Genomic DNA, 111,939 nt, shown 5'->3' with positions numbered 1-111,939 from the left:
AGTTTTCAAATTAGTAACAGTGTAGCAATTGCAAACCTCACCATAACTAAACCGCTTTCCAGCTATAAACTCTTCCCTTGTCAAACCACTTTGCTCAGAGTGTGCGTTATTTACAGTTATCGTGCCATTTACATTTTGCTCTCTCAACTGGTGTGAAATATCTGAGATCGAAGCCAATCCTGCAATCATGTGCGTCTCAGCCTTGCTGTGCTCTTGCGCACCATTTTCTGTAACCCAGTTCTTTGCAAAACTTAACATCACAGGTTCCTGAGAGTCATTCAACACCTCAATAAACCCATCTTCTCTTGGGATCCACTTCAAAGGACCCGTCTGATAATATGCTGCCCGTGCTTTGAACTCGCCATAACTCATATCAGAATTATAATAAACCCGATCAGACTCTCCAAAGATTCCTCCTATTGATTTTGCAACCCCCGAAACAACATCGGCGCCCTTTGATATCAATCCGAATATAGACATAAATACTCCAAAATAATTAACAGTTTTTATCGCAGTTTAAAACAAAATCCTTACCTTTCAAGGTCACATACAAATTCCCGCTCGAATATGTAGAATAAACCCCATAATCAACAAGACTTTTTTCGAATCTCCCTCCATTAAAACAGTTCAAATAGTGCTGTTTAGAGATTGCGCTCGACGCATAACCATATTCATAAGTTACAACGCACTGAGGGTGTTTATACCCAGTATGATAGCCAGCACTTACAAGCGCGATCACAGGAAGAAAAAAACCAACCATATCGGGACTATTAGTGTCTATAGAGGCACCGTGGTGCGGCAATGGGAATATATTAATACCATCCTGCAGATTGACCCCAACATACCGCGTTGACGTATTGTCATAAAGGCTCTCAATCTTATCAAAAGTTGCATCCATCATGTCGCCAGTGAAATAGTATTTTATACCCCCGTACTTGCTAACCAAAACCATTCCACTCTCATTTTTACCAAAACCGACTCCATTAACCAAAATCCAAGTTGACACGTCATCTTCATTACAACCCAGGTCGGGGACTGGATCCTTGTAGTCTTCAATTTTCTCAACAGCAACAGTTTTTCTGGAATAATATTTAATGTCAGCAGAATAATCCTTCACCGTCCCTACATAATCTTTTAACCTCCCGCCGAAATATACAACATCGAACGGTTTTGCCTTTCTAGTTGAATTTTTAATAGCAGCCCCAATCCATGGAGCTATTGATATATGGTCAATATCTCCATGACTAACAGTCAAAACATAGGTGGTTTCTTTTTTCCTTTGAGTCATCGAACCCACCAAGTCGTCAACAATGAATTTCGCAATTGCATTACGTTTTTCATTGTCACCAGGATCTAATGGCTTAAAATCAGATGCCCCCAAATCCCCACAGTCATTAATAACCACCTTATTGCTTCTAGGGCAAGTCAAAACCTGACAAAGCCCGGTACCAACGTCAATAGTCGTAACAACAGGAAATTTAGAAATATCACTTGAAACGCCACCAAGGAGACCCGCATTCGGAGAATCAGGTTCACGACCAAAAAAACTTGAACAAGAAGCAGTCATACAGCATATGACCACAAGAGAGATTATCCGGAGTAATTTTGACACTGCTATGAACCTCGGCAATAAATTCATCTGTCAAGTTATCGCTAGAGATAAACAATGCAATCAGTCAAAATAACCAGAAGCCCCTAACAAAATCAGAAAAAAAAATAAAAACAATGCAAATCAAAAACTTACAATGACCATCAGGTGTAACATGGCGTAACACTCTATCGATTTCGATTCACAACAATTAATTTAGTGACCCTGAACAACCCTAGCCTAGACCTCACCGTCTGGCGTGACCTAGCCATCGTAGCGATGCACAACAATGCGTTCGTAATCTACTCTGACGGCCCCAGCAAATGAGAAGCCAGGCGATCACTTCTTTCACTAATATGGCGTTGAGCCCACATATCCATCAAAACAATTATGAGAGTGTCAGCTAGGTGTCGAAAAGCCACCGGCTCGCAATGGATTCCAAGCCTGACCAGGCTCCGCCGAGAGACTGGCGACCGCTAACTACGCAAACGGCTAGCTGAATGCAAATGAAGGTGTGTTCGGATTCTAACTACCCGACACCAGGTCGGCGCAGGTCATCGACAGGTTGAACTGATGATCTACTTTGGCGAAGCGCTCACGGATTCAGACGGGCTCGAAAAGATCTACCGCAAGCAGATGGCCATGGAACGGCAGATTATCGAGGCGATGGAGTCCGGCCCCTGGGCAGCTGTGCACAAACGCACGCTGCTGGATCAGGACCGGATCGAGAGTTTTAAGGTGTTTCAGGCGGTGTTTGGGGTGGTGGCTTGATCAAAGAAACATCGCCTGCTTATTTGCCTTGGCATCTTGAACGTCATGCTCACCATCAGCTTTCCACGTCTGATCTCCAATTTTTAGACCGCGGAATCCTGCTTGAATTTTTGCTGGCTGAGAGATGTCGTTCCCTTTATAGCAAGCATAGTCCGCTAAAGGATATACCGCATCGACGAAGTTTTGACCAACCGGAGTCTCAAACAATCCAAGAACATAAACATTGATCTCAGTGTCGTGAATCAGCACTTTGGTTCCATCAGGTGCAGGCATAATTTGAATAAGTTTATATTGGTTTTCCATATCCGATTCCATCTACAAAGATAATACCTACACAAATTCTCTTGGCATCAGCTTAATAAGGGCTAGGTACATACCTAGCCGTACTGCTTCTTACTGCTTCGCTGGTTTTTTGGGCGCGCTATCCGCTGAGCCTCGAGTCTTACCGCTGTCGTACTGATCGCCACCTGAAGATTCATTGATGTTGTATCCATACGACTCATGGGAAGGCCGAAGCACTGGCTTAGCCACATCATAATCAACGATATCGCTATCGTCTCCAGCAACAATATCTTCGAACTTATCTTTATCCTTACCCATGGTGACTCCTGTTTCTGAATTGATGCTTATATCGAGTGATGAAGCGAAAACATACAACCAAAAACAAAGAAGAACAACCAACGCATAAAAAACACGTTTGATTCTATCCGCGCAGATAGAGATCCTTTGGCCCTTCGCGACATTAACTTTAATGTTCTCTTTTATTGATTCCTGATAAGCGTTCGTCATAGAGACTAGCGCTTGCACCCGCGTATACCCACGATAGTCGGCTAAAGCTTTATCATCTGCCGGGGCGTAGTAGACGTCGTCAAATTTAAACGCATCAAAAGCCGCCAACCATGCATGAGCCACCAAAAAACCTAGGACAACAATGAGTAGAATCGATATCACTGATTCTACTCCGTCAATTCTGACAGAGAATTCTAGTCCTGGCTTAACGGCCAGCGCTAAGATGGAAAGTAGTAATGTCTGAGCTGCTAAATAGCGTGCTGCTTTGCTATCGAGCCCTGAAAACTTCTGCCTCTCTTTTAGATACTCGGTCTTGAAGTATTCCATGATCAGTTCATGTTTCTTACACACCTCATCATAGCGCTGTAAACGCATGTCTGGGCTTTCTGATTTATTCAGGAAACTCTTCACCCTCAAAAGTGTCGTTTTTATCATTTGCTCATCCTTTAGGCGCGGGTCAAGTATACGACCAATGGATAGAGTCACAACATGCAAGACAAGACCTACTGCACCACCCCACTCTCATTCGTCCTGATTAACTTGGCCGTATCCTTCAGCAACTCGACGTCCCAGCCCTTAGCTACTGGTGACAGCTGTTCTACGTGAGCCATAACCCCCGCATCAAGCTCGGCCAGCTCTTTGGCTTGTTCAGCAGTCAAAACGGCCTCAGCCAACAGCTCACGACACGCCAGCATCTCGTGCGTATCGCCCATGGCTGGCATCCAGTATTCAACGTGTCCCGAATACTCGACTAAGAGCTGTTTTATCCGCTCTGGTGATGGGGTGCTCATGGAGCTGACCTCCCTTTGTCTCATGATGTTGATCAAACTTTCGCTTGTCGGGCTGCTGAGCGTAAGACGATATGATGCGCCCGTCAGTAGTGAGCAACACTACCCAGTCACTCTCGCCCACTTTTCCAGTGGCTGCAAACGCAGATTCGCCGGCATGCTCGGCCAACAGTAATCGCCTGGTACCGGCCAAAACAGTGAAGGTAGCTGCGGCGTATTCAACCGAGGACTTCACCACCCCCTCTCTCAGGCGCTTGCCTAAGTGGCGCGTGTAAACGTCGTCACTGGCGAACATCGAACGCAGCTGGCCACTGGCATCAGCACTGGGGCCACTGGCATTGCGGATAACACCATTGACCATGCGCCGTGGCAAAGCCTCTTTGTAGACTTCACCGGCTGTGCGCAGGCCATAGCCGTCTGGCGCGCTTTCGTTGATGACCGACCTCAGCGAGTGCCCGGATAGTACCTTCTGAAGCCGATGCTGGCCGCCTACGATACGTGCGGCATCAGGTGTTTTTCGCAGATATTCGGCCTCAGCTGCCGGACGATGGCGGGCTTTCTTGCCCGTCAAATCGTATCTTGGGACAGACGTGCACCGACAATGCGGATGAAACGGCCGCTGCGGCGCTTTGTCTTTCGGATAAACACCAGGGCCAAGGCCATAGAGGTCAACGCTGGTGTGCAAATCGCAGATATCTGTGACCGGGTGGCTACCCGACATTCTCAGCTCGACGTACTCAAGCGCTGTGTCTTCGATCATGTCGCCGTTACGCTGCTCTGCATAAGCACGCTGCAGCTCGTGCTGGGCGATCCGGTTGGCGTAGTAGCGGTTCCGTTCGGCAAAGGCTGTTTGCAATAACCGGTTGCGTTCTTCGATGCCGGCGCCCTTTTCGATCCCTTCCAGCGCCTGCAGATACGCAGCCCGTAGCGCAGGTGTACGCAGTTTCGAGGCCTGATTTTTGGCCACTAACATCTCGTACTCATTGGCCAGCTTGGGCGCCTTGCGAATGTACTTGGGTAGCTTGGCTTTCACATCCAGCACATCGATGTCATTGCCGTACCCGTCGTACAGTTCCAGTGCCAACTTGCGGGCGCTGTGGATGCCGTGATTGTGCAGCTGAATCGCATGCAGCGTTTGCGCAGCCACCTGCTTTTGGTGGCGATAGAGGCGCCTGGACAGCGGCAACTTGCCCGTAGCCCAGCGCTGGACGCTGCTGCTAGGGATCTTATGACCCAACAACTCGCTAAAGTAGCTGGCCAGGCCGTCGTAATACTCGGCATTGAACGAACCAATAGCCTGATTCACCGCCGATTTGGCCTTGGCGCCCGAGTCGAGACCATGCACCAGCTTTGAGTAGGCCCGCTCAGCCATGCCCGTGATCGAGCGCTTAGCGCGGTTTAATCGGTCGTGCTGCTCGTCATCACTCAAAACAAGGTTTCCTGCCTAACTGGGCGGCGTGCTTCGATGGCAGCGTTAACTACCTCTGTTGCAGCGGTACGGCCCAGACCAAAGCGCTCTTCGATTGCCTGACGTGCTTCTGTTCGATCATGACCTGCATTGAGCAGCTTCAGCGCCTCCCCAACCTGACGTTGCTTGTTCGGGCCGCCCTTCGCAAAGTAGATACGCCTGCCCAGCTGCGTATGCAGAATCGCCATGATTTTGCGCTTAGTGCGCTCGCAGCCCTCAATGGCCTTAATCTCATTCAACAGCAGATCTGACTCGGTCATAGTGACGATACCTTCATTCCAGCAATGTCTGTTTTCCGTTTCTTCATTACCGGCTCAAGCGCATAACGCACTGCGTCGAAACAGTGGTTGTACGCATCAACGAGCACTGGCAGTACGTCATCCGTGAGCTTGTCCTTTTTGTACGACCACATGCGGGCTTCGCGAATGGTCTCTTTGCAGCGTGGGTGAATAACGATCTCAGAGAAGCCACGAAGATGGGCAATGCCGTCTTCAACTGAGCCAGGACCTTTGGCTGCTGCCTGCATGCGATAACCACGGCGGCGCATAAAGCTGATGGTCTCTGGCCGGGCGTTGTCTGCGCGAATGTTGTGTTCTTTGGCCCCGGGCACTGTATTGAACAGCGCTGGCGTATCGTCGAGATCCACACCCACGCCATAGGCCTCATACTCAATGCACAGCTTTTTCTGATCAGGCGTGATCCACATCCGAACCAGCGTGGTTGGATCTTGAGCAAAGCCCCAATCGGATCCGAAATATGGCCCATGCCAGTCATCGCCCGGCGTAAACTCATCCACACGGTATTTGCCATGCAGCACCTGCGCTTTGTTGTTGCGGCGGTATTCGCCCTCCCAGACCCAGGCATACTCGTCATCATCGAGCACTTGGCGATCTGAGCGGCGCTGGCTTTCCAGCTCCTTGGTAAACCAGGGATTGTCCTGGTAATTCATCTCAACGATGATCGCGTCGTCAGGCGTGTGCTGCCGGTAGCGCTTATCGACGGGACTGCCTTCTGTTTCTGGGTTCCATACCAGCCAAACCTCAGAGCCCGGCTTCCGGATCGTCGGCAACATATTCACCAGTGGTTTCTCCGGCACCTCCTCCGCTTCTTCAATGATCAAGATGTCGATTTGCGCGATGGACTTAATCGCCGTCTGGATGCCCGCGACGACAAATTCAGTACCGTTACGCCCACGGCAGAAGTTCTCTCCCATATCGTAAAACGGTGCCAGCCACGGCTCGGTTTTAATGGCGTGCTTGATCTCAGCGAAGATGGACTCTTTGATCGATCGCTCGTGCTTACGAGTAATCATGATGCGAAGAGGCTCGGCGTAGCCAAATACCCCGGCCATCTTGGCAAAGCTCACGGACTTTGCAGAACCACGACCACCATACGCGCCGCGAGTCCTGACGCTTCCGCGAGGAGGAGCAAAGACCGGCACCAGCTTCGGTGGCAGCTCAACTTCGACCTCTACTTCCCTGGCGACCGCGCTCACTCACCGGCCTCCTGTTCTGGCATCTTCGCTTTGATAGTGATCTTGGTCGGCGCATTGAGGATTTGAACCGCTGCCCCTTCTTTGTACCCACCCAAGTGCTTCATGAGTGAGTCGAGGGCTTTGTGCTTATCAGACAGGCGTACTTTCAGGATCTCGCCCAAGCCCATATCCGAATTACCCACTACGGCCACATCCACACCGGCAATAGCAGCAGCGGTAGCATCGTCCAACTGCGAGATACCGACAGGATTGCCGGAGTCATCAAACAGCTTTCGAGGGTCCATAAAGGCAAGCTTTGCCAGCTCCCCTACCACTCGATCTAGCGTCACTTCGGTGCGCTGCTGGAGTGCATCGGTGCGTTCTTTGATCGCCGCCTGGATTTCTGGTTTTTGGAGGTTTTCGCTACCCGTCTTAGCAGCTGTTTTCAGGCTGTAGCCCGCGACCTTTGCCGCCCGGGTAGCGTTGAAATCGACCATGTACTCATCAACAAAGCGTTGCTGCTTGAGCGTCAGATCAGCGTACGACACGTTTGGTATCCACTCCCCGTGATTTCTCATACGAGCGCATGCCACCAACGCCTAGCATGCCGGTTACAATGGTGAATAGCGCCTCCCCTGGCAGTACTGGCGGTGGCGTTACTTCGATAGGTATGTATGTGGCTGCCTGACCAATCGACCAGAGCCATAGAAGAAACGGATACAGCAGGAACTGATACCCGAGCGCTGCAGCACCAATCCAACCAATGGCGGGACGCCAGCCTGCGATAAACATGTTTTGATGTTGGGCTTCTATTTGGTTCACTGCCATTTGAGTCTTGGCCCAGTCAGCATCTACCTGTCTGGATTGGATACGAAGACGCTCTCGTTCTTCATCACTGGTGAATAGCTCGTCCCCCAATTGCCCTACCGCCTCAAGAACACCTTTCACACCTAGCATGCCTACCCCTTCAGCGTTCGATTAATCCAGCCGAGTAAGAACTTCACTTGGCTGCGGTCACGATTGCAGATATCCGAGTAGCGTTTGATCTTGGCAAGTGCGTACTGAGACAGGAACAACTCAGGTCCCATGGAATGAATAGCTAAAATCGTCTTGGCGCCAATAACGCCATCAACATCAGTGTCACATACAACTTGGGCCAGCTTGGCAGCGGTGCCGACGCCTGCATTCACAGAAAAGTCAAAGATACTGGTGGCCACTTCCTGCTCAACCATGTTGGTGCAGCCACACTTGTTCCAGAACTCACTCCGATAGAAGTCCTCAACATCACCTTTGAGGGTGTCGTCAAACAACTTGTCATCCACTCGCTGCCACCCCACCCATTCCGGGTGATACTTACGAGAGATGCCGGCATAGGTCATACCACCGCGATCACCTTCTACCGTGGTCAACTGGAAGCCGCCTTCGTTCTCGATCATTACGTCAAATGCTTGCTTAAAACTAGCCATGCGTCCTACTCCCTGGATTGGTGGGTGCGTGCGATGTCACGCATTTCTTGCTGGTGTTTATCGGTGCGGTGGCGGTAATAGGTATTCACGAAGAACGTCGCCACCATAAACAATAGGCCAATCAGTCCGTACCACTCCTGCAAACTAATGCCCATAAACGCGACTCCCCCACTGGTTGCGTACGCCGCGCCTGATGCCACTCGTTCGGCCACATTGCTGGCCACTTCTGCTTTCACTGGATGCTCCGACATGAGTTCTCTACCGCTGTGATAATCCCGTGAAGTTGTCATGCACTTTGACAAAAAAGCGGTTCATGGGCTTTGGCGTACTTAGGTCGGTGATGCGGCTTTACCGTGACGGGCTTGTTCTTTTTGCCCCAATACATCCAACCACCGGCACGCACGGCCATGTAGATCACTTTGCATTTCCACTCGGGCACTTTCAGTAAGCGGCAAAAGTCGAGCAACACCAGGTCCGCCTCTTTACGCGTCAGGCGATAACCCATGAAGCGCCAGCAATACAGAAGATCGTGTAATACGGCGGCCAGGCGGTGGCGCTCGTTAACACTGATCAACCCACGAACCAGTTTTGGGATCGAACTGAAGTCCGTCTGAAACCAAGACGGGGTTTCCAGCTCCATCTGCAAGCGGGCCGAAAAGAACCGCGCTGGCTTTATTAATACAAAGGCGTTCTCACCCTCGTCATACACGTCAAACAGCGGTCGCTGCAAAATAGCGTCAGTTCCCATTGGGTCTCCTAAAACGGGATGTCGTCATCAAAGTCGTCAAAGTGGTTGTGCGGTGTTACTGTCGATGGGCTAACTTGATTGGCCTGGGCATGTGGCGCCTGATTCTGCGCTTGGGAGATCGCTGCAGGTGGCTGCATGCCCTGTTTGCTGTCCAGCATCATCATGTCGTGCGCGATGATCTCGGTGGTGTAGCGTTTTATGCCGTCCTTCTCCCACTCTCGTGTTTTAAGCTTGCCTTCAAAGTAGGCCTTACTGCCCTTCTTCAAATACTGCTGAACGATTTCAGCCAGCTTTCCGTAAATGGTGATACGGTGCCATTCGGTCTGCTCAACCTTCTGGCCGGTTTGCTTATCGTTGTAGCTCTCGTCTGTCGCCAAGCTGAGGTTGGCAACAGCATTTCCATTCGGCATATATCGGACCTCAGGATCACGCCCTAAGGTTCCGATCAGAGTCACTTTGTTTACGCTGCGTCCCATGTGCGCTCCTTAATAATCATTTCGATGGTTTGTAATGCGTGCCCATTCACGGCCATGGCTGTGTCACAGCGATACACGAACCAGCCCAAGCGAGCTGCCGCATCGTATTTGCGCAGATCGTCAGAAAAGCCTTTGCCGCGGTTATGGCGACCCTTCACCCAACCACCGCCTTCAATTTCGACAGCGACTTTCAATTCGGGGAAAGCGATGTCAAAGCGCCAATCTTTGAGTCCGGCTCTGATCAGTCGATTACGTACGCCTTTGCCCAGGCCAACAACCTCAGCAGCAAATCGGTACTCAGGCTGAAACTGATACCCTCTTGCCTTCAGCAGAGTCTCAAGTGATTTCTGACCTTGACTCATACGCTCACCACTCCCTGCTCGACCATGATTCGGTGGGTGCGATCCAAAGCACGCAGGCTGTAAAACTGGCGCGCCTCCTCCGTACCACGGTGCTGATCCAGCCATGCATGGCAATCCGAGCAGGCATACACGGCAAACAAGTCTGAGCCCTTGTAACCCATGCCCTTGGTCTCTGAATCCAAGTGAGCCAGTACGGTGGTTTCTGTGTTGTGGTTACAGGTACCAGCCACTTGCAGGGTGCAGACCTGATCGCGCGCAGATTTGCGAAGCTTGTTGCTTCGAATCGATGGGGACTTACGCAGCATGGCCGGCCCCCGCTTTGATCTCTTCAGCAGTGGCCGACCAGCGCAGACCAAACTCTACGCCCTTGGCATACAGGAACTCGATAAACGCCGATGCTTCCTTAGCGCTCAGCTGTCGAGTCGATGGCCGAACAGTCACCAATCGCTGACCATCCAAGCTGGGGACTGTCGCCCCTGGGTGACCCAAAGGCTCGCCCATGGCCCGCCGCTCTTGCTCGAATTCGTCGACCAGCAGGACTTTCCAGATTTCTGGTGAGTACCGTTTGCCCAGCACCTGCACGCCATTGGAAATCTCACCCAGCATGGCGTGGTATTTCCGTTCTTGGTCACGAGACTTGTTCGGCCGTGTGATGGTCATGACAAGGTTTGAGCGCTGCAGCTCGTCAGCAATGGCGGGAATCACCGACTCGAATTGAGACTGGTAATTCTGGGCGGTCAAATTAACTTGCATGCCTGACCTCCCATGGCTGCATCCAGTCGACGGGCAGCTGCCAAAGCCTGGTTGCGACGTGTGGTTGTTTCACCACCAGGTAAAACCCACTCGCGCTCGCCTTTGGCAACGATGACGACGCTACCCACTCGAATGTCACGGTTGTTTTTGCTTTCGTAAAATCGGCTCATAGTGATCACCAGCTTGTGTCGGTCAGGCGCTGAAGGGATGCCTGGGCAGTTGTGTAACCAGTGTCCGCCCGAGCATGATGATTCGGTCGCTCAGGCTGCTGGTCTTTGAGCACCCAACTGGCCTTGAAACCCTGCCAGCCGCGCATCAGCCACTCAGCGATGCAGTCGGAAACCGTCATCTCCGTTGCAGAGATCAGGATTTCGAATTCTTTCGCTGCCGTTCGAATGACTGTGTCGCTTGCAGAGTTTTTCTTTGCTCGTCGGGATGCCACCCACTCGTCGATCGTTGCCTGAGATAAATCTCCCAGCGCATGCCAGGGTGAAAAATCGGGTTGGGATCTCTTTGGTTTCGATGTCGATTTCGTCTCTAAAGAATTATTTAAAGATTCATTGACTGGTTCATTGACTGATTCTATGTCCCAATTTTGGGACTGCTTCCGCGTACAATTGGGACTGCTTGTAGGTAAATTTGGGACTGCTTCCGCGTAAAATTGGGACTGCTTAGCGGTACCATTGTTGGAACTGTCCCGCTTTTGGACTCGTTCCGTTTTTGGGACTGCTTTTTCATCCAGTACCAGTCGATAAACCTTCACCGATGACGTCGAACCGCGACGCTCACCCGTATCAACGACCAAGTTCAACTGCTCAAGCTCATCAATTACTTTAATAATGGTTTTTCGGTTTAAGTTGGTGTCGTCGACAAGACGCGCAATGGACGGAAAGCATCGATGCTCTTCGTCAGCTCGGTCTGCCATGGCTAGCAGCACGAGCTTGCGTGATGATGAGCCCGGCTTACTACGCCAGGCCCAATCCGTGGCTGCTCTACTCATGATCGTTGACCTCTTGACTAAAACACCCCTGAAAGCTGGGGTTTTCATTGCCAATGAGCCGAGCAATACTAAAGTTGTTTCCGATAGGGATCGCATCGTTTGGATTGGGATATATATCTGGGCGTAAATAATGCGGCCGGACTCTAAATTCAGTGGTAGCTGCAATTGCCAAGACAGACTCCGCGGTTGCAGAGCGGCGCCTCTTCAGCATCGCTGATATGCTTTGTTGCGACACCCCAGCCTTAATTGCTAAGCCCCTCTGCCCACCACAAAGTTCTATTGCCTTGATGAGCGCTTGGTCAGGTCTCATATGTCCTCCTTGAAAGTTGCTCATCAGATCCTAACAACATTTGTAGGCTATTAAAATGGTTTTTTAGGGAACTACATTTTTTGTAATGTAGGAGGCGTTTACCTTAAGGACGACTACGATGGCGCTAGGTTCGAAAACAAAACAACGGCGAGAAGAGCTTGGGCTCACGCAGGAGCAGCTAGCCAGAAAGGTCGGTGTTACACAAAGTGCCATATACCAACTAGAAAGGCGCGACAGCACTACTTTCAGAAATATCATTGGCCTCGCGGAGGCTCTAGGCGTTGAGCCAGAGTGGCTCATAGGGCGACAGAGCGCTGATGTGTATCATTCAGCGCCGGGCAAACCCACCCCAGACAACTCCCAGCCGCACAGCTACATAGCCCCTGAGCATGACGACATCGAAGTTCCAGTTATAACTGAAGTCGAAATGTCTGCAGGCAGTAGCCGTACAGAAGTTCAAGAGAGCCCTACTTCCAAAATTCGCCTTTCTAGATCCACACTAGGAAAGGCAGGAGTGACACCGAGCGATGCGGCATGCGTAATTGTTCGAGGCGACTCGATGGAACCCGCTATGCCCGATGGCACAATCGCTGGAGTCAACACGGCAGACAAGATCATCAGGGATGGCAAGTTTTACGCTTTTGACCATGATGGACAGCTACGAATAAAAAGGCTCAAACGACTACCAGAGCAAGGTTTGAGGGTGATCAGCCTAAACTCGGAGTACGAACCCGAGGACTATGATAAATCCAGCATAGAGTCAGGCAAGATTAAAATCATCGGAAGAGTCTTCTGGTACTCGGCCCTGGTGTAGCGCACCACTCCTGGCGCAAAAAAGGAGTAGCGCCCCCTAGCATCTCTGTCACTTCCCCTCCCACCCGCACAGAAACCCATCAATATCCTCTCTAGCGCCACACTTTCAGGCTCGCTAGAGGGGTCTGCCGCACCCTCAAAATACATTTGTTGTTTTTTATGTTGACGACATATGTTGTTTGTTGTTTTATTTACTCCATCAGTCAGGAGGACGAAGCAATGAATCAGCAGGCAAGAATGGAGCTAGAACTGTCCGCATCAGCGAACAACATCCTTACAAAACGCCAAGCGGAAGTTGTCGAGTTGGTTTCCCAAGGGATTCGAACCGCAGAAATTGCTTTCGAGCTACAAATATCAGAGGACACAGTACAGGAGCATATTGAGCGAGTAAGAAACAAGCTAAATGCCCGCAACCGCACAGACCTCGTCTCTCAACTCTGGATGCACGGCATCCTTCAAGCGCGCACTACCACCACCGCCATTGTGTTGGTGCTTTGTTTCTTGTCCTGCATGCCATCAGCGCGCAGCTACTGCTCTCCCGTTCGCACACAGACCCGCGTATCGCAAGTGGTCCGCGCTCGCAGCCGTGACGAGTTCCACGAGGAGATCCCGGCATGAGCACCCCAGCATTCAGCGAAGTTCTGACCCACCTGCGGGGCAATGTCGATGACAACGCTGTTCTTGAGTCACTACTGCAGGACATCGCCATGGGCTGCGATACGCAAAGCACCTTGAGCGACATCAGATTTCTATTACAGCGCGCAGAACGCGAGCTGATTACCGAATCAGTAAATGGAAGCCGCGAGGCGGCATAGGAGAAAAAATGGAAGCTTTAAGCTCTGAAATGCCAGCAGGATTACCTGGCATTTATTGGGATTTGCCAAACCAGGACTACCACTCGGGCCCGGGCATTAGCAAAAGCCAGCTGGATCTCGTGCGTAAATCTCCGTCTCTTTTGCAATGGGTAAAGAGCGCCCCCGAAGACCCAGAAAAGAAGTCAGCACTGAATATTGGAGACGCCGTTCACGCGCGACTGCTGGAGCCACACCGCTACACCGATATGTTCGCCGTGTCACCTGCCAATGCCCCGAGAAACACCAAAGCCGGCAAAGAAAAATGGGAAGAATTTGAGGCTTCTGTTAAGCCTGGCCAAACAGTCATCAGCACCGAGGATGCGCGCAAGGTCGATCTCATTTTCGACAGCGTCATGGCACACCCACACGCTCGCTGGCTAATTGAAGCCGATGGAAATGCCGAGGCAAGCATCTACTGGAATGATCCAGAAACCGGCCTTCTCTGCCGCTGCCGCCCAGATAAGCTGCTGCGCGAGTACAACTGGATTATCGACGTCAAAACCACCGCCGATATGAATCGGTTTGCCAAAAGTGTTTACGACTACCGCTATCACGTACAAGACGCTTTTTATAGCGATGGTTTTGCGCAGCACTTTGGCCAACAGCCTGACGGATTCCTGTTTTTGGTAGTTAGCACATCCATTGAATGTGGCCGTTATCCCGTTCGCCTTTTCCAGCTCGACCCAAACGCGAAAGAGATCGGCTATCGAAATATGCGCGAGGACCTGGCCACAGTTGCCACCTGCGAGAACACCGGTGACTGGAATGGAATTGAATCACTCAGCCTGCCGCATTGGGCAGCATAAGGAGACCGCCATGACTGTTCAATCAATGAATCCATTGCAGCAAGCCAGCACTAAAAAGCCCATGCCCAACACCATTCAAGGCATGCTCAAGGACCAGCGCATCCAATCTGAAATTGCTCAGGCATTGCCGAAGCACATCAATCCGGAGCGCTTGGCTCGCATTGCTCTGACGGAATTTCGGAAAACTCCGGCTTTAGCGAGTTGTGACCCCAAGTCCTTTTTAGGTGCGGTTATTCAGTGCGCGCAACTCGGCTTAGAGCCAGGCTCAGGCTTGGGTCATGCCTATTTGCTGCCCTTTAAAAACACAAGTCAGAACCGTACCGATGTGCAGTTCATTATCGGTTATCGCGGCATGATCGACTTGGCTCGCCGCTCTGGCCAAGTACTAAGCCTGCAAGCGCATGCGGTCTACGAAGGCGATCATTTTGATTTTGCTTATGGCCTGGATGAGCGTCTTTCTCACACCCCATCAAGCGACGTCGCCAACCGAGGCGAAGTCATCGCGTTCTATGCAATCGCGAAATTAAAAGGCGGCGGCCATCAAATCGAAGTGATGTGGAAAACAGAAGTCGATCAAGTGCGCAAGCAGTCAAAAGCCGGCAAGTCTGGCCCATGGGTATCTCACTACGAGGAGATGGGCAAAAAAACCGTGATTCGGCGCCTTTTTAAATACTTGCCAGTGTCTGTTGAGATGCAAAAAGCAACGATGCTCGACGAATACGCCGAGTCTGGCCAGCAAGATAACCGCGAATTTTTCAATGATATGGGCGGAGAAGTATTCGAAGCCGAGTATCAATCCGAATAAACAACCCCAAAAACAACATAAGGAAAGTGACCATGCTGATTTTAAGCCGCAGATACCGCCAGAAAATCATGATCGGTGATGACGTCGTTATCGAGATCATGGGCGTGAAGGACGGGAATGTCCGACTTGGAGTAACCGCACCCCAAGACGTGCCAGTGCATCGTGAAGAAATCTACGAGCAGATCAAAGCACAACAAGCCAGACAGACCGCATAACTCACACCACCCGGTTCCGGCGCCGGACTGCAGACACGCAGTAAAGGCCGGGCAACTCAAGCAGGAGCAACACAATGACATCGATAGCACTGGCAGTAGAAGCAAGAGACGACCGGATCAATGAGCAGCTGTGGCACAGCCAAATGCTGGCAGATCGCCAAAATGAAGAGCGCGAGCGAATCGCCAGCGAGCAAGCATGGGCGGCACTGAATGCATTCGAGGACTTCGGTAGCCGCATCGACTGCCTGCTGTGCTCTGGCACCCCAAAAGAGATCTATGCCTTTATCAAAGCGCTCATTAACGCAGCAAAAGGCCAATCAACTGCCATGGCATCCGCCCAGGAACTACTGGCCAAGTACTTGAAGGAGGAGTACGAATGAACACCCTATTCTTAGTGATGGCAGAATTTGAGTCATCAGAGATACCGCTAGAGAGTATCTGCGAGAGTCATTTCGGGCTAAAACCTGACCAAGCCAAGCGAAAAGCAGCCTCACATGAACTGCCTGTACCCTTCTATCGGAAGCTAGGCCAGAAGTCACCCTGGCATTGCAGCGCCGCAGACTGGGCAGAGTATCTGGACGACCAACGCGAGCAGGCGCGTAACGAATGGAAGCGGATGAACAAGGCCAACTGAGACCAGCTGATCAGCCACATCAACGACCTAAAGATTTGCAACCCAAGCAGCAACCTCTTGAGCTTTAACAGACTCTTTAAACAGGTCATCATCAGTCAGATCATCCAAGGCAACCTCCTTTGCTGGAGCCACTTCAATGAAAAGGTCTGAAACAATAGGCCTTTCTAGCTCAGCGGCGAATATTTGAGCCTTTACTTGCAAGTTTTCTATGGGCATTACCCAGAAACCTGATTCACACTCTTTATCTTCTTTGGCGTTTATGCAACTGCATCCCCACTCAATCCGACAACCATCGCTATATTCAGTTATCTCAATGCCAGTCTGATAGTCTTGTCGACCCACTAGTGCAGCAGGATCAAACAAACGTGTATCTTCCTCTTTCCGTGGCAATGAATAGCTCAAATCTGATGAGCAATCGACATTACATTTACCCACAATATTGAGCCTTACTTTTACCTCGCTGGCTGACTTGGCTGAGATGTTAACCAGCCGGCACCGGAAGTACACAGCGCCTGCAAAGTCATTAAGGAACTTGAGCCTCTGCCTATACAGATCCCTATTATCAGCGACCCCTGAAGCTATCTTCGATAAAGTATCTCGACCGGCAAACTGAGCTATATAACCGAGTTCTCTCTGCAATCGCTCAATTTCCGGATCCACCAACGGATAGTCCGGAATATCTTTAATCGCTGAAGCATCAACACTCCAGCCTTGTGCCTTCACCGTGCCGCCAAGAGGGTCATCGGATAGAGAGTAAAACTCAAGTTCCAGCTCAGGTGGCACAATCCTTACCGATCGATCAGCTACGGCCTCTTTATATTGACAACCCAAGTTAAACATAAGAGCAAAGAAGATGATGCTCAATCCATAGAGTTCATTCCCACCACCGAACAAGAGCAGGCTTTGCAGGTATGCTGGGTCGCCGACAAACCGATCCCATAGAGCAAGAAATAAAACAGATAAGAATGGAATCCTACTCGCCACCATCCCGGCACCTATAGCGAGCAAGAACCAAGTAAACCTATTGTAGGCAGCCGGCCGTAGCTTTAGCACCCACCCCAAAAGCCAATCAACCACGTACTGAAAGCCCTTTAGCTTCCCTTCTCTCTCCATGCCAATCTCTCCTTGATTTGATTTGCGTCAGTTGGCAGTTAACCTCTCAGCCCTGCTGCTCCACCACTCAGCCCACTTATTATTCGGCTCTGAGTTTTCGATCTGAGTGTAGCGCTTTAGCGAGTTCCAATTCTGATGCCCGGTAACACTGGCCACACGTGGCACGTCCCAGCGCTCGCCCTGCCATCCATCTCGCTCAAACAACCAGCTGGTGCATTCATGCCGCAGATCATGAAACCGCAGATTGCCTTCAGGGTTATCCAGATCCCACATTCCTAAATCTTTCTGGACTGCCCGCAAGCGATCACCCAAGGTTCTGGAAAAGTAGGGAAACCAACGATCATCATCTTCAGACTTCGGCATGCTTTGCATAATCTGCCAAGCTTCGCTCGGAACGTGACACCACACGTCATTCCCCTGTTTTTTACCAGGGTGTTTCATGTCGCGTACCAGCACCCGCCTGCGCTCATAGTCAGTATCTGTTCGTGTGATCCTGCAAATCTCCTCCTGCCTTCGGCCGGAAAACATCGCAAACGCCAGCACCTTATCAAGCGGAATGAGGTCTTGCCGTGTCCGCATACCGCTTTGCTCCCACTTCTGGCGCCGGCGCAGGCAGTGATCGATGATTCGAGTCATCTCGTCGATGGTGGGCCGTCGGTCTCGCTCAGCTGACTTAGCAATGATTCCAAGTTTGCTAAGAGTCCGCTGCGCGATATCCACCTCGCCGTATTGCACATCACAACCAAGTAGCTCGCGAGCGACTGAAAATACTCCGCGAATATAGATGTAATGCTGGTTAACTGTCGCCGGGCTGGCGCCCCAATTGCGGCAATGCGCTATGATGTCCGAAGCCACCACATCAGAAGCGGTCAGTGCGCCAAAGTCGGACTGCGATATCAGCCTTAACGTGTCCGACTTAGTTTTACCCCAAGGGCGAAGGGGGTAGACCTCTTTAATATACCGTTCGATCAGCTGCGAAACTGAAACCGGTGCCGTTTGTTTCCCAGCAATGAGACGCTCCAGCACCCCAGGCTCAGCAAGCAGAGCTTCTCGCTTCGTGGCCCATGTCTCAGCCAGCTTTTGCTTCGGCCATGTCTCGGCCTCCCTGTATACGACCTTACCTGCCCGCTTGATGCGGATCTCGGCTCGATATGAGACACTACCGTCCTTTTTTTTACGCTGCGTAATTGTGGCCATTTCCCCTCCGGTGCGCCAAACTAAGTGCGCCACAGAATCAAAGCAGGGTCATGGCGCACTTTTGGCGCACTCAACATACCAAAACACAGCAAAAAAGCAAAAATGACCACAAATAGCGCAGAGCAAAAACAGCCTGGAACCCCCATGAATGCTAAGAAACCGCTAAAACCGGGGGCTCGCAAATTCTGCACTGCACCGATGATGGACTGGTCGGACAGACACTGCCGGCGCTTTTGGCGTGCGCTCAGCCAGCACAGCCTGCTGTATACCGAGATGGTCACCACAGGCGCCCTTATTCATGGTGACCGACAGCGCTTTTTGGCCTTCAACGATGAAGAACATCCAGTCGCTCTGCAAATTGGTGGCAGCAAGCCTGATGAGCTGGCTCAATGCGCTCAGTTTGCTGAGCAGTTCGGTTACGACGAAGTCAATTTAAATGTTGGCTGCCCCAGTGATCGGGTACAAAACAATATGATTGGCGCCTGTTTGATGGCGTACCCACAACTGGTACGCGATGGCCTAAAGGCCATGCGCGACGCCTGTGATATTGATGTGACCGTGAAGCATCGCATCGGCATTGATGATCAGGACAGCTACGAACATCTGCGCGATTTTGTTGGCATCGTCAAAGACAGCGGTGTTAACACCTTTATCGTGCACGCCAGAACAGCGATATTGCAGGGCTTATCACCAAAGGAAAATCGCGACATCCCGCCGCTGCGCTATGAGCTGGTGTATCGCTTGAAGCAAGATTTCCCCGGGCTCGAAATCATCATCAATGGCGGCATCCAGACCCACCCGCAGTGCCAGCAGCACCTTAACCAGGTCGACGGCGTTATGCTGGGGCGCGAAGCCTACCACAACCCCTCGGTGCTACTGGATGCAGACCACCTGTATTACCAAAGCAGCCAGGCCGACAGCAGTATCGATGCTCGCAAACAAGCGATACGCTCTCTGTATCCTTACATCGAGCAACAACTGCAACGCGGCGCCACCTTGCACCATATCAGCCGCCATATGCTGGGCTTATTTAATGGTGAAATTGGCGCCCGCTTATTCCGTCGTCATCTTAGCGAGCAAGCCCACAAAGCCAGCTCAGGCACAGAGGTGATGGAGCATGCGCTTAGCCACATCCGTGCCCGCGAGCCAGTCACCGCCTAGACCATCAAACGCCTGAGTTATTCTCCGGCTTTATCGAGCGCATCCTGCAGGCCACCCAGGTTCGTTACCTGGGTGTAGCCCAGCCCCTGCAAAACTGTCTTAGCCTGCTCAGCACGCCGGCCAGAACGGCAGTAAAGATAAATCTCAGCATCGTGACCGATGCCTGCCTCTTCAATCAGCTCAGCGATAGCATTGTGGGGCATCAACAATGCACCATGCTTATGCCCTTGCTGGTATTCAGCCTCACTGCGAACGTCAATCCAAATCGGCTCAGCCCTTGCTAGCATCGCCATAGCCCACAGCAATATCACACTAATTACTTTCATAACGACCTCCAAGCCTTTGATTTGCAACTTATTAAACTCTTCAGTTGACCCGATGGATAGATTTGTGCACCGTTAAACTCCCCTTACACGATCAACCTTAGGATGTTTTATGAGTAAGCTGGACAGTTTGCGTAGCATGACATCAGTGGTCGCCGATACTGGCGACATCGACGCTATTCGCCACCATAAGCCTGAAGATGCCACCACCAATCCGTCATTGATTCTTAAAGCCGCCGCCCTACCGGCTTATCAACCACTGATCGAACAGGCCGTGGCGTGGGCGCGCCAACGCTGTAACGGCGACTCAATGCTCAGCAATGCCTGCGATCATCTTGCAGTGAGCATCGGTCGTGAGATTTTGCAGATCATCCCTGGCCGCATTTCTACTGAAGTGGATGCGCGCTTATCCTTTGATCGCGACGCGACTGTCGCCAAGGCGGAAAAACTGATTGAACTCTACCAAGCCGCTGGCATCAGCCCAGAGCGCATTCTGATCAAAATCGCATCGACTTGGGAAGGCATTCAAGCTGCCAAAGAGCTAGAGCAGCGCGGCATTCAGTGCAATCTGACACTGCTGTTCAGCTTTGCCCAAGCGCAAGCCTGTGCCGATGCAGGCGTTACGCTGATCTCACCATTTGTCGGTCGCATTCTGGATTGGCACAAAGCCAATAACAGTAATGCCGACCTAACCGGCGCCAATGATCCAGGTGTGCAGTCGGTGGCGCGCATTTACCGTTACTACAAGCAGCAGCATTACAACACTATTGTGATGGGAGCCAGCTTTCGCAACATTGAACAAATCGAACGGCTGGCTGGTTGCGACAAGCTCACCATCGCCCCGGACCTGCTGGCACAGCTACAAGCCGATAGCGCCGAGCTGGAGCGCCAACTAACACCGAACCAATTCAGCAATGACGAGCGCTGCAATCTCAGCGAATCTGAGTTCCGCTGGCAGCACAATGAGGATGCCATGGCAACCGACAAGCTTGCCGACGGCATTCGCCGCTTTGCCGCCGACCAGGTTCTACTTGAGCACCAAATCAGCGAGCGGCTGTCATGATTAGGGCTATTCTCGACTGGTTTTCGGCCGACGAAATGAAAGCCAAACCTGAGCACAGCATCGAAAAAGCCACGGCGGTATTGCTGGTAGAAATCATGCGCGCCGATCACCATATTGATGACAGTGAAATCCAGGCCTTTCATGACATAGCCACTCAGCAACTTAACCTCAGCGCTACTGAGGCTGAGACACTGCTGACCGAAGCACAGAGCACCGCCGAGCAGGCCAATGACCTGTTTCAGTTCACTGAATTGCTGCACCGACAGCTGAGCCAGAGCGAAAAGTTCACACTGCTTTGCCAGCTATGGCGGGTGGCTTTCGCTAGCAACGGCATGGATCGCTATGAAGAGCACATGATCCGTCGCATTGCTGACCTGCTGTACCTGCCACACAGCGAATTTATTCGTGCCAAAATCAGCGCACGTGAAGGTCTGCAATGATTCAAGAGATTGTTGAACGCTTTGATGCCTTGGTCGCCCAGCTGCAGTCTTTTAGCCACAGCTTGACGGCCAATCCTCCACCACACTGGCTGCTCGACAGCGAACCTAGCTCGGCTCTGCAGCAGATTTGCCAGGCTTGCCAGGATTTGTGGTATCAAAACGGTCAAGATGGACGCGAAACACGCACAGACATTGGCTTAGTAGCACTGAATGCCCAGCAATTTGAACTGGCCCAGCAGGTTAATCTGGCCAAACAGCAACTGCAGCACAGCATTCGCCTGTATCGCCAGCACAACGCCAGCGACTGGCCAGCGCTGCAAGGCCAACTCGGCGAGCGGCCTTCACCGCTGCGCCAGCACCTAGTCGGTAGCGGCCTTGCGCGGCTGCACTTGAAACAGTGTTATCGGCAACTGCCGCTGCTGGATGAGCGCCCCAGCAAAGTTGGCTTTAGCTGGTACGCCCACGGCCGCAGCATACGCCAGCTGACGCTAGAGCAAGCACAGCAGCAACTGCTGTCCATCGGCGAGCATAAAACCCATATCCAGGCGCAGCTAGCCACCTTGGGCAATCTACGCCCGGGCACCAAACTGGCGCAGGTGCAAGATCTGGCGCCCATTATGCGCGCCAACCTGCTGTATGCCGATGGCCGCCGTAAAGCCATGAGTGTGTCATTACCGCTGATGTTTGCCGATGATGGCCAGGGCTTACCCGATTTTAATGACGTCAGCGGCGAGCCACCAAGACACAGAACCCGCCAAGCACGTGCCGATAAACGCCTAACAGCGGAGCCGCTGCTACCCAGCTTGAGAGTCTACGGGTATCGATAGCGATACCCGTTTTGATTTACAGCCGGTTCAAGCCATTTAGTGCCGCTACGCGGTAGGCTTCGGCCATGGTGGGATAGTTAAAGGTGGTATTGATAAAGTATTTTAGGGTATTGCCCTGCCCCGGCTGCTCCATAATAGCCTGACCGATATGCACGATCTCAGCCGCTTGGTCACCAAAGCAGTGAATCCCCAATATCTCCAGCGTTTGACGATGAAACAATATCTTGAGCATACCAACGCCTTCTGCGGTGATTTGCGCACGAGCAATGTTTTTAAAGAAGGCCTGACCCACTTCGTAAGGTATTTTTTCTTCCGTTAGCTGGCGTTCCGTTTTGCCCACCGAGCTAATTTCAGGAATGGTGTAGATACCGGTTGGTACCGAATCGACAAAACGAAAGTCTTCCGGCGCCGAAATCTGTGCTGCAGCCGCACGACCTTGATCGTATGCTGCTGACGCCAAAGACGGCCAACCAATGACGTCACCCACGGCATAGATGTTTTCAACGGCGGTGCGGTATTCTTTGTCGACTTCCAGCTGGCCACGACTATTGGTCGTCAAACCGACCGAATCCAACCCCAGATGACTGGTATTACCGGAACGGCCCGCTGCCCACAAAAATGCATCGGCCTTCACTTTTTTACCCGAGGCCATGGTCATGGTCACATAGCGCTCGTTGCTTTCCACTGAGTCAAATTGCTCGTTATGGCGAATTAGAGCGCCCTTGTCACGCAAGTGATAGCTAAGCGCATCTGAAATCTCATCATCAAGGAAGTTCAGCAAGCGATCTCCCGGATGGATAAGATCGACCTTCACGCCCAACCCTGAGAAAATCGAGGCATATTCACAGCCAATCACCCCAGCGCCGTAAATGATCATGGTGCGCGGCGTATGCTCAAGCTGCAAGATGGTGTCGGAATCGTAAATACGAGGATGATTAAAGTCGATGTTTTTGGGCCGCCATGGGCTAGAACCGGTAGCGATCACAATCTCTTTGGCGTGCAAGCGGGTATTGCTAAGTGTGCCATTAAAGACGTCTATGGTATTGGCATCAGCCAACTTGGCCTGGCCGGTATAAACGCTAATGCGATTACGCCCATAAAACTCAGTGCGCAGCTTAACTTGCTTAGCAATGACACGCTCGGCGTTTTTCAGCACCCGCGGAAAGGAGAACCAGCGCGGCTCACCGATCTCTCGAAACATAGGATTGGTATTGAACGAAATAATCTGTTTCACCGCATGACGCAGGGCTTTTGACGGAATCGTGCCCCAGTGAGTGCAATTACCACCCACCATTTTTTTATCTTCAACGACTGCGACCTTCTTGCCATTTTTGGCCGCATTCATCGCCGCGCCTTCTCCTGCTGGGCCTGCGCCGATGATAACGACGTCGTAGTGATAATCTGCCATGCTTTTCTCCATTCTTGTTGTGCTTACTGCGGGCGCCAAAGGTGATTAGCGACGGTGCAAATTAGCGCTGAGTTGCATCGTAAAACTGAGCCTCAGTCGAGGCGTTGGCGGCGGCTTTATTTTCTTCTTCGCACTTCTTCTTATCGCCACCACAAATATCGCAGGCACCATCCAGACCGACGGCACTCATGCCACCACACGAGCCCGCCAACGGCTTACGCCCAAACAATACGCCGACGGCCATGCCGGCCACGATCAATAGCATGACCGCCAATACGACTAAAAAAGTATTCATAACTTAACTCCCGGAGGATTGAGTGTTTAACCATTGTTCAAAGGCCGGAGACATTTGCTCGATGTAGCCATCTCCTTGCCTGATAATCATATACACAGCCAGCTGATGCTGCTCAGCCATCGCCAGAGCGTTTTCAGGACCCGCGACATTCAGCGCCGTCGCCCAAGCATCCGCCATGCCGGTTGACGCATGCAGCACACTGACCGACGCTAATTTGTGCACAATAGGATGACCACTCACCGGGTCGATGGTGTGAGAGACTCGCTGTCCATTGACTTCATAGTAGTTGCGATAGTCGCCCGAGGTGGCTAGCCCCTGTCCGTTCAGCTCAACGATCAATTGCGGCTCGCGCTGAACCCCCATATCCGGGCGCTCGATAGCAATACGCCATGACGAACCATCAGGTTTGCGCCCTTCGGCTCGAACCTCTCCGCCGATTTCAACCAGATACTGCTGAATACCATGACTCTCCAGCAACTCGCCCAACTCATCCACGGCCCAGCCCTTAGCAACAGCAGATAAGTCGATATAGAGCGGCGAGCGAGTTTGCAACTCAGTGCCGTTTAGGGTCAGCTTATCCATGCCAATTTGCTGCTGTATCTGATGTATTTCTTCATCAGAGGGCGGTTCGCGGCGATCTTCCGGGCCAAACCCCCAACGATTGACCAAAGGGCCAATCGTGACATCAAAAGCACCACCACTGCCCTGATTCACCGACAGCGCCATCTGCAGCACTTCAGCAAGGTCATCGCTTACGCGAGCGTCAAAGGCACTGGCATGCTGGTTCAGCTTAGACAGTTCTGAATTGGGGTCATAAGTCGACATAGCACGATTAATGGCTAACAAACGATCATCAACATGCTGCTGCAACTGAGCTAAATTGATGTCGCCCTGACTCACCAAGGCGATATGGTAACTGGTGCCCATGGTCGCACCACTGATGCGCTGCACCTTGCTACTCGTGTCAGTACATCCAGCTAAAAGAAAAAAGCCAACAAAAACAACCGCACAGAAACGCCAAGACATGATCGAAGTTCCACAAATTTGCGCGCAGTATACCGATTGCATAGCACCACTGGCCAGCACCTAGCTAGCGTGCCACGAGCGAAATTCCAGGAGTAGGCGGTGAAAGGTACATAACTGTATTGCCATTCAGTGTTTTCAGCTAAACTCAGCCAATATCATCAACGCTGCATGTGAGAACACGAATTTGCCTACTGCCGCCATGTCAGACGAAATGCTTGAGCTGGTCGCACAACGTTTTCGTTTATTATCCGACCCTATGCGACTGCGCATCCTGCAACAATTGCAGCAAGGCGAAAAGTCGGTCACCGAACTGGTAGAAGCCACCGGTGCGTCACAGCCCAATGTATCTAAGCACCTATCAACATTGCGCACCCACGGCATGGTCAAGCGCCGACAGCAGGGCAATTTGGCCTATTTCTCGATAGGCGCCCCATTCGTATTTGAGTTGTGCGACATCATGTGTGAAGGCATGCGCTCAGAGTGGGAACAGCGCCAAAATCTGCTCAATCAGCAAGACCTCTAGCTACTGAAGTACCTTCTAGCGGCTGAGATACCAAAGGGGACGTCCCGTTTGTTCTGACAGGCTTATGGCCCCTTGTTGCTGCCACAATTTTAGAATTTGCTGGAACTGGCCGCGACTGAGTCGTACATCGTCTACCGCGTGAGCTTCGGTATGACGCTTCAGCAGCCGCTCACTGACAGTAGCAGCAATCAGCCCTTCCACATGGGTACGTAACCTATCTTCACTGGCGCCCGCCTGAAGCAAACGCCTGAGACTGTTCAACAGCTGATCTAGACGCACAGGCACCATCTGCTCTTCCCGAGTACAATTGCCCGCTTGGTAGACATCTGCCACCACGTGCAAACTGACGCTCTGGCGGGTGTTGGCTCTGGTTTTTGGCGCTGGCTTGACCACCACTTCCTGTTCATGCGGAATGGTGGCAGCCCCGGATGGAACACTGCCAGCGGGCTGCCAACCCGGCCCCAACTGTGCTCGAAAGCTTGGCAAGGCAGAACGCACATGGGATAACAGTTCATCACGCAGATGCCATTTTTTAAAGACGGATTGCTGCGCTACGATATCGTGAAAACCAGCCAGACGACGTTGCTCTTCACTATCGCTGCCATCTAGGGTGCGTACAAACGCCAGAATAGGCTTGTTTAAACTGCGAGCATGCACATACTCGCGATGCAAATAGCTGATTCCTGTCGGTGCCATAGGGCCGTAGCTATCGCCTAACAACAATACGAAGCCATCAGCCAGCTCGATTTGCTGGCGCACCAGATTCCAGTCGTAGGGAGCGCCTTCGGGATCATACACCAGGCCGGCATCCTGAAACCTCTGACTGGCCAGGCAGCGCTTGACTTCTCCTCGCTCAAGACTGATTCCCGCAGTTGAGGCAAGGTAAACCAAGTGAATAGCGTTGTCTGGCATTGACGAGTTCCCGTTCCCTTTTTAGTACATATGTACACCGAACTAGCATGACACATGCCATGCACGGCACACTATACCAGCGCTGTCCCATAAAGACAGCGTCACACAGAGGTCAGCAGATTACAGCGCCGCACCCTTCCGTTACAATAGCCTGCCGACGGTACCAGATTAAGCGTTATGACTCGCAAAAAGAAAACCCGATCGTTAAAACGAATCCACAATGTCAAAACCGGCAATCGCTCCAAGCTTAAACGCAGCCTAGGCAATGACCGCCAAGGCAGCAAACGCGTTAAAGGTCGGCGCACGCCATCACTGTATGAGAAGTTTCTGGAAGAGAACCCAGAGGCTAAGGCTCAGCAGCAGCAAAACAAGCCGAAAACTGAGGCCAAAACTCAGCCAAGCAAGCCCACAGATAGCAAGCCCAAAGAGGAAGCGCCTCGCGATTTGCTGTCGCAGTTAGACCAACAAAACTTCGACGATATCTACTGATGCCAACCTGGCCTTACAACCAGCGGGAGCTGCACTGCTATCCCGCTGTGCCCGATCACGTATCACTGCCCTGGGACGCCGGAGATGAGTACTTATTGCAACTCGCCGAGCAACAACCCACAGTCGTATTTAACGATCGCCATGGTGCCATCGCCTCCAGCATGGCCGATGACGTCCAGCCGGTATTGGACAGCGCCTGCGCATTACACGCACTAAGGCGAAACTGGCCCAATGCCGAGATACCGTCACACCTATGGCTGGAGCAACCAAGCAGCAAACTCAACGGCTTCAAGCAGGCGCTAATCAAGTTTCCTAAAAGCTTTGATGCGCTGCTGCGCTATCTGGATTGGTGCCTGCACCACCTAGCGACGGATCACATCATACATATCGCCGGCCCTGCCAAGCACATCCCAGTTAACTGGCTTAACTGGCTTGAACAGCACAGCGAGCACTATCAGCAACACCGCATAGTGCGCAAAGCCAGGGCGGTAAGCCTGCGCCTCAATGCCGCCTCCGAGCTGCAAACTTGGCTTGGCTATCGCACTCAGGACAATTTGCAACTGCAGGCACTGCCGCTGGTGTTTTCTCGTGAGCGCGAAGATCGTGGCGGCCGAGCACTATTAGACAAACTGCCGCCATTAGACGGTAGTGTACTCGATCTGGGCTGTGGTAATGGTCTATTAGGGTTATCTATAAAACTGCGCTGGCCCGGGTGCCACGTCACTCTCACGGATGACTCATTCAGTGCTTACCTGTCGTCAAAAGCCAATGCGGATCGTAATCAGCTACAGGTTGAGTGCTGTCATGGCGATACCTGCGAGGCTGTCAGCGGCCCCTTTGACACCATCGTGTGCAACCCTCCCTTCCACGATGGCCATAAGCAACTGACTAACTTGGCACAGCGAATGTTCGAACAAGCAGCACAGTGCTTAGCCAGCAGCGGCCAACTGTGGGTTGTGGCTAACCGCCACCTTGCCTATAAACCCTTGCTGCAACGATATTTCCGCTCCATCACCACCATCGGCGCAGATAAATTTATTCTGTATCACTGCCAGCTATGACGCACTATTTAGCCCCGCCCGGAGAAAGCCAAACCGAAGTAAAACGCAGTCGTTTTTTGGTATTTGGCGAACCTATCAGCCAACGACAGCACCATGAAGACAAGCTGGCGCAGCTGCAACAGACGCACAACAAAGCCAACCATGTTTGCTGGGCATTTAGATTACAAGGCGACAGAGCCGAAGAAGGTTATTCTGACGACGGTGAACCCGGCGGCACGGCGGGCATGCCCATGCTAAACGTGCTCAGACACCACAATATTGTTGATTACGCCGTCTATGTTGTGCGCTATTTTGGCGGCACTAAGCTAGGTACCGGTGGTTTGCAACGGGCATATTCAGGCGCCGTACAGCAACTGCTTAACGAGCTGACACTAAGGGCCATCATCCCCATGCAAGGTGGAACCATTAAGGCAGACTTTGCCGATGAATCGGCGATCAGGCGCGAGATTTTAATACAGCAAGGCAGCGTTACAGACTGCCAGTACTTTGCCGGACATATTGAATTGGGATTTGAACTGCCTACTCACAATACTGATGAACTGGCTCACTTTTGCCAGCTGCATCAGCTATCACTGAGCTTTACGCCCTAACCAGGACACGGTCGAATCATCCGCAACTGGAGGGGCTAGCTGCTCTGCCATCAATCGTCGATTTTCGCCGGATAAGCTGACATAACGGAAGCTGACGCAACAATGGTCCTGCGAGCAACGATGCATACCGTGCACCCCTACCTCGCCGTCGATGGTGACACGGCCGTGCGGACCCGATAGAGTGACGGCCACATCAAAAGTTGTATAGCGGCCACTGTCGTCACGAAATGCATCCAATGCCGACAAGGGCAATTCACACTGAAGGCCTAAAGGCGACAGCTGATCACACAAGCCGCGAAAGATCACTTCATCCTTTTTACTCAAGACAACACTAGGCATAACAAAATGATACATATGGCTGATCAATGATCGGACCATAGCCGACTTGACAAAGAATGCCAACCATGCAATCCAAGATGGCGCAATTTGTAATCCATTTACGTTAACCCGGTAGCAAAAAATTGGCAGACAGTGCCTCGGGCTATACACTGCTGAGCCATCTGTCTATCAGGCAGATCCCTTATCTCAGCTAACAAATAATAAGAAGTAACATGCACAATCGATGTCTCACCCTCTGCCTTTGCCTGATTCTGTCAGCCTGTTCTAGCCAGCTAAAACAATTACCTACCGAAGCGGTAACAACAACGGACAGCGCCGTTAGTGGGTTACGGCTGCAATACTTGGGCGTCGGCGGCCATTTGCTGTCCTATGACGGCCAACAAGTACTCACCGCGCCCTCCTTTACCAACCCCCACTGGCTGTTTAGCGGCCCGTTTATGCCACTAACAGCCAACATCGAAAAAATAGATCGATATATGCCGCCGGCCACCGATGCCGACACGCTGCTGGTCGGCCATGGCCATTACGACCACCTTCTGGATGTGCCACACATCGCCCAAACGCAGGCGCCTAACAGCGTTATTTATGGCTCTCAAACCACGGTTAATACCCTCGCAGCCGTGCTGCCAGCAGAACGCCTAGTCGCCATGAACCAACGAATGGGCACAACAGATCATCCAGGGGAATGGCTTTATAACCGCGATCAGCGCATTCGTATCATGGCCATCGAGTCCGGTCACGCACCCCACATTGCCGGCATAAAGTTTATGGGCGGCCGCCACGAAGAAGCACTTGAACAATTGCCGTGGCACGCCTTTGGCTGGAAAGAAGGGCAAACACTGGCCTTTCTGATCGACTTTCTCGATGAAAAACAGCAGGTTAAACTACGCCTCTACTACCAAGATGCAGCCAGCGAAGCACCATTAGGGCTGTTGCCACCGCTAGAGGATGGCAAGCGCGTGGATGTCGCCATCCTTTGTCCGGCCTCCTTTGCTCAACTAGACAACTACCCTGAGGCTATCGTGCAAAGCACCCAAGCTCGTTATTACGTACTTGGCCACTGGGAAGACTTTTTTGCCAATGATCTCGACGGTGAACAGCGTTTTGTACGACTGACCGATCAAGACGAATTTATTCAGCGCCTCGAGCGAGTCATGCCCGCAGACAGCGAGTGGATCCTGCCGGGGCTGTTTTCAACTTACCACTTCGAACCAGAATCATGACCGAACGTTACGCCATTGCTGCCCAGGCTTATGCCCTGGCCTGGCTCAACACACCCCACCTGAACATGCTGGCCGAGCACCGACAGCTTGACACCTCCCCCTATGTTAAGTTGCTGCGCAAAACAGAGTCCTGGCTGGCGGGCGAGCTGAAATCCGAAGCAAACCTACAACGTTTTTTTGAGCAATTTGCTGACTGGCGTGAACAGCTGGAATTACAAGACAGCTTAACGGATGCCATTGTTGATCTTTGCAATGCAGCACTATTTACCGCCACAGAAGCTTGTTTGGCGGAAGCCAACGAAGAAGAATGGCTACTAGTCACTGGCTATCTGCAACAGTTGCAGCAAACCCCAGGACTTGACTCAGAAGGATTGCAACAGTATTGGCAGGACGTCAGCCATGAGCTGCTACAGACACTGGGCGACAAGGCTCAACGCCCTTTGCCCAAGGCCTTTTTTATGTGCCTACGCCAGCAACCTGTGACCACCTTTGGCATCGACTTACAGGACAGCCTGTCTTAAGCCTGCCGGGGTATTGATATGCATCAATACCCCACTCCTGCCCATCCGTTAGGGTTCGCCGCTTTTCATCTTGCCCAGCATGACGATTGAGGACCCCTGCATGACCTTTCGCCCCGAACTGTTATCTCCAGCCGGCACATTTCGCAATATGCAATATGCTTTTGAGTACGGTGCCGATGCCGTGTATGCGGGACAACCCAGATACAGCCTAAGAGTGCGCAACAACGACTTCACCAGCCAACGCCTGGCAGATGGCATCGAGTACGCCCACTCATTAGGGAAACAGTTCTACGTCGCCAGCAATATTGCTCCCCACAACAGCAAAATCGCCAGCTATTTGCGCGATATTGAACCCATTATCGAGATGCAACCCGACGCCCTAATCATGTCGGACCCTGGCCTGATCATGCTGGTCAAAGATCGCTGGCCAGACACTGTGATTCACCTGTCGGTACAGGCCAATGTGGTTAACTGGGCAGCAGTCGAGTTTTGGCGGCGCCAAGGAGTGAGCCGCATCATTCTGTCTCGTGAACTGTCGCTAGAGGAGATCGCTGAAATTCGACAGCGCTGCCCGGAGATGGAAATTGAAGTATTTGTCCATGGCGCCCTGTGCATTGCCTACTCTGGCCGCTGTCTGTTATCTGGCTACATGAACCACAGAGACCCCAATCAAGGCACCTGCACCAATGCCTGTCGCTGGAAGTACCAAGCCCATGAAGCCAAAGAAACCGCTTCTGGCGATGTAGTGCCGGCCCAAGTTGAAGAGTTTGATCCAAGCTCTCCTACGCTAGGGCTAGGACCTACCAGCGACAAAATATTCCTATTGCAGGAAGGCAACCGTGACAACGAGTACATGCCAGCGTTTGAAGACGAGCACGGCACCTACATCATGAACTCACGCGACTTGCGAGCCATTCAACACATCCAAAAGCTAGTAGAACTAGGTGTGCACTCGCTCAAAATCGAAGGCCGCACCAAGTCGCATTATTATGTTGCACGCACCGCCCAAGCATATCGTCAGGCTATTGACGATGCCGTTGCCGGCCGCCAGTTCGACCTGGGCCTGATGGATACACTGGAGAATATGTCGAACCGTGGTTATACCGAGGGCTTCTTTCGCCGTCACGTACATGATGAATACCAAAACTACGAGCGCGGCGTTTCCATCAGCACCAAACAACAATTTGTCGGCGAAATTCAGCCACAACCAAGCCAAACAGGACGCTTGGTCGTTGAGGTAAAAAACCGCTTTCAATGTGGCGATCAACTTGAGCTGATGACTCCGCAAGGCAACCATGTGTTCACTCTGCAGACGCTATACGACCGCCAAGGCAACCCACGCCAGGATGCGCCAGGCTCAGGTTTTGTGGTGGAAATAGAGCCACCCGCCAATAGCCAGAGCTGCGACTTTACGCGCGCATTGCTCATCCGTAATTTGCCAGAAGATTAACGCAAACCTTATAGTGACTTATCTCACCTGATAAGCACAGAGGACGTTATGAAACAGCTACTGCACAGCTTTATGATGCTGCTTTTGGCAGCATCTGCAGTGCTCCATGCAGAGACCGAATCACCGCGCGACGTGGTGATGTCTGCCGCCAACGGCATGGCGGAGAAGCTATTAGCTAATAAGCAAAAGGTCCAATCACAAGATTATTATTTGGAACAGCTCATCGATGAACAACTACTGCCCGTAGTCGACCATATTTACATGGCTCGATTAGTTCTGGGGAAGTTCTGGCGACGAGCCTCAGAAGATCAGCAAAAAACCTTTGTTAGCGCCTTCAAACACAAGGTAATTCGCACCTACGCCGGCGCCTTTCGTGCCTTTGACGATCAGGAAATGCGTTTTTCTGAAGCGCGCTTAAGCCCATCTGGCAACCGTGCACTGGTGAAAAGCGAGATCATGCGGGTAGGAGCACCGGCTATTAGCGTCGACTACAAGCTGTTTGATCGCGATGGCCAGTGGCAGATTTATGATGTCGTCATCGAAGGCGTCAGCTTAGTAAAGAGCTTTAGCGATCAAATGAGCCGTAGCATTGAACAACACGGCCTGGCGCAAGCCATTTCACTGATGGCCGAAGAATATCAGGACCAGTCGCCCAGCATTAGCCTTGGCAGCCCTTCCTGGGGTCCCTACGCAGGCGACTTCGAACCACGCCAGGGACTTGCGGCAGCCATAGTCGAACAGGCCCTGGCCGTTCATGGGATGCAGTTTGAACTCACCATTCGCCCGCAACAGGCCATTGCCGAGGCTATCGCGGCAAAAAAGCTTGATGGCTGGCTGGCCCGCTGGCGCGATGATTCGCCCGACACGGTCCAGTCAGCCCCGTTCTTAAGCAATCAGCTGGTGGTGGTCGGTCATCGGGATGCAGACTGGCAGCTCAACAGCTTGCCCGACACTGGCTCTATCGAGATGAAGATAGGCCTGTTTGATAACGCCGATTACAACGACACCATCATGGCATTCGCCAACCGCTTTGAGCGCCACTATCGGCCCTATTGCTCATTGCTGTTTCGCGATTTGGCGCGCAAAGAGCTGGACCTAGTGATTGTCGATCGCTGGATCGCCGAGCAAGAAATCAATGACAATCCCACCATTGGAAAACATCTGCAGATCATGGGCGCAGCACTGACCAGTCAAGATGTGCATGTTACACTGCGCGCCTCTCTCCCTAACGCACAGCGCATTATCCGAGTGTTCAACGAAGGCTTAGTGCAACTAAAGCAGTCGGGAGCCTATGACCAGCTACTGCAGGATTATCAGTACCCGCATGACCGCACCCCATGACGCCATCAAACCACTGCTTTTGGATGACGATCTCATCGTCGTTAACAAACCGCCTCATCTACTCAGCGTTCCCGGCCGCTACGAAAAGGACTGCTTGCAAGCCAGATTAGAGTCTCAGTTTGGCACCACACTGGTGATACATAGGCTGGATAGAGACACCTCTGGTGTCATGGTTTACGCCCGTCATAAAGATGCTCTAAGGGCCGTTCAGCAGCAGTTCGAACGTCAGACCACTAGCAAAGAGTACGAGGCCCTGGTGTATGGAAAACCGCGTGGGCAGCGTGGCTGCGTCAACCTTCCTATCATGGTTGACTGGCCCAACCGACCACTGCAGATGATCTGCCATTGTGACGGACGTTACGCCTTGACCCGCTGGCAGCTGCTGTCTCAACAAAACAGCATCAGCCGAGTGCGCTTATTGCCGCAAACTGGCAGATCCCATCAGCTGCGTCTGCACATGCAACAAATTGGCTGTCCTATCGTTGGTGACACACTGTACGCCGGTGAACACCTCAACGGCGAAGCTCGCTTAATGCTGCATGCACGCGCATTAAGCTTTAATCACCCCAGCAGCGGCGAGCGCTTGCAATTTAACTGCCCTGCTGACTTTTAATCGCCCGTCGAAGCGCCAATAGCAGCAAACCATAGAGCAGTAACGCCAAAGCAATAATGGCCACCGCGATCACACCAAACAGCTGTGGTGCATGCATCAAGGTGGTCATTAACGATTCCTGATAATAAAAGAACCACTGGTGCTCGGCGGGAAAGATCCACACATGAAATTGATAAAATACTTTGGTTGGTCCTATTAGAAGCACAGATGCAATGGCTGACACCAGCACCACAGCCAGTAACAGCAGCTGTCTTTGCCAACGCAATGACCACTGTCCTCGCCGTACCATCATCAGCAGCACTGCCACAACCGGCAGCAAACACCATAACAGCCATTGCAAGCGATCAATCAAGTCAGCGACATCTTGAAGATGAACCACTTCGGGCTCACGCAGCAGCGCAATATTCTTGATCGCATCACCATAGATAACGGTATAATTGATATCTGCCAAACCCTCACCATGCTGATGCACGGCTTGCACTATGTCCGTAAACAAGGCCTCATGCTGATCGCGCGACAACAACTCCAGGCCCTGTTTATAACGATTTTGTGGACCGTAATGATCAATATGGGATTCAATTTCTAGCACGTCGTACCACCAGCGATAGCCGTAGTCGACTTTTGACCACAACTGCCAGGATGCTCCCAACGCCAACAGTAAAGTGCCCAACAGCAATACAAACCAGCCGCAATCCGCCAGCATTCCTTGCTTTTTCATACCACACCCACTTGTTCTAAGAAGTCTTGCATCCGAGAAGCGATCGTTGAGCTAGCATCGCGCTGCAAATGAAAATGATGATGGCCAGGCACATCAACAGATTGCACATCTGGTATACAGGCAAGGCGCTCACGATACAGAGCCCGTGGCAAGATGCCCTGCTCTGCCCGGATGGCCAGCACAGGACAGCGTACGGACCCAAGCATGCTTTGTACCATAGCTTCGGTGAGCCTCATCTTTGACGGCGCCTGAAGCCTTGGATCTGCCCGCCAGCGCCATCCACCTTGATGAGACTCCAACGCGCGCTCCACCATAATACGCAGCACTTGGCTCTCAATCGATGGAGTCGCTTTGGCTCTCACCGCTAAGGCATCTTCGATCGATTCAAACGTGCGCCTTGGTTTTGGCTGCCATTGCAGGGCCTGCTGCATTTGAGCCAGCCACTTCGACTCCAACGACGATTGCGGGCCAACACCATCGAGCAACACCAGCGCGGCAATTCGCTCTGGATGCAAAGCCGCCAACTGCAATGCCGCTGCGGTCCCCAACGAATGTCCAACCAGTACCACAGAGGTCTGCTCAGGCAATTGTTGCAACGCCTCTGTCAGCATGGGCAGATAGGACCAGATGTAATAATCCGCCCCGTCTGCCAGCCACGGTGACAAACCGTGCCCAGGCAGATCCAGGGCCCAGCTAGAGATAGATAACTGTGGCGCCAACAAGGAAAAGCTTGCGGCATTATCCAGCCAACCATGCAACAGCAATGCTTGGGTATCTGTGCCCAACTCTCGATGAATCGCTGCTAAAGGGCCTAGTGTTGTCATACCAGCCCCCATTGGCGCAGCAGCTCAACAATGCTTTCGACTGTGTCACTGGGATATTCAAACGGAAACATATGACTGCCGGGCAGCCATTGCACTTCAATGCCAGCCTGTTTTTGCATGTAGCGAGTATGCACTGGCCTGACAACGTTGCTGCTGCGCCCAGCAATCACCGCTGCGGGCATCGGCAGAGGTGCCGCATTGGAAAGATGATCGGGAATAGTACGATAGATTTTCATTTCGACATCAGGATCGTAACTCAGCCGAACACCATCACCGCATGGCTCTGTGCCCGACTCGACGTAGTGCTGCAGACAGGCGTCATCAAATTGCCGCATCAGCGACTTGCTGCGAAAATATTCCAGCGCTGATGCACGATCAGGCCAATGGCTTCGGCGCCCTTCGGTACGTGCCGCCGGGGTTACCCGATCCGATAAACCGAGACTCTTCAAAAGCCTCAACCCACGCGACCGCCAAGGCGTCAAAATGGGTGAATCCAACATAATAAGTCCAGCGACGAGATCAGGTCGCCGCCTAGCGACCATATAACTCAGCACGCCACCCAGCGAATGGCCAATCGCAATAACCGGGGTGTCGTAATGCTGCACAAAGTGATCCAGCAGCTGCTGTTCGAGCTGCAGCCAGTTATTGGTTACTGGATAGTCGGGATGGTGACCTAAACGGTCGATACTGTGCACCTGGGCGACGGTACTTAACTGCGCCAATAGTGGCTGGTAGGCCCCAGCGGGAAAACCGTTGGCATGGGAAAAGTGAATAACCGGCTTCATCTGTGTCCTTGCATCCAGACAAAGCCAGCCAAGCTAACGTGAAGCGCAGCCCAACGCAAGGTGCGCCAACGACAGCGAGTTAACTGCGCGCCAGCTCAGGGTACCAGACCTGGGTGACCGTCATGCAGGCAGCGGCAAACACATCACCTTCAAGCAACCAACACTCCGCAGGAGACCAAGGCTGGTCAAATACCTGCCCCTCCACCAGCAAGGCCGCCAATCGCCCCACCAAAGGCAGATGCGATACCAGCACCACATCTTGCTGCAAGCTAGACACCTCGTCCAACAACTGCTGTGGCGAGCTGCTGGGCGTCAGCTGGTCAGAAAAGCGTACCTCTTGGGCCAGCGAAGAGGCGATCGCTTCCGCTGTCTGTCGCGCCCGAACGAAGGGGCTCGACACGATCAAGGGAGACTGCAATGCTGCATCTGCCAGCCATAAGCCAGCCAATCGTGCTTGTTCAGCGCCCTCTTCTCGCAACGGACGCTGTTGATCTGAATCTGCACCAACCTCTGCCAGACCATGGCGCACGATACATAATTTCATTGATTTTCTTCCGCATTCTGCGGTGCTGGCCAATCCATAAAGGGATACGGTTTTTGTTCTGTTGCACCGCTCAGGTATTGAATAATCTGACCTGCGTATTGCCCCAACGAATCACCAAAACGCGCCAATTCCGCATTCGGCTGACCGCTCAGTAATTGAAACACCCACTGGACGACGGTGATCAGCATCACCACAAAACCCAGCAACCTAGATACCAAAGTAAATAACACTAAGTACAAGGTTTTCAGCCAAAAGGCGTCGGAAGTCAGATTGTCTTTTACATCACTCATGATGAGGTCCTTTTCGATTTAAATTTCATTGCGCGACAGCGCAAATTCAACATCCGAAGCCATCTCACCTGTCATCAGGCCTTGAGCCACCCGCTTGGGGTTGGCGCCATTAAACAGCACTTCGTAAGTCCCCATCACCAGGGGCATATATATATCGCACTCAAGGGCTTTTTCCCTGACATACCGCAAGGTATTGACCCCTTCCGCCACTTCTCCCAGGGCATCAATGGCCTCATCAAGGGTTTTTCCTTCACCGATGGCAAAGCCGACCCGGTAATTACGACTTAAAGGCGAGCTGCAAGTAACAAACAAATCACCCACCCCAGCCAAGCCCAGAAAAGTGAGCGGGTTGGCCCCCATATGCACGGCAAAACGACTCATCTCAGCCAGCGAACGGGTAATGATCATACTGCGGGTATTTTCACCCATGTCCAAAGCCGCAACAAAGCCTGAAGCAATGGCATAGATATTTTTTAAAGCGCCACCCAGCTCTACCCCGTGGGGGTCATTTGAGGCGTACACACGAAAATACCCACAACTCAAAGCCTCTTGAACTTCTCGTCTTAAGTCACTGTTTTCACTAGCAATAACAGATGCTGCCAATTCGCGTTGAGCAATTTCTTTGGCCAAGTTGGGGCCACTCAGCACACCGACGGCTTGATCCGGGCAGACATCCTGCAACACCTGACTCATCAGCAAGAATTTCTCAGGTTCAATACCCTTAGTGGTGCTCACTAGCATTTGCTGCGGCAACAACCAAGGCTGCAAGCGTTGGGTGACTTCACGCACCGAGTGACTCGGCACAGAAACAAAGATCACATCTGCCCCGGTTACCGCTTGCTGCAAATCGGTCGTCGCCGTTAATGCCGGATTGAGCTCGGTATCGGGCAAGTAGCGTGGATTTTTATGCTGTTGGTTGATGGCGTCTGCGGTATCGGCATCTCGCATCCATTGCTGGGTTCGAATACCGTTGTCGGCGAGTATATTGGCTATGACAGTACCAAAACTTCCGCCTCCAATGACGGCCGCTGATTGGATGGGCACTGGCTCCCCCTGCTGTTTAAGGTTTTTCTGGATTAGCAGCTTGGCGATCGGCTTCTAGCGAATCAACCAGCTCCCGAAAGGTATGTTCGTTGTTTTTATTCAGACTCATCAGCACTTTGTGTGCATCGATCACCTGTTCCCGTGCTTGATCTTCACACACCTCACGCGCAGCCCACTGTTCAAACTCAGCATCGGTGGCAATCGGTTCCTTGACCAGGTTAAACACCTGATCAAAGCCCATGCTCAGCAAAATGCGGGTGATGTCTGCGTTGGGTGACACTATGGTGGGGCGAATAGCAAAACGTTCCTGCGCCAAGATAGCAATCTTGGCAATTTGCCCCAAGGTGGTGCTATCAACACCGACGGCGTCGCTGAGGTCAACAACGACCTGATGGAAGTCCGGGCGCGTCAGAATGTCATCAAGATAACGTTCCAGCGCCGAACACAGATTAAGACGCACGTCGCCGACCAGCCGAACAATATGAACGCCATCGACAAATGCGACAAACACCTCACCTGATGTCATATCCCCTCCCTGTTCACCACCAACATGGCGATGTCGTCGGGCACTTCAGCATCCATTGCCAAGCCCAGCATAGACGTTAAACGCTCGGCGCTTCCTTCGGCCCGAACCGCCAACGACAGCAGCTCGGCCTCTTTATCATTCAAGGTCGGCTGCTCGATGATTTCCAGTATGCCGTCTGAAAACATCCACAAAGTAAATGGCTCCGGCAAGGTACAGTGGTAATTTTGATACTGAGCTTTGGCAAACAAGCCGACCGGCATACCACTGCCCTCCAGATACTGAGCCCTACCTTGCGATACCAGCACGGGCATGGGCAAATGGCCGCCAACGCTATAGACCATCTCACTGGTGACAAAATCGTAAATGGCATAAACAATGGTCAGGTGCTTGCCCAGCTGCGACGCCAGCAGCTCACTATTAATGCGCTCAAGTACCCGCGACGGGTCATTGAGGTCGTCGCTGGAACCGCGGCGCAAATTACGCCGCAAGCGATAGGTCAGGTTTTTCAGTAACACGGTGACAAACGCAGATGAGGCCCCATGACCAGAGACATCGGCAACGTAAAACACCAAGCGTCTTTGATCCAACTCAAAATAGTCGAGAAAATCCCCACTGAGCATCAGTGACGAAATCACCTGATGCGAAATAGTCAAACCGGTTTTGTGCAGCGGCTCTGGCAGCATACGCAACTGCGCTTGGCGACCGGCTTGTTGATCTGAGCGCAGTTCGTCCAAATGACGCTGCAGCTCACGATTGGTAACTTCCAGATGCTCTCGATAGGCCTTATTTTCAGCTTCGATACGAGCATGCTGCACCGCCTTGTCGACCGATAACCCCAGCACTTCGAGATTATCGAGCGGCAGAATGAGATAATCATCAGCCCCGGCACGCAGCGCCTGAAGCACATCGTCACTGTGGGTTGAATACGACAGCACCACTAAAGGCGCTGCAGGAAATTGCTGCTTAAACGATGTCAGCACCTCACAGCCATGTCGCCCTAGGGCACACACAATTGCTGCCACTGGGTGCTCATGCAGCCAACCAGAGAGATTTCCACCCGCCAGAGCCTGAGCTTGGTAGCCACGTTTTTGCAGATACTGCACGTGGCGTTGGCATTGCTGCGTATCATCGTCAATGACCAGCACCGCTGCGGCCATCTGCAAACTCCCGGAAATCAGAATGGGCGAACAGTACCGCCAACCGCATAGGGTTGCAATATCACAACGCGCTTACGGCCTAGCAAGCAGTCATTAATGACAAGTTATTAGCTCATGTCCCTTGTACACTTTTCACACAGGGGTGTTAGTATCGAACTGACCTAATAAGGAGAATGCTTATGACGACACTGGCACGCACCTACCATGAAAAGCGCGATTTCATGCGCATGCAAATCCAGACACCAGCCTCTCTTAGACTGGAAGATGGACGTGATTTGCAGCTGACCTGTCTCGATTTAAGCAGCACCGGAGTGCAACTCGCCTGCAGCGAACCCTTGCCGATAGGCACACAAGGAACGCTACACATTGTTAGTGGGGGAGAAAATACCGCGCCATTCAGCGCCAACATTACCGTCTGTCGAGTGGAAGAGGAAAACGGCAGTTACCGCTTCGGAGCCACCATCTCCGACTTCAAATAAAAAACGGCAACTCGAGTTGCCGTTTTTTATAGACGTCACGTTGAAGCCGTCACTGCAGCGCCTATTGAAAATAGGCGTTATCAGTGACGGTGTGATCGGTGACATCGCGCACCCCGGTAACTTCCGGTATCTTAGCAATCAGACTGGCTTCTACCCCGTCTTTTAAAGTCATATCAACCGCGCTGCAACCCTGGCAACCACCACCAAACTTCAGTACTGCAATGCCATCGGACGTCAGTTCAACCAGACTAACCTCACCGCCGTGGGCAGCCAAACCTGGGTTAATTTCGGTGTACAGCAAATAATTGATACGCTCTTCCACCGGGCTATCGGCGGTGACCTTGGGCATTTTCGCGTTTGGAGCCTTGATGGTGAGCTGACCACCCATACGGTCTTTGGCAAAATCGATCACGGCCTCATCCAGGTAAGGAATGCTCATTGCCTCAACATACACCGTTAACAGCTCCATCGGCTGCACTTCATCCTTGTCATTCACTTCTTCCGGACGACAATAGGCCAAGCATGTCTCCGCGTATTTGGTACCGGGCTGAGTGATGAAGATGCGCACCGCCATGCCCTCAACATTTTGCTTGGACAGCAAATCAGCAAGGTAGCTTTCGGCATCGGGTGTAATGTTCACGTACTGAGTCATGTGTTCACCTGCAATCAAGATTGCCGACACTATACAGCATGCTACCCAACCCTTGAATACCCTAGCGTTTTACTAGGGTAAGCCAGGACACAGCATCCCAGCTTCTGCTACAATCGCCGGCCGCCGTTTGTGGCCTGGCGAACAGTCAACGGAATCCAATCAGATGAATCAAACTGCTTTACCCCCACTTTCCCGTCAACAACGCTTACAACAACTCCATCAGGCGCTAAGCCAGCGTATTATGATTCTCGATGGTGGCATGGGTACTTTGATTCAAACCCACCAGCTGGAAGAAAAAGACTATCGCGGTGAGCGTTTTGCCGACCTAAGCCAGGAAGTAAAGGGTAACAACGACCTGCTGGTATTGACCCAGCCTGAGCTGATTGCCGATATGCATCGCCAGTACCTGCGAGCAGGTGCTGACATCATTGAGACCAACACCTTTAACTCAACGCGGGTGTCCCAGGCCGACTACCAACTCGCTCACCTGGTACCCGAGCTGAATCGTGACGCCGCCCGCTTGGCGCGCACGGTCGCCGATGAAGTTGCAGCAGAAACCGGCGTGCCGCGCTTTGTCGCCGGTGTATTAGGCCCAACCAGCAAAACCGCCTCGATTTCTCCAGATGTTAACGACCCTGGCTATCGCGCCATCACCTTTGATCAACTGGTGGCGGAATACACCGAAGCCACCGCAGCGCTGATCGACGGCGGCGCCGATTTGATTTTGATTGAGACCGTGTTCGACACCCTCAATGCCAAGGCAGCCATCTTTGCCGCCCAGTCGGTGTTTGAAGCCTGCGGCGAAACCTTGCCCATTATGATCTCCGGCACCATTACCGATGCCTCTGGCCGTACCTTGTCAGGGCAAACGGCTGAAGCCTTCTGGAACTCCATCGCCCACGCCAAGCCCATTTCTATCGGCCTTAACTGTGCACTGGGCGCCGAGGAGCTACGACCTCATATCGAGGAGCTGTCCCATAAAGCCAGCACCCATATTTCCGCTCATCCTAATGCCGGTCTGCCAAACGAATTTGGTGAGTACGATCAAACGCCGGCGGAGATGGCCGCCATCGTTGCAGAATTTGCCGCCAGCGGCTTTTTAAACATTGTCGGCGGTTGCTGCGGCACGGCTCCTGAACACATTCGCGCCATCGCTGACGCCGTCAACGAATTTGCTCCTCGAGCATTACCCGACATTGCACCCGCCTGTCGCCTGGCCGGCCTAGAGCCCTTCAACTTCGACCACAGCAGCCTGTTTGTAAACGTCGGCGAGCGCACCAATGTCACCGGTTCAGCCCGCTTCAAGCGTTTGATCAAAGAAGAAAGCTTTGACGAAGCACTGGAAGTGGCACGCCAACAGGTAGAGAACGGCGCCCAGGTGATCGACATCAACATGGACGAAGGCATGCTGGATTCCAAGGCAGCCATGGTGCGCTACCTGAACTTGATTGCCGCTGAGCCTGATATTGCCCGTGTGCCCATCATGGTGGATTCATCCAAGTGGGACATCATTGAAGAAGGCCTGAAGTGCATTCAAGGCAAGGCCATCGTCAACTCCATCAGTTTGAAAGAAGGCGAAGCCGACTTTATCGATAAGGCACGGCGTTGCATGCGTTACGGTGCCGCGGTGGTGGTCATGGCCTTTGATGAGACCGGTCAGGCGGATGCGGAAGCGCGCAAAAACGAGATTTGCCAGCGCTCGTATCGCATCTTGGTGGATCAGGTTGGCTTCCCGCCCCAAGACATTATTTTTGATCCAAACATCTTCGCCGTCGCCACTGGCATCGATGAACACAACAACTACGCCGTTGACTTCATCAATAGCTGTGGGTTTATTTCCAGCCAGCTGCCCCACGCCAAAATTTCCGGCGGCGTCAGTAATGTATCGTTTTCGTTCCGCGGCAATGATCCTGTGCGCGAAGCCATTCATTCTGTATTTTTGTATCACGCCATCCGCAATGGCTTGAGCATGGGCATCGTTAACGCCGGGCAACTGGCGGTATACGACGATCTGCCAGCCGAGCTAAAAGAGCGTGTTGAAGATGTCATTCTCAACCGCCGCGCCGATGCCACTGACCGCTTGCTGGAAATTGCTGAGCAATACCGCGGCGACGGCAGCGTACAGGAAAAAGAAGACGAGGCCTGGCGCTCTCTGCCAGTCAATGAGCGTTTAAGCCATGCTTTGGTAAAAGGCATCAACGCTTATGTTGAGCAAGACACAGAAGAAGCCCGCCAGCAATTCGCGCGGCCGATTGAAGTCATCGAAGGGCCCTTGATGGATGGCATGAACGTGGTCGGTGACTTGTTTGGCTCCGGCAAAATGTTTTTGCCGCAAGTGGTCAAAAGCGCACGGGTGATGAAACAAGCCGTGGCGTATTTGCTGCCTTTTATTGAGGAAGAAAAAGACGGCAAAACCGAAAGCCAAGGCAAGATTTTGATGGCCACGGTCAAAGGCGACGTACACGACATCGGTAAAAACATCGTCGGCGTGGTATTGCAGTGCAACAACTTTGAGGTCATTGACCTGGGCGTTATGGTGCCTGCCGAGAAAATCTTAAAGGTGGCGCGCGAGGAGCAAGTCGACATCATCGGCTTATCCGGACTGATTACCCCGTCATTGGATGAAATGGTCCACGTTGCACGCGAAATGCAGCGCCTCGATTTCCACATTCCGCTGCTGATCGGTGGTGCCACCACCTCTAAAGCTCATACCGCGGTGAAGATTGAACCACAATTCAGTCACGACATTGCGGTATACGTTGCCGATGCCTCGCGCGCTGTGGGGGTGGCACAAAAGCTGGTATCGCAACAAGACAAGCCGTTGTTTATTGACGATGTGCGCAACGAATACGTCAAGGTGCGTGAACGCAACGCCAACCGCAAAGCTAAGTCCCTGCTGAGCTATAGCGCGGCCTGTGACAATGACTTTAAGCCCGACTGGCAGCAGTTCCCACCGGTGGCACCTAAACAACCTGGGCTGCACGTATTCGAAGATTTTGACGTCAGCGAGCTGGTCGATTACATCGACTGGACGCCGTTTTTTATCTCCTGGGAACTGGCCGGTAAGTTCCCCAACATCCTCAATGACGAGGTCGTTGGCGAAGCTGCACGCAACCTCTATGAAGATGCCAAGGCCATGCTGCAACGCATCGTCGATGACAAGTTGTTTACCGCTAAAGCGGTGGTCGGCTTGTGGCCAGCGCAGCGCCGTGGCAGTGATGACATCGTCGTGTTCAATCAAGAACGCAGTGAAGAACTGGCCGTACTGCATCACTTGCGCCAGCAAAATACTAAGCCGGGCGGTCAGCCGAATTACTCCTTGGCCGACTTTATCGCCCCCGAAGGTCAACCAGACCACCTCGGTGGATTTGTTGTTACTGCCGGTATTGAAGCCGAGCAGCTAGCCAAGCAATACGATCAACAGCACGACGACTACAACAGCATCATGATAAAAGCCTTAGCTGACCGATTGGCCGAAGCATTTGCTGAGCGCATGCATGAAAAAGTGCGTAAGGAGCTGTGGGGCTATGCCTGCGAGGAAACGCTCAGCAATGAGCAACTGATCAAAGAGGCCTACCAAGGTATTCGTCCGGCGCCAGGCTACCCCGCCTGCCCCGACCACACTGAAAAGGCCACCCTATTCCGCTTGCTGGACGCTGAGCAGCATACCGGCGTGAGCCTAACGGAGTCATTTGCTATGACTCCCGCTGCCTCGGTGAGCGGCTGGTATTTTGCCCACCCACAAGCCAAGTATTTTGGCGTTGGCAAAATTGATCGTGACCAGGTGAATAATCTGGCCGAGCGTAAGGGCATGACACTGGCCAGCCTTGAAAGATGGTTGTCTCCCAACTTGAGCTATGAGCCATAAACCACTGTATTGTTAAGTAATTGATTCAACTTTTAGCCACCATCACGGCCATCGACAGCAGCCGGTTAAAGCGCATCATGGCCATTGGCTTGCCTATTATCGGCGCCATGCTGTCACAGAGCCTGATCAATCTGGTCGATGCCGCCATGGTCGGGCGCCTGGGCGAGCACGCACTGGCCGCCGTCGGTGTTGGCAGCTACGCCAGTTTTATAGTCGTATCGACGGTGATGGGCTTGTCCTCTGCGGTACAGGCCTTGGTCGCCAGGCGCATGGGCGCTGAGCAGCCGCAGCGCATGGGCCACACCTTTATTGCCGGGCTAACTCTGGCACTGATGTTGTCGGTGCCGCTGACGCTGTTTTTTCTGACCCTAAGCTCACACTTCATTCCCTGGTTTAATCCAGACCCGTCCGTTAGCGCCACAGCCATGGCCTACTTCGATTGGCGCACCCTAGCCGTCAGCTGTATCGCTCTGAACTTCGTTTTTCGCGGCTTCTGGAGCGGCATTGGTGAGTCGCGCATTTATTTGTATGTATTGCTGGCCATGCACCTAGCCAACGCCCTGATTAGCTATGTCCTTATTTTTGGCATCGCTGGCTGGCCTGGTTTAGGCGCTGTAGGCTCTGGCATAGGCACGGCAGCCGCCATGGCCTTGGGCACTGTGTTGTACGCCTGGCTAACCTTTCACTACCATCGCCAGCGCTTACCCAACTGGCATTGGCCGCGCCTGCCAGAACTGAAGACCTTGGCCGCCTTAGCCTTGCCAAACTCGGCACAGCAGACTCTGTTCGCCCTCGGCACCAGCGTTATGTTTTGGATCATTGGCCAAATCGGCACCCAGGAGCAGGCCATCGGTCATATTCTGATCAGCTTGGCGCTGGTGCTGATATTGCCCGCCGTCGGCCTAGGTATCGCCTCCACCAGCTTGGTTGGGCACGCCCTTGGCAAACAACAGGCGCAAGACGCACAGCGTTGGGGCTGGGAAGTGGTGCGCTTAGCGGTGGTGATCATGGCCTGTATCGGCTTGCCGTTATGGCTATTTCCCCATGCCATATTGCGACTATTTACACCCGATGAGCACTTGATTGCCATCGGCAGCTGGCCGCTGCGCATCACCGGCCTAGCCATTGGTCTTGAAGTGATTGCCATGGTACTGACCCAAGCCCTTCTAGGAGCCGGGGCCAGTCGCCAGGTCATGAAGATTAACGTACTGATGCAGTGGCTAATACTATTGCCACTGGCTTATATTGTCGGACCGATAGCAGGCTTTGGATTGTTAGGCGTATGGCTGCTACAAGGCGGTCATCGCATCCTGTTATCGCTGATTTATGCCATGATCTGGCGCTCTCAAACATGGGCCAATATTCGATTATGAACAGCACCCTAGCCGCCACTTCTTGGCCGCTTTATCACAGTATGCAGGGTGTCATCGCCCATCGTGGCGCCAGTGGCGACGCTCCCGAAAATACCTCCCCGGCTATTAAGCTGGCTCATCAGCAAGGTGCGCTATGGGCCGAGGTCGACGTGACCATCAGCGCCGATGGCATTGCCGTCATCCATCACGATGACGATTTAAGCCGCTGCACTAATGGCAGTGGCATGGTGGTGCAGCATGATCTACTGCAACTAAAGCAGCTGGACAGCGGCCACTGGTTTGACGAGCGCTTTCGCGGCACGCCCATTTTAACCCTGCATGAGCTGCTGCAACTGGCCCTGTCATTGCCATTGTCATTGAATCTAGAGATCAAGCCAGCCGCTGGCCTGGAAGCCGATACCGTGCACGCCATCGGCGCCACCCTGGAGCAATTTGAATCGCTACCGCCACTGCTGTTTAGCAGCTTTAATGCATTGGCCCTAAATCTTGCCAGCCAGCAACTGCCTCACATACCACGAGCGTTAAACCTGGACACGATTGAGCATGACTGGCAGCAGCAACTGCAGCATGCGAACGCCTCCAGCCTGCACTTTGATGCCGATCAAGTCGACTGGCAACAACTACGACAATTGACCGATGCATATATTCCCACCGCCGCCTTTACCGTGAATAATACCGCCCTGGCCGAACAGCTGTGGCAAGCCGGTGTGAGCGCCGTTTTTAGTGACTTCCCGGCCCGGCTTCGAGGGCATTGGATACAGTGGAATACACCGGCACAATTATAGTCTCTGGTTATTTCCATATAGATAAATAGTCATTTTATGCATAACCAAGCTTTGCTATGGTTCGCCGTCATAATCACTCTAATTCGCTAACCGGATAGCTATGTACGTTTACGATCAGTACGACCAGCAACTGCTGAACGAGCGGGTTGCCCAATTTCGCGGGCAAATGACCCGCTATCTGGACGGTAAAATTCCAGAAGAAGAATTTTTGCCCTTGCGCCTGCAAAACGGCATTTATGTGCAGCGCTATGCGCCTATGCTGCGGGTGGCCATTCCCTATGGTTTATTTAACGCACAGCAGATGCGTACCCTGGCCAGCGTCGCGCGTGATTATGACAAAGGCTATGCCCATTTCAGTACCCGCCAGAATGTTCAATTTAACTGGCCCGAGCTGGAGCAGTGCCCGGATATTCTGGAGCGCTTGGCCAGCGTGCAAATGCATGCGGTGCAAACCAGCGGCAACTGTATTCGCAACACCACCACGGACGAATTTGCTGGCGTAACCGCCGATGAGCTGGTGGACCCTCGCCCTTACTGCGAAATCATTCGTCAGTGGTCGACCTTTCACCCTGAGTTCGCTTATTTACCGCGTAAATTCAAAATTGCAGTTAACGCCGTACCGGGCGTCGATCGCGCTGCGGTGAAAGTACATGACATCGGCATCAACATCGTGCGCAATGAGCAAGGTGAGCTGGGCTATCGTATTCTGGTGGGCGGCGGCCTTGGCCGTACTCCTATTATTGGCACTGAGATCCGCAGCTTCCTGCCCGAGCAAGACCTACTGACCTATCTCGATGCCATCATTCGCATTTACAACCAGTTCGGCCGTCGCGACAACAAATACAAAGCTCGCATCAAGATATTGGTGAAGGCGCTGGGCGTCGAGCGTATGCAAGAGCTGGTCGAGGCCGAGTGGCAGCGCATTAAAGATGGCGAAGACAAACTGACCCAGGACGAACTGGAACGAGTCAAAGCACACTTCACCGCGCCTAACTACAAAACACTCAGTGACAATCCCGCTGAGTATCAGCAAGCCCTGAGCGATGATACTGCCTTTGCCCGCTGGGTGCAGCGCAACGTACGCGCGCACAAACAGCCCGGCTACGCCATTGTTAATCTCAGCTTAAAGCAAAAAGGCAACGCACCTGGCGATGTGACCGCTGAGCAGATGGATGCTATTGCTGATTTGGCCGAGCAATTCAGCCTTGGTGAAATTCGCTCAACCCACCAGCAAAACCTGGTTTTGGCGGACGTTGAACAGCAGCGTCTATACGAGCTGTGGCAACAAGCCAAAGCGAATGGACTGGCCACTCCGACATTAGGCTTGCTGACCGATATGATCTGCTGCCCGGGCGGTGATTTCTGCGCTTTGGCAAATGCCAAGTCTATTCCCGTTGCCGAAGCCATCCAGGTGCGTTTTGACGACTTGGATTACCTGCACGATTTGGGCGAAATAGATCTGAATATTTCCGGCTGTATGAATGCTTGTGGCCACCACCATGTTGGCAACATTGGTGTTTTGGGGGTCGATAAAAAAGGCGAAGAGTTTTATCAGATCTCGTTAGGCGGTAACAGCGGTGACGATGCCTCGCTGGGCAAAATCTTAGGCCCCTCTTTTGCCCGTGACGCTATGCCTGATGTGATTGCCAAAATTCTCGATTGCTACGTAGCACAGCGCATCGACGGTGAAACCTTCTTAGAAACCTACCGCCGCGCCGGTCACAGCGTATTCAAGGAGGCCGTTTATGGCAAAGCTGATTAATACCACCCAGCCCATTGATAACGATCCTTGGCATCTTATTGACGACCAGCAAGGCATTGACGCCTACGCCATTGTCTCACTCAGCCGCTGGCAGCAGCAGCGTGATGAGCTATTGGCGCAAGCGCAACAAGGCCAGCTGGGCATTTTGCTCAACAGCGATGAAACCGCCGACCAGCTGACGCAAGATGCTGAGCTGTTTGCGCTTATTTGCGTCGACTTTCCTAAATTCAGCGATGGCCGCGGCTACAGCACCGCCCGACTGTTACGACAGCACTATAGCTTTAAGGGTGAATTACAAGCCTGTGGCGACGTACTGATCGATCAGCTGTTTTATATGAAACGCTGCGGATTTAGTCGCTTTGCCTTGCGCGATGATCAGGACATAGAAGATGCCCTGGCGGCATTTTCCACCTTTAGCGTCGCTTATCAAAGTGACGTTAACGATCCTAGGCCACTGTTTCGACGCCGCTCTTGATCCTTTAAAACCACCGCCAAGCGGTGGTTTTTTCTTAGTCACCAACATCGACTTCTACAGCTCACGGCCACAGTAATTTGGCTGATAGGCATCTACCAGTCAGCTTTCTTTTTTGCTCTCGCCCAGACTCATTTTCTACGTCAATGCAATCACTTTCAGCCAAATAAGCAGGCACAAACAGCAACACTCTGTTTAATCTTTGATAATATTTTTGTCACTAACTAATGATATCGTTGTTAACAGGTAGTCAGTTGCACTACCACCCATTTCATTAGGAGTTTGTATGAAATCGATGATCACCTTCTGCTCGTCACTATTGGCTTGCGCAGTATCCGCCGCAACCACGGCAGGGGTACCTCAGTATCAATTCGAAGATTTAGGCACGCTGGGTGGCCCAGAAGCCGCCGCACTAGATATTAACGATGCAGGCAGCATTGTTGGCTGGTCAGCTCGGGATAACAGACAAGAGTGTTTATCCAGTGGCGGCGATGTTAATTGCCACTTCGCCTTTGTTTATAAAGACGGCACGATGCACGACCTAGGTACAGCCAGCGCCATCGCTCAACATACACAAGCGAGTAGAATTAATAATCACGGCAACATAATCGGCCATCAAAGAGAAACGAGCTCAAATGGCTGGCATTATGTGGCACTGCAGTTTATTGATGGCGAAGCACACATACTGCCGACATTAACTGGCGACACGAGCCTTAGTGCTATCGCGCAAGATATTAACGATGAGGGCGAGATTGTTGGTTGGTCGCATGCCAGTGACTTACAAGATACCGCAGTGGTTTGGCAGCAAGGGCAAATCAGCCCAGTCGCCACTCACGACACCTTTTACCGTCGCGCTCATGCGAACAACAATCTCGGTGATATCGCAGGCTTTGAATATGAGCGCTGGTCAGGCAAGCCCAACCGCGGTTTTGTCGTCACAGCAGAAGGGCTAACCATGCTGCAACAAGCTCAGGAACTATGGAGTGAAGGATGGGAAATTAATGACTATGGCATGGTTGCCGGTAGTAGCACCCTAAGGCCTTTTAGCTCAGTACAGGCCACCATCTGGTACCCATCCATTGCCGGCGGTCTGACACAGCATGTGGTCGGAGGGTTAAGCCAAGAACGTGGCACTGAGTCGATCTTCTTTGACATCAACCGCCGTGGCACGGCTGTGGGCTATTCCAGCAGTCCAGACGGTAACAACAGTGCCATGGCCTATATCGGCGGCAAGCTGTATGACCTCAACCGTTTGGTCAGTGTTGAAGGCACGCTGACCACAGCCAACGGCATTAACCAAAATGGCGACATCGTTGGCAGCTACGTAAATGCCCAAGGCATTGAGCGCGCCTACCTGTTGCGAGTGATCAGCGAGTAACTTCCTCAGCCGGTGCCAGCGCTTTTTGCTGGCATCTGCCGCGCACCTCCCTTACTCTTCTTGCATGCCACAAGATATCGTTTTTGCATTCTTCATCGTATTTGCCGGCGCTGCGGTCCTGGCAACCCTAGCCCTCTATACTCGCCAGCCGTTAATCATTGCTTATATCGGCTTGGGGGTATTGGTGGGGCCCTTTGGCATGGGCTGGATCGAGCATCCGGAAGCCTTATCCAATATGTCGCATATTGGCATTATCTTTTTATTATTTTTACTGGGCCTGGATATGCAGCCGATGGCGCTGTTGGCGGTATTACGACAGGCCACCACAGTCGCACTGTTAAGTTCACTGCTATTTGCTGCCAGCAGCTACGCCATTGCCATCGTGTTTGGCTTTGCACATATGGATGCCTTGGTTATCGCTTTAGCAATGATGTTTTCCTCCACCATCATTGCTTTAAAGTTACTCCCGACCACCGTATTGCATCACAAACATATGGGCGAGTTGATGATTGGCTTATTGCTAATTCAAGACATTCTCGCCATCGCCACTTTGATTGCCTTAGGCTTTTTGGCTGGAGAGCAAAATATTCCTTTGTGGCAACCGATACTGGCGGTACCGGCATTGGCAGGCGGCTGCTATGCCGCTGTGCGTTGGTTACTACTGCCGTTGATTACGCGCTTTGATCGCTTTCAAGAGTATCTATTTATTCTCGCCATTGGCTGGTGCCTGGCTGCCGCCGAGGCCGCTGCCAAATTAGGACTGACATACGAAATCGGTGCTTTTGTCGCCGGTGTCGCCCTGGCCACCAGCCCGGTCGCCCAATTTATCGCATTAAGCCTGAAGCCACTGCGCGACTTTTTCTTGGTGATGTTCTTTTTTGCGTTAGGCGCAGGATTAGACGTGGGCTTATTGTCTGAAGTGATATGGCCGGCAATCGCTTTAGCAACGGTCGCACTGGTATTAAAGCCTGTGGTACTGAGGTATTTGCTAGCAGGTTTTAGTGAACATCCCAGACTTGCCTGGGATGTTGGTTTTCGCCTCGGCCAGATCAGTGAATTTTCACTGCTGATTGCCTTTGTTGCCATGGAAAGCAAGCTGTTATCGCAACCAGCCTCCCTCACCATTCAGGCAACGGCCATCATCACCTTTGCCATTTCCAGCTATATTGTGGTGTTTAATTACCCCAACCCGATTGCTGTCCGTGACCATTTGCGGCGCGACTAAATCACCTTAATCGCGCCCCAGCTCCAAGCGGTAACGACCAACGCCACGGCCCTGCAGCAAAGCATCCAAAGCAGAGTTCAGCTCAGTGCGACCAATATCGTTCACCAGGTGTGACAACTGCGGCAGCGACCATTCGTTAGCGATCCGATCCAACACCGCTTGCTTTAGCGTCGGAGCAATCTCGACGGAATCGACGCCCAGTAAACTGACGCCACGCAAAATAAATGGAAACACACTGACCTCAAACTCAGTACCCGCAATCATGCCACAGGTGGTCACAGCACCTTCGGGACGAATCTGCGGCAGAAGCGCCGCAATCATATCGCCACCCACCGTATCTATGGCTGCTTGATATTGGGTTCGCGCCATGGCCTTGCCTTTGACCGCTAATATCTCGTCACGACCAATGACTTGACCGGCACCGAGCTGGCGCAAAAAATCTTGCTGCTCTGACTTACCAGAAACCGCCACTACGGAATAACCTAAGTGCGATAATAAAGCGACCGCCACCGAGCCAACACCGCCGCTGGCACCCGTTACCACCACTGGCCCTTGCTCTGGCTGAATACCATTGCGCTGCAGCTTCATCACACTCAATGCCGCGGTAAAACCAGCGGTTCCCCACGCCATGGCATCTGCTGCCGTTAACCCCTGGGGCAAGCGCAACACCCATTGAGCTGGCACACGAATACGCTGCGCAAAGCCGCCATCGGTATTCATGCCAAGGTCGTAGCCAAACACCACCACCTCATCACCGGCACTAAAATCATCTACCTCACTGTTAACCACGCGCCCAGCAGCATCGATGCCGGGCGTATGCGGGTAATCACGAGTGACGCCACGATTGCCTTGATAAGACAAAGCGTCTTTGTAGTTAACCGAGGAATACAACACCTCGATCTCTACTTCACCTTCAGGCAAGCTCTCTCTTCCAAGCTCTTGCCAACGGGCAACATAGCCGTTGTCATTCTGCTCAACTCGAAACGCCAAAAATCCCATGCATTACCCCTTGTGATGCATCTGCCGGTTGGCGGCAGTTAACAGCCGGACTGTAGCCCGCTCAATACCAACTTGAACCGCCATGCCCAACTTCTCTTGCAGTGATTTACGATGCTCATATTTAACGCTGTAGACATCGGCATGCTCACAGGCATTGATCAGATAGTCGTCACTGGTACCAATCTCATCGACCAACTTTTGTTCCAGCGCCTGCTGGCCATACCAGATATCACCCGTCGCCACGGCTTCAATATCAACCCGCGGACGATGCTGCTGCACATGTTGTTTAAACAACTCATGAGTATCTTCCAAATCGTGTTGGAATTTCTCTTTGGCTTTGATCGAATTGTGTCCGAACATAGTGACCGTGCGCTTGTATTCACCCGCGGTGAACAGCTCAAAGTCGACATCGTGTTTTTTCAATAAACGATTAAAGTTCGGCAACTGAGCCATCACGCCAATCGAGCCAATAATGGCAAAGGGAGCGGCCACAACCTTATTTGCCAGACACGCCATCATATAACCACCGCTGGCAGCCACCTGGTCGACACACACCGTCAAGTGAATGCCACGATCACGGATACGTTTTAGCTGTGACGACGCCAGTCCATAGCTGTGTACCATGCCTCCGCCACTTTCCAGTCGCACCACGATTTCATCGCTCTTACGTGCAAAAGTTAAAACCGCGCTGATTTCCTCGCGCAGCAGATCCACATCACTGGCACGAATATCACCATCGAAGTCGAGTACATAAACTCGCTTACGCTCCTCAGCCGTTGGCTCCATGCCATCTTTAGCACGTTTCTTGTCGGCTTTACGACGAGCCTTCTCTTCCTTTTTATGCTGCTTATCCAGCGTTTTTTGAGTTTCTTTATCACATACAACGGCCTGTAACTGCTGCTGATGATCATCTAACTCATCATTCAGCTTTTTAATCGACAGCTCACCGTCGTTGTCACTGCGACCACGCATCGTTAACGATGCAATGCCGCCAATGACCACCAAAATGGACACCACTATGGTGACCGCTTTGAGGAGAAACAAACCGTAGTCTGCTAAAAATTCCACTCACTATTCCTTACATCTGGGGTTAAACGCCAAGCATAACTGATGCGGCTTTCGGGCACACGCATTAGCGCTGACGCCATTCAAACAATCGTATGAATTTTCATTGACACGCATAAGCCCGCCACCTAGAGTGTTGCCGTCTGGCTGCAGACGCGTGCGGGATGCTGACCCAGTGATTTCCGACGTCAGCTGTACTCCTGCCAGCCACAACCTTTGTCTTACCCGTATTAAAAGGATACTCATCATGGCATCTGTTGCAGAAATCATTGAAACCATGAACAGCAAGTTCAACGCCGACGCTGCTGCCGGCCTGGATCTGATTTTCCAATTCAACATCGAAGACGGCGAAACCTATCACCTGGTCGTTAAAGATGGTGCTTGCGCCGTTGAGCAAGGCGAAAACGACGACGCTAACGTTACTCTGATCATGAACACCGAAACCTTCGAAGGCATTGCAACCGGCGAAACCGACGGCATGCAAGCTTTCATGTCTGGTCAACTGCGTGTTGAAGGCGACATGATGCTGGCAACCAAACTGGGTGAACTGTTCCCAGCGTAAGTTGCAGTGACATAAAAAAAGGGCCGCTGGGCCCTTTTTTTATGTGCGATGTTCGCGCAAAGCTCCGCAGCGAACTGCGGATACTTTTCATCTCATCGACCAGCATCGTTCGCTTAGCTATCGCTACGCTCGACCTTGGTGGTGTTTCGGGCATAACCCTGATAACTCACCATATCCTGGCGAGACCGGCGCATACGCAACTGGTCTAACAAAGACGTTTCTGCGGTTTGCTGCTGCCAATCCACTACCTGAATATCATCAACAATCAACGCGCTATGACCGCCTGGTGTGGCTACGGCTTCCGCCTCGCCCTTCGCTAATGCAAAGGCGCGCTGCTGCACAGCCCTGGGCGCAGACGATGACTCTGATGCAAGCGAAGAGACCGCTTGCCAGTTTTCAACGGATGCTGCATCTTCCGCTGCCGCCTCAGCCAATTGCTTCGCTTGCTCAGCGGCGCGCTCACGCTTCACACTGGCAATAACGCGATCACGCACTTGCTCCAGTGGCATGGTTTGCTGCGGCGTATGCTCGCTGACCATCAATACCAATGCACCTTGTGGTGTCTCGATCACCTCAGACAGCTCTCGATCCAGCAACACGTTCTCAGCGAAAGCCGCCTGACGCACAGTATCATTCGCAGCAATGCCACTACCTTGGCGACGATTAAAGGTATCAGAAGATTGCACAGCCAAGGCCATGGCATCACTGATATCCCTAAGCTCACGCGCGGAGAAAGCCAAGTTCGACAGCTCTTGTAACTGCTCGGCATACACCAGTTCAGCTTTACCCTGGCGAATTTGCAGCTCCAGCTCGCTACGCACGTCGGCCAAAGCCTTAGCTTCCTGACGGTGCGTGCCATCGAAACGAATCACGTGATAACCATACTCGGATTTCACCGGCGCACTAATGTCACCGGGTTCAGCCATGGCATACAGTGCCTGTTCAAAAGCATCAACAAAGGCACCACGAGCCGCGATACCGAGCGAACCACCGTCAGACTTAGAACCAATGTCATCCGAATATTCAGCAGCCAGATCAGCGAACGATTCACCGTCACGGGCACGATCAGAGAGCTGCTGAGCCAGCAAACGCGCTTGCTCATCGGTGCGATCGTCTGATGGCTCAATCAGGATATGACTGGCCTCACGCTGCTCGTCTTCGGCTAACTGTTGCTGATAATCCTGATAAGCCGCCTCAATGTCTTCATCACTGACTTGCTGCTCAGCAGCAATCGCTTCGTGGCTTAACAAGACGTAATTAACAGCAACAGTTTCAGCTGTTTGATATTGCTGGGTATTGGCTTCGTAATAGGCCGCGATGTCGTCTTCGCTGACCTCGATATTTCCTTCGAGCTCTGCCAGCTTAAATTCGACATAACGATAATTGCGCTGTTCTTGTGACAATGCGGTAGCCAGCTGGCCATTAAATGGCGTTTCCAAACTACTCAGCACCAGAGCGGCACGCGCTTGATTGACCTTCAGATCATTGGCCAGATCATTACGATAGCTCATCGGTGTCCAGCCATTGAGTCGCAAAATGCTCACAAACTGATCCGAGTTAAATTCACCATCAACCTGAAAAGCCGGCGTATTTACAATCATTTTATCGAGCTGCGCAGTCGATACGGCTAACCCCATTTGCTCAGCACTCTGCAATGCCAAGCGCTGCTCGATCAGTTGATCCACGGCACTTTTACGAAAAAAAGCATCGTTAAATAAACTGTCATCATACTGATCGCCGAACTGACGACGCATGTTGTTTTTTTGCTGCTCTACTTGGCGTGAAATTTCTAATTCAGATATTTCGAAATCGCCCACCGTTACCGGCGCATCCACACCTGAACTCAGGCTTACGATGCTCTCGACACCAAATAGTGCAAACACCACAATAATAAAACCGACAATGACCTTAGCCACTAGCCCCTGGGCATTGTCGCGCATGGTTTGTAACATGATTCCTCCATTAACCGTGCTGCCGGTGTCGGCAAACACAAAAAAAGCGCATCACGGATGCGCTTTAATCGTTGGCGGACCGGACGGGACTCGAACCCGCGACCCCCGGCGTGACAGGCCGGTATTCTAACCAACTGAACTACCGGTCCTAAACTCTGCTAACGATATTACCCGTTAACGGAATCTTTCAGCGCTTTACCTGGTTTAAAACCTGGTACACGTGCTGCTTTGATTTCAATCGGCGCGCCAGTTTGTGGGTTACGACCCGTACGAGCAGCGCGCTCTTTCACCTGAAAGGTACCAAAGCCAACCAGAGCAACCTGGTCACCTTCTTTCAGAGCACCACCAATGGTATCGATCATGGCATCCAATGCACGCCCTGCGGCAGCTTTCGGAATATCAGCTGACGCAGCAATAGCGTCGATCAGTTCAGATTTATTCACACTTATCCCCTTACTCTGTGCTCAAAAAAAGAATTCTAATGTGCGATTGGGAGATCGCTACAGAAAATATCGCTAGAGCGATGATTTATACCAAGCACCCCTGACAGCGTCAATGGGTGCTCGGACGGCTTTTATCATCTTTCTGCGCCGCATTTTCATCTTTGTTGATTAATTCACCTGCCGCGACCTCGGGCAGACTTTCCAATGCCAGCTCCAGCACCTCATCTATCCAGTCAACCGCAACAATTTCAAGCTCCGACTGAATGTTTTCAGGTATATCACGCAGATCTTTTTCGTTCTCTTTGGGAATGATCACGGTTTTAATGCCACCGCGATGCGCTGCCAGCAGCTTCTCTTTTAGACCGCCAATGGCCAACACCTTGCCTCGCAGAGTGATTTCACCCGTCATCGCCACGTCTGCACGCACCGGGATCGAGGTGATGACAGATACCAAAGCGGTTGCCATGCCAATGCCTGCGCTAGGGCCATCTTTGGGAGTCGCCCCTTCTGGCACATGGATGTGCAAATCGTGCTTTTCAAAGTATTCGTTATCGACGCCCATACCAACAGCACGACTGCGCACGACGGTCAGTGCGGCCTGGATGGATTCCTGCATCACATCGCCCAGCGAACCTGTCTTTTGACTACGCCCCTTACCGGGAGTTGCTGCCGCTTCCAGAGTCAACAACTCACCGCCGACGGACGTCCAAGCCAAACCGGTAACCTGACCGATTTGATTCTCTTGGCCAGCCAAACCATAACGGTATTTAGTGACCCCCAAGTACTCCTGCAACAATTCGGCATCAATTGCCCGAGTGGCGTGCTCTTTGGCCAGCGCATTGGCTTTCACCACTCGACGACACAACTTGGCGATCTCACGCTCCAAGCCACGTACACCGGCTTCACGCGTGTAATAACGGATAATGTCGCGCAAACGATCTTCATCAAGATCGATTTCGTTTTCTTTCAGGCCGTTTTGCTTAATTTGCTTAGGCAGCAAATAACGCTGCGCAATGCTCACTTTTTCGTCCTCGGTGTACCCTGGAATACGGATAACTTCCATCCGATCCAATAGTGGACCCGGAATGTCCATGCTATTGGAGGTACACACAAACATCACGTCTGATAAATCGAAGTCGACTTCCAGATAGTGGTCAGCAAACTGGCTGTTTTGCTCAGGATCTAACACCTCAAGCAATGCCGATGCTGGATCGCCACGGTGGTCCATGCCCATTTTGTCGATTTCATCGAGCAAAAATAACGGATTTTTTACCGCCACTTTGGACATTTTTTGTACCAACTTACCCGGCATAGACCCGATATAGGTACGGCGATGACCACGAATTTCAGCCTCATCACGCACACCGCCCAGGGCCATGCGAACAAATTTGCGATTAGTGGCACGAGCAATCGACTGCCCCAACGATGTTTTACCAACGCCGGGAGGCCCAACCAGACATAGAATAGCGCCACGTACTTTTTTGACCCGACTTTGCACGGCCAAATATTCGAGAATACGCTCTTTAACTTCTTCCAGACCAAAATGGTCGGCATCAAGAATTTCACGCGCCTTTTCTAAACTGTGATTAACACGCGAGCGCTTTTTCCATGGCAGGTTTACAAGCCAATCGAGATAGCCACGAACAACTGACGCCTCGGCCGACATAGGCGACATCATGCGAAGTTTTTTCAGTTCTGCTTCAGCCTTGTCTTTGGCCTCAGTGGTCATACCAGACGATTCAATTTTTTCGACAATCTCGTCAAATTCACTAGCACCGTCTTCAAGATCACCCAGTTCTTTTTGAATGGCCTTCATTTGCTCATTCAAATAGTACTCACGCTGGCTCTTTTCCATCTGCTTCTTAACACGGCCGCGAATACGCTTCTCAACCTTCAGCAGATCAATCTCAGACTCCATTAATTCCAGCAAATGCTCGACGCGCTCGCGCACATCGAGCATTTCCAGCACGTCTTGCTTTTCTTCTAGTTTGAGCGATATATGAGCCGCAACGGTGTCAGCCAATCGACTGGCTTCTTCAATACCAGAAATCGTCGATAGCACTTCTCCTGGCACTTTTTTCGATAGCTGCACGTACTGCTCGAAGTGACCCGTTAAGGTACGAACCAGCACCTCATTTTCACGCTCGGCACCGTCCTCATCGGCAATCACCGAAACACTGGCTCGCATCATGTCGTCAGTATTTTCAACGGTTTCCAAACTGGCGCGTGTTTCACCTTCAACCAACACTTTGACGGTTCCATCAGGAAGCTTCAGCAACTGCAAAATAGTCGCGACGGTTCCCATGTTGTACATGCCATCCAGCTCAGGCTCATCGTCTGAGGCGTCCTTCTGAGCCACCAACATGATGCGCTTATCGGTTTCCATCGCCTCTTCGAGCGCACTGATGGACTTTTCGCGCCCCACAAACAGAGGGATAACCATCGACGGAAACACCACAACATCTCTTAGTGGCAGCAGGGGTAATACTTCACGTGTCATCAAACATACCTGAATCAAGTGTATGAGAAGATATTGGGGACGAGAGGCGGCAAATACAAGCGCCAAATACAACAAAAGGAGCTTGCGCTCCTTTTGTCAGCCTAAAGCCAGACATCATTTAGGCGTCATCAGGCGATACTTTACCTACATCTGCAGACTCATATATCACCAGAGGATCGGCATCTTCGGTAATGACGTTATCCTCAATCACTACCTTAGCCACATGCTCTTCCGATGGAATGCGATACATGATGTCCAGTAATGCACCTTCCATAATGGAACGCAGTCCACGTGCACCGGTCTTACGCTCCATCGCGCAGTTGGCAATGGCCTCTAACGCGGTATCACGGAATTCCAGCTCAACAGACTCCATCTCAAACAGCTTTTGATACTGCCTAACCAGCGAGTTTCTTGGCTCAGTAAGAATGCGAACCAGCGCCTCACTATCGAGCTCATCCAATGTCGCCACCACCGGCAAACGACCGATAAACTCCGGAATCAAGCCATACTTAACCAGATCACCTGGCTCTACTTCACGCAGCACATCGCCTACGGCTTTTTCGTCTTCTTTGCCCTTCACGGTGGCAGAAAAGCCTATGCTGCTTTTCTCTGAACGATCTCGGATAATTTGATCCAGACCGGCAAACGCACCACCACAAATAAACAGAATATTGCCAGTATCGACCTGCAAAAACTCCTGCTGCGGATGCTTACGACCACCTTGAGGAGGAACCGATGCCACGGTACCTTCAATCAACTTCAGCAACGCTTGCTGCACACCTTCACCCGAGACATCACGAGTAATAGAAGGATTGTCAGACTTCCGCGAGATCTTATCAATTTCATCGATGTAGACGATGCCACGCTGAGCCTTGTCAACGTCGTAATCACATTTCTGCAACAGCTTCTGAATGATATTCTCTACGTCTTCACCAACGTAACCTGCTTCCGTCAGAGTCGTCGCATCGGCAATGGTAAAGGGAACATTCAGTAACCGCGCCAGCGTTTCCGCCAACAAAGTTTTACCGCTACCGGTAGGACCAATCAGCAGAATATTGCTTTTCGACAGTTCCACATCGGACTTGCCACCACCGAACTGCAAACGTTTGTAGTGGTTATATACGGCCACCGCCAGTACCATCTTGGCCTTATCTTGGCCAATGACGTACTCATCCAGCGTCGCTTTAATTTCCTGCGGTGTTGGCAAGGCATCACTGCTGACTTTGTTTTCAGCTTCCTGCACCTCTTCACGAATAATGTCGTTACAAAGATCAACACACTCGTCACAGATGAACACCGATGGCCCGGCGATTAGCTTGCGTACTTCGTGCTGACTCTTGCCACAAAACGAACAGTAGAGCAGCTTACCGCCGTCGTCACCTTTGCCTTTTGTATCGTCGGTCATTCGACTGCCTCATTACCCAAAGAGCCTGAAGGCATCAGGCTCGATCTTGTTTCAACCTTTTACCAGGTCACAATAGCTTAACTACGCTTTTCGAGCACCTGGTCTACCAGACCATATTCCATTGCGGCCTGAGCATCCATGAAGTTATCACGCTCAGTATCTTGCGCGATGGTTTCATAGGACTGTCCTGTATGTTCGGCCAGAATACGGTTCAAACGTTCCTTAGTATCTTGAATGTTCTTAGCATGAATCAGGATATCAGTTGCCTGCCCCTGAGCACCACCCGAAGGCTGATGAATCATGACACGAGAATTCGGCACACTGTAACGTTTTCCCTTGGCGCCCGCAGCCAATAAGAAAGCACCCATGCTGCACGCTTGACCAATGACCATAGTACTGACATCAGGCTTAATGAACTGCATGGTATCGTAAATAGACATGCCTGCAGTGACGGAGCCACCCGGCGAATTGATATAAAGATGGATATCCTTATCCGGATTTTCAGATTCCAGAAACAGCAACTGCGCCACCACTAGGTTTGCCATGTGGTCTTCCACCGGCCCAACCAAGAAGATGACACGCTCCTTCAGCAAGCGTGAATAAATATCGTATGAGCGCTCGCCTCGGGCCGACTGCTCGACCACCATGGGGACCAGACCGCTGGCCTGAACGATATCGGTGTATTGCTTGTTGGAGTCAATCATTCGACCCTGTACTCCCTCGGCAAATGTAAGAATTAGCTATAAAAACAGCCGCTTCCATAACGGAGCGGCTGTTACAGTTTAGCCATTTGAGGGCCAAATGTCAGGCGTTACCCGAAGATTACGCAGGCTGGTTCGCAGCGCGGATAATTTCTTCGTAGTTCGACTCAACGTCAGTCACTTGAGCTGCCGCCAGAACCTTATCAACCACCTGCTCTTCCAACGCCAGCGCCTCTACTTGCGATTTCTGCTCAGGGTTATTGTTGTAGTACTCGCGCACTTGCTCTGGCTCTTGGTAAGTCGCAGCCACTTCTTCGATCAACTGCTCAACTTTCTCAGCAGAAGGTTCTAAAGATTCTTGCTCAATAGCAGCATTCATCAACAAGCCGATACGTACACGCTTGTCAGCCTGCTCTTTGAACAGCTCTGCTGGCAACTGCTTTGGATCAAACTGTTGCGCACCACCAAATTGCTGTACCGCTTGCTGACGCAAACGATCGATTTCCTGGTCAACCAATGAAGCAGGCACATCAATGTCGTTCTGCTCAACCAGACCTTTAATAACTTGCTGCTTGTTCAAGGTGCGAATAGCACGCTCCAGTTCGCGCACCATATTCTTGCGAATTTCGCTACGGAATTCAGCTTCGTCGGCGGTTTCAACACCAAAGGCAGCAAAGAACTCTTCGTCCAATTCAGGCAGCTTGGCCGCTTTGACTTCGTTCACAGCTACCTTGAACTCAGCCGCCTTACCTTGCAGATCTTCTTTTTGGTAATCGGCAGGGAAGCTCACTTTAAGCGTGGTCTCATCACCCGCTTTAACACCCACCAGACCTTCTTCAAAGCCAGGAATCATGCTGTTTGATCCCAGCGTCAGGTTGTAGCCTTCTGCTTTGCCGCCTTCAAAAGCTTCACCGTCGATGAAACCTTCAAAATCGATATTCACTTGATCGCCATCTTTGGCAGCGTCAGAGCTAGTTTCCCACTCGGCTTTTTGCTTGCGCAATGTGTCAACCATGGTTTCCAGATCAGCGTCATTGACTTCCGCCGACTTGCGCTCAACTGCCAACGCCGCGAAGTCTGCCAGCTTGATTTCTGGATACACTTCGTAAGTGGCTTTGAATTCTAGATCCTTGCCATCTTCGTCTTGGGTCGGCTCGAAACGTGGCATACCAGCCAGTTTCACGTCATTTTCTTGAACCGCCTGAAAGAAAGACTGCTGCATTTGCTGATACACAGCCTCCAAGCGAGCCTGCTTACCAAACATACGCTTGGCAACAGCCGGAGGTAGAGGCTTGTTCTTACGGAAACCGTTAACCCGCTGACCTTTGGCGATACGCTTCAGCTCAGATGTTACTTTTTCTTCCAGCTCAACAGCGGGAACACCAATGGTCATACAACGCTCAAGACCAGAGGTTGTCTCGATAGACACTTGCATAGATGCCTCTCAGTTCAATAAAACTATTTGCTGGCCGCACGTAATAGAAGCGACCACCACCCTGTAAAGGTCGCGGATTATATCCTGCCATAGCAACAAATGCTAACCAGCCCACGCAGCGCGAAGGCACCACCCATCAACCCTAGCGCTTTCCATACACTGCACTACAACGTCCAAAATGGAGAGATGCAACAGCGACTACGCGCGCCTAGAAAGCTACAAAATAAAAGGAAAAGATTAAGAGAGATACGATGGGGTGGCTGACGGGGATCGAACCCGCGACCACAGGAATCACAATCCTGGGCTCTACCAACTGAGCTACAGCCACCAAAAAGCAAGACACCAACAACAATGAAGAACGATTCAACTAGCTGAAGGTAAACAGCAGAACGACTCTAAGAATACTGGGGTGGCTGACGGGGATCGAACCCGCGACCACAGGAATCACAATCCTGGGCTCTACCAACTGAGCTACAGCCACCATTTCACTACCAGCGCTTGGCGCGCCCGGCAGGGCTCGAACCTGCAACCCTCGGCTTAGAAGGCCGATGCTCTATCCTGTTGAGCTACGGGCGCATGGCCACTTGACTTAGATATCAAATGGTCGGGGTAGAGAGATTCGAACTCCCGACATCCTGGTCCCAAACCAGGCGCGCTACCAGACTGCGCTATACCCCGATATCCCTTGAGCGAGTCACCCCGTCCAAGTGGCTGCGCATGTTATAGATGAGCTCCAATGTCGTCAATCATTATTTTAAAAAATTCTTTAAAAACAACTGCTTCGACCAAAACCAAGACAACCCTCGGGCGTCATGCACTTTGTTTTAGCAGCAGAGCATGAGAAAATCTGCGCCTTTATTTGTCACAGGTAGTTGTACGATCATGAGCGCCCAGCTAATTGATGGTAATGCTAGAGCCGCCGCCATACGGGAAAACATCAAACAACAAGTCAACGAGCGCATTGCCCAAGGCAAACGCCCACCGGGTCTTGCTGTCATCTTGGTTGGCAGTGATCCAGCATCACAGGTTTACGTCTCCCACAAACGCAAAGACTGCGAGCAGGTCGGGTTTGTTAGCCGGGCATACGATTTGCCAGAAAACACAACACAGACAGAGCTACTCAACCTAATTGACACCCTTAATCAAGACGACCATATCGATGGCATCTTGGTGCAACTCCCCCTCCCAGCTGGCCTCCAGGCAGATGAAATTCTTGAGCGCATCGCCCCTAGCAAAGACGTTGATGGTTTCCATCCATTCAACATTGGTCGCCTAGCTCAGCGCATGCCCTTGCTTCGACCGTGCACCCCGGCAGGCATTGTCGACTTACTGGATACAACCGGCGAACCTGTGCGCGGACAGCACGCCGTTATTGTCGGCGCATCCAACATCGTCGGCCGCCCCATGAGCTTGGAGCTGTTACTCAAGGGCTGCACTGTCACCACCTGCCATCGCTTTACTCACGATCTGGAATACTTCGTCAGCCAAGCAGACATTGTGGTAGTAGCAGTGGGCAAACCCGGATTAGTCAAAGGCGAATGGATCAAGCCTGGTGCGGTAGTGATTGATGTGGGCATCAACCGCCAGGAAGACGGCAGCTTGATTGGTGATGTGGAATTTGAAATTGCCGCCGAGCGCGCCAGCCACATCACACCGGTGCCAGGCGGAGTCGGCCCCATGACGCGAGCGAAACTGCTAGAAAACACACTGGTATCTTGCCGCAACCGCGACTAATACCAACAACAGGGCACGCCACTACCAGTTTTGCGTGGCAGCCCTGGCTACATCATTCACCGGCTTCACAGTCAATCCTCGACCTCCTGCCTCAACCGCATACACTGCGCCGTTAACCATAGGCATGTAAACAGCACTGCCAAACTCGGGCTGCAACCACAATGGTAAATGACGCAAAGCCTGCCAAATATCGACCCAGCGCGATTGATCTAGAATAAAGACACTACGCTCGGCACTGCGCTCCTGCTCAAGGGTAAGATAACGACCACTAAGCCGTTCTAGTCGATACAAAGGTGCTTCTGCCAACGCCGCTATTGGCCCGCGCCAATGCAGCAAGCGCACGTCGAGCTGCCACTGATCACCATTCACAGCAAAGCGCTGCTCTTCGCCTTGATCATCAACCAATGTCAGATCGTATTGCTGGGGATTCACTTCAAAGATCGACACCGTAGCGATGGGATGTTGACGCTGAAGCTGGCGATAACTCCACAGATCAAGCCCTGCCAGCAACAACCAGACACACAAGGCCAAGCACAGTATTCCGGCCGTTCCTTTTAGCCACTGCCGAAACCAGCCATCGCCACGCCAAAAGCCAGCAACCAGCACCAACCCAACCAAAACAAGAACGGCAACCAAAGCCGTCAAACCCTGCAACAACATATTCAGGCCCGCAGTTGATCGATGCTATCAGACGCTAAAGACAGGGCATCTTCTGCCGACGCCGACTGGCCAGACAGAGAGTCCAAGAAATACTCAATACCAGTTACTGCATCAGCAAAGGCTTCCATTTGCGCATCACTGGGTTCAAGCTTGCCCGCAACAACGCGCGCAATAAAATCGTCCAGCTCGTGCAGCATCTTGCATACCCGTTCGTTTTCAAGGAACAGCAATGCACCCGCCACATCTCGCAGGCTTTTACCAACATTTTTGATGTGCAGTTTATCGCCGCTAGAATCCAGGAAGGAGCCAACTGCTCGTTTGATCAGCGTCAGAGCTGTCATGGACTCAGACACCACAGCAATACGAGCTTCATTAAGACTGACCGGATCAACCAAGCTCTCACCAGCGAGATTATCCTGGGTCAAGCCACGAATATCTTGCTCGATAGTCATGACTTCGTCGGCCAAATACGGAAGCTCATTTTCTAAGCCCGCGGCACCAATTTGCTTGAGCCGCTCACACAACTGCTGAGTACGATAGGAAGAGTCGGTCAGATTGGTAACCAGTAAAGTATCGCCAATGCGATCCATGGCTTCTATCAGCTCTTTCACTGCCGATTCAGACACTTCGGTTCTTTCAATTAAATCGATCTGATCTTTGACCGATTGCAACTCTTCCTGCAGAGCTTGAGACAAAGACTCAAGCGCCGACTGATCAGGGCCATGCAGCCCCGAACGCGACTCTGCCAGTCGTTTTTCCTTAACTCCACCACCGATGCGGAAGGTTTTCTGCACAGCGTCGACAACCGGCTCTCCACCCTCCGCCAAGGATACGATGTACAACAATTCCTTCAGCAGCCAGTCAGGCATCTTCTCGTTAAATGCCTTCCCTTCGGTGTCTTGAATACGACGCACCTGACGGTCCAGCAACCCCATCAATCGCAAGCGCGCACCGGTCATTTCGAACGCGTCTTCAGACAGCGCTTCTAATGCTGCGGTAGAGGCATACCAAAAAGGCCATGACGCCTGACCGCGACTGGCCTTTTCGAAACGCCTAACGGCCCTTAACATGACCTGCAATGGACCACGGCGACCATCATTTCGAATTAGCCCAATCAATCCCAACTGATACAACTGGCGTGCACGTCGAACAGAAAAATTGCGAGCACCCGCCTCAGCTGCAGGCATCTGCAATTGAGGACGCAGATTAACCAAGAAGAAATAGGCTTCCGGCAAAGGTTTTTCACCACGCTGGGAGCGTACTTCATTAATGGTTGGCAACAACAAGCTCGGCGCCACAGCCTTGCCGCTGATAACAAAGTCTATGTAGCGCTTTAGAAAAATGACCGCCTGGGTAAAAACAGACAAGGTCTGTTCCGACAACATTTGCCCTTTGTGCGCACGACCAGTTTCAGCCAATTCTTCGCACAGACGCTCACCTGCTCGGAAATCCAGCATTTTAAAGGTGCCACGCACCTGCTGCACTTCTTCCAGAAACGTCTTGAGCTGCTCACCATCACCAGACTCGGAATAAGTGTCCAACTGCATTGCCGCCTGATCCAATGCATTGGCGATTTCCGCCCTCACCAGATTCAAAGAGGCAGCAAATTGAGATACGTCACTTCCTGTTGTTATGTCAGCCATTCTAATATTCAACTTTAATTGCAGTCGGCACATGCCCGACTATAAATCGAAAGTGCAGCAGGAAATACTCCTACACACAAGCAAAAACTATACGACTAGCAGGCATTTGCCACTATTTGTTCTGACAAACCGCCATCATATCAAGACCAATGGTCACAAACTTCGCCACAGTGCGCCACCACTGGACTTATCGATCAACTCTAGCATCGCCTCATGAGCCTGTTGCTCCGCCACCGTGGCTGTTACCACAGGCAGTGCCACCGCCGCCGCATCAACGTTATCAAGCACCGCTTCTATCTGGCCAGATTCACTCTCGCTATCATCGACGCTTAACATAAGATCCGTTTGGCCACCTGTCATCATCAGATAGACATCAGCAAGGATCTCTGCGTCCAGCAATGCCCCGTGCAACTCACGATGACTGTTATCTATATCATAGCGTTTACACAGAGCATCCAAACTGTTGCGAGCACCGGGGAACATATCCCGAGCCATCACCAGAGTATCCAGCACCGAGCAGAAATCCCGGGTTGGCGTTAAGTTAAGCCGCCCAAACTCCGCATCCATCATTCCAACGTCAAACGGCGCGTTGTGGATTATCAATTCGGCACCAGCAATAAACTGCCGAAACTCATCTGCCACTTGGGCAAATACAGGCGCATTCTGTGCAATCAGCCACTCATTGGTAATGCCATGAACTTCGGCCGCTTCAACATCAATGTCGCGCTGTGGATTTATATACTGATGATAGTGACGGCCCGTTAAGCGTCGACCGATCACCTCCACACAGCCAATTTCAACGATTCTGTGACCTTCGCCGATACCGGTCGTTTCGGTATCCAGCACCACCTGCCTCATGCCATTACCTCATCCACTCCGCGATTTGCCAGCTGATCCGCACGTTCATTCTCGACATGACCAGCGTGTCCTTTGACCCAGCGCCATTCAACCTGATGACGCTGAACCGCCACATCGAGCTGTTGCCATAGATCTTGATTCTTAACCGGCTGCCCTGATGCCGTTCTCCAGCCCTTTTTCTTCCACCCTGACATCCACTGCTGGATCCCCTGCTTCACATACTGAGAATCCGTGGTCAGGATTACCTGACAAGGGCGCTGCAAAGCCTCTAATCCCTTTAACGCGGCGGTCAGTTCCATGCGATTGTTGGTGGTCGACGGCTCGCCACCCCATAATTCCTTTTCATGCTGTCCGTAACGCAATAAACAGCCCCATCCGCCAGGGCCAGGGTTACCTTTACAGGCGCCATCGGTGTACAACTCAACTTTCATACTGCTCACTTAACATCAATAGAGCGGGTGCCTCCCCACTGGCGCCGGGATGGTAAAGCCATTATCCGATACTCGCCAGCGCGGTACTCGGATACGTGTCACACCTGCGATAGTTTTTCTCGCCACAACAATGTAGCCATTACCCGACAAGCCTCTACGCCCCATTAACACACGATCTACGCGCTTGCTAAGGGATTCTGAAAACAGCTTAACGGGCCATATATGCGCCATATGCTGAATAGATTCTATGCGAAAGTCCAACAAGGTCAGCCAGTCTTGCAGGCGCCCACAAGCGACCGGATTACTCAGCCAAGGCAGCTCTGAGGAAAAGGTTCTCAACCAACGCTGCATCCCCCAAAAGCTCCATGGATTGAAGCCTACGATGATCAAGTAGCCACTACTGACCAAACAGCGCGAGGCTTCTCTCACAATCTGATGCGGACGCCGACTCATATCCAAGGTATGTTGTAACACCACCACATCGAGCGACTGGTCCATCAAGGGCCAGGACTCGGCCGTCATTCGCACAGCACTCGCCTGCTCAACTGGCTGCCAAGGCAAGGCCGCAGTAAACCGATGACGCATTGGGCTGTGACGTAAGAAACGCGGCTCAGGCTCAATACCCGCATACAATAGAAAATCGCCATCGAGCTGGTGCAGCCAGTCTGCCAACCAACCAGCCTCCAAAGCCAGCAGCCTCTGTGTTGCCGGGCGCGCCAACCAATCGCAATAGTGGCGAGAATGGATCCTGTTGCCATACTGAGCCATAGATTTCCTTGACAGTTACGCAGTTGCCTGGCGCATATCGGGCCTTTAGACTGCCACTTTTTGACACTATTGTAACGGTATGAAAGCAATCAAACTATGGCTGAGCGCCGCGTTCATCAGCGGCTGTACACAACACCTCGCTCAACCACAAACACAGCTTCAGCCCGAGGTCGACAAGACCCCTCTCATCATTACCGAGCAGCCTTCGATTGATGAGGCTGAAACAACGCACAAGGATGTATGGCAACGCATTTTGGCTTCCTACCGATTAAACATCGACCAAAAAGAAGCCCGCATCACATCACAACTGAACTGGTACAAATCTCATCCAGAATATCTGGACCGGGTAGCCGATCGCAGCCGGCGCTACCTCTATTTTATTGCCGAGCAAATTGAGGCTCGCAATATGCCTGGCGAGCTAGCGCTACTGCCAATTGTAGAAAGTGCATTTGACCCCTTTGCCTACTCCCATGGACGCGCCGCTGGCGTATGGCAGTTCATTCCATCAACTGGGCGCGACTTTGGCCTGCATCAGGATTGGTGGCACGATGGCCGCCGCGATATCCGTGCCGCCACCGAAGCGGCGCTGAGCTATCTCGATGAGCTGCAGCGACAGTTTGATGGCGACTGGCTATTAGGGCTAGCCGCCTACAATTCAGGCGCAGGGACGGTGCGCAAAGCGATTCGTAAAAATCGCAAACTGGGCAAGCCCACCGATTTCTGGTCATTGCAACTTCCAAGAGAGACGCGCGCCTACGTCCCCAAACTGATTGCCCTCTCGCGCCTACTGCGTGACGCTGAAAAATATAAGGTTCGTTTTAAACCGGTAGACAACACCCCTTACTTTGCCGTGGTCGAGACCGGAGGCCAAATTGACCTATCGCAGGTAGCACAGCTCGCCGACACACCACTGGATGAAATTTACAAACTCAATCCGGGCTTCAATCGCTGGGCCACACGACCACAAGGGCCACATCAGGTATTAGTTCCTTTTGCAGCCAAAGACACCTTCACTAAAAACCTGGCCGAACTCCCATCTTCGGCGCGACTGAAATGGCAGCGTTATGTGGTAAAACGTGGTGACTCATTAATATCTATCGCCAAGCGCTACCACACCACACCAGATGCATTACGGCAATCTAACGGCCTAAGCGGCAACATCATTCGTCAGGGTCAGCCATTACTGATCCCATCAGCGATCCAGCCGGAGCAGCATTACGCCTACAGCGCACCACAACGACTGGAGCGCCTGAAGCAGCAACGCAAGCCTAGCAGCAGCACCCAACGCCAGCGCTACCAAGTGCAAAGTGGCGATAGCTTCTGGAGCATAGCCCGAGCACACGACGTCAGCGTTAAGCAACTAACCCGCTGGAATGGCATGGCCCCTGGCGATCCATTAAAACCAGGCCAAACACTTACGCTATGGAGTAAAAAGCCGTCACCGGCAGAGCGAGAAGTAATCCGTACCGTCCGCTACACCGTACGTAATGGTGACTCTCTGGCACGAATCGCCAGCCGCTTTAACGTCCGCTTAGCCGATGTCAAACGTTGGAACCGCCAACTGGCGAGTAACAAATACTTGCAGCCTGGCCAGCGCCTGACGCTGTACGTCGATGTCACTCGCTAACGCTATTTTTTCTTACAGGGAATGAATCTGTGTCAATGGCAGGGATTGCCAGGGTGAATTCAAGGTGGCTACCATGACAGCCATGCGCCACCTGATTCTACTAATGCTGTTTGTCCCACTCATCTCCAACGCGTCTCTGTCAGTGCAGTATTTGTACGACAGCCCCGACGTACAGTGGTGGCCAATTTTTGAGCCCGAACCGCTGCCCAGCGATCGTAGCCCAAGCGGTTCCATCACTCTGGCGCAAGTTCCTTTTGTCAGCTCGGTACAACGCCTGGGTGATGTACCCACCAACAGCCGTTGGCTCGAACAGCTACAGATGCCATTGTTCATTCAACGCCAACATCAGTGGCTGCGAGGCATAGGCCAACGCTGGGGACAAACCGATGATGGCAAACTCGTCATTGATCTCGACCCTGACGCACGCTGGTCTGATGGCGTACGCATCAGCAGTGCCGATTTGGTGTTTTCCCTGCAACAACAGCAGCGCATTGACCCTATCAGAGAACTCAGCGCCATCGAGATTTACTCTACCCAGCGCGTAGCCCTGGATATCAAACACCAGTTTGATCTGGCTAACGACATCGCCAACCTCAGGTTATTACCCAAACATTATTACGATGCGCTGCACGCCTCACCAGATGCACTTCGCTGGCAACCAGAACCCACCAGCGGTCCTTACTACGTGGATTCCATCAATCCGGGCCGCACTCTAGTCATTCGCCGCACCCCCGCTTGGTGGGCACAATCGCGGCCACAATTCCTGCAGCGCTTTAAAATCGCCAGCATTCGATTGGAACGCATCGATAGCGACCAACAATGGCAAGCTTTAACGCGAGGCGAACTGGATTGGCTTACCTTTCAACAAGACGCGGCCATCACCACGTTGCAACAACATGCTCAACGCTACCGTATGCAGCTCTGGCAACAGCCAAGCAGCCAGCAGCCCTACGTCATTTTGAATCGCCAGAACGACCAGGCTGAGATACTCAAAACACAACTAAACGCTTTCTTTTCGGGACAATCAGCTGCCAGTATCGAATTTCATCCGGTGGTTAAACTGATTCACCCATACGGCCAGCTGCACAACAACGCGCGCCTACTGGAGCAATACTTACAGCAACAGGGATTCAGCACCGAGCTGCAGGCGGCATTTATTCGTGACACTGAAAACAGCGCGGACATAGTGCTGAGCCATGTGCAAAATGCCAGCGCCTTGCAGCTGCCACACTGGCCCTTATTTGAAGAGGTCGATACAACGTTGGCCTGGGAATGGGTCAGACTGCAGCATAACGCCCCGTCGGCCAAGCTATTTGATGTTACCGATGGTGGCTTCGTTTACATCGATGCAAGACAACGCAATGATATCCTGTCACGCCCACAAAGGCGCCGACCGGCGTTACCAACAATACACACCTTCAATACACTAAAACCGCAGACTGCAAACACAAGGTAGTTAGAGATATGGGAATGTTATCCGGCAAAAAAGCTTTGATTGTTGGCTTAGCCAGCAAGCACTCGATCGCTCACGGCATCGCCGAAGCGTTTCACCGCGAAGGGGCCGAACTCGCCTTTACCTATCAGGGCGAGAAGCTCAAAGAGCGGGTAGAGAAAATGGCCGCCGGTTGGCAGTCTGAGCTGTGCTTTCCTTGCGACGTCAGTTCAGATGAGCAAATCGCACAAGTATTCACTGATTTAGGCCAGCACTGGCAAGACATCGATATCATCATCCATTCGGTGGGCTTTGCGCCTGGCCACGAGCTCGATGGTGACTACTTAGAGGTCACCACTCGAGAAGGCTTTCAAATTGCCCACGACATCAGCGCTTACAGCTTCGTCGCCCTGGCAAAAGCAGCACGCCCTATGCTCAACCAAGGCGGCGCCCTGTTAACGTTAAGCTATCACGGCTCGCAGCAAACCCTGCCCAACTACAATGTGATGGGGCTCGCAAAAGCCTCATTAGAAGCGTCGGTTCGCTACCTGGCTGGCAGCCTTGGGCAGGACGGTGTGCGGGTCAATTCCATTTCTGCAGGCCCGATCAAAACGCTGGCAGCGTCTGGCATTAAGAGCTTTCGCAAAATGCTCAAACACAATGCCGATCGCGCGCCGCTGGGCCGCAACATCACCACATTAGAGGTGGGCAATACGGCAGCGTTTTTATGCTCGGATTTAGCCTCCGGCATTTCTGCCCAGAATGTCTACGTCGATGGCGGATTTAATAGCTGCGCCATGTCGAGCCAAGAAATGCTCGACGACTAGCAGTAGCCGATGCGTTTACGGCTCCTCCGTAAACGCATCGCGATCAATATCCTCTTCGATCCATTCGTCCTCTTCCCAAGCATCGTCTTCCCAAGATTCATCGCCCCAGTCGTCACTGCTTTCACCGTCATTCAGCAAATACTCGCGACGCTGTAGATAAAAACTGCGAATAAAGGTGTATTTATCACCGCTGATTAACCCTTCAGTGGCAATCAAATCAGCTCGCACATCAATGTTTCTAAGTGCATATGCGCCCAATTTTTTCGCATTGGTGTCCGGCAACGACAAATAATCAACCCCAGCCAGACTGCCCACTAGGTCTCCCGCACCATCACGCAAGGTCGACGGCCCCAGCACTGGCAAGACCAAATAAGGGCCAGAGCCAACGCCCCAATAACCCAAGGTTTGACCAAAATCTTCATTATGTTTGGGCAAACCAATATGAGTCGCGACGTCAAAAACGCCAAAAAATCCCACCGTCGAATTCACCAAAAAACGCGCCGTATCAGACGCCGCCTGGGCAAATTTCAGCTGACCAAGATCATTAATAACAACAATGACATCCTGCAGATTGGAAAAAAAGTGAGTCACCGAATCATCAACAGGCTGCGGCGTCACGATTTGATAACCACGCGCCAAAGGCCGCGCTACGTTTTGATCTAACACTTCGTTAAATGCAAACACCCGACGGTTAAATCCCTCCCAGGGATCTGGATCAGGTGTTTCCTCTGCTGCGGCACTGAATGCCAGCAGACCAATAAACAAGTAGGCGTATTTCATGGAAAATTCCGGTTACACACGGCTTCGCCATTAGATCAGCTCAGCCTGCAATTGAAAAGCCAGCTCTCGCGCTATCACGACCCACTAATACGGCCACCCAGAATCAGTCCTTGCTGCCGCCACTGTTCAAAAATCGCCAGACCACCTTGCAACGCAGCATCTGTCAGCGGCTGGCCTGCCGCGTTAAGCACCTGTTCAATACAGGCCTGCCCGCTACTTGGCTGCAATTGTAGTTGCGCTAACAAGGCCAAGGTCAACGGATTAGACGCAATAAATTGCACCTCATCCTGGCGGTTACGATAGACAATCAATGCCGTTTCTTGAGGGTCTGGATTGGGGTTGCTTTCACTAATGGTGTGTACCGGATATCGATACAAATATCCTTGTGCCGCTGTCGCCAACACAGGCACCGCCACAGCTAGATCGGCATTTGCATCGAACTCATATTCAATAACAACCGGGTCGATATCCACCGCCAGCTCCAGCCATTCATAGTGAGCCAGCTCGTAGAACCACTCAGGCAACCAAGCAATGTCTGCGTCACTGACATAGTCTAAAAAATGCTGAGGTATTTCTAAAAACAGCGGCGATGTACAGTGATAATCACGCACAAAATCAGCCACTAACGCCAGCCACTGCTGACGACCAAATTGGTGACTGATGATTTTTTCGGCAACCGGAAAAGTGCCATCAATAAAACTCAAGACGTTATTAAAAAACAGGTCACGATAAACCTCCATGGCCCGTTCACTCAGACCTTCCGGCACCTCTGCATCCCGATGGCGAATACTATGGGACAACCGCGACTGCCACTGCAGCATACTCATCCGGCCATCTCCATATCCGCGGCGCGCTTTTGCCGATCACGAATTTGCTGTACTTCTTGAAGCAGTTCCGGCAGTTCCGGGAAATTAAAATCACGCTCCAATAAAGTTGGAATCACTCCGTGCTGCTGATAAGTAAAATCCAGCAACTGCCAAACATCGTCTTTGATCGCCATGCCATGGGTATCCACCAACAAATCGTCGGCTTCGTCAAAATGACCGGCAATATGACAATAACGTATGCGCTCTGTCGGCATGGCAGCAATGTATTCTTTGGCATTACCGCCATGGTTGTGACAATTCACAAAAACGTTATTAACATCCAGCAGCAGATCACAGTCAGCGGTTTGCAATACCTGGGTCAGAAATTCCACCTCAGACATTTCTTTGCCCGGCTCAACATAAGCGGAGACATTTTCGATAATTAAGCGCTGGCCAATAATATCCTGCACACGCTGAATGCGTTCCGCGACGTAACGCACGGCTTCTTCGGTAAAAGGAATCGGCATGAGATCGTACATATGACCATCCTGACTGCAGTAGCTCAAATGCTCACTGTACGCCTTAATATCATGCTGCTTGATAAATTGCGCCACTTCACGGACGAACGCTTCGTCAAGTGGATCTGGGCTTCCCAGCGACAAAGACAGGCCATGACAGAGAAAATCGTAGCGCTCGGTGAAAGAACGAAAGGCTTTACCCAGTCGCCCACCAATACGCATCCAGTTCTCTGGTGCCACTTCCATAAAATCTATCTGACCGGGCTGCAATGATTGCAGCGAGGACATCAAACCACGGCGTAGGCCCAGACCTGCACCCTGCACTGGAAAGCTCATCAGATATCTCCGTTAGCCGTTACCGCCACACTTGCCTTCACCACACTTCCCTTCCGATTCAGACTTGCCGCCGCATTTGCCTTCGCCACACTTGCCTTCTGACTCAGCTTTACCGCCACACTTGCCTTCACCGCATTTGCCTTCCGACTCGGCTTTACCGCCGCATTTGCCTTCGCCACATTTGCCTTCATGGTCGGCGGCCAGTTGATAACCAGCACCCAGAGCTTCCGATGCAAAAGGATTGCTGCCTTCTGCTTGTGCCGGCGAGGTAGACAGAGCAGCCAGAAAAGCGGCGCTCAACACAGCTGCTGCAGATTTGTAAGTATTCTTTGCCATAAGTGATGTACCTTGTCGAAAAATGATGGGCCAAGCCCGCTACAAAGGTTAAGTCGTCATCGCTGCAGGTTTCTTACAGCGATGCGCTTATTAGTGGCGAATTTTTACAAATGGTGCAATAGCCCCGTGGCATTAGGCGTGCACTGTCTTATCCAGAGCCAACCATTTGGCCTGCAAACGCTTGTGTGATACTGGTTCTCGTGTTCCCAACGGCTGGGCAAACAGCGACACCCGCCACTCTTGCAACAACCAGCCAAATTCAGCCAGCTCACTCAAAGGCGCCAGCTCGTGGCCGTTTACCAAGTCCATATAAGGGCGCTCAATGGCCTCAAACTCCAACATAGACTGTCGATCTCGAGGTAAATTACCCTGCAATTTGTCCAGCCGGTAGGCCATGGCCTTCAGATACCGGGTAAAACACTGTAGATACTGCCACGGCGTTCGTTCCATAAAACCTGCCGACAGCAAAGTGTCCAAACGAGCTTTTACATCACTGTAAGCCATGGCACGATCCAAACTGACCGCACCACTCATCGACTTAAGAATACCGTGACGCAGGCTCATCCATTGATCAAATTGCTCAATGACCACAGCGCCATGAGTCATTAACTCAGAGCGGCGCTGCTGTCTTTGTTCAAAGTCAGCCTGTGTCATCGGCACCGACTCTTCAAACGGAACAAACACTTGGCGAAACACCGCAGCCAGCAGCGATTCAGCCAATTCCTGCTGTGAGCCCATACCCTTGGCTTGCAGCCAACGAGAGCCCACGGCTTTTTGCAAATCCGCACGCAGCGTCTTGGCCTGGCTGGCAAACATACGTCGATACCAATGCACCAGAGCATCACGCTGCTGACGTTCGGCCACGGCTGCATCCGCCTCGACGGTCAGCGACAACTCATGCCCTTCGCGCTTAAGGCAAGGAAACGCCCGGACAGGCAATCCATTCAGCTCGGTTTCGACCACCTCTGGCAAATCCCCAAAGTCCCAACGTTCAATTCCCTGACGCTGAAAATCGCTATGGGCCAAAGTTTGAATTTGGCTTTGACTGGCTTCACCAAACTCCTGCTGCAACATCGGCAAATCACGTCCTTGCTGTACGACTTTGCCATCCAACATGACCTGAATATTCATCTGCAAATGCGCCGGCAACTCCGCTTGCATCAGCTCATCGCGCTCCACCTTGGGAAAGGCATCGCGGTTCAGATAATCCAGCAGAGCCTGCAACAAGCTGCCTTGCCCAAAGGTATTTGAACGCAGAAAACCTTCCGCCGTTTGTGGCACGGGCACAAATTGTTTGCGCTTGGCTTTTGGCAGCGCCTTAATCAGCTGCACCACTTTGTCTTGAATAAAACCGGGTACCAGCCATTCGATACGACCAGCCGGCACCTGCTGCAACATGGCTACTGGCACTTGCAGCGAAATGCCATCATCCACTGCACCGGGAGCAAAGCTGTATTTCAGCGGGAAAAACAAACCCTGCCATTCCAGTTCCGTAGGGAAATCACCGGCGCCAATACCGGCCGCCTCAGGGCTTAATAAAAACTCACGGCTGAGCTTAAGCTGATCTTGTAACTGAGGATGCTTTTTACACCAGCTTTCCAACTGCCTGGTGGAGCAAATCCCATCAGGCAGGTGCTGCTGATAAAAAGCAGCCAGAGCCTGGTCATCAATCACCAAATCTCGACGCCGCGACTTTTCTTCGTATTCCGTCACCTGCTTGATCAAATCAACATTATGGCGATAAAAATTGGCTTTACTGCTGAGCTGCTGCTCTACCAATGCATGTTGAATAAACAGCTGTCTCGCTTCTGCCGGGTGGGTTTTACTGTAGTCGACCCGTTTTTTAGGATTGACCACCAAGCCATAAAGACTGCTTTGCTCAAACGCCAGCACTTGACCGCGCTTGGCGTGCCAGTGGGGTTCAAAGTACTGGTATTTTAATAGTGGGCGGCCAATATCCTCGATCCATTGCGGTTCTATCTGCGCGACCTCGCGGGCATACAGGCGTGTCGTTTCCATCAACTCTGCAGCCATAATCCATTTCGGGCGTTTTTTATACAGCCCCGATGCTGGAAAAATCATCAATTTCCGATTACGTGCCCCCAGATACTCACTGCCCTCGGTCTTAAAGCCAATTTGGCTCAACATGCCAGCCAGCAGCGACTTATGTAGCGCTTCATAACTAGCGGGTTCGACATTTTCACTGAGCTCTAGCTCTTTGCATAAAATATGCAACTGGCGGTGGGTGTCGCGCCATTCGCGCAGACGCATAAAGGATAAATAGTTTTTTTGACACCACTTACGCAGTTGATTCTGGCTTAACTGCTGGCGCTGCTCTTCATAGCCCTGCCATAAGTTGACCATACTGAGAAAGTCAGACTCATCGTCGCGCCACTGGCGGTGTTTTTCATCCGCAGCTTGTTTTTTCTCTGCTGGCCTTTCCCTGGCATCCTGCACTGACAAAGCACTGGCAATAATCAGAACCTCAGTCAATGCATTTTGCGCTTGCGCCTCGAGCAGCATACGGGAAATGCGTGGATCCAGTGGCAAGCGTGCCATTCGCTGACCCAGCTTAGTGAGCTGCTGGCGCTCATTCACGGCTTCTAGTTCCGTCAAAAGTTGATAACCATCGCGCACAAAGCGCTCGTCCGGCGCATCAACAAACGGGAAATCTTGCAGCTTGCCTAATTTAAGATGCAGCATCTGCAGCACCACAGACGCCAAGTTGGTGCGCCGAATTTCTGGGTCGGTAAATTCAGGCCGCGCCTCAAAGTCGGCCTGTTCGTACAAACGAATGCAGACCCCTGGCGCGGTACGGCCACAGCGCCCTGCCCGTTGATTGGCACTGGCCTGAGAAATGGCTTCCACTTGTAGACGTTGTACCTTGCTGCGATAGCTGTAGCGGCTGATACGCGCCACACCCGAATCAATCACGTAGCGAATACCCGGCACCGTTAAAGAGGTTTCCGCCACATTGGTCGACAACACCACTCGCCGGCCACCGTGCGGGCGAAAAATCTTTTGCTGATCGGCCGCACTTAAACGCGCATACAAAGGCAAAATATCCGTCGCAGGCAATGCTTGGCGGCGCAAATAATCGGCGCATTCGCGTATTTCACGTTCGCCTGGCAAAAACACCAGCACATCGCCGTGCTGGCCCTGCTGTTTATCTTCCGCTCTTAACTCTGCTAACGCGGCATCGATGCCTTCAAACAGACTTTGATCTTCAGCCTCTTGCTCATCACGCACCAGCGGTCGGTAGCGCATTTCAACGGGATATGAACGGCCGGACACTTCGACCACAGGCGCATTGTCAAAATGTTGCGAAAAGCGCTCAACATCAATGGTCGCTGAGGTAATGATGACTTTAAGATCCGGGCGTTTAGGCAGCAATTGCTTGAAATAGCCGATCAGAAAATCAATATTCAGACTGCGCTCATGGGCTTCGTCGATAATGATGGCATCGTATTCATTAAGAAAACGATCATGCTGAGTCTGAGCCAGCAAAATGCCATCCGTCATCAACTTAATACGACTGCTGTCACTGCTTTGATCGCTAAAACGAACCTGATAGCCCACCAAATCTCCCAGCGAAGTATTCAGCTCTTCAGCGATGCGCGCTGCAACGGAGCGGGCAGCCAAACGGCGCGGCTGAGTGTGGCCAATGCGCCCGGCCTGACCCAAGCCGGCCTCGAGGCACAGTTTTGGCAACTGAGTGGTTTTACCGCTGCCGGTTTCACCGGCAATAACGATTACTTGGTGCTGTTTAATCAGCGCTAAAATATCGTCGCGACGCTCACTAACCGGCAGTGACTCGGGATAACTGATGGTCAACGGCTGACTGCGTTTCGCGCGCACCGCTTGACTGTGCTCAATGCGTTTTAATAAACGCTGCAACAGTGAATCAATGGCTTCATTGTTTTGCCATTTCTGCTGAATTTGTCGCAAGCTGCGACGTGCTGGGAACTGATCTTTCAGCAAACATTGATTAATAGCGCGATTCAGCGCCTGAAAATCGGGTTGAGTGGAAGCCTGCAAGGCATACTCCTGAACATAAAAAAACGCCCCGAGCGGCTCAGGGCGTTGATATTGCTACACAACCGTGACGATTAGTTGTGTTTTTTCAATTCCTCATCGCGCAGTTCTCGACGCAGGATTTTGCCTACATTGGTTTTAGGCAGATCGTCACGGAATTCAATATGACGTGGAATTTTATAGGCGGTTAAACGCTCGCGACACCAGTTGGTGATTTCAGCAGCGGTCAAATCCGGATTGGATGACACAACAAATACTTTGACGGCTTCCGAGCTTTTCGCGTCAGGAATACCGACGGCTGCCGCTTCAACAATATCCGGATGTGATACAACCACGTCTTCGACCTCATTCGGATATACATTAAAACCGGACACGATAATCATGTCCTTCTTGCGATCAACAATTTTCATATAGCCATCGTCCATAATGACGGCCATATCACCAGTTTTCAGCCAGCCATCTTCACTGATGGTTTCGGCCGTCGCTTCTGGGCGCTGCCAGTAGCCTTTCATCACCTGCGGCCCAAAGACACACAACTCACCTGGCTCGCCCACCGGTTGCTCTTCGCCGTTGTCGTTCGTCACTTTACATAACGTACTAGCGACTGGCATACCAATGGTGCCGACCTTAATGTAGCCCGGAGGATTAAAGGATACGACGGGCGATGTTTCCGTCATGCCATACCCTTCTGCAATTTCACAGCCGGTGACTTTATGCCATTGCTCTGCCGCATCCTTGGTCAAGGCCATGCCACCAGAGATGGTCAGTTTCAAGCCACTAAAATCAAGCGCTTTAAAGTCATCACGATTACACAGTGCCACAAATAACGTATTCAAACCGACAAAAGCACTGAATTTACTTTTTTGCAGGGTTTTAACAAATCCAGGAATGTCGCGTGGATTGGGAATTAAAATGGAGTGATTACCGGTTTCCAGCATAACCATGCAATGCACGGTAAACGCATAAATATGATACAGAGGTAAGGGCGCGATCGCTGTCTCTCGCCCTTCTTCCAAAATCATGGAAAACAGCCCATGACATTGCAGCATATTGGCCATCAGATTGCGATGTGTCAGCATGGCGCCTTTAGCAACACCCGTAGTACCTCCGGTGTATTGCAGCACGGCGACGTCATTGCGATCAACTTTTACCGGGGTAAAGGAGCGAGCGCTGCCTTTTGCCAGCGCCTCACGTAAGCCAACGGAACCTTGAATACTATAGGCGGGCACTTCTTTTTTGACGTATTTCAACACGCCGTTAATCAGCAAGCGTTTTAAGCCGTCGTGCATGTCACCCACCTGAGTGACAATCACATGCTTAATACCGGTATTAGGCAACACTTTTTCTGCTTTAGCAGCCATATTGGCCAACACCACCAACGCCTTAGCACCAGAGTCATTGAACTGGTGCTCCATTTCACGCTCGGTGTAGAGCGGGTTGGTATTCACCACCACCATACCGGCACGCATCGCACCAAACACGACGATGGGATATTGCAATACATTGGGCAATTGGACGGCAATGCGATCTCCTGGTTGCAAACTGGTGTCGTTTTGCAAATAGGCAGCAAAAGCCGCACTTTTATCGTTAAGCTCACGATAGCTTATGGTTTGACCGAGGCAGGTGAACGCTGGGCGATCGCTGAACTTTTTCACAAAGCCATCGAATATTTCCACCACTGAGTCGTGCTTATCAGGGTCGATAGTCGCCGCGAGACCTTCTGGATAGCGTTCCTGGAAGAATTGTTCGTTCATACTGCCTCCTGAGCCACCCTGAGAGATCGTTTATTCAGGGCCATAATTAGTCATATGCCCCGCTACAACAGCAGTGTGTTGCCTGTCAGCTCCCCACTGACAACGGGAAAAAATGCAGCAGGAGTGTACCGCTTTTCTGACAATGCGGCAAAAGTGGGCATCCGCAGTTTACAAAATCGACATTCCAAGCCATGGTGAACCCTCAAAAATCATAACAATGACCTCTTGCCACGCATGAACACAGAATTGCAACTCAACACACCACAAACGCTGACCATAAACACTGACGATGGACAAGACTTTCAGGCTTACTATTGGGATCAATCGGACGCTAAGCAGCTGATACATATCACCCACGGTATGGCCGAGCATTGCTTACGTTACCAACCTTTGATTGCAACACTCGTCAATGCCGGTTACGCCGTCGTCAGCCATAACCATAGAGGTCATGGAGAGCGAACCCCGATTGGCCATTACGCCGACCCTGACGGAGACCATGGCAATGGCTGGGAAAAGGTAATCGCCGACATAAAAGCGGTGCAACAGCAGTGCCGGCAGCAACACATTATTCTGTTTGGCCATTCAATGGGGTCGTTTATTGCACAAGGATTTGCCAGACGCCACGGAGCCTCTCTTAAGGGACTCATTCTTAGTGGCAGTAACTTTCAATCACATTGGCTGTATTACGGCGCCCGCCTGGTTGCTCAGTGCCAGCGTTTAATTCATGGCTCTGGGCACTTATCCGGGCTGATGAACTATTTGTCTTTTGCCAGCTTTAACCGAGCATTTCATCCTGCCACCACGGACTTTGACTGGTTATCGCGAGACCCACAGCAAGTACAGGCCTACATCGACGACCCTGGTTGCGGCCATTTATGCACCACACAGCTGTGGATTGATCTAATGTCGGGCTTGATTGAGATCAGTCGTGACAATGCTCTTGCTGCGATTCCAAGCGAGTTGCCAATATTATTGATAGCCGGAGACAAAGATCCGGTCGGGCAATTTGGCAAAGGCGTTGAGCGCTTGGCACAACAATTACGACAAACGGGTCACCACAATGTCACCTGCCAACTGTATGCTGATGCCCGCCATGAATTATTAAATGAAACCAACGCTGAGCAGGTACGTGGCGATATTTTGCACTGGCTCGGCGCACTGTAGAAAAGGACGCTTATGGACACCATCACCAACCGCACCTTTGATGAAATTCAAATAGGTGATAGCCATCAACGAATGCACACGGTGAGCGAGCAAGATATTCAGCTCTTTGCTGCCGTATCTGGCGATCGCAATCCAGTGCACCTGGACGCAGAGTACGCTGCCGCAACGCCATTTAAGGCTCAAATTGCGCACGGAATGTACACAGGCGCGCTGATATCTGCGGTGTTAGGCATGGATCTGCCTGGGCCTGGAACCATCTACCTGGGCCAAAATATCACTTTTAAAAAGCCCGTGTACGTCGGCGATGAACTGACCGTACAACTCACGGTCGACAGCAAACATGACAGCAAACCTATTGTCACCCTGGCCTGTACTGTCAGCAATCAAAAAGGCAAAACCGTTGCCAGTGGCGAAGCCACTGTGATGGCACCAACAGAAAAGATCAGCGTAGCGGCACCGCCGTTACCCGCTGTTCAATTAAGCTGAGCCAGCACGGTTATTTGGCTAAGTGTTTCATTGCCTCCTCTAGCCCAGACAGGGTTAGAGGATACATGCGATCATTAAAAATACTGCGAATAGCACCGAGCGAACCACCCTGCCCCCAATAGGATTGCGGCGCTGGGTTTATCCAGGCTATTTTATCGTAATGTTGAGCCATTCGTTGCAACCAAACGGCACCCGGCTCCTCATTCCAGTGCTCTACACTGCCACCGGCATGGGTCACTTCATAAGGCGCCATCATAGCATCACCGACAAAAATCACTTTATAGTCATTGCCGTATTTTCGCAGAATATCCCACGTATTAATTTGTTCATTCATCCTACGGATATTGTTTTGCCACACCGACTCATACAGGCAGTTATGGAAATAAAAGGTCTCCATGTGCTTGAACTCGGTTCGCGCCGCAGAAAACAACTCCTCACAGGTACGAACATGTGGATCCATTGAGCCGCCTACATCAAAAAACAGCAGCACTTTTACCGCATTGTGACGCTCTGGCACCATTTTGATATCGAGAAAGCCGGCATTCTTTGCCGTAGCGCCAATGGTATCATCCAAATCCAGCTCTTCAGCAGCGCCCTGACGGGCAAACTTTCGCAACCGTCTTAACGCCACCTTTATATTGCGAATGCCCAGTTCAATGCTGTCATCAAGATCGCGATACTGGCGTTTCTCCCACACCTTCACCGCTTTTTTATGGCGTGAACGGCCCTGCTCAATTCGAAAGCCCTCAGGGTTGTAACCATTCGCACCGAAGGGAGAGGTACCACCAGTGCCAATCATGCGATTACCACCTTGGTGACGTTTTTCCTGCTCCTCAAGCCGCTTTTGGAATTCTTCCATCAGCTTATCCAGGCCGCCTAAGGCCTCGATTTTGTCCATGTCTTGCTGCGATAAAAAGCGCTCAAACTCTTTGCGCATCCAGTCTTCTGGGATACCTGCTTCGGTCAAAAAATCTGGCGGCAGCTGTAAGCCCTGAAAATAAGCGGCAAATGCCTTATCAAATTTATCATAGTGTTTTTCATCCTTGACCAAACACAGCCTTGCGATGGCGTAAAACTCATCCATGTCGGCAAACGCCAGACGAGCGCCCACCGCTTCAACCAGATCTAAATACTCTCTGACCGAACAGGGAACTCTCGCTTGCCTGACGGTCTCGAAAAAGTCGATTAACATAACCTAGCCTTTTCGACGGCTCATAAAAGCGAGCTTTTCCAACAATTGTACGTCTTGTTCATTTTTTAATAGCGCACCGTACATTGGAGGAATGGCCTTTGAGTGGTCTTTATTACGCAACATCTCGGCACCGATATCATCGGACAATAGCAACTTCAACCAGTCGATAAGCTCAGAGGTGGACGGTTTCTTTTTCAGACCAGGCACTTTTCTGACATCAAAAAAGACTTCGAGAGCCTCCCGAACCAGATCAGATTTAATCGTTGGATAGTGGACATCAACGATATCTTGCATGGTATCGCGGTCAGGAAAATCAATGTAATGGAAAAAGCAGCGGCGCAAAAAGGCATCGGGCAGTTCTTTTTCATTGTTGCTGGTAATCAGGATAATTGGGCGGTGTTTTGCCACCACGCGTTCTTGTGTTTCGTACACAAAGAACTCCATTTTATCGAGCTCCAGCAACAAGTCATTGGGGAATTCGATATCGGCTTTATCTATTTCATCGATCAGCAATACCACAGGTTTATCTGCCGTAAATGCCTGCCACAATTTACCCTGTACAATGTAGTTGCTGATATCATGGACCTTGTCATCACCCAGCTGCGAGTCACGCAGACGTGATACGGCATCGTATTCGTATAAGCCCTGGTGAGCCTTGGTGGTGCTTTTGATATGCCACTGAATCAGCTGCGTACCGAGGGACTTAGCCAGCTGTTCTGCCAGCATGGTTTTGCCAGTACCCGGCTCCCCTTTGAGTAGCAGTGGTCGCTGCAACGTAATGGCAGCATTCACAGCCGTGCGCAACTCGGGCGTTGCGACATACTCTTGGGTTCCCTCAAACTTCATACCTACCTCGGCTTACGCAATTTCATGTAGGCAGAAAGTATAAGGAGGGACCCTCATCACAGCAAGAGAGCGGCCACTCAGTCTTTTTTATCGTCATCCAGCCCTAATTCTTCATCAACGTCGAACTCACCCCAGTCGTCTTCTAGATCTGGCGCCGGGTTATCGTCCGGGTCAATGGAGAATTCATCGTCTAACGAACTACCGTCGATGTCGGTGTCCCCTCCCATGGTGGAAGGGGCCTCTCCCACCGGCGGTATCTCTTCTTCATCGGCGTCGTCAAAGCTATCAAAGCTCCCTTCCATCTCGTCATCGCTAAGATCTGGCGTATCCAAATCAGGCGGTAAGGCAGTGTCACTGGCATCCGCTCGTGTCAGGGCCTGGTGATCCTGCATGCGTTTTTGCCGCAACCACCACCACGCCGCACCACCTAATACGCCCAAATTGCCAAGCGCCAGCAATACATACACCCACCAAGCAACGCCCTCTTCCTCTTCCATCTCAAGCGCGGGCTCCTCCGTTATTGCCGACGGCGTTTTAGCAGCTAAATTGGGAGCGATATTCTCTTTAACCGACTCGGGCTTGTCGGGCTCATCGGCTGGCTTAGTGACTTCAGCTGTTGGCTCTGGGGTAGGACGCTTCACTTCGGGCTTTTCAGCCTCTTTTGCTGCAGCAGTGTCTGGCTCAGCAGGCGACACCTCATCGGCAGCGGAGTCGTCGATAATATCGCCGGTAGTGCTCATCTCTTCTTGGGGCTCAGGCTCTGGCCGGGACGCATTGGGATCAAGCAATGGAAAATCAAAGTGCAATGCTTCCGGTCGAGTCTTGAAGGTCGCACCACCACCCGTGACACCGCGCACGTTTAATTCCACGCTGTAACGCCCGGGGCCATTGTCTTCCGTCAAAATTAACTGCCAGAGTTCGCGCTCTGTGTCATATTCCATCGATTGAATGATCGAGCTATCGTCGGGCGACAGAACCCTAGCAATAATGCGCGATAAACCGGTATCGATATTAGCAACCATAGGTTTAACTTCGATGATTGCCCGCTGCTGCTGATAGTCTTCGCGCGCGCTAATTTGCAGAGGTTCCATTAACGTGGCACTGAGTTGGCGCCGACGTTGAAACGTAGGACTGCTGGCCGTCACTTCCAGCAAATACTGCCCTGGCTGTGACAGACGAGTGAGCGATTCCCGATAGATACCATCTTGTGGCAATGATTCAGGATCAGATAGCAGCTTACTGCCCATACGGCCGTCAGGCGCCGTCACTTTAATCGCCACGTCGGTCAACTTTAATAAGGCAGGCTCAGTCACCACCTCGCCTTTATTGGTTAACGCCATCGCTAAATCGACGGGGTAACCCGCAAAGATAGACTCTGGCAAACCATCCACAGAAAGACGCAAATCGGTCAAAATTTGCACTCGGTTTTCCGGGTCTATATCGGCATCGGCCTGCCATTGCCCCGCCTCTGGTGCCGATACGGTAATCAAGTCATAGTTCAGCTCTTGGTGCCAGCGCAGCTGGGCATTGCCTTCGCTGCTGTCTGCGGTATAAATCTGCCCAGAGGGGGATAACAAACGCACCGGTTTGTTGCTGCTACGTTTAAAGATCAGTGCGGTAAATTCGGTGACAGCATCATCAATCGTGAAGGCATTATCGACCATAGGTACCTGCTCCATCGGCACCGCACGATCAAAGGCACGAAGAAAAGCGGCCAACAAATCATCGGCATTGGCGGCTTCCTGATATAGCCCTCCGGTTTCCAAAGCGATCTGACGCAATATGGATTTATCGGCCCCATCAGACAGCGCCAGTGTATGAATACGGGCACCAGCGGCGACATACTGAGGCAACACCTGCTTTAGCAAACGCTCATGCTGTTTGGCATTAATCGCATCGGCACCAGCCCCCGAGGCCATATCAATTTTACCGTCGGTCAATAAAATCACGCTGTGCTGATAGCCTGAATCTTTGGCTATTTTCCAGCGCGCCTTATCCAACGCCTCGACCAGATTGGTACGCAAGCCTACTGAATTAATGCTCTTTGCATCCTGCTTGGCGCGCTGGCGCCAAGCGTCATCGACCTCGCCCAACGGCGTCAGCATGTTAACGAAACGACCAAAGGTCCAAATACCGGCATTTGCCCCCTCAGGAATTAATTCCACCAGTAGATTTGTGGCCGGTACACGTAAATTGTTAGGGTCGGTCTGTTTCATACTGCCAGAAATGTCCACCACAATTCTGACGTCGGCAGGCAGCTGCTCAGCTCGCAACACCACGGACAGCAACAAGACCACCACTGTTACCAGCAACCGGCTTATTCCGTGTGTCATAGTCGTCCCCTTATTCGCCTGTACATTCACTATCGGCACAACCGGTCTGTACTCAATAGCCAAAACAAAAAAGGGCACACTGCCATAGCAGGTGCCCCCATCCGTTCCGGGCTAACGCCCGGATCAGAGATTGTTCTCCAAAATGCGCCGACCTTTTTCAGTGATGTGCCAGCGCACACCATTTTTGCCGCTGACTTTACCCGCCAAGCTTTTCACCACTAATACATTGAGGGTTTTTAAAATAGTGGACTCTTCTTCATTGGCTTCGCGACACACCCCACCTAATGAGCGAAATATAAACCGGCCACTGGCCAAAATGCGCAATATCTGTGTCGATGTGACATCCAACTCTTGGTTAATTTGCTGCGCTTCTGGATCCCCCTGACTGGCATCCTGCTCTGTTTCAGTGTCAATCAACGGCATTAACTCGCCTTGCATGGTGCGCAGATTCTGTTGCACCTCTTCCGAGCGCTGCTTCGCCATTTGCGCTTCGTTAAGAATTCGATCCGACAGATTATCGATCAAGAAGCGGCTTAATAGCGCTGCAATCAAACAAAAACCGGTAAAAATGAGCAACCTTGACGGATCCCCCTGGCTCTCTAACACCAGTTCGCTATTGACCATATCCAATACCACCGGCACCAAAAATGATGCCCCCACCCCGACTACCAAAAAACGGGGTAAACTGGCGGCATCGGGATCTTTATCACCGTACAGGTAATAGTTGACCAGGCCACCAAAGATGCCAGCCAGCAACATTACCGTCGCCAGAATGAAGATATGATTTGCCATATTTCCAACCTCTTCCCTTCGCAGCCAGAGCGTCCACTGCGGTCCAGAGCTCCTCACGGGAGCCAGCCCCAATGATTACCATCTTGCGTCCACGACGGACGTCTGCTGTAAAAATTAGCAAAGATTTGGAAGTTAGCCAGAAAAGTAATAAAAAAAGGAATAGTCAGGGGCCGACTGAATAAAAAACAATCAACCCTGAGTAAAAGACAGGATTATTCCTGAGGGGTACGTGACACAAAGTTAAGCAAGGCACGCAATGCCAGTACTGACACCGCCAATCCCAAGGCGATCAACCACCAGCGAATGGCCGGTAAAGCCGCGTCAAAACCGCTGTCTAACCAGGCGAACGGCACCACAATTAAGGCCGGCGCCAAATGTGACAGTTGCTCGCCCGCCGGTGCCGGAGTCAATAAAATCACCGCCCCCAAGGCATAAACAAACTGCTTGGCATCTGGCTGTCGCAGCCAAAAAAAGCATTGCCCCCAGCACCACAAGCCAACGATGGCCGACGCAAAATAGATCAGCCAAAACAGACCGTATTCGATCATGCTATCCATATTATGCCTTCCAGATAATGTGATCTTCCCAGTCATCCTCAGGCACCAGGGCATCACTAACCCCCTTGCCACGCACTGAGATGCCAGCCTCATGCACACTCATCGGATCACCAGTAATCAGTGGGTGCCAGTGAGGCAAGGCCTTGCCTTCGCTCAGACGGCGATAGGCACAGGTGTCCGGCAACCAAAAGAAATCGCGCGCCTGATCAGGCGTTAGCCAAACACAGTGAGGGACTTTTTGCTGTCGAGTTGGGTACACCTGGCAGCGACAACTGTCGTTATCGAGATAACGGCAGTGCACATCGGTGTAATACACCTCGCCCGTGTCTTCATCTTCCAGCTTATGCAAGCAACATTTGGCACAACCATCGCACAAGGACTCCCACTCCAGCGTCGACATCTGCTCCAGCGTCTTGCTGTGCCAGAAAGGTACGTCAGTCATCGTCGTCCCGCTTGCAAAATAAATCCAACATATAGGTTTCGCGCGGCGGCGGCATTTGCAGATAAAACCCTTGCTGCTCGATTTGCTCCAACACTCGAGCACCGTCGGTACGCGCCAGCTGTTTGTCTGGCGTCATGATCATGGTCAGCGCCAGCTCGGCCGCTCCAAACAGCTCCTTAAGCTCATCCGGCACCTTACTTAAACCGTCGGTACGCGACACATAGAGGTAGGTTTCGTCTTTTTTGCGCGACTTATACACGTCGCAAAGTAGTTTGCTCATAATTAACCTGTGGTCTGACCACGACTGCACTCTTCCAGCAGACGCACCAGATAATCACCAATTTCTGTTTTGCGCCAACCTGCCAACTCGGCCGGTAAACGGAAAGGTCCGCGAGGATAGCCAGAGCGCAATATGGCTTCCAGTGATTTTTTCTTCACTAACACATCTGCCGGTACATTTAGCAGCTCAGCTTTATCGGACACCACTTGACGCATTTTTTTAAGCCACTGACCTGCCAGTGGCGACAATGGACGATCCAACACCGACGGCCAGTATTGCTTATCCAGCTGCAAGGCTTGATCGACCACTTTCAAAATCTCTTTACCCTGCTCACGCACCATGGCTGGGCGCAATCCAGCTTTCGTCAATTGGTCACGATTGCGGGCTCTAAAACGGGCGATATTCCATAAGCTCTGATCATCGGCGACCTTGCCGCGCGGTACATCCTGCAACCTCGCTTGCTGCTCACGCCAAACGGTCAGCTGTTGCAGCACAAACTGTTCCTGCGGCCTTAGCTTCCAGGCCAACTTGATACGACGATACAAACCGCTTAAATCATCCGGCGCCTGGGCTAGCTGCACCAACCGATCACAATCTTCACTTAACCAGGCTTCACGTCCTAAGGCACGCAGCTGCTTGATCAGCTTGGGATACAAACGATGCAGATAGTGCACGTCGGCCACCGCATAGCGCTCTTGCTCAGGCCGCAGTGGTCGTTCTAGCCAATTGGAGCGTGTTTCCTCTTTCGGCAGATTGAGGTTTAACAGCTCTTTGACGATTTTTTGAAAACCAAGGGAGCCCCCCATGCCAGCCAGCGCAGCACCGATTTGAGAGTCCGCCAACGGCGATGGCACTACCCCAGTCAATAGCCGACACACTTCCAAGTCTTCGGCACAAGCATGAAACACTTTCACCACGAGCGGGTGCTCAAAAATCTGCGCCAGTGGCTGCCAGTCATCAATGCTCAGCGGATCAATTAAAAAACTGCCCTGACGGCTGGCTACCTGGATCAAACCGGCTTGCGGATAATAGGTACGGGTACGAACAAACTCGGTATCCACCGCCAAAAATGGCTCAGCAACCCAATCCTGACATACCTTCGCTAACGCTTGGTTGTTGGTTATCCAGATTGGCTCTGGAATCTTTAGCTGCGCCACCCATCCTCCTCGATCATATGGTGAACCTCTGCCTGGCCGCGAAACAGCTGACGCAGATACATAAGCATGGCGCGGTCTTCGACTTCCTGTGCAAAAAACGCGTCGATTCGCTGATAGTTCAGCGCTTTTAAACGATCCAAACCCAAAGACTCCGGGCCTACGCCAGCGGTCGGCGACAGACGTCCATGGGTAATAAAACAAAAACCAGGAAAGCCTGCGCCTAGCAACCGATCGGCCTGATCTTCATCGATAACCACCGCCACCCGCGTGGGGTCTTCCACCTCGGAGCAATGGTGACACTCAGGCCCTGCCGTGAGCCTCTGGCAGCGCTGACAATCCGGGCTCTTGAGCGCGCGCTGCAACGCCTCAGCCAAATCTCGCCCGTTGCCATGCAACAACAGCCATTGGGCCCAGCGCCCGGCAGCACGTTCACCCACCCCTGGCAAACGCTGCAGCTGCTGGCGCAAAAGCTGTAAAGCGGATGCCGAGGACGCCATTAGAACGGCAGTTTCATACCGGCTGGCAAGCCCATACCCGAGGTCAGCTTACCCATTTCTTCTTGATTGCGCGTTTCAATCTTGCGGACCGCATCGTTGACTGCTGCAGCCAGCAGGTCTTCCAACATTTCTTTGTCTTCAGACATCACCGCATCATCGATTTCAACGCGTTTAACGTCGTGACGACCGTTCATGGTGATCTTCACCAGACCAGCGCCCGATTCACCTTGTACCTCTGCATTGGCCAGCTCTTCCTGGGCCTTTTGCATCTGCTCTTGCATCTTTTGGGCTTGTTTCATCAAGCCGCCCATTCCACCTTTCATCATACTGCTATCCTCATACTTCAAAAAAACAGCCCTTTTATGATGGCTGTATTGGTTGAATACTGTGTTCATCGACGGTGGCGCCGAACTGCTCTAGCAACATTTGCACTGCCGGATCGGCGCGCAGGGCTTGCGCCGCGCCATCCCAGGCTTCACGCTGCAAACGCTGACGGCGCTGATCGGGCGTTTCACCACGCGGCGGGCGTATTTCAACATGCACCACTGCCGAGCCCAAGGTTTGCGCCATAGCCTGCTGCAAACGCTGCCTCTGGGCGTCGTTATACAGGGCTGAATTATCCGGATCCAGATCAAAATAATACTGGTTATCGGCCACTTGAACCAAGGCGCAACTGCGAGCGATGGCCGCCGTCATTCCAGCAAGGGGCAGCTGCTCTAACCATTGCCACCAAGTATGGGGCTGAAGCTCCGGCTGACTTATCTCTGCAGCTCGCTCAACGATCGGCTCAGGATCCACTTCAGATTCTGACGTCAGCTCTGGCTCCAGATTCGGCTCAGTTTCGCTCGCAGGCGCTGGCTCAGGTACAAACTCTGGTTCAGGGTTTACTGCAGGCATCGGCTCCGGTGCACACTGTGGCTCAGGAGTCTGCTCTGGCTGCGGGCTCGGTTCAGGCTCGAGTGCCGGAACTTGCTCTGGTGCCAGTTCTTGGGGCTGTTCAGGCTCTACCACTGGCCCTAACGTCTGCTCTGCTGTCGATTCTGCAGTTAACTCAGGCACAGGCGTTTGAATATCCGTTGCGCCCTTTTCATTCACTACAGGCACAACCGATTGTGTTAACTCAGTGTTTTTTTTTTCGCCTGCGATGGCTGGCTGAGCTTCAAGACAAGAGTCTAACTCCAACGACTCCGGCGCCGCTGGAGCGGGCCTAAATGCCAGCATACGCAACAGCACCATCTCAAAACCCTGGCGTGGATCCGGTGCCAAGGTTAAATCTTGGCGACCGGAACCGGCGATTTGATAACACAGTTGAACATCTTCTGCCGTCATATTGACCGCCAGTTTTAAGATGGCGTCACGATCGCCTTCGGCATTATCAATGGCGTCCGGAGCCACCTGGGCAAGGGCCGTTCGGTGCCAGATGTGCATCAGTCCCTGCAGCACTTCATCAAAATCCGGACCATGCTCGGCCATCGCTGCCACTTCTGCGAGTACGTCAACGGCATTTGCGGAGGCCATGACCGCCGCTAAACGAAATAGCCGACCACGATCCATGGTGCCCAACATGGACACCACTTGCTCTTCTTTCACCTCACCATGACCGTAGGCAATGGCCTGATCGGTCAGTGACAAGGCGTCGCGCATACTGCCTTGGGCAGCACGACCCAGCTGCCACAGGGCTGGCTCGTCATAGCTCACATCTTCTTGCTGCAACACATGGGCGAGATACTCGACAATACGCTGCGGCGTCATGTTTTTCAGACTGAACTGCAAGCAACGCGACAACACAGTCACAGGCAGTTTTTGCGGGTCTGTGGTCGCCAGCAGGAATTTGACGTGCTCAGGAGGTTCTTCCAGGGTTTTCAGCAGCGCATTGAAGCTGTGTGTCGATAGCATATGCACTTCGTCGATCAGATACACCTTGTAGCGACCGTGAGTCGGTGCGTATTGCACGTTATCGAGCAGCTCACGGGTGTCTTCCACCTTAGTACGCGAGGCGGCGTCCACCTCAATCAAGTCGACAAAGCGCCCTTCTGCGATGGCGCGACAGGAGGAGCACTCACCACATGGCGTCGACCCAACCCCTTGCTCACAATTCAGGCACTTGGCCAGAATACGCGCAATGGTGGTTTTCCCCACCCCACGGGTGCCGGTAAATAAATAGGCGTGATGCAGCCGCTGGTCGTCGAGTGCATTTATTAGGGCTTTAAGGACGTGCTCCTGACCGACCATCTCGGCAAAGCTACGCGGCCGCCACTTTCTCGCAAGTACCTGATAACTCATGAATTTTCCGCTATCGGAAAGATATGTTGCGCCATCTTAGCGCGTCGTGAAGACAATGTCAGGAAGGATTTGGAGATGACCCCTTTCAGCCACACCCCGGCACACGAGTCCACTGCTACCGTTGCTCCCTTCCGGGCCTGGCGGGGTTTACAGCTTATCGTTGCGAGGGGACCAAAAGGGGCCACCACAACGTTCCGATCACTCGGAGGACGCGAACAATACCAAAACTCTGTGAAAAATCAAGCGTTTATCCGCCATCAACCAAAGCTTCTGCAGAATTGATGTGAATTCCAACAAATTGCTCAATCTGACCTAACGGCCCCATGGCCTGCGGACGAGTGAGATAGTCTGCTTCAGTACCTGATACTCGCACATCGACCCGCCCCTGATCAAAAAATGCCCGCAGCAGCACCTGCCTAGCAGACGCGATGCGCTGCAATTGATCCACCGACACATCAAAGCCCTGACAGCGATAACCATCTCGCTGCAGAGACTCCTGAGGCAGATGCTTAAGTTTGACGAATTCTCCGTCTACCGATAACACCAATGGGTATTGCTTCAACAGCAAACGTTCGCCCTGAGCGCAAAACAACAGCTGCCACTCTTGTGCATCACTGCGCCGAACCGACAGGGCCAGATCAGGATTGTGGTAAAAGGGAATGGGTTGCGCCATCTCTTCCGCGCTGTATACGCTGACAGGCACCCCACAGAAGCAAAACAACAGAAAAATCAGCATCCTTGGCATATCAACAATTCCTTTGTGCGACAGTTTCAGCATAGTCGCAGGCCAGGAACGGTGACAAGGCTAGAGTCAGTTATTGGGATGATTGCGACGCACGTCACGCCAATGAGCTAGTCATCGCCCAGGTGCAGCCAGTGACGCAGCGCTTGCTCAATCACCTCAGCGCGATTCATATCCAGCGTTTGACAGGCCTGATCCAAATGTTCGATCACGGCGTGAGGCAACTTCACTTCGACCCGCTTCAAGCCACGCTCCTTATCACGCCGCCTTTGGGTACGTTTATTGACCCGGCATTGCAACGAGCGATCATACGGATTGCTACGCGGCCGCCCCGGGCCGCGATGGGCAAACATATCAATGGTGGTTCTATCTTCAGGCTGTACAGACATACGGACTCCAAGGGGGCGCACATTATCCAAGCCTTAACGCTGATTGCAACTGACTAATGGCAGTAATTTGCGTTGCCGACGGACCTATAACCTAGATACCATCTATCAATAGACGGAGTCATCGACATCGAAGCGCCCGCTCGCAGCATAAGGAACCATGACGGCAATGCCAACTCTCGCCAATACCCGCTTAACAGCCGAACAACTCACTCACAGCATCGAACGCCAACAGCTGGCATTTAACAGCACCGAAGACATAGAAGCCTTTCACGGCGTGCTCGGCCAGGAACGTGCCGTCAACGCCATTCAGTTTGGCGTTGCCATGAAACGCCCGGGCTACAACATATTTGTAATGGGCGAAACCGGCACCGGACGCTCATCTTATGTACGCGAGTACCTACGCATCGAAGGTAAACGCCAAGCAACACCCGACGCTTGGTGTTACGTCAACCACTTCAGCAACCCTAGAGAACCCAGAGCCTTAAAGCTGAGGCCTAGCGAAGCCAGTGTCTACATTGAGCACATCAATGATTTGATTGATCAGCTACTGGCCACCTTTCCTGCGGTATTTGAACACCCTTCATATCAACAGCAAAAGGCGGCGATTGATTATCTGTTTAATCGTCGCTATGACAAGGCCATTGAACAAATAGAACGCGAAGCGCACAAGCGTGGCGTTGCCGTCTACCGAGACTCATCAGCCATCAGTTTCACTCCCATGCGTGAAGGAAAAGCGCTGGATGAGTCTGAGTTTGCACAGCTACCCGAGGCAGAGCGAGATGCCTTCCACAACACCATTGCCGAGCTTGAGCAAATGCTCGGTGAACAGCTATCTGAACTGCCACAATGGAAACGTGAATCCAGTAATTCTCTGCGCGAGCTGAACCAAGAAACCATTAAAGAAGCCGTGACGCCATTACTGAAGCCACTGAGGGAGCAATTTGCCAACAACGACGAAGTCACCCAGTACCTCAATGAAGTGGAAGAATTTCTGCCACGCCTAGTACTCGAGGAGCTGGTTGAAGAACGGCTATTGGAACTGCGCGAGGAGTACAACAAACGCACGTCACTGGAAGACGCCCTGCTGCCCAACCTCGCCACGCAGCATCAATCCGACAGCGGCGCGCCTGTGGTCTATGAGCCACACCCTAGTTATGCCAACCTGTTTGGCCGCATTGAATACGCAAACGAACAAGGTGCCTTGGTCACCAACTATCGCCGTATCAGCCCTGGCGCACTGCACAAAGCCAATGGCGGCTATTTGATTGTTGATGCAGAGAAAATTCTGTCGGAGCCTCTGGTGTGGGATGCACTAAAGCGCGCCTTGCAATCGGGCCAGCTCAAAATGGAATCCCCCTATGCTGAGCTTGGCATGCTAAACACCACCACACTATTGCCGCAAACCATTCCATTGAGCTTAAAGCTGGTATTGATCGGCTCACGCCAGCTCTACTACCTGCTGCAGGAATACGACGAAGATTTTCGTCGACTGTTTCGCGCCGTGGTTGATTTTGACGGCGACCTAAGTGCCGACAAAGAGCACGTTATGGCCTATGCAAGACTGTTACGCAGCCGCATCGACGAACAACAAATGGCCCACATGACCCAGGCCGGCGTACTGCGTATGCTCGAGTTCAGCGCCCGCTTAGCAGAGCGCCAAGATGCCATTAGCGCCCGCATCGGTGAGCAGTTTGACTTGCTATCAGAAGCCGACTTTTTACGCCAGCTCGCTGGCGATGCCAATATCGATGATTACCATATCGAACGTGCACTGAATGCCAAAAAAGACCGCACCGGCAGGGTCTACGATAAGCTGTTTGAGCAAATGCTCGATGGCACCGTGCTGCTACAAACCGAGGGCGAAGCCATCGGCAATATTAATGGCCTCACCGTCATGTCGCTGGGCGATACCAGTTTTGGCTCTCCTGCTCGTATCACCACCACGGTTTACCCAGGCAGCCGAGGCATCGTCGATATCGAACGTGAAGTCGCATTAGGGCAGGCCATCCACTCCAAAGGGGTGATGATCATCAGCGGCTTCCTTGGTCATCGCTATGCGCGCGATTTCCCTCTGGCCATTACCGCCCACATCGCCATGGAGCAATCTTATGGCTACATTGACGGCGACAGCGCGTCGTTGGCAGAACTGGTGTGTCTAATTTCGGCCCTGATTCGCAGCCCTATTGACCAATCCTATGCCGTGACAGGCTCCGTCAATCAATATGGCGAAGTGCAAGCCATTGGCGGTGCAAACGAGAAAATTGAAGGCTTTTTCCGGCTCTGCCAAGCCAGAGGCCTGACCGGCAAACAAGGCGTTATTATTCCCGCTGCCAATCAGCGCAACCTGGTGTTAAGTCAAACCGTGATTGATGCCGTACAGCAAGGACAGTTTCATATTCACGCCGTCGACCATGTCGACCAAGCACTGACCCTACTACTGCAGCGACCTGCCGGTGCATTAGGAAAACGCGGTCACTTCCCCAAAGGTAGCGTGAATGCCGACGTAGTCGAGCAACTAAAACGCATGCAACTCAGCTCAACAGAGGCAGGCAAACCGAAAGGTAGCAAAAGTAAAACTGGCAGCTAGTCGCGGCCTTTTACGGCGCTATCAATATGAGCAAACAGCTCTGGCCACTTCACCGGCTTAGCGACAATATCGTTAAAGCCACTTTGGTGGCAGAGCTCGCGCTCCTGATCGGATACTCCCGCGGTAAGCGCCAAAATTGGAGCTTGGCAGCCATCAGCGCGTAGCTGACGTGTCGTTTCGAAGCCATCCAACACCGGCATGTGGCAATCCAGCAGAAAAATATCAGCTTGCTGCCACTGCCCATCATCGAGCAGTGCCTGACCATGCTCATAACTCAGCACCTTGCCTCCTTGGCGCAGGAGAATACGCTCGAGTACAGTTCGACTGGTGGCATCATCTTCACAAATAGCTACGACGATGCCATCCAACCGAATCTCATCGCCCACCGCGGTTGGATCGCTGGGCGCTGTCACAGGAGTCACCGGCACCTGCACAACAAAGCAACTGCCGCTGCCCTGCTCACTGCTGGCCCATACTCGCCCCCCCATCAACTCTGCCAAATGGCGACATAAATTAAGCCCAAGCCCGGTGCCGCCAAATTGACCCGCCACCTCGGCCGACCCTTGCTCATAAGCCTCAAACAAGCGCTCTAACTGATCTGCGGCCACACCTATGCCACTATCTTCAACCTCAAAGCGCAGCCAACCTTGATCCGCATGATACTGACCACGAATAGCGATGGATCCACCCTCAGGGGTGAACTTGACGGCGTTACTGACAAAATTCAGCAAGATTTGCTGCAGCCGATTGGCATCCGCCAACAGCTGCGGCGGATCTTCCGGCGTCATGTGACATTCAAACGACAGCTGTTTTTGCTCGCTGTTGGCAAAAAAAACGGATTGCACGCGCCGCAGAATTTCTAGTGCCTGAAAAGGCTTAGGGTTTAGCTCTAGTTTGCCCGCCTCGATTTTACCTAGATCGAGCACATCATTAACGATGGCCAGTACCGCATCGGCGGCATACTGGGCATCTTGCACTAAGGTGCCTTGTTCTGAATTGAGATCGGTTTGCTGCAGCAAACCGACGATACCAATCAAGCCGTTTAAAGGGGTGCGTATTTCATGACTCATATGAGCTAAAAAACGACTCTTGGCAACCGATGCCTTACTCGCTTGATCGGCCTTTTGTGCCAGCTGCTGAGCGGCCAGAATATCGCGATAACCACGCAACGCTGTGGTGAGCACCACACGCAAGCGCTGAGCTGTGGCATCGGCTTTGGATAGGTAGTCATTGATTTCGTATTCATCGATGACTTCGCGCTCAGGCGCCGAGCCAGGTTGCCCGGTACGCAAAACAATACGAATACGATGATTCTGCAACTGCTCTCGAATAAAACCGACCAGCTGCAAACCCGCGTCATCAGATTCCATCACCACATCTAACAGCAACATGGCGATGTCATCACGCTTCGACAGCATCTCTCTGGCGGCAGCAGCACTGTTGCATTCTAGCAACTCCAGCGGCCGCCCCTGAAAGCGATATCCACGCAGCACTAACCGACTGACCTGCAGCACCGATTCATCATCATCGACCATCAGCACCGGAATGGTGTCTGGCAGAAATTCGGCCAACTGGCTGCTTGCCATGAAGTCCCCTCAAACGCTTAGAACACAGCCAGTCATCCGAAACCAGCTGTCTTCAGACTATAGCGGATTCACACTCCAAGCGGGAGCAGAGCAGCAACAATTCCCTTAGTCAGATCCCGCCAGGAGACCTTCACGCAGATCTTCTTGAACCGGATCTTCTGACAACCAGATGCCAAACAAGGCCTGCTTGAAGGCTAGACCAGCCACCTCGGACTTAGCTTCACCGTTGCGATAGACAGTGACACCAACATCAGGGCGATACACCAGATCAAACACGTCACCTTCGTTCACTTCCTCAGCAAAGGCCTGAATCAGTTGTTCGACATCGGCTTCGATGGGTGCCAGGTGGCCGTCGGTAGAACGAACGAAGCCATCGCGAGTGGATTCAGCCATACGCTTGCCGGTGATCAAGCTAGATATAATATGCAGGCGTAAAGCCATAGGCTGATCTGCAGTGACAATATCATCGGCATCATCTTCCTGCTCAGGCAGGTACAAGGAAGCCACGTATAGGTCTAGAAAGAACTTAGTACGAACACCGGCACCATTAAGCGTCAACGGCTTTTGATCAACGACAAACACATCATCGACATTAACACCACCAACCGTTTTGGCCTGCGAAATGACTGGCCAAGCAAGTGCCGCGATCACGAAAAGTAGAATGCGCATCATAGGTAATCCTTTGTTGTTGTTATGGATATTGGTAGAGAACAGGCGACCGACAGAACTGGCCAGCTGGACGCCCGTTTATAGGTGCTCAGCCAGCAAAAAGCAAGAACACGGCTTAGCCACGCCAAGCCGGAATAAATATCAGCAAAGCAACAACAACAGATATTAAGGCAGACACCAAAACGGCGGCGGCGGCCATATCTTTGGCCTGACCGACCAAGGGGTGCTCATCTGGATGCAAGGCATCAGCCAAGGCTTCTAGGGCTGAATTCATGGCTTCAAACGCCATCACCAACGCGATACAGAGCAGCAACACAGTCCACTGCATCGCTCCTAGCCCCGTGCCAATAGCTAGCAAAATGACGACAACCGCAGCGCTTAGGTGAATGCGAAAGTGCGACTCTCGCAATGCCCAACGAAGGCCCGCCAATGCCGCTAACAGCGCCTGATAACGGCGCTGCCACCAGTGACGCATCAGCGAAAGTCTTTAACGTTTTTGGTCACGTAACGCAGGGTTAGCTCCACCAAGTTTTCACCACTGTCGTAGAAACGATCATCGAGCCCGGCAATGTCATCGGCATGATCACTTTCAATTTGATCAAACAAATCAATGCGCTCATCTTCGTCGACCGGGATATGGCGATCAGGGAAATAATCAATCAGCGTGTTAAGTAACTGAGACGATACCTTAGCGCGAATGCGCTCCAGTGCTTCCAGGGTATCCAACGCTCTACTGCCAGCGTCATGATGAACAAACTGGACAAAGCCGCCGTTCTCCATTTCTCGCAACAGCTGATCCAAAAGGTACACGGTTTTTTCCGCGTCGTTGAGCTTGTCGTAGCCGACTTCGGCTTCTTTTTCATAGATCACATCAGTGATCTGCAGGAAGGAATCAGTCTCATCAGCGACGTCTAAGGCCGCTTGAATCTCCATGTTCATAGAGTCCTACTCATCATTCTCTTTGTTGCCATACAAGGGTGTACTGACGGCTACGACGGGCAGTCAGCGAAACCACAATAGCCTACCCCATTATGTTTGACAAAGGTTTTACACCGCCATCAATCTTTGTTGTAAATACTGCCCTGTCGACTGGGGCTGCTCCATCGGAAAACAATGTCCTTGGCCAAAGCTGTGCCACTCAATTTGGGCATTCTGTGCCGCTCGCTTGGCGGATTTACGAATAAAGAAGTAGCTATCGTCAGCGACCCAAATATGGGTAGGCACTTGCAAGCGACGTACAGCAGACCACAAGCCACGTGGATAGGAGCCAAAAATAGAGGCTTCCCAGGATGGGTCACACGCAAGCCCGACTCCCTCTGCGCACGGCTTACTGCCAAACTGCACAAATTCATGCAGCGCTTCAGCCTGCCAATGTCGATACAAAGATTTTCCCTGCAGCGACGCCAGCATATTCTCGTGACTGGGCCAGAGTCTGCGCCTGGCAGCCACCGAGCGAACCAAGCGACTGCGTCGCCACAACCCGCTTTTGCGCATCAGTCGTTGCGCCCACACCACTTCGGGAGAAAACAACACAGGATCCAGCATATCCAAACTGATAAAGCGCTGGGGCTGCTGAGCGGCCATCAACAGAGTTAAAACGCCGCCCATCGAATGGCCGACACCGGCTACCGGCTGCCCATCGGCCATAATATCAATCTGCCGGCCGATAGAGGCAGCCATGGCCTGCCAGTCTGGCATTCCCTTGGCTGGCTGTACCGACCCTCCATGACCGGGCACATCAGTGAAAATTAAACGCCAATCGAAAGGCAGCTGCTGTGCCATAGGCCACAGGGTTCGACCGCAAAACCCATTGCCATGAAGGAAATGCACCAGCTTGCCAGAGCCTGGTCTTTCCCAGCCGGAGAGAGTGCCATCAGAGCTTTGCCATGGGATGAGTGTTAGAGCATTTATTGTCATTTATTATGTCGATCAGCCGATGGCTGGCCATAATAAAAAGGCTTCATCTAATGAAGCAAGATGGTTTTTCCAAATCCTACATTGCTGACGCCAGCATTCACTGCTTCAATGCTGGGCTGATGCGAAACCGGTTTCCCATCATATTGTCAAGCAATTAGGTTTGAAGACCAGAGGTAATTATGAATACAACGGCCGTTGTTAACAAAGCATTGGAAGCTAACCGTCGTTTCACCGATCTACAGGACGCACAGGCCAACCTGGAGCAAGCGCGCCGTGATTTGGACGCGCGAGTCATCAATGAAGATGAATATCACACCATCGCCGATGTCTGCCTGAAGATCATTCGCTCCTGCCGTGACTAACCAACGTTAGGCAGCGCAAGGAACGCCGCTGTGAAAGCGAAACTCCGGATCGGGTGAGGCAATTAGCTCGTTTTCAAGACGTCGGAAGAATTCGATTCGATCATCGATGCAAACACTCGAATAGTTGCGCGCCAGTGTCAGGTAATCCTGATAGTGGCGCCCCTCAGAGCGCAACAGCGAACGATAAAACTTTGCCAGCTGCTCATCCAAAAATGGAGCCAATTTGGCAAAGCGCTCGCAGCTACGCGCTTCAATAAAGGCACCGACAATGAGCACATCAATAAGCTCAAATTCACCGCCTTTGCGCACAGCGTCACGCAAACCTGCCGCATAGCGCGATGAAGACACCTGGCGATAACGTATTCCGCGCTCGCTCATAATGTTCACCACCTGCTCAAAATGCAGCAACTCTTCGCGCGCCAATTGACTCATTTTCTTCAGTAAATCGTCACGATCAACGTGCTTGTACAGCAAGTTCATGGCGGTTGTGGCGGCTTTTTTCTCGCAGTTAGCGTGATCAATCAGCAAGACGTCTTGCTGTCGCAGTGCTTCTTGAATCCAAGCATCGGGGGTCTCAATGGCCAGAAAACCACGAATTTCTTCCAGCACCTGCGCCATACTCATAAACCGCTCCCGCTCAACGCTCTACCACTACTATTCACTATCGATAACACACATGGACTACAGCCCAAGTGCGGCGCGCAGTGTAAGCATTTCGCCGGCTGGAGACAACGCCTGCAAATGAGGTAACAATACCAACAACCGGAACAGCTAGCCTGCCCTGGCTGCCCAACGCAGCTGCTGCAATGACAGCCCAACATCGAGGTCCGTACGCAAACGTACCAGTAAACGTGTCAGCAGCGCTTGGCGCCAATGTTGCTGCAACTGTTGACTCCAGCGCTGGTCAGTATGCTGATCCATTTGTACCAGCACGCTGTCCAGTGAATGGAACTGATCCAATAATTGAGCGGCGGTCTTACGGCCAATGCCAGCAACACCCGGCAAGTGATTGGTGGTATCGCCCATCAAGGCCCAAAAGTCGATGAGCTGCTCTGGCTTGAGGCCAAAGTAGTCTTTGATTCTCGCCTCATCCCAATCGTAGCGATCGAAGTGATTGCGCACCTGAATGCCCGGCCTCACCAACTGGCAAAAGCCTTTATCTGTCGACACAATGAGCACTTGCAAGCCATGCTGATAGGCCTTCAGCGCCATACTGGCGATCACATCGTCCGCTTCCCAGTCGGTCATCGACACACATGGCACGCCATTGGCGATCAAATACTGCTGCAGTTCTGGCAATGCCGCCGCCAACGCTTGCGGCATAGGGGAGCGATTGGCTTTGTAATCCGGCCACAGCTGATGACGCCAGGTCGTCGCTGGCCATTCAAACACCACCACCACATGACTGGCCTGCCATTGCTGAGCATGACGATGAATCACACTCAAACAGTGACTGCGAGTTGCATCCAGCGGCATATCGCCTTTTTCTGCAGCGGCATAGATACGACGAATCAGGTTCATGGCATCAATCATCAACAGTCGCATGCTGACCCTCCTCTTTCTGCTGCGCTTGCCACAACTGCCAATACGCACCACGGCGCTGCAGTAGCTCTGCATGACGCCCCTGCTCCACCACAGCACCTTGCTCCATCACCACAATGCTATCGGCGTCAGTAATGGTGGATAAGCGGTGTGCAATAATGATGGCGGTACGACCTTCGGCAACGGAGTTGATCGCCTGCATAATGCTATTTTCGGTACGCGAGTCGAGTGACGAGGTGGCTTCATCAAAAATCATAATGGCTGGTTGTTTTAGCAGCATGCGAGCAATCGCTAAGCGCTGCTTTTCGCCGCCGGATAATTTAAGGCCACGCTCACCTACCAAGGTATTCCAGCCCTGCTCAGCATGGGCAAGAAGGCCATCGAGCTTTGCCATGGATGCAACCCGATCAAGCTCAGCGTCGGATGCATCTGGGCGAGCATAGAGCAGATTATTTTTAATGCTGTCATTAAACAGCACTGTGTCTTGCGGCACTATGCCCAGCGCTTGTCGCAACGATGTTTGCGACACTTCCGTTAACGACTGACCATCGATGCAAATCGATCCGGATTGCGGCTCATAAAAGCGCCACAGCAAACGCGTCACGGTCGACTTACCGGCTCCACTGGCGCCGACTAAAGCCACCGTCTGGCCAGCGGCCACGGTCAGGTTAAACCCCTGCAGTACCGGCCGGCCATTCGGATAACAAAAATCCACCTGACTGAACACGACTTCCCCCGACGTCACCTCAAGCTCGGCACCGGCGTCATCACGCACCGCAGGCTGCTCATCGAGTAATTCGAATAAACGTTCAATATTGGCCATCGACGCTTTGATTTCACGATAAACGAATCCCAAAAAATTCAGCGGCAAAAACAGTTGAAACATAAAAGCGTTGACTAACGTAAAATCCCCCACCGTCATGGTGCCCGTCATAACGTAATAGGCCGCAAACACCAGCATAAGTGTCATCGCGACACTAATAATCAGTGCCTGGCCAGAATTGAGAGAAAACAGAGTTAATCGATTTTTCCGCCTGGCCTGCTCCCACTGCTTTAAAGCGTCATCGTAAGCCTCAGCTTCGCGCTGCTCAGCGGTAAAGTATTTTACATTTTCATAATTCAACAGACTGTCCAACGCTCTGGCATGGGTGGTGGAGTCCATTTTATTGGCCTGACGAACATATTCGGTGCGCCACTCAGTCACCTTGACGGAAAACCCCACATAAGCAATCACGGCCACTAAGGTAATAACAGCAAACACTGGTGGATAATTAACCAGCAACAGACCAATAACCAACACCAACTCGATAAGCGTTGGGCCGATATTAAAAATAAAAAACCGCATTAAAAAACTAATGCCATTGGTACCGCGTTCAATATCCCGTTGCAAGGCGCCTGTCTGACGATCAAGATGAAACGCCAGACTTAACTGATGCAAATGCTGAAACACTTTCAGTGCCATGCGTCGCATCGCTCGTTCGGTCACGCGGCCAAACAATACATCCCTGACCTCACCCACAAACACCGATAAAAAACGCGCACTGCCATACGCCAGCAATAACCCCAATGGCAACCACAACCAGCTGGGTTGCTCGGCTGCTTCCGCCGTTGCCAGATAATCCACCTGGTACTTCAATAAAAATGGCATGCCGACACTGACCAGTTTGGCCAGCAGCAAACAGGTCAGCGCCAACACGACACGCCAGCGATACTCCAATAAATAGGGCCAAACCGTCTTCAGCCAGGTGGCAATACGCAACCTTTCAGGCACTCGCTCTGGCTCGCGGGCGTGCGCTTTCATCAAATTGTTACTCTACAGTGATATACAAGCGCCACAGAGTAAGGACCCGACCCTTGTGATTCAACGTATTTACCACTTGAAACGTGCTCTGCCTGAACTGTTTGAGCTAGAACGGCTATTGGAGCACGGCCAGGCGCATTTGCGTGTATCGGCCCCGGCGCACGTTCAGCAAGCCATCGATGGGCAGACCATCGAGCTGCCGTTTTACACCATAGAAGCCGGCAGCATGGCACCGTTAGCGCCCACCTTGATCTTGGTCGGTGGTGTACACGGCATAGAACGCATTGGTACCCAAGTGATCCTGGCCTTTATGCGCACCTTACTAGAGCGTTTGCAATGGGACCCGGCCATCCACGAACAATTGGCCCAGGTTCGCCTATTGTGCATTCCTATCGTTAATCCCGCGGGTATGTGGCGCAATCAACGCGCCAATGCCAACGGAGTCGACTTAATGCGCAACGCGCCCATCGATGCCCAAGGCTCCACCCCCTGGCTGGTAGGCGGACATAGAATCAGTCGCCATCTACCTTGGTTTCGTGGTCGTAAAGATCAGCCAATGGAAATCGAAAGCCAAGCGCTGGTCGCAGCGGTAGAAGCGGTTATCTCTCGCCAGCCTCACTGCATCAGCCTGGATTGCCATTCTGGCTTTGGCGTTCGCGATCGCCTGTGGTTTCCCTATGCAACATCGCATCAACCCTGGCCTGGCTTGGCCGAAGCATTTGCGTTCACTCAGCTCTTTGAGCGCACCTACCCCAGTCACACTTACTTGTTTGAGCCGCAATCCTTGTCGTACACCACCCATGGCGATATCTGGGACTATCTGCATCAGCGCTACAGCAAGCAGCATCCGGATGGCTTGTACTTGCCGCTGACACTGGAAATGGGCTCATGGCTATGGGTGAAAAAAAATCCTCGCCATTTGTTTCGTTATCACAGCCTATTTAACCCTATCAAGCCGCATCGCCAGGCGCGCATCCAGAGGCGTCATCTGTTGTTGTTTGACTTTCTGATGTCAGCGGTGCGCAGTATGCCCACCTGGGCACCGAGTGACGTTGAGCGCAAAAAGCACTTGCATTATCAAGCTCTGAAACGCTGGTATCCCCATAGCGGCTGGGAAGTTACTCGAGACTGAGCAGAGACCCGTTAACGGGCTGCAGACAACTGCAAGGCCAAAAAGGTTTCTATTTCATGACGCTAACATTTGCGGCAAAAGTGCGTATTATGTCGCGCTGATTGATGGCGATTTAGAGTTGTATAGATTCATGTATCGAGCCGTATTGACTGCCGGCACTGCCTGGGCATTGCTGGCCTCTCCTCTCAGCCAGGCTGAGTTTCAAGCCCATCTGGGCGCTACCAGCGAATACATCCGCGACGGTATAAGCTACACCCGCGGTAAGCCGACCCTGCAAGCCAGTCTGAGCTACCAACATCCTAGCGGTCTTTATATGGGCACCTGGGCCAGCGGCGTGCAACTGAAAGAAGACAGCCCAGACTACGAAATCGATGGTTATTTAGGCTGGTACACGCCGTTAACCGATCGTTTTGCACTGGACACCACCCTCACTCACTATCGTTTCCCGGGCGACAGCGACGTTGAAATCGATGCCTATAATGAGGTGACGGTGCGTGCCTTGTACGATGATGCCTTGATGATTGGCTGGCGCAGAGCGAAAGACTTTCTTGGTTCAGAACACGACAAGAGCGCCCTGGAACTGGCCTACACCCTACACACAGGTAGTTTCTCGATTGAGATGCTAACAGCCAGGCACAAGTACCACAGTTTTGATGACGATTTTAACTTTGGCAATGAGCAACGCGACAACTACTGGCAATTTCGCCTCGGTGTAGGGCGCAGCTACGGCGCCTATGACTACCAACTGTCGCTGGAGCGCACCAATTTGGGAAGCGATTTTGATGGCGGTACCAATTTCCTCCTCACCATCCAACGCTACTTCAACTTCTAAACCTGCTCTAATCCTTGTGCGCGGGCTGATTCGCTCGCGCTTTCATTGGGGGCGATTTGCGCAGCTGGTCGAGCAGCGCTGGCCGCAACACTTGTTAATACAGACGGAGCTGCCCGGTAACGGCGAGCTGTGGCAGCAAACCTCACCAGCCTGTATTGCTGACATGACAGAAGCGCTACGCCAACAGCTGCCCAATCACCAGCCAGCCATCATGATCGCCATCTCCATGGGCGCTATGGTGGCGTGCGACTGGGCCGCGCGTTACCCGCACGAGGTTACTGAGCTGCACCTGATCAACACCAGCTTCGCCAATATGTCGACGCCTTGGCAGCGTATGCGCCCCAGTGCCTTGTGGCCGCTACTGAAAGCCGCTCGTCATTGGCAACACGACCCAGCCGCGCTAGAGCACACCATCTGGCAGCTGACCGTCAATGATGGCAGCGATAACACACCAGAAGTCGCCGAGCAGCTGGCGAACTGGATTCAATTTGCCCGTCAACACCCGCTGAAGCCCAGTAATGCCGTTCGCCAACTACTGGCCGCCAGTCGCTTTCGAGCGCCACTGCATATGCCTTGCCCCCATACACGACTGTACGCTGGCGCTATGGACCGGCTGGTCAGCTGGCAATGCAGCCTCGCCATCAGTCAGCGCTGGTGCTGTCCATTAGTGAGTCATCCAACAGCGGGTCACGATCTACCACTGCAGGATCCCCATTGGCTGTTGCAGCAGCTGGCTCTACAAAGTGCACATCTGAGCACAGAGATTGACGAGACCAGCACAGCTGTGGCGGCAGGTCGCTAAGCCAGAGAGCAGCATCCGGAGCAATGCCGTCTGGAAACAGCACCTCACCGGCGCGTGACAACTGCCGTGGAAAGGCCGCCACATTGGCATAATAAGCGAATAAGTCTTGCTGCCTAAACAGCAACAGCGTCAGGTACTGACGATACTGCTCTCCCCTGACACGCTCCAGGCCAATCAAGGAGACGTCCTGCCAGCGGCCAAAAAAGTAATAGGACACGACATGATCTGCCTGCTGATCGAGCAGCAGCTCGGGGTACTGCTGCTGAAGATAGTGTTCTGCCCATTGCGGCGTGACCATAGCCTCAACTTGATCACCCGCCCAGGCAAGGGCATGTAGACTTAGGCCCAGCAGCCAAATCAGCCCTCGCTGCATCAATACTCCGGATACGTCAGTGTCAGCTTCTGATTGAGGTATTTTTCCAGATCCGGCAAGACAAAGGCGTCATCTTCCGATACGAAGCTAATAGAAACGCCCTTGGCACCGGCACGACCGGTACGACCAATACGATGCACATAGTCTTCTGGATCTTCTGGCAAGGTGTAATTGACCACATGACTCACGCCATCAACGTGAATACCACGCCCGGCTACATCTGTCGCCACCATGATGTTGACGTCGCCATCACGGAAACGCTCCAGAGTTTTAATGCGTTTTTGCTGGCTGACTTCTCCCGATAACAACAGCGCTTTGTGGCCCTTTTTGTTGAGCTTGTCACACAGGTTGCGGGTTAAATCGCGACGGTTGGCAAATATGATGGTGCGCTCTGGCTTTTCTTCTTCCAGGCTACGCAGCAACAAACCAAATTTTTCCGATTCAGACACCAGATACAGACGCTGATCTACCCGATCCGTCGTCACCTGCTCAGGCTCAATAATCACCTTCAGTGGGTTTACGGTCCATTGATCGATAAGAATGCGAACGTCGTAGTTAAAGGTGGCGGAATACAGCAGCGTCTGGCGCTCACCTTTCGGCGGGGTCGAGCGCACAATACGGCGTACGTCAGGAATAAAGCCCATATCCAGCATGCGATCGGCTTCGTCCAACACCAGCACTTCGACCTGATCCAGAAACACATCCTGACTGCGCATAAAGTCAATCAGACGCCCTGGTGTGGCCACCAGAATATCCACCACTTCATCGCGCAGCCCTTTACGCTGCTCTTCGTAGTTCATACCGCCCACCACGGTATGCACCGTCATGCCGGTGTAGCGCGCTAAACCCTCGGCATCCTTACCAATCTGCAGCGCCAGTTCGCGAGTCGGGGCAACGATCAAGGCCCGTGGTTCACTGGCATAGCGCTGTTGCGGCTTCTCGGTCAGCAGCTGATTCAAAATGGTCAGAATAAAGGCCGCCGATTTACCAGTACCGGTTTGAGCTTGGCCAATGGTATCGCGGCCACGTAACGCCGCCGGCAAACTCTCCGCCTGGATCGGCGTACAATACTGGAAACCCAGTTTATGAATACCACGCATCACAGTGTCGGGCAGACCCAAATCATGGAAGCGAGTTTGACCAGGCACTTGCTCGACTTGAAACTCGTCCAACGACCAATTCTCTGGCCTTTCAACCCGAGTAGCGGGCTTATCGGTTTTACGTTTACGCTGCTTCGGGCGCTTATCGGCTTGCCCGTGCGGCGCCGCTTTGTGATGATCGCGGGCCGGCTGATTGTCTTCCTTGGCATGGGCTTTTTTCTGACTGCGGCTGGCCGCCTTGTTGGCTGGACTGGCGTTTTTCTCAACGTCAGTACGGCGCATAAATCGTTTAAACAAAGTGTTCTCCGTTATATTTGTGTGGCGTCAAAGCAGTATTGGTCGAATACTTGCCAACGCTGATAATAATCGAGCAGTGCACACTTCAATTGCTCTGCTCTTGGCGGCAAGCCCTCATCCAAATAACGCCTAGCTTGCTGTTCAACCGCTAGGCGAAAGGCTTTAAGCCCTTGTTCAACGGCATCACGATCGCCGTCTAAATTGTCGGTACTGACGCGAAAACGTCGCCCACAAGCCACCGACAAAATCCACTCCAGTGCCTGCGGTTTAACCTCTACCTGTTCAAATGCTCGCTGCTGCGCTTCACTGCGCCCGTCAGGTTCATACCAATAGCCAAAGTCGATCAGCAAACGACGCTCTTTGCCAGCGATGCACCAGTGGCTAATTTCATGCAAGGCTGATTCGACAAACCCATGGGCAAACACCACCCGATGGTAGGGGGTTTGACCATCTGCAGGCAAGTATATCGGCTCATCCTGCCCGGCCACTAACCGTGTATTGCACGCCTCACTGAACAAGCCATCAAATAGCTGGATCAGATCATCCACGTTTAACTCAGCTTTCACTATTCACTCTTTTATTACTTCGGTGCAGAATGCCCGCCTTGTCTAGCCGGAATATGTTATGTCGTTCAGCCGCCACGAAATCAAAGCCCTTTCCCGCCTCACCTTCCCCATCCTGGCTACTCAATTAGCACAGATTGGCATGGGCACGATAGATACCCTTATGTCCGGCTACGTCAGTACCCGCGATCTGGCCGCCGTTGCCATTGGCACCAGCTTTTGGACGCCGGTGTGGCTATTTTTGGCCGGTGTATTAGTCGCACTTTCTCCGATGACAGCACGACTCAACGCCGCAGCTCGTGGCGCCGACCTACCCCACTTGCTGGCAGCGGCACTGTGGTTAGGCCTAGTGGCAGGGTTTCTGGCAGGAGGATTTCTCTACGCCATGGCGCAATTGCTTGGCGTTTGGGTCGATGACCCTGAGACCGCCAGCATCGCGGCGGCCTATCTTACTGCAATTGCCGTCGGAATGCCCGGCGCCGGTGTATTTTTAGCGTATCGTTTTTATGCCGAAGCGCTGGATCAGGCCAGCCATGTCACCCTGGTTATGCTCGGTGGTTTGTTACTAAACATTCCCGTAAACGCCTTATTTGTCTACGGCGGCTTGGGCATACCCGCTATGGGCGGGGTTGGCTGCGGTGTCGGCAGCTCGGTGGTATTTGCCTGCATGGCGCTGGCGATGGCGATTAATACCCGAAAGCACCGGTTAGAACCTGAATTTCGGCTGTGGCGCCGTATTTTCAAACCTAAATGGCAAAGGGTTAGACAGCTGGTGAGCATTGGCCTGCCTATTGGTATCGCCATCTTTTTTGAAGTCAGCTTATTTTCGGTGATTGCATTGTTCTTAACCGACCTGGGCCCCACTGTGGTGGCAGGCCACCAGGTGGCGCTTAATGTGTCGTCGTTAACCTTTATGGTGCCCCTCAGTGTTGGCTTGGCCCTCACGGTACGGGTCGGACATCATTTAGGCGCTGGCGCAAACGATCTGGCACGGCGCACCGCTTGGCTAGGCATTCGTCTCAATCTGGCCTTTGCCGTTTGCAATGCTAGCTTGATCGTATGGCTATCCTCCACCATCGCGTCACTCTATTCACCCGACCCTGAAGTGGTGGCACTGGCGACCTCACTGCTGTTATTTGCCGCGCTATTTCAACTGTCAGACTCGATTCAGGTATCTGCCGCCAGTGCGTTACGAGGCTATCAAGATACCCTGCCAGTCATGGCCATCACCTTTATCGCCTATTGGCTGGTGGGGCTGGGATTAGGTTACTGGCTAGCCTTTGATGGCGAGGTGATAGGCGGTCCATTGGGTGCCAAAGGTTTTTGGATAGGCTTGGTGATTGGTTTGACGGTCGCCGCCATGGCGTTAAGTTGGCGCCTGGCGCGAGTGGCCAGACGCCAACACCTATCAGGGACAGGGATTGGATAAGCGAGTGTGCACACCGTCAATCGCAGCGATGGCACTGTCACTTAAGCAAACGTCAACGCTCGACAGGTTTTCCTGTAACTGCTCTAAGTTGGTGGCGCCGATAATATTGGCGCTAACAAAGGGCTGCTGATTAACAAACGCCAGCGCCAGCACCGAAGGCGACAGCCCTTCCTGGGCGGCAATATCGACATACTGAGCGATGGCACTGTCAGCCTGTTCACCCATATAACGCTGGAAGCGGTCAAACAAGCTCAATCGTGCGC

At 52.2% G+C, this 111,939-nt stretch carries 124 protein-coding genes, 5 tRNA genes and 1 other RNA gene (2 of these 130 only partly in view); 44 read left to right on the top strand and 86 right to left on the bottom strand.

From position 1 onward, the window contains the following. Both AC55FS_RS11090 and AC55FS_RS11085 read right to left on the bottom strand, forming a co-directional pair. Nucleotides 1–480 carry the 5' portion of a hypothetical protein gene (locus AC55FS_RS11090; RefSeq protein WP_496932315.1) on the bottom strand. The gene continues 354 nt to the left of window position 1, outside the view, so only the first 480 of its 834 coding nucleotides appear in the window; the start codon lies at nt 478–480; its stop codon lies off the left edge, out of view. Between the two features lie 16 nt (nt 481–496). Continuing rightward, complete coding sequence (locus AC55FS_RS11085) at nt 497–1,567, bottom strand: ComEC/Rec2 family competence protein (RefSeq protein WP_496932314.1); 1,071 nt, start codon at nt 1,565–1,567, stop codon at nt 497–499. 594 nt (nt 1,568–2,161) lie between these two features. On the opposite strand from AC55FS_RS11085, the gene AC55FS_RS11080 reads away from it, so the two are divergent. Then, the gene (locus tag AC55FS_RS11080; RefSeq protein ID WP_496932313.1) at nt 2,162–2,359 is read left to right on the top strand and encodes a hypothetical protein; all 198 of its coding nucleotides are present in this window, start codon (nt 2,162–2,164) and stop codon (nt 2,357–2,359) included. Here the strand turns inward: AC55FS_RS11080 and AC55FS_RS11075 are convergent, their stop codons facing one another. The 18 genes from AC55FS_RS11075 to AC55FS_RS10990 all read right to left on the bottom strand — a co-directional run bounded on the left by AC55FS_RS11075 (nt 2,360) and on the right by AC55FS_RS10990 (nt 11,993). Continuing rightward, entirely contained in the window at nt 2,360–2,662 is a 303-nt protein-coding gene (locus AC55FS_RS11075) for a hypothetical protein (protein ID WP_496932312.1), read from the bottom strand. Between the two features lie 90 nt (nt 2,663–2,752). Then, a complete protein-coding gene (locus AC55FS_RS11070) occupies nt 2,753–3,583 on the bottom strand; it encodes a hypothetical protein (RefSeq protein WP_496932311.1) in 831 nt (276 codons plus the stop codon). 68 nt (nt 3,584–3,651) lie between these two features. Further along, complete coding sequence (locus AC55FS_RS11065) at nt 3,652–3,861, bottom strand: hypothetical protein (protein ID WP_496932310.1); 210 nt, start codon at nt 3,859–3,861, stop codon at nt 3,652–3,654. A 16-nt stretch (nt 3,862–3,877) separates the two neighbouring features. After that, complete coding sequence (locus tag AC55FS_RS11060) at nt 3,878–5,365, bottom strand: putative phage head morphogenesis protein (protein ID WP_496932309.1); 1,488 nt, start codon at nt 5,363–5,365, stop codon at nt 3,878–3,880. Next, complete coding sequence (locus AC55FS_RS11055; protein WP_496932308.1) at nt 5,362–5,664, bottom strand: hypothetical protein; 303 nt, start codon at nt 5,662–5,664, stop codon at nt 5,362–5,364. Before AC55FS_RS11055 ends, AC55FS_RS11060 begins: the two co-directional genes overlap by 4 nt. Further along, nucleotides 5,661–6,899, bottom strand: a complete 1,239-nt coding sequence (locus AC55FS_RS11050; protein ID WP_496932307.1) for a PBSX family phage terminase large subunit — start codon at nt 6,897–6,899, stop codon at nt 5,661–5,663. Before AC55FS_RS11050 ends, AC55FS_RS11055 begins: the two co-directional genes overlap by 4 nt. After that, nucleotides 6,896–7,426: a terminase small subunit gene (locus tag AC55FS_RS11045; RefSeq protein WP_496932306.1), complete on the bottom strand. Its 531-nt coding sequence runs from the start codon at nt 7,424–7,426 to the stop codon at nt 6,896–6,898. Before AC55FS_RS11045 ends, AC55FS_RS11050 begins: the two co-directional genes overlap by 4 nt. After that, nucleotides 7,413–7,835, bottom strand: coding sequence for a 3TM-type holin (locus AC55FS_RS11040; RefSeq protein ID WP_496932305.1), 423 nt, complete (start codon nt 7,833–7,835; stop codon nt 7,413–7,415). Before AC55FS_RS11040 ends, AC55FS_RS11045 begins: the two co-directional genes overlap by 14 nt. A 2-nt stretch (nt 7,836–7,837) precedes the next feature. Further along, nucleotides 7,838–8,344, bottom strand: coding sequence for a glycoside hydrolase family 108 protein (locus tag AC55FS_RS11035; protein WP_496932304.1), 507 nt, complete (start codon nt 8,342–8,344; stop codon nt 7,838–7,840). A gap of 5 nt (nt 8,345–8,349) precedes the next feature. Next, the gene (locus tag AC55FS_RS11030; RefSeq protein WP_496932303.1) at nt 8,350–8,595 is read right to left on the bottom strand and encodes a holin; all 246 of its coding nucleotides are present in this window, start codon (nt 8,593–8,595) and stop codon (nt 8,350–8,352) included. Nucleotides 8,596–8,630: 35 nt separating this feature from the next. Further along, nucleotides 8,631–9,092, bottom strand: coding sequence for a DUF1353 domain-containing protein (locus tag AC55FS_RS11025; RefSeq protein WP_496932302.1), 462 nt, complete (start codon nt 9,090–9,092; stop codon nt 8,631–8,633). An 8-nt stretch (nt 9,093–9,100) separates the two neighbouring features. After that, on the bottom strand, nt 9,101–9,568 hold the full coding sequence (gene ssb / locus AC55FS_RS11020) for a single-stranded DNA-binding protein (RefSeq protein WP_496932301.1): 468 nt from the start codon (nt 9,566–9,568) through the stop codon (nt 9,101–9,103). Beyond that, entirely contained in the window at nt 9,553–9,930 is a 378-nt protein-coding gene (locus AC55FS_RS11015; RefSeq protein WP_496932300.1) for a hypothetical protein, read from the bottom strand. Before AC55FS_RS11015 ends, ssb begins: the two co-directional genes overlap by 16 nt. Further along, nucleotides 9,927–10,235 carry a nuclease domain-containing protein gene (locus tag AC55FS_RS11010; protein ID WP_496932299.1) on the bottom strand — a complete coding sequence of 103 codons (309 nt, stop codon included), beginning with the start codon at nt 10,233–10,235 and terminating at the stop codon, nt 9,927–9,929. The genes AC55FS_RS11015 and AC55FS_RS11010 overlap by 4 nt, the downstream gene beginning before the upstream one ends. Beyond that, on the bottom strand, nt 10,225–10,683 hold the full coding sequence (locus AC55FS_RS11005) for a recombination protein NinB (protein ID WP_496932298.1): 459 nt from the start codon (nt 10,681–10,683) through the stop codon (nt 10,225–10,227). Before AC55FS_RS11005 ends, AC55FS_RS11010 begins: the two co-directional genes overlap by 11 nt. Beyond that, complete coding sequence (locus AC55FS_RS11000; protein ID WP_496932297.1) at nt 10,668–10,853, bottom strand: hypothetical protein; 186 nt, start codon at nt 10,851–10,853, stop codon at nt 10,668–10,670. Before AC55FS_RS11000 ends, AC55FS_RS11005 begins: the two co-directional genes overlap by 16 nt. Nucleotides 10,854–10,858: 5 nt before the next feature. Next, on the bottom strand, nt 10,859–11,683 hold the full coding sequence (locus AC55FS_RS10995) for a helix-turn-helix domain-containing protein (RefSeq protein WP_496932296.1): 825 nt from the start codon (nt 11,681–11,683) through the stop codon (nt 10,859–10,861). After that, the gene (locus tag AC55FS_RS10990; RefSeq protein ID WP_496932295.1) at nt 11,676–11,993 is read right to left on the bottom strand and encodes a transcriptional regulator; all 318 of its coding nucleotides are present in this window, start codon (nt 11,991–11,993) and stop codon (nt 11,676–11,678) included. The genes AC55FS_RS10995 and AC55FS_RS10990 overlap by 8 nt, the downstream gene beginning before the upstream one ends. A 118-nt stretch (nt 11,994–12,111) precedes the next feature. Between AC55FS_RS10990 and AC55FS_RS10985 the strand changes: the two genes are divergently transcribed. The 8 genes from AC55FS_RS10985 to AC55FS_RS10950 all read left to right on the top strand — a co-directional run bounded on the left by AC55FS_RS10985 (nt 12,112) and on the right by AC55FS_RS10950 (nt 16,120). Then, a complete protein-coding gene (locus tag AC55FS_RS10985; RefSeq protein WP_496932294.1) occupies nt 12,112–12,807 on the top strand; it encodes an XRE family transcriptional regulator in 696 nt (231 codons plus the stop codon). A gap of 218 nt (nt 12,808–13,025) precedes the next feature. Further along, nucleotides 13,026–13,424 (top strand): response regulator transcription factor, encoded by a 399-nt coding sequence (locus tag AC55FS_RS10980; protein ID WP_496932293.1) that lies wholly within the window; start codon nt 13,026–13,028, stop codon nt 13,422–13,424. Then, nucleotides 13,421–13,621, top strand: a complete 201-nt coding sequence (locus tag AC55FS_RS10975) for a hypothetical protein (RefSeq protein WP_496932292.1) — start codon at nt 13,421–13,423, stop codon at nt 13,619–13,621. Before AC55FS_RS10980 ends, AC55FS_RS10975 begins: the two co-directional genes overlap by 4 nt. Nucleotides 13,622–13,629: 8 nt before the next feature. Beyond that, nucleotides 13,630–14,466 carry a PD-(D/E)XK nuclease-like domain-containing protein gene (locus AC55FS_RS10970; protein WP_496932291.1) on the top strand — a complete coding sequence of 279 codons (837 nt, stop codon included), beginning with the start codon at nt 13,630–13,632 and terminating at the stop codon, nt 14,464–14,466. A gap of 10 nt (nt 14,467–14,476) precedes the next feature. Then, nucleotides 14,477–15,271: a recombination protein RecT gene (recT, locus tag AC55FS_RS10965; protein ID WP_496932290.1), complete on the top strand. Its 795-nt coding sequence runs from the start codon at nt 14,477–14,479 to the stop codon at nt 15,269–15,271. Nucleotides 15,272–15,303: 32 nt separating this feature from the next. Further along, complete coding sequence (gene csrA / locus AC55FS_RS10960) at nt 15,304–15,486, top strand: carbon storage regulator CsrA (RefSeq protein WP_496932289.1); 183 nt, start codon at nt 15,304–15,306, stop codon at nt 15,484–15,486. A gap of 74 nt (nt 15,487–15,560) precedes the next feature. Continuing rightward, nucleotides 15,561–15,866 carry a hypothetical protein gene (locus AC55FS_RS10955; RefSeq protein ID WP_496932288.1) on the top strand — a complete coding sequence of 102 codons (306 nt, stop codon included), beginning with the start codon at nt 15,561–15,563 and terminating at the stop codon, nt 15,864–15,866. Further along, nucleotides 15,863–16,120 (top strand): pyocin activator PrtN family protein, encoded by a 258-nt coding sequence (locus tag AC55FS_RS10950; protein ID WP_496932287.1) that lies wholly within the window; start codon nt 15,863–15,865, stop codon nt 16,118–16,120. Before AC55FS_RS10955 ends, AC55FS_RS10950 begins: the two co-directional genes overlap by 4 nt. Nucleotides 16,121–16,147: 27 nt before the next feature. Here the strand turns inward: AC55FS_RS10950 and AC55FS_RS10945 are convergent, their stop codons facing one another. Together AC55FS_RS10945 and AC55FS_RS10940 are read right to left on the bottom strand one after the other, a co-directional pair. Next, nucleotides 16,148–17,233: a hypothetical protein gene (locus tag AC55FS_RS10945; RefSeq protein WP_496932286.1), complete on the bottom strand. Its 1,086-nt coding sequence runs from the start codon at nt 17,231–17,233 to the stop codon at nt 16,148–16,150. Between the two features lie 27 nt (nt 17,234–17,260). Next, on the bottom strand, nt 17,261–18,430 hold the full coding sequence (locus tag AC55FS_RS10940) for a tyrosine-type recombinase/integrase (RefSeq protein ID WP_496932285.1): 1,170 nt from the start codon (nt 18,428–18,430) through the stop codon (nt 17,261–17,263). Between the two features lie 144 nt (nt 18,431–18,574). Here AC55FS_RS10940 and dusA point away from each other — a divergent pair, with 144 nt between their 5' ends. Next, a complete protein-coding gene (gene dusA / locus AC55FS_RS10935) occupies nt 18,575–19,591 on the top strand; it encodes a tRNA dihydrouridine(20/20a) synthase DusA (protein ID WP_496932284.1) in 1,017 nt (338 codons plus the stop codon). A 17-nt stretch (nt 19,592–19,608) separates the two neighbouring features. Here dusA and AC55FS_RS10930 read toward each other — a convergent pair whose 3' ends face one another. Continuing rightward, the gene (locus tag AC55FS_RS10930; protein WP_496932283.1) at nt 19,609–19,917 is read right to left on the bottom strand and encodes a rhodanese-like domain-containing protein; all 309 of its coding nucleotides are present in this window, start codon (nt 19,915–19,917) and stop codon (nt 19,609–19,611) included. Between the two features lie 109 nt (nt 19,918–20,026). On the opposite strand from AC55FS_RS10930, the gene tal reads away from it, so the two are divergent. Genes tal through AC55FS_RS10915 form a run of 3 tightly spaced genes read left to right on the top strand, consistent with a single transcriptional unit; the run spans nt 20,027 to nt 22,244 of the window. Then, nucleotides 20,027–20,977 (top strand): transaldolase, encoded by a 951-nt coding sequence (gene tal, locus AC55FS_RS10925; RefSeq protein ID WP_496932282.1) that lies wholly within the window; start codon nt 20,027–20,029, stop codon nt 20,975–20,977. After that, a complete protein-coding gene (locus tag AC55FS_RS10920) occupies nt 20,974–21,417 on the top strand; it encodes a tellurite resistance TerB family protein (protein WP_496932281.1) in 444 nt (147 codons plus the stop codon). The genes tal and AC55FS_RS10920 overlap by 4 nt, the downstream gene beginning before the upstream one ends. After that, nucleotides 21,414–22,244: a DNA replication terminus site-binding protein gene (locus AC55FS_RS10915; protein ID WP_496932280.1), complete on the top strand. Its 831-nt coding sequence runs from the start codon at nt 21,414–21,416 to the stop codon at nt 22,242–22,244. The genes AC55FS_RS10920 and AC55FS_RS10915 overlap by 4 nt, the downstream gene beginning before the upstream one ends. Before the next feature lie 16 nt (nt 22,245–22,260). On the opposite strand, the gene sthA is transcribed toward AC55FS_RS10915, so the two are convergent. From sthA to AC55FS_RS10900, 3 genes are all read right to left on the bottom strand, one after another. After that, nucleotides 22,261–23,652, bottom strand: coding sequence for a Si-specific NAD(P)(+) transhydrogenase (sthA, locus tag AC55FS_RS10910; protein ID WP_496932279.1), 1,392 nt, complete (start codon nt 23,650–23,652; stop codon nt 22,261–22,263). 61 nt (nt 23,653–23,713) lie between these two features. Beyond that, the gene (gene nqrM, locus AC55FS_RS10905) at nt 23,714–23,947 is read right to left on the bottom strand and encodes a (Na+)-NQR maturation NqrM (RefSeq protein WP_496932278.1); all 234 of its coding nucleotides are present in this window, start codon (nt 23,945–23,947) and stop codon (nt 23,714–23,716) included. Between the two features lie 3 nt (nt 23,948–23,950). After that, complete coding sequence (locus tag AC55FS_RS10900) at nt 23,951–24,973, bottom strand: FAD:protein FMN transferase (RefSeq protein ID WP_496932277.1); 1,023 nt, start codon at nt 24,971–24,973, stop codon at nt 23,951–23,953. A 199-nt stretch (nt 24,974–25,172) separates the two neighbouring features. Here AC55FS_RS10900 and AC55FS_RS10895 point away from each other — a divergent pair, with 199 nt between their 5' ends. Next, complete coding sequence (locus tag AC55FS_RS10895) at nt 25,173–25,496, top strand: ArsR/SmtB family transcription factor (protein WP_496932276.1); 324 nt, start codon at nt 25,173–25,175, stop codon at nt 25,494–25,496. Nucleotides 25,497–25,511: 15 nt separating this feature from the next. Here AC55FS_RS10895 and AC55FS_RS10890 read toward each other — a convergent pair whose 3' ends face one another. After that, complete coding sequence (locus tag AC55FS_RS10890; RefSeq protein ID WP_496932275.1) at nt 25,512–26,408, bottom strand: DUF4062 domain-containing protein; 897 nt, start codon at nt 26,406–26,408, stop codon at nt 25,512–25,514. Between the two features lie 177 nt (nt 26,409–26,585). Here AC55FS_RS10890 and AC55FS_RS10885 point away from each other — a divergent pair, with 177 nt between their 5' ends. The 3 genes from AC55FS_RS10885 to AC55FS_RS10875 are packed head-to-tail and all read left to right on the top strand — an operon-like array spanning nt 26,586 to nt 28,548. Beyond that, on the top strand, nt 26,586–26,897 hold the full coding sequence (locus tag AC55FS_RS10885; protein WP_496932274.1) for a hypothetical protein: 312 nt from the start codon (nt 26,586–26,588) through the stop codon (nt 26,895–26,897). Then, nucleotides 26,897–27,958 (top strand): class I SAM-dependent methyltransferase, encoded by a 1,062-nt coding sequence (locus AC55FS_RS10880; RefSeq protein ID WP_496932273.1) that lies wholly within the window; start codon nt 26,897–26,899, stop codon nt 27,956–27,958. The genes AC55FS_RS10885 and AC55FS_RS10880 overlap by 1 nt, the downstream gene beginning before the upstream one ends. After that, a complete protein-coding gene (locus AC55FS_RS10875; protein ID WP_496932272.1) occupies nt 27,955–28,548 on the top strand; it encodes an IMPACT family protein in 594 nt (197 codons plus the stop codon). Before AC55FS_RS10880 ends, AC55FS_RS10875 begins: the two co-directional genes overlap by 4 nt. Here AC55FS_RS10875 and AC55FS_RS10870 read toward each other — a convergent pair. After that, nucleotides 28,528–28,887 carry a hypothetical protein gene (locus tag AC55FS_RS10870; RefSeq protein WP_496932271.1) on the bottom strand — a complete coding sequence of 120 codons (360 nt, stop codon included), beginning with the start codon at nt 28,885–28,887 and terminating at the stop codon, nt 28,528–28,530. The two genes, AC55FS_RS10875 and AC55FS_RS10870, sit on opposite strands and share 21 nt — an antisense overlap. 212 nt (nt 28,888–29,099) lie before the next feature. Here AC55FS_RS10870 and AC55FS_RS10865 point away from each other — a divergent pair, with 212 nt between their 5' ends. The 5 genes from AC55FS_RS10865 (at nt 29,100) to AC55FS_RS10845 (ending at nt 34,035) form a co-directional block, all read left to right on the top strand. Further along, complete coding sequence (locus AC55FS_RS10865) at nt 29,100–30,110, top strand: MBL fold metallo-hydrolase (RefSeq protein WP_496932270.1); 1,011 nt, start codon at nt 29,100–29,102, stop codon at nt 30,108–30,110. After that, nucleotides 30,107–30,631 (top strand): hypothetical protein, encoded by a 525-nt coding sequence (locus AC55FS_RS10860; protein WP_496932269.1) that lies wholly within the window; start codon nt 30,107–30,109, stop codon nt 30,629–30,631. The genes AC55FS_RS10865 and AC55FS_RS10860 overlap by 4 nt, the downstream gene beginning before the upstream one ends. A gap of 100 nt (nt 30,632–30,731) precedes the next feature. Next, complete coding sequence (trhP, locus tag AC55FS_RS10855) at nt 30,732–32,081, top strand: prephenate-dependent tRNA uridine(34) hydroxylase TrhP (protein ID WP_496932268.1); 1,350 nt, start codon at nt 30,732–30,734, stop codon at nt 32,079–32,081. A gap of 48 nt (nt 32,082–32,129) precedes the next feature. Then, the gene (locus AC55FS_RS10850; RefSeq protein WP_496932267.1) at nt 32,130–33,422 is read left to right on the top strand and encodes an ABC transporter substrate-binding protein; all 1,293 of its coding nucleotides are present in this window, start codon (nt 32,130–32,132) and stop codon (nt 33,420–33,422) included. Continuing rightward, nucleotides 33,406–34,035 (top strand): RluA family pseudouridine synthase, encoded by a 630-nt coding sequence (locus tag AC55FS_RS10845; RefSeq protein ID WP_496932266.1) that lies wholly within the window; start codon nt 33,406–33,408, stop codon nt 34,033–34,035. Before AC55FS_RS10850 ends, AC55FS_RS10845 begins: the two co-directional genes overlap by 17 nt. Here the strand turns inward: AC55FS_RS10845 and AC55FS_RS10840 are convergent. The 8 genes from AC55FS_RS10840 to AC55FS_RS10805 all read right to left on the bottom strand — a co-directional run bounded on the left by AC55FS_RS10840 (nt 34,013) and on the right by AC55FS_RS10805 (nt 39,923). Beyond that, the gene (locus tag AC55FS_RS10840) at nt 34,013–34,753 is read right to left on the bottom strand and encodes a lipoprotein intramolecular transacylase Lit (RefSeq protein ID WP_496932265.1); all 741 of its coding nucleotides are present in this window, start codon (nt 34,751–34,753) and stop codon (nt 34,013–34,015) included. The two genes, AC55FS_RS10845 and AC55FS_RS10840, sit on opposite strands and share 23 nt — an antisense overlap. After that, complete coding sequence (locus tag AC55FS_RS10835; protein WP_496932264.1) at nt 34,750–35,577, bottom strand: alpha/beta fold hydrolase; 828 nt, start codon at nt 35,575–35,577, stop codon at nt 34,750–34,752. The genes AC55FS_RS10840 and AC55FS_RS10835 overlap by 4 nt, the downstream gene beginning before the upstream one ends. Next, nucleotides 35,574–36,362, bottom strand: a complete 789-nt coding sequence (locus AC55FS_RS10830) for an alpha/beta fold hydrolase (protein WP_496932263.1) — start codon at nt 36,360–36,362, stop codon at nt 35,574–35,576. Before AC55FS_RS10830 ends, AC55FS_RS10835 begins: the two co-directional genes overlap by 4 nt. A gap of 79 nt (nt 36,363–36,441) precedes the next feature. After that, complete coding sequence (sixA, locus tag AC55FS_RS10825) at nt 36,442–36,906, bottom strand: phosphohistidine phosphatase SixA (protein ID WP_496932262.1); 465 nt, start codon at nt 36,904–36,906, stop codon at nt 36,442–36,444. Further along, complete coding sequence (locus AC55FS_RS10820; RefSeq protein ID WP_496932261.1) at nt 36,903–37,196, bottom strand: DUF4389 domain-containing protein; 294 nt, start codon at nt 37,194–37,196, stop codon at nt 36,903–36,905. Before AC55FS_RS10820 ends, sixA begins: the two co-directional genes overlap by 4 nt. A gap of 18 nt (nt 37,197–37,214) precedes the next feature. Continuing rightward, nucleotides 37,215–38,240 (bottom strand): NAD(P)H-dependent glycerol-3-phosphate dehydrogenase, encoded by a 1,026-nt coding sequence (locus AC55FS_RS10815; protein WP_496932259.1) that lies wholly within the window; start codon nt 38,238–38,240, stop codon nt 37,215–37,217. A 16-nt stretch (nt 38,241–38,256) separates the two neighbouring features. After that, nucleotides 38,257–38,766, bottom strand: coding sequence for an STAS domain-containing protein (locus tag AC55FS_RS10810; RefSeq protein WP_496932258.1), 510 nt, complete (start codon nt 38,764–38,766; stop codon nt 38,257–38,259). After that, the gene (locus tag AC55FS_RS10805) at nt 38,763–39,923 is read right to left on the bottom strand and encodes a PP2C family protein-serine/threonine phosphatase (protein WP_496932257.1); all 1,161 of its coding nucleotides are present in this window, start codon (nt 39,921–39,923) and stop codon (nt 38,763–38,765) included. The genes AC55FS_RS10810 and AC55FS_RS10805 overlap by 4 nt, the downstream gene beginning before the upstream one ends. A 179-nt stretch (nt 39,924–40,102) precedes the next feature. Between AC55FS_RS10805 and AC55FS_RS10800 the strand changes: the two genes are divergently transcribed. Further along, nucleotides 40,103–40,402, top strand: a complete 300-nt coding sequence (locus AC55FS_RS10800; protein WP_496932256.1) for a PilZ domain-containing protein — start codon at nt 40,103–40,105, stop codon at nt 40,400–40,402. Nucleotides 40,403–40,463: 61 nt separating this feature from the next. On the opposite strand, the gene nfuA is transcribed toward AC55FS_RS10800, so the two are convergent. Continuing rightward, nucleotides 40,464–41,054, bottom strand: a complete 591-nt coding sequence (gene nfuA / locus AC55FS_RS10795; protein ID WP_496932255.1) for a Fe-S biogenesis protein NfuA — start codon at nt 41,052–41,054, stop codon at nt 40,464–40,466. Between the two features lie 163 nt (nt 41,055–41,217). Here nfuA and metH point away from each other — a divergent pair, with 163 nt between their 5' ends. The 7 genes from metH to AC55FS_RS10760 all read left to right on the top strand — a co-directional run bounded on the left by metH (nt 41,218) and on the right by AC55FS_RS10760 (nt 51,917). Beyond that, a complete protein-coding gene (metH, locus tag AC55FS_RS10790) occupies nt 41,218–44,922 on the top strand; it encodes a methionine synthase (protein WP_496932254.1) in 3,705 nt (1,234 codons plus the stop codon). Nucleotides 44,923–44,942: 20 nt separating this feature from the next. Further along, nucleotides 44,943–46,295 carry an MATE family efflux transporter gene (locus tag AC55FS_RS10785; RefSeq protein ID WP_496932253.1) on the top strand — a complete coding sequence of 451 codons (1,353 nt, stop codon included), beginning with the start codon at nt 44,943–44,945 and terminating at the stop codon, nt 46,293–46,295. Beyond that, nucleotides 46,274–47,080, top strand: coding sequence for a glycerophosphodiester phosphodiesterase family protein (locus AC55FS_RS10780; protein ID WP_496932252.1), 807 nt, complete (start codon nt 46,274–46,276; stop codon nt 47,078–47,080). The genes AC55FS_RS10785 and AC55FS_RS10780 overlap by 22 nt, the downstream gene beginning before the upstream one ends. Nucleotides 47,081–47,180: 100 nt before the next feature. Then, entirely contained in the window at nt 47,181–48,842 is a 1,662-nt protein-coding gene (locus AC55FS_RS10775) for a nitrite/sulfite reductase (protein ID WP_496932251.1), read from the top strand. Further along, a complete protein-coding gene (locus AC55FS_RS10770) occupies nt 48,826–49,317 on the top strand; it encodes a DUF934 domain-containing protein (RefSeq protein ID WP_496932250.1) in 492 nt (163 codons plus the stop codon). Before AC55FS_RS10775 ends, AC55FS_RS10770 begins: the two co-directional genes overlap by 17 nt. 283 nt (nt 49,318–49,600) lie before the next feature. Then, nucleotides 49,601–50,692 carry a DUF3466 family protein gene (locus AC55FS_RS10765; protein ID WP_496932249.1) on the top strand — a complete coding sequence of 364 codons (1,092 nt, stop codon included), beginning with the start codon at nt 49,601–49,603 and terminating at the stop codon, nt 50,690–50,692. A gap of 64 nt (nt 50,693–50,756) precedes the next feature. Beyond that, nucleotides 50,757–51,917 carry a cation:proton antiporter domain-containing protein gene (locus tag AC55FS_RS10760; RefSeq protein ID WP_496932248.1) on the top strand — a complete coding sequence of 387 codons (1,161 nt, stop codon included), beginning with the start codon at nt 50,757–50,759 and terminating at the stop codon, nt 51,915–51,917. 6 nt (nt 51,918–51,923) lie between these two features. Here AC55FS_RS10760 and AC55FS_RS10755 read toward each other — a convergent pair whose 3' ends face one another. Together AC55FS_RS10755 and sohB are read right to left on the bottom strand one after the other, a co-directional pair. Further along, entirely contained in the window at nt 51,924–52,916 is a 993-nt protein-coding gene (locus AC55FS_RS10755; protein ID WP_496932247.1) for a YhdH/YhfP family quinone oxidoreductase, read from the bottom strand. 3 nt (nt 52,917–52,919) lie between these two features. Then, nucleotides 52,920–53,984 (bottom strand): protease SohB, encoded by a 1,065-nt coding sequence (gene sohB, locus AC55FS_RS10750; protein WP_496932246.1) that lies wholly within the window; start codon nt 53,982–53,984, stop codon nt 52,920–52,922. 244 nt (nt 53,985–54,228) lie between these two features. Between sohB and AC55FS_RS10745 the strand changes: the two genes are divergently transcribed. Further along, nucleotides 54,229–54,543 carry an SCP2 sterol-binding domain-containing protein gene (locus tag AC55FS_RS10745; protein WP_496932245.1) on the top strand — a complete coding sequence of 105 codons (315 nt, stop codon included), beginning with the start codon at nt 54,229–54,231 and terminating at the stop codon, nt 54,541–54,543. Between the two features lie 113 nt (nt 54,544–54,656). Here AC55FS_RS10745 and AC55FS_RS10740 read toward each other — a convergent pair whose 3' ends face one another. The 11 genes from AC55FS_RS10740 to AC55FS_RS10690 form a co-directional block, all read right to left on the bottom strand. Further along, the gene (locus AC55FS_RS10740) at nt 54,657–56,495 is read right to left on the bottom strand and encodes a SurA N-terminal domain-containing protein (RefSeq protein WP_496932244.1); all 1,839 of its coding nucleotides are present in this window, start codon (nt 56,493–56,495) and stop codon (nt 54,657–54,659) included. Nucleotides 56,496–56,567: 72 nt separating this feature from the next. Then, nucleotides 56,568–56,644, bottom strand: a tRNA-Asp gene (locus AC55FS_RS10735). An 18-nt stretch (nt 56,645–56,662) separates the two neighbouring features. Beyond that, complete coding sequence (locus tag AC55FS_RS10730) at nt 56,663–56,938, bottom strand: HU family DNA-binding protein (protein WP_496932243.1); 276 nt, start codon at nt 56,936–56,938, stop codon at nt 56,663–56,665. A 109-nt stretch (nt 56,939–57,047) separates the two neighbouring features. After that, nucleotides 57,048–59,438 carry an endopeptidase La gene (gene lon / locus AC55FS_RS10725; protein ID WP_496932242.1) on the bottom strand — a complete coding sequence of 797 codons (2,391 nt, stop codon included), beginning with the start codon at nt 59,436–59,438 and terminating at the stop codon, nt 57,048–57,050. Between the two features lie 118 nt (nt 59,439–59,556). Continuing rightward, nucleotides 59,557–60,843, bottom strand: coding sequence for an ATP-dependent Clp protease ATP-binding subunit ClpX (gene clpX, locus AC55FS_RS10720; RefSeq protein WP_496932241.1), 1,287 nt, complete (start codon nt 60,841–60,843; stop codon nt 59,557–59,559). Between the two features lie 77 nt (nt 60,844–60,920). Continuing rightward, a complete protein-coding gene (gene clpP / locus AC55FS_RS10715) occupies nt 60,921–61,547 on the bottom strand; it encodes an ATP-dependent Clp endopeptidase proteolytic subunit ClpP (RefSeq protein WP_496932240.1) in 627 nt (208 codons plus the stop codon). A gap of 118 nt (nt 61,548–61,665) precedes the next feature. Continuing rightward, nucleotides 61,666–62,979, bottom strand: a complete 1,314-nt coding sequence (gene tig / locus AC55FS_RS10710) for a trigger factor (protein WP_496932239.1) — start codon at nt 62,977–62,979, stop codon at nt 61,666–61,668. Between the two features lie 252 nt (nt 62,980–63,231). Then, a tRNA-His gene (locus AC55FS_RS10705) sits at nt 63,232–63,307 on the bottom strand. A gap of 77 nt (nt 63,308–63,384) precedes the next feature. Beyond that, nucleotides 63,385–63,460 (bottom strand) — tRNA-His (locus AC55FS_RS10700). Between the two features lie 18 nt (nt 63,461–63,478). After that, nucleotides 63,479–63,555, bottom strand: a tRNA-Arg gene (locus AC55FS_RS10695). Nucleotides 63,556–63,580: 25 nt separating this feature from the next. Continuing rightward, nucleotides 63,581–63,657 (bottom strand) — tRNA-Pro (locus tag AC55FS_RS10690). Between the two features lie 204 nt (nt 63,658–63,861). Here AC55FS_RS10690 and folD point away from each other — a divergent pair. Then, nucleotides 63,862–64,713, top strand: coding sequence for a bifunctional methylenetetrahydrofolate dehydrogenase/methenyltetrahydrofolate cyclohydrolase FolD (folD, locus tag AC55FS_RS10685; RefSeq protein WP_496932238.1), 852 nt, complete (start codon nt 63,862–63,864; stop codon nt 64,711–64,713). Between the two features lie 21 nt (nt 64,714–64,734). Here folD and AC55FS_RS10680 read toward each other — a convergent pair whose 3' ends face one another. The 5 genes from AC55FS_RS10680 to AC55FS_RS10660 form a co-directional block, all read right to left on the bottom strand. Then, nucleotides 64,735–65,373, bottom strand: coding sequence for a hypothetical protein (locus AC55FS_RS10680; protein ID WP_496932237.1), 639 nt, complete (start codon nt 65,371–65,373; stop codon nt 64,735–64,737). 2 nt (nt 65,374–65,375) lie between these two features. Then, nucleotides 65,376–67,016 (bottom strand): FimL-related protein, encoded by a 1,641-nt coding sequence (locus tag AC55FS_RS10675; RefSeq protein ID WP_496932236.1) that lies wholly within the window; start codon nt 67,014–67,016, stop codon nt 65,376–65,378. A gap of 153 nt (nt 67,017–67,169) precedes the next feature. Further along, complete coding sequence (gene dnaQ, locus AC55FS_RS10670) at nt 67,170–67,874, bottom strand: DNA polymerase III subunit epsilon (protein ID WP_496932235.1); 705 nt, start codon at nt 67,872–67,874, stop codon at nt 67,170–67,172. Next, nucleotides 67,871–68,305, bottom strand: coding sequence for a ribonuclease HI (rnhA, locus tag AC55FS_RS10665; RefSeq protein ID WP_496932234.1), 435 nt, complete (start codon nt 68,303–68,305; stop codon nt 67,871–67,873). Before rnhA ends, dnaQ begins: the two co-directional genes overlap by 4 nt. 15 nt (nt 68,306–68,320) lie before the next feature. Next, nucleotides 68,321–68,977, bottom strand: coding sequence for a class I SAM-dependent methyltransferase (locus AC55FS_RS10660; protein WP_496932233.1), 657 nt, complete (start codon nt 68,975–68,977; stop codon nt 68,321–68,323). A 175-nt stretch (nt 68,978–69,152) separates the two neighbouring features. Between AC55FS_RS10660 and AC55FS_RS10655 the strand changes: the two genes are divergently transcribed. The 3 genes from AC55FS_RS10655 to AC55FS_RS10645 all read left to right on the top strand — a co-directional run bounded on the left by AC55FS_RS10655 (nt 69,153) and on the right by AC55FS_RS10645 (nt 72,959). Beyond that, entirely contained in the window at nt 69,153–70,700 is a 1,548-nt protein-coding gene (locus AC55FS_RS10655) for a lytic transglycosylase (RefSeq protein ID WP_496932232.1), read from the top strand. A 73-nt stretch (nt 70,701–70,773) separates the two neighbouring features. After that, nucleotides 70,774–72,156: an ABC transporter substrate-binding protein gene (locus tag AC55FS_RS10650; RefSeq protein ID WP_496932231.1), complete on the top strand. Its 1,383-nt coding sequence runs from the start codon at nt 70,774–70,776 to the stop codon at nt 72,154–72,156. 8 nt (nt 72,157–72,164) lie between these two features. Further along, nucleotides 72,165–72,959 carry an enoyl-ACP reductase FabI gene (locus tag AC55FS_RS10645; protein ID WP_496932230.1) on the top strand — a complete coding sequence of 265 codons (795 nt, stop codon included), beginning with the start codon at nt 72,165–72,167 and terminating at the stop codon, nt 72,957–72,959. Nucleotides 72,960–72,974: 15 nt separating this feature from the next. Here AC55FS_RS10645 and AC55FS_RS10640 read toward each other — a convergent pair whose 3' ends face one another. The 6 genes from AC55FS_RS10640 to AC55FS_RS10615 form a co-directional block, all read right to left on the bottom strand. Then, nucleotides 72,975–73,739 (bottom strand): MlaA family lipoprotein, encoded by a 765-nt coding sequence (locus AC55FS_RS10640; protein ID WP_496932229.1) that lies wholly within the window; start codon nt 73,737–73,739, stop codon nt 72,975–72,977. Nucleotides 73,740–73,813: 74 nt separating this feature from the next. Then, a complete protein-coding gene (locus AC55FS_RS10635) occupies nt 73,814–74,566 on the bottom strand; it encodes an HvfC family RiPP maturation protein (protein ID WP_496932228.1) in 753 nt (250 codons plus the stop codon). Continuing rightward, nucleotides 74,563–75,399, bottom strand: a complete 837-nt coding sequence (locus AC55FS_RS10630; RefSeq protein WP_496932227.1) for an HvfB family MNIO-type RiPP peptide maturase — start codon at nt 75,397–75,399, stop codon at nt 74,563–74,565. Before AC55FS_RS10630 ends, AC55FS_RS10635 begins: the two co-directional genes overlap by 4 nt. 12 nt (nt 75,400–75,411) lie before the next feature. Further along, complete coding sequence (locus tag AC55FS_RS10625; protein WP_496932226.1) at nt 75,412–75,735, bottom strand: HvfA family oxazolone/thioamide-modified RiPP metallophore; 324 nt, start codon at nt 75,733–75,735, stop codon at nt 75,412–75,414. 132 nt (nt 75,736–75,867) lie between these two features. Beyond that, the gene (gene hrpA, locus AC55FS_RS10620) at nt 75,868–79,773 is read right to left on the bottom strand and encodes an ATP-dependent RNA helicase HrpA (RefSeq protein WP_496932225.1); all 3,906 of its coding nucleotides are present in this window, start codon (nt 79,771–79,773) and stop codon (nt 75,868–75,870) included. Nucleotides 79,774–79,844: 71 nt separating this feature from the next. Next, on the bottom strand, nt 79,845–81,524 hold the full coding sequence (locus AC55FS_RS10615; RefSeq protein WP_496932224.1) for an AMP-binding protein: 1,680 nt from the start codon (nt 81,522–81,524) through the stop codon (nt 79,845–79,847). A gap of 234 nt (nt 81,525–81,758) precedes the next feature. Here AC55FS_RS10615 and AC55FS_RS10610 point away from each other — a divergent pair, with 234 nt between their 5' ends. Both AC55FS_RS10610 and AC55FS_RS10605 read left to right on the top strand, forming a co-directional pair. Beyond that, on the top strand, nt 81,759–82,688 hold the full coding sequence (locus AC55FS_RS10610) for an alpha/beta fold hydrolase (RefSeq protein ID WP_496932223.1): 930 nt from the start codon (nt 81,759–81,761) through the stop codon (nt 82,686–82,688). A 12-nt stretch (nt 82,689–82,700) separates the two neighbouring features. Beyond that, nucleotides 82,701–83,174 (top strand): MaoC/PaaZ C-terminal domain-containing protein, encoded by a 474-nt coding sequence (locus AC55FS_RS10605; protein ID WP_496932222.1) that lies wholly within the window; start codon nt 82,701–82,703, stop codon nt 83,172–83,174. 10 nt (nt 83,175–83,184) lie between these two features. Here the strand turns inward: AC55FS_RS10605 and AC55FS_RS10600 are convergent, their stop codons facing one another. From AC55FS_RS10600 to ybfE, 14 genes are all read right to left on the bottom strand, one after another. Continuing rightward, nucleotides 83,185–84,366: a vWA domain-containing protein gene (locus AC55FS_RS10600; protein WP_496932221.1), complete on the bottom strand. Its 1,182-nt coding sequence runs from the start codon at nt 84,364–84,366 to the stop codon at nt 83,185–83,187. A 3-nt stretch (nt 84,367–84,369) separates the two neighbouring features. Then, a complete protein-coding gene (locus tag AC55FS_RS10595) occupies nt 84,370–85,212 on the bottom strand; it encodes an AAA family ATPase (RefSeq protein WP_496932220.1) in 843 nt (280 codons plus the stop codon). A 77-nt stretch (nt 85,213–85,289) separates the two neighbouring features. Then, the gene (locus AC55FS_RS10590) at nt 85,290–87,545 is read right to left on the bottom strand and encodes a VWA domain-containing protein (protein WP_496932219.1); all 2,256 of its coding nucleotides are present in this window, start codon (nt 87,543–87,545) and stop codon (nt 85,290–85,292) included. A 123-nt stretch (nt 87,546–87,668) separates the two neighbouring features. Then, complete coding sequence (locus AC55FS_RS10585) at nt 87,669–88,337, bottom strand: YEATS-associated helix-containing protein (RefSeq protein ID WP_496932218.1); 669 nt, start codon at nt 88,335–88,337, stop codon at nt 87,669–87,671. 212 nt (nt 88,338–88,549) lie between these two features. Continuing rightward, nucleotides 88,550–88,894 carry a hypothetical protein gene (locus tag AC55FS_RS10580; protein ID WP_496932217.1) on the bottom strand — a complete coding sequence of 115 codons (345 nt, stop codon included), beginning with the start codon at nt 88,892–88,894 and terminating at the stop codon, nt 88,550–88,552. Between the two features lies 1 nt (nt 88,895). Next, on the bottom strand, nt 88,896–89,336 hold the full coding sequence (locus tag AC55FS_RS10575; RefSeq protein WP_496932216.1) for a YcgN family cysteine cluster protein: 441 nt from the start codon (nt 89,334–89,336) through the stop codon (nt 88,896–88,898). Continuing rightward, nucleotides 89,329–89,616, bottom strand: a complete 288-nt coding sequence (locus AC55FS_RS10570) for a YcgL domain-containing protein (protein WP_496932215.1) — start codon at nt 89,614–89,616, stop codon at nt 89,329–89,331. Before AC55FS_RS10570 ends, AC55FS_RS10575 begins: the two co-directional genes overlap by 8 nt. Nucleotides 89,617–89,618: 2 nt before the next feature. Further along, nucleotides 89,619–90,773 carry a ribonuclease D gene (rnd, locus tag AC55FS_RS10565; RefSeq protein WP_496932214.1) on the bottom strand — a complete coding sequence of 385 codons (1,155 nt, stop codon included), beginning with the start codon at nt 90,771–90,773 and terminating at the stop codon, nt 89,619–89,621. Continuing rightward, nucleotides 90,761–91,270, bottom strand: coding sequence for a hypothetical protein (locus AC55FS_RS10560; RefSeq protein WP_496932213.1), 510 nt, complete (start codon nt 91,268–91,270; stop codon nt 90,761–90,763). The genes rnd and AC55FS_RS10560 overlap by 13 nt, the downstream gene beginning before the upstream one ends. Beyond that, nucleotides 91,270–91,596: a YbaB/EbfC family nucleoid-associated protein gene (locus tag AC55FS_RS10555; RefSeq protein ID WP_496932212.1), complete on the bottom strand. Its 327-nt coding sequence runs from the start codon at nt 91,594–91,596 to the stop codon at nt 91,270–91,272. The genes AC55FS_RS10560 and AC55FS_RS10555 overlap by 1 nt, the downstream gene beginning before the upstream one ends. 34 nt (nt 91,597–91,630) lie before the next feature. Next, nucleotides 91,631–93,553 carry a DNA polymerase III subunit gamma/tau gene (dnaX, locus tag AC55FS_RS10550; protein WP_496932211.1) on the bottom strand — a complete coding sequence of 641 codons (1,923 nt, stop codon included), beginning with the start codon at nt 93,551–93,553 and terminating at the stop codon, nt 91,631–91,633. An 80-nt stretch (nt 93,554–93,633) separates the two neighbouring features. Continuing rightward, nucleotides 93,634–93,730: signal recognition particle sRNA small type (gene ffs, locus AC55FS_RS10545), an RNA gene on the bottom strand. A gap of 70 nt (nt 93,731–93,800) precedes the next feature. Then, on the bottom strand, nt 93,801–94,298 hold the full coding sequence (locus tag AC55FS_RS10540; protein WP_496932210.1) for a hypothetical protein: 498 nt from the start codon (nt 94,296–94,298) through the stop codon (nt 93,801–93,803). Between the two features lie 107 nt (nt 94,299–94,405). Beyond that, nucleotides 94,406–94,684, bottom strand: a complete 279-nt coding sequence (gene ybfE / locus AC55FS_RS10535) for a LexA regulated protein (RefSeq protein WP_496932209.1) — start codon at nt 94,682–94,684, stop codon at nt 94,406–94,408. A 157-nt stretch (nt 94,685–94,841) separates the two neighbouring features. Here ybfE and AC55FS_RS10530 point away from each other — a divergent pair, with 157 nt between their 5' ends. Continuing rightward, nucleotides 94,842–97,271 (top strand): Lon protease family protein, encoded by a 2,430-nt coding sequence (locus AC55FS_RS10530; RefSeq protein WP_496932208.1) that lies wholly within the window; start codon nt 94,842–94,844, stop codon nt 97,269–97,271. Here the strand turns inward: AC55FS_RS10530 and AC55FS_RS10525 are convergent. From AC55FS_RS10525 to AC55FS_RS10505, 5 genes are all read right to left on the bottom strand, one after another. Then, nucleotides 97,268–98,857: an ATP-binding protein gene (locus AC55FS_RS10525; protein WP_496932207.1), complete on the bottom strand. Its 1,590-nt coding sequence runs from the start codon at nt 98,855–98,857 to the stop codon at nt 97,268–97,270. The genes AC55FS_RS10530 and AC55FS_RS10525 overlap by 4 nt on opposite strands. A 105-nt stretch (nt 98,858–98,962) precedes the next feature. Then, nucleotides 98,963–99,529: a chalcone isomerase family protein gene (locus AC55FS_RS10520; RefSeq protein ID WP_496932206.1), complete on the bottom strand. Its 567-nt coding sequence runs from the start codon at nt 99,527–99,529 to the stop codon at nt 98,963–98,965. A gap of 112 nt (nt 99,530–99,641) precedes the next feature. Further along, nucleotides 99,642–100,001 carry a diacylglycerol kinase family protein gene (locus tag AC55FS_RS10515; protein ID WP_496932205.1) on the bottom strand — a complete coding sequence of 120 codons (360 nt, stop codon included), beginning with the start codon at nt 99,999–100,001 and terminating at the stop codon, nt 99,642–99,644. Continuing rightward, complete coding sequence (locus AC55FS_RS10510; protein ID WP_496932204.1) at nt 100,001–100,465, bottom strand: DMP19 family protein; 465 nt, start codon at nt 100,463–100,465, stop codon at nt 100,001–100,003. Before AC55FS_RS10510 ends, AC55FS_RS10515 begins: the two co-directional genes overlap by 1 nt. Nucleotides 100,466–100,573: 108 nt before the next feature. Next, nucleotides 100,574–101,443, bottom strand: coding sequence for an alpha/beta fold hydrolase (locus AC55FS_RS10505; RefSeq protein WP_496932203.1), 870 nt, complete (start codon nt 101,441–101,443; stop codon nt 100,574–100,576). Nucleotides 101,444–101,622: 179 nt separating this feature from the next. On the opposite strand from AC55FS_RS10505, the gene AC55FS_RS10500 reads away from it, so the two are divergent. After that, complete coding sequence (locus AC55FS_RS10500; protein ID WP_496932202.1) at nt 101,623–101,805, top strand: hypothetical protein; 183 nt, start codon at nt 101,623–101,625, stop codon at nt 101,803–101,805. Between the two features lie 6 nt (nt 101,806–101,811). Here the strand turns inward: AC55FS_RS10500 and AC55FS_RS10495 are convergent, their stop codons facing one another. From AC55FS_RS10495 to AC55FS_RS10485, 3 genes are all read right to left on the bottom strand, one after another. Further along, a complete protein-coding gene (locus tag AC55FS_RS10495; protein WP_496932201.1) occupies nt 101,812–102,429 on the bottom strand; it encodes a MiaE family protein in 618 nt (205 codons plus the stop codon). 147 nt (nt 102,430–102,576) lie between these two features. Then, the gene (xni, locus tag AC55FS_RS10490; RefSeq protein ID WP_496932200.1) at nt 102,577–103,350 is read right to left on the bottom strand and encodes a flap endonuclease Xni; all 774 of its coding nucleotides are present in this window, start codon (nt 103,348–103,350) and stop codon (nt 102,577–102,579) included. Next, nucleotides 103,331–105,148 (bottom strand): ABCB family ABC transporter ATP-binding protein/permease, encoded by a 1,818-nt coding sequence (locus tag AC55FS_RS10485; protein ID WP_496935965.1) that lies wholly within the window; start codon nt 105,146–105,148, stop codon nt 103,331–103,333. The genes xni and AC55FS_RS10485 overlap by 20 nt, the downstream gene beginning before the upstream one ends. Nucleotides 105,149–105,203: 55 nt before the next feature. Between AC55FS_RS10485 and AC55FS_RS10480 the strand changes: the two genes are divergently transcribed. The 4 genes from AC55FS_RS10480 (at nt 105,204) to AC55FS_RS10465 (ending at nt 108,251) form a co-directional block, all read left to right on the top strand. Further along, nucleotides 105,204–106,280, top strand: a complete 1,077-nt coding sequence (locus tag AC55FS_RS10480) for a M14 family metallopeptidase (RefSeq protein ID WP_496932199.1) — start codon at nt 105,204–105,206, stop codon at nt 106,278–106,280. A gap of 130 nt (nt 106,281–106,410) precedes the next feature. After that, entirely contained in the window at nt 106,411–107,112 is a 702-nt protein-coding gene (locus AC55FS_RS10475; RefSeq protein WP_496932198.1) for a TorF family putative porin, read from the top strand. A gap of 16 nt (nt 107,113–107,128) precedes the next feature. Then, entirely contained in the window at nt 107,129–107,914 is a 786-nt protein-coding gene (locus AC55FS_RS10470; RefSeq protein ID WP_496932197.1) for an alpha/beta fold hydrolase, read from the top strand. A 106-nt stretch (nt 107,915–108,020) separates the two neighbouring features. Next, on the top strand, nt 108,021–108,251 hold the full coding sequence (locus AC55FS_RS10465) for a hypothetical protein (protein ID WP_496932196.1): 231 nt from the start codon (nt 108,021–108,023) through the stop codon (nt 108,249–108,251). Between the two features lie 35 nt (nt 108,252–108,286). Here the strand turns inward: AC55FS_RS10465 and AC55FS_RS10460 are convergent, their stop codons facing one another. Beyond that, nucleotides 108,287–109,684, bottom strand: a complete 1,398-nt coding sequence (locus AC55FS_RS10460) for a DEAD/DEAH box helicase (protein ID WP_496932195.1) — start codon at nt 109,682–109,684, stop codon at nt 108,287–108,289. 11 nt (nt 109,685–109,695) lie between these two features. Then, entirely contained in the window at nt 109,696–110,250 is a 555-nt protein-coding gene (locus AC55FS_RS10455; protein WP_496932194.1) for an elongation factor P hydroxylase, read from the bottom strand. 58 nt (nt 110,251–110,308) lie between these two features. Between AC55FS_RS10455 and AC55FS_RS10450 the strand changes: the two genes are divergently transcribed. Further along, on the top strand, nt 110,309–111,676 hold the full coding sequence (locus AC55FS_RS10450) for an MATE family efflux transporter (protein WP_496932193.1): 1,368 nt from the start codon (nt 110,309–110,311) through the stop codon (nt 111,674–111,676). Here the strand turns inward: AC55FS_RS10450 and AC55FS_RS10445 are convergent. Next, nucleotides 111,656–111,939, bottom strand: partial view of an NADP(H)-dependent aldo-keto reductase gene (locus AC55FS_RS10445; protein ID WP_496932192.1) — the 3' portion only. 754 nt of this gene lie beyond the right edge of the window; 284 of the gene's 1,038 nt are visible here — the last part of the coding sequence; its start codon lies off the right edge, out of view; its stop codon occupies nt 111,656–111,658. The genes AC55FS_RS10450 and AC55FS_RS10445 overlap by 21 nt on opposite strands.

Source organism: Bacterioplanes sp. CLAM21, assembly GCF_059641015.1.
Note: the sequence above shows the minus strand (reverse complement) of the source record. Positions and strands in the feature narration are given on the sequence as shown.

What these genes read in the sequence shown, in the direction of transcription:
- AC55FS_RS10895 (WP_496932276.1), top strand. Translation starts at nt 25,173, where the DNA reads ATGTCAGACGAAATGCTTGAGCTGGTCGCACAACGTTTTCGTTTATTA.
- AC55FS_RS10835 (WP_496932264.1), bottom strand. Translation starts at nt 35,577, where the DNA reads ATGACAACACTAGGCCCTTTAGCAGCGATTCATCGAGAGTTGGGCACA.
- AC55FS_RS10505 (WP_496932203.1), bottom strand. Translation starts at nt 101,443, where the DNA reads ATGACAATAAATGCTCTAACACTCATCCCATGGCAAAGCTCTGATGGC.
- AC55FS_RS11065 (WP_496932310.1), bottom strand. Translation starts at nt 3,861, where the DNA reads ATGGGCGATACGCACGAGATGCTGGCGTGTCGTGAGCTGTTGGCTGAG.
- AC55FS_RS10865 (WP_496932270.1), top strand. Translation starts at nt 29,100, where the DNA reads ATGCACAATCGATGTCTCACCCTCTGCCTTTGCCTGATTCTGTCAGCC.
- AC55FS_RS10650 (WP_496932231.1), top strand. Translation starts at nt 70,774, where the DNA reads ATGACAGCCATGCGCCACCTGATTCTACTAATGCTGTTTGTCCCACTC.
- AC55FS_RS10745 (WP_496932245.1), top strand. Translation starts at nt 54,229, where the DNA reads ATGGCATCTGTTGCAGAAATCATTGAAACCATGAACAGCAAGTTCAAC.
- tig (WP_496932239.1), bottom strand. Translation starts at nt 62,979, where the DNA reads ATGCAAGTGTCTATCGAGACAACCTCTGGTCTTGAGCGTTGTATGACC.
- AC55FS_RS10940 (WP_496932285.1), bottom strand. Translation starts at nt 18,430, where the DNA reads ATGGCCACAATTACGCAGCGTAAAAAAAAGGACGGTAGTGTCTCATAT.
- folD (WP_496932238.1), top strand. Translation starts at nt 63,862, where the DNA reads ATGAGCGCCCAGCTAATTGATGGTAATGCTAGAGCCGCCGCCATACGG.
- AC55FS_RS10560 (WP_496932213.1), bottom strand. Translation starts at nt 91,270, where the DNA reads ATGGCGTCCTCGGCATCCGCTTTACAGCTTTTGCGCCAGCAGCTGCAG.
- AC55FS_RS11075 (WP_496932312.1), bottom strand. Translation starts at nt 2,662, where the DNA reads ATGGAAAACCAATATAAACTTATTCAAATTATGCCTGCACCTGATGGA.
- AC55FS_RS10600 (WP_496932221.1), bottom strand. Translation starts at nt 84,366, where the DNA reads ATGTTAATCGACTTTTTCGAGACCGTCAGGCAAGCGAGAGTTCCCTGT.
- AC55FS_RS11005 (WP_496932298.1), bottom strand. Translation starts at nt 10,683, where the DNA reads ATGCAAGTTAATTTGACCGCCCAGAATTACCAGTCTCAATTCGAGTCG.
- rnhA (WP_496932234.1), bottom strand. Translation starts at nt 68,305, where the DNA reads ATGAAAGTTGAGTTGTACACCGATGGCGCCTGTAAAGGTAACCCTGGC.
- AC55FS_RS10990 (WP_496932295.1), bottom strand. Translation starts at nt 11,993, where the DNA reads ATGAGACCTGACCAAGCGCTCATCAAGGCAATAGAACTTTGTGGTGGG.
- AC55FS_RS10975 (WP_496932292.1), top strand. Translation starts at nt 13,421, where the DNA reads ATGAGCACCCCAGCATTCAGCGAAGTTCTGACCCACCTGCGGGGCAAT.
- AC55FS_RS10555 (WP_496932212.1), bottom strand. Translation starts at nt 91,596, where the DNA reads ATGATGAAAGGTGGAATGGGCGGCTTGATGAAACAAGCCCAAAAGATG.
- AC55FS_RS10625 (WP_496932226.1), bottom strand. Translation starts at nt 75,735, where the DNA reads ATGGCAAAGAATACTTACAAATCTGCAGCAGCTGTGTTGAGCGCCGCT.
- xni (WP_496932200.1), bottom strand. Translation starts at nt 103,350, where the DNA reads ATGCGACTGTTGATGATTGATGCCATGAACCTGATTCGTCGTATCTAT.
- AC55FS_RS10875 (WP_496932272.1), top strand. Translation starts at nt 27,955, where the DNA reads ATGACGCACTATTTAGCCCCGCCCGGAGAAAGCCAAACCGAAGTAAAA.
- AC55FS_RS10845 (WP_496932266.1), top strand. Translation starts at nt 33,406, where the DNA reads ATGACCGCACCCCATGACGCCATCAAACCACTGCTTTTGGATGACGAT.
- AC55FS_RS10635 (WP_496932228.1), bottom strand. Translation starts at nt 74,566, where the DNA reads ATGAGTATGCTGCAGTGGCAGTCGCGGTTGTCCCATAGTATTCGCCAT.
- AC55FS_RS10760 (WP_496932248.1), top strand. Translation starts at nt 50,757, where the DNA reads ATGCCACAAGATATCGTTTTTGCATTCTTCATCGTATTTGCCGGCGCT.
- dnaQ (WP_496932235.1), bottom strand. Translation starts at nt 67,874, where the DNA reads ATGAGGCAGGTGGTGCTGGATACCGAAACGACCGGTATCGGCGAAGGT.
- AC55FS_RS10595 (WP_496932220.1), bottom strand. Translation starts at nt 85,212, where the DNA reads ATGAAGTTTGAGGGAACCCAAGAGTATGTCGCAACGCCCGAGTTGCGC.
- AC55FS_RS11035 (WP_496932304.1), bottom strand. Translation starts at nt 8,344, where the DNA reads ATGGCTAGTTTTAAGCAAGCATTTGACGTAATGATCGAGAACGAAGGC.
- AC55FS_RS10755 (WP_496932247.1), bottom strand. Translation starts at nt 52,916, where the DNA reads ATGGGATTTTTGGCGTTTCGAGTTGAGCAGAATGACAACGGCTATGTT.
- AC55FS_RS10655 (WP_496932232.1), top strand. Translation starts at nt 69,153, where the DNA reads ATGAAAGCAATCAAACTATGGCTGAGCGCCGCGTTCATCAGCGGCTGT.
- AC55FS_RS10820 (WP_496932261.1), bottom strand. Translation starts at nt 37,196, where the DNA reads ATGAGTGATGTAAAAGACAATCTGACTTCCGACGCCTTTTGGCTGAAA.
- AC55FS_RS10675 (WP_496932236.1), bottom strand. Translation starts at nt 67,016, where the DNA reads ATGGCTGACATAACAACAGGAAGTGACGTATCTCAATTTGCTGCCTCT.
- dusA (WP_496932284.1), top strand. Translation starts at nt 18,575, where the DNA reads ATGAATGCTAAGAAACCGCTAAAACCGGGGGCTCGCAAATTCTGCACT.
- AC55FS_RS11010 (WP_496932299.1), bottom strand. Translation starts at nt 10,235, where the DNA reads ATGCTGCGTAAGTCCCCATCGATTCGAAGCAACAAGCTTCGCAAATCT.
- AC55FS_RS10680 (WP_496932237.1), bottom strand. Translation starts at nt 65,373, where the DNA reads ATGTTGTTGCAGGGTTTGACGGCTTTGGTTGCCGTTCTTGTTTTGGTT.
- sthA (WP_496932279.1), bottom strand. Translation starts at nt 23,652, where the DNA reads ATGGCAGATTATCACTACGACGTCGTTATCATCGGCGCAGGCCCAGCA.
- AC55FS_RS11070 (WP_496932311.1), bottom strand. Translation starts at nt 3,583, where the DNA reads ATGATAAAAACGACACTTTTGAGGGTGAAGAGTTTCCTGAATAAATCA.
- AC55FS_RS10530 (WP_496932208.1), top strand. Translation starts at nt 94,842, where the DNA reads ATGACGGCAATGCCAACTCTCGCCAATACCCGCTTAACAGCCGAACAA.
- AC55FS_RS11015 (WP_496932300.1), bottom strand. Translation starts at nt 9,930, where the DNA reads ATGAGTCAAGGTCAGAAATCACTTGAGACTCTGCTGAAGGCAAGAGGG.
- AC55FS_RS10970 (WP_496932291.1), top strand. Translation starts at nt 13,630, where the DNA reads ATGGAAGCTTTAAGCTCTGAAATGCCAGCAGGATTACCTGGCATTTAT.
- AC55FS_RS10570 (WP_496932215.1), bottom strand. Translation starts at nt 89,616, where the DNA reads ATGAGCAAACTACTTTGCGACGTGTATAAGTCGCGCAAAAAAGACGAA.
- AC55FS_RS10485 (WP_496935965.1), bottom strand. Translation starts at nt 105,148, where the DNA reads ATGAAAGCGCACGCCCGCGAGCCAGAGCGAGTGCCTGAAAGGTTGCGT.
- AC55FS_RS10575 (WP_496932216.1), bottom strand. Translation starts at nt 89,336, where the DNA reads ATGACTGACGTACCTTTCTGGCACAGCAAGACGCTGGAGCAGATGTCG.
- AC55FS_RS10955 (WP_496932288.1), top strand. Translation starts at nt 15,561, where the DNA reads ATGACATCGATAGCACTGGCAGTAGAAGCAAGAGACGACCGGATCAAT.
- tal (WP_496932282.1), top strand. Translation starts at nt 20,027, where the DNA reads ATGAGTAAGCTGGACAGTTTGCGTAGCATGACATCAGTGGTCGCCGAT.
- ybfE (WP_496932209.1), bottom strand. Translation starts at nt 94,684, where the DNA reads ATGTCTGTACAGCCTGAAGATAGAACCACCATTGATATGTTTGCCCAT.
- csrA (WP_496932289.1), top strand. Translation starts at nt 15,304, where the DNA reads ATGCTGATTTTAAGCCGCAGATACCGCCAGAAAATCATGATCGGTGAT.
- clpX (WP_496932241.1), bottom strand. Translation starts at nt 60,843, where the DNA reads ATGACCGACGATACAAAAGGCAAAGGTGACGACGGCGGTAAGCTGCTC.
- AC55FS_RS10920 (WP_496932281.1), top strand. Translation starts at nt 20,974, where the DNA reads ATGATTAGGGCTATTCTCGACTGGTTTTCGGCCGACGAAATGAAAGCC.
- AC55FS_RS10475 (WP_496932198.1), top strand. Translation starts at nt 106,411, where the DNA reads ATGTATCGAGCCGTATTGACTGCCGGCACTGCCTGGGCATTGCTGGCC.
- AC55FS_RS10770 (WP_496932250.1), top strand. Translation starts at nt 48,826, where the DNA reads ATGGCAAAGCTGATTAATACCACCCAGCCCATTGATAACGATCCTTGG.
- AC55FS_RS10615 (WP_496932224.1), bottom strand. Translation starts at nt 81,524, where the DNA reads ATGAACGAACAATTCTTCCAGGAACGCTATCCAGAAGGTCTCGCGGCG.
- AC55FS_RS10605 (WP_496932222.1), top strand. Translation starts at nt 82,701, where the DNA reads ATGGACACCATCACCAACCGCACCTTTGATGAAATTCAAATAGGTGAT.
- metH (WP_496932254.1), top strand. Translation starts at nt 41,218, where the DNA reads ATGAATCAAACTGCTTTACCCCCACTTTCCCGTCAACAACGCTTACAA.
- AC55FS_RS10945 (WP_496932286.1), bottom strand. Translation starts at nt 17,233, where the DNA reads ATGGAGAGAGAAGGGAAGCTAAAGGGCTTTCAGTACGTGGTTGATTGG.
- AC55FS_RS10900 (WP_496932277.1), bottom strand. Translation starts at nt 24,973, where the DNA reads ATGTCTTGGCGTTTCTGTGCGGTTGTTTTTGTTGGCTTTTTTCTTTTA.
- AC55FS_RS10500 (WP_496932202.1), top strand. Translation starts at nt 101,623, where the DNA reads ATGAATACAACGGCCGTTGTTAACAAAGCATTGGAAGCTAACCGTCGT.
- AC55FS_RS10645 (WP_496932230.1), top strand. Translation starts at nt 72,165, where the DNA reads ATGGGAATGTTATCCGGCAAAAAAGCTTTGATTGTTGGCTTAGCCAGC.
- recT (WP_496932290.1), top strand. Translation starts at nt 14,477, where the DNA reads ATGACTGTTCAATCAATGAATCCATTGCAGCAAGCCAGCACTAAAAAG.
- nqrM (WP_496932278.1), bottom strand. Translation starts at nt 23,947, where the DNA reads ATGAATACTTTTTTAGTCGTATTGGCGGTCATGCTATTGATCGTGGCC.
- AC55FS_RS10980 (WP_496932293.1), top strand. Translation starts at nt 13,026, where the DNA reads ATGAATCAGCAGGCAAGAATGGAGCTAGAACTGTCCGCATCAGCGAAC.
- AC55FS_RS10775 (WP_496932251.1), top strand. Translation starts at nt 47,181, where the DNA reads ATGTACGTTTACGATCAGTACGACCAGCAACTGCTGAACGAGCGGGTT.
- AC55FS_RS10800 (WP_496932256.1), top strand. Translation starts at nt 40,103, where the DNA reads ATGACGACACTGGCACGCACCTACCATGAAAAGCGCGATTTCATGCGC.
- AC55FS_RS11085 (WP_496932314.1), bottom strand. Translation starts at nt 1,567, where the DNA reads ATGACTGCTTCTTGTTCAAGTTTTTTTGGTCGTGAACCTGATTCTCCG.
- AC55FS_RS11000 (WP_496932297.1), bottom strand. Translation starts at nt 10,853, where the DNA reads ATGAGCCGATTTTACGAAAGCAAAAACAACCGTGACATTCGAGTGGGT.
- AC55FS_RS11080 (WP_496932313.1), top strand. Translation starts at nt 2,162, where the DNA reads ATGATCTACTTTGGCGAAGCGCTCACGGATTCAGACGGGCTCGAAAAG.
- AC55FS_RS10450 (WP_496932193.1), top strand. Translation starts at nt 110,309, where the DNA reads ATGTCGTTCAGCCGCCACGAAATCAAAGCCCTTTCCCGCCTCACCTTC.
- AC55FS_RS10640 (WP_496932229.1), bottom strand. Translation starts at nt 73,739, where the DNA reads ATGAAATACGCCTACTTGTTTATTGGTCTGCTGGCATTCAGTGCCGCA.
- AC55FS_RS10830 (WP_496932263.1), bottom strand. Translation starts at nt 36,362, where the DNA reads ATGAAGCCGGTTATTCACTTTTCCCATGCCAACGGTTTTCCCGCTGGG.
- AC55FS_RS10585 (WP_496932218.1), bottom strand. Translation starts at nt 88,337, where the DNA reads ATGGCAAATCATATCTTCATTCTGGCGACGGTAATGTTGCTGGCTGGC.
- AC55FS_RS10880 (WP_496932273.1), top strand. Translation starts at nt 26,897, where the DNA reads ATGCCAACCTGGCCTTACAACCAGCGGGAGCTGCACTGCTATCCCGCT.
- AC55FS_RS10930 (WP_496932283.1), bottom strand. Translation starts at nt 19,917, where the DNA reads ATGAAAGTAATTAGTGTGATATTGCTGTGGGCTATGGCGATGCTAGCA.
- clpP (WP_496932240.1), bottom strand. Translation starts at nt 61,547, where the DNA reads ATGATTGACTCCAACAAGCAATACACCGATATCGTTCAGGCCAGCGGT.
- AC55FS_RS10610 (WP_496932223.1), top strand. Translation starts at nt 81,759, where the DNA reads ATGAACACAGAATTGCAACTCAACACACCACAAACGCTGACCATAAAC.
- AC55FS_RS10885 (WP_496932274.1), top strand. Translation starts at nt 26,586, where the DNA reads ATGACTCGCAAAAAGAAAACCCGATCGTTAAAACGAATCCACAATGTC.
- dnaX (WP_496932211.1), bottom strand. Translation starts at nt 93,553, where the DNA reads ATGAGTTATCAGGTACTTGCGAGAAAGTGGCGGCCGCGTAGCTTTGCC.
- AC55FS_RS10950 (WP_496932287.1), top strand. Translation starts at nt 15,863, where the DNA reads ATGAACACCCTATTCTTAGTGATGGCAGAATTTGAGTCATCAGAGATA.
- AC55FS_RS10915 (WP_496932280.1), top strand. Translation starts at nt 21,414, where the DNA reads ATGATTCAAGAGATTGTTGAACGCTTTGATGCCTTGGTCGCCCAGCTG.
- AC55FS_RS10870 (WP_496932271.1), bottom strand. Translation starts at nt 28,887, where the DNA reads ATGCCTAGTGTTGTCTTGAGTAAAAAGGATGAAGTGATCTTTCGCGGC.
- AC55FS_RS10860 (WP_496932269.1), top strand. Translation starts at nt 30,107, where the DNA reads ATGACCGAACGTTACGCCATTGCTGCCCAGGCTTATGCCCTGGCCTGG.
- lon (WP_496932242.1), bottom strand. Translation starts at nt 59,438, where the DNA reads ATGACACGTGAAGTATTACCCCTGCTGCCACTAAGAGATGTTGTGGTG.
- trhP (WP_496932268.1), top strand. Translation starts at nt 30,732, where the DNA reads ATGACCTTTCGCCCCGAACTGTTATCTCCAGCCGGCACATTTCGCAAT.
- AC55FS_RS10985 (WP_496932294.1), top strand. Translation starts at nt 12,112, where the DNA reads ATGGCGCTAGGTTCGAAAACAAAACAACGGCGAGAAGAGCTTGGGCTC.
- AC55FS_RS10510 (WP_496932204.1), bottom strand. Translation starts at nt 100,465, where the DNA reads ATGAACATGGAGATTCAAGCGGCCTTAGACGTCGCTGATGAGACTGAT.
- AC55FS_RS10995 (WP_496932296.1), bottom strand. Translation starts at nt 11,683, where the DNA reads ATGAGTAGAGCAGCCACGGATTGGGCCTGGCGTAGTAAGCCGGGCTCA.
- AC55FS_RS10740 (WP_496932244.1), bottom strand. Translation starts at nt 56,495, where the DNA reads ATGTTACAAACCATGCGCGACAATGCCCAGGGGCTAGTGGCTAAGGTC.
- AC55FS_RS11055 (WP_496932308.1), bottom strand. Translation starts at nt 5,664, where the DNA reads ATGACCGAGTCAGATCTGCTGTTGAATGAGATTAAGGCCATTGAGGGC.
- ssb (WP_496932301.1), bottom strand. Translation starts at nt 9,568, where the DNA reads ATGGGACGCAGCGTAAACAAAGTGACTCTGATCGGAACCTTAGGGCGT.
- AC55FS_RS10525 (WP_496932207.1), bottom strand. Translation starts at nt 98,857, where the DNA reads ATGGCAAGCAGCCAGTTGGCCGAATTTCTGCCAGACACCATTCCGGTG.
- AC55FS_RS10520 (WP_496932206.1), bottom strand. Translation starts at nt 99,529, where the DNA reads ATGATGCGCATTCTACTTTTCGTGATCGCGGCACTTGCTTGGCCAGTC.
- AC55FS_RS11040 (WP_496932305.1), bottom strand. Translation starts at nt 7,835, where the DNA reads ATGCTAGGTGTGAAAGGTGTTCTTGAGGCGGTAGGGCAATTGGGGGAC.
- AC55FS_RS11030 (WP_496932303.1), bottom strand. Translation starts at nt 8,595, where the DNA reads ATGTCGGAGCATCCAGTGAAAGCAGAAGTGGCCAGCAATGTGGCCGAA.
- AC55FS_RS10630 (WP_496932227.1), bottom strand. Translation starts at nt 75,399, where the DNA reads ATGAGCTTTCCAGTGCAGGGTGCAGGTCTGGGCCTACGCCGTGGTTTG.
- AC55FS_RS10810 (WP_496932258.1), bottom strand. Translation starts at nt 38,766, where the DNA reads ATGACATCAGGTGAGGTGTTTGTCGCATTTGTCGATGGCGTTCATATT.
- AC55FS_RS10495 (WP_496932201.1), bottom strand. Translation starts at nt 102,429, where the DNA reads ATGAGTATGGCGCAGGTGCTGGAAGAAATTCGTGGTTTTCTGGCCATT.
- sixA (WP_496932262.1), bottom strand. Translation starts at nt 36,906, where the DNA reads ATGAAATTATGTATCGTGCGCCATGGTCTGGCAGAGGTTGGTGCAGAT.
- AC55FS_RS10805 (WP_496932257.1), bottom strand. Translation starts at nt 39,923, where the DNA reads ATGGCCGCAGCGGTGCTGGTCATTGACGATGATACGCAGCAATGCCAA.
- AC55FS_RS10890 (WP_496932275.1), bottom strand. Translation starts at nt 26,408, where the DNA reads ATGCCAGACAACGCTATTCACTTGGTTTACCTTGCCTCAACTGCGGGA.
- AC55FS_RS10765 (WP_496932249.1), top strand. Translation starts at nt 49,601, where the DNA reads ATGAAATCGATGATCACCTTCTGCTCGTCACTATTGGCTTGCGCAGTA.
- AC55FS_RS10515 (WP_496932205.1), bottom strand. Translation starts at nt 100,001, where the DNA reads ATGCGTCACTGGTGGCAGCGCCGTTATCAGGCGCTGTTAGCGGCATTG.
- AC55FS_RS10840 (WP_496932265.1), bottom strand. Translation starts at nt 34,753, where the DNA reads ATGAAAAAGCAAGGAATGCTGGCGGATTGCGGCTGGTTTGTATTGCTG.
- AC55FS_RS10590 (WP_496932219.1), bottom strand. Translation starts at nt 87,545, where the DNA reads ATGACACACGGAATAAGCCGGTTGCTGGTAACAGTGGTGGTCTTGTTG.
- AC55FS_RS10850 (WP_496932267.1), top strand. Translation starts at nt 32,130, where the DNA reads ATGAAACAGCTACTGCACAGCTTTATGATGCTGCTTTTGGCAGCATCT.
- AC55FS_RS10540 (WP_496932210.1), bottom strand. Translation starts at nt 94,298, where the DNA reads ATGCCAAGGATGCTGATTTTTCTGTTGTTTTGCTTCTGTGGGGTGCCT.
- AC55FS_RS10780 (WP_496932252.1), top strand. Translation starts at nt 46,274, where the DNA reads ATGGGCCAATATTCGATTATGAACAGCACCCTAGCCGCCACTTCTTGG.
- nfuA (WP_496932255.1), bottom strand. Translation starts at nt 41,054, where the DNA reads ATGACTCAGTACGTGAACATTACACCCGATGCCGAAAGCTACCTTGCT.
- AC55FS_RS10580 (WP_496932217.1), bottom strand. Translation starts at nt 88,894, where the DNA reads ATGGATAGCATGATCGAATACGGTCTGTTTTGGCTGATCTATTTTGCG.
- AC55FS_RS11025 (WP_496932302.1), bottom strand. Translation starts at nt 9,092, where the DNA reads ATGGGAACTGACGCTATTTTGCAGCGACCGCTGTTTGACGTGTATGAC.